95 protein-coding genes, 4 tRNA genes, 1 other RNA gene and 1 pseudogene (1 of these 101 running past the window's edge) are annotated in these 115,343 nt (G+C 55.2%); 51 read left to right on the top strand and 50 right to left on the bottom strand.

Going from position 1 to position 115,343, the window contains the following annotated elements; translation table 11 throughout:
- Positions 1 to 250 precede the first annotated feature (250 nt).
- The 6 genes from BN2591_RS09385 to BN2591_RS09360 all read left to right on the top strand — a co-directional run bounded on the left by BN2591_RS09385 (position 251) and on the right by BN2591_RS09360 (position 1,535).
- Positions 251 to 326 (top strand) — tRNA-Val (locus tag BN2591_RS09385).
- A 41-nt stretch (positions 327 to 367) separates the two neighbouring features.
- A tRNA-Val gene (locus BN2591_RS09380) sits at positions 368 to 443 on the top strand.
- A gap of 41 nt (positions 444 to 484) precedes the next feature.
- Positions 485 to 560, top strand: a tRNA-Val gene (locus BN2591_RS09375).
- A gap of 4 nt (positions 561 to 564) precedes the next feature.
- Positions 565 to 640 (top strand) — tRNA-Lys (locus BN2591_RS09370).
- A 33-nt stretch (positions 641 to 673) separates the two neighbouring features.
- Positions 674 to 796: non-coding RNA, RtT sRNA (locus BN2591_RS09365), on the top strand.
- Positions 797 to 1,193: 397 nt separating this feature from the next.
- A complete protein-coding gene (locus BN2591_RS09360) occupies positions 1,194 to 1,535 on the top strand; it encodes a FlxA-like family protein (protein ID WP_065370409.1) in 342 nt (113 codons plus the stop codon).
- Here BN2591_RS09360 and BN2591_RS09355 read toward each other — a convergent pair.
- Complete coding sequence (locus BN2591_RS09355; RefSeq protein WP_086870899.1) at positions 1,526 to 2,455, bottom strand: LysR family transcriptional regulator; 930 nt, start codon at positions 2,453 to 2,455, stop codon at positions 1,526 to 1,528. The genes BN2591_RS09360 and BN2591_RS09355 overlap by 10 nt on opposite strands.
- 89 nt (positions 2,456 to 2,544) lie before the next feature.
- Here BN2591_RS09355 and BN2591_RS09350 point away from each other — a divergent pair, with 89 nt between their 5' ends.
- Positions 2,545 to 3,534: a bile acid:sodium symporter family protein gene (locus tag BN2591_RS09350; protein WP_020454645.1), complete on the top strand. Its 990-nt coding sequence runs from the start codon at positions 2,545 to 2,547 to the stop codon at positions 3,532 to 3,534.
- Here the strand turns inward: BN2591_RS09350 and BN2591_RS09345 are convergent.
- The 3 genes from BN2591_RS09345 to zipA all read right to left on the bottom strand — a co-directional run bounded on the left by BN2591_RS09345 (position 3,531) and on the right by zipA (position 6,822).
- On the bottom strand, positions 3,531 to 3,746 hold the full coding sequence (locus BN2591_RS09345; protein WP_065370407.1) for a DUF3820 family protein: 216 nt from the start codon (positions 3,744 to 3,746) through the stop codon (positions 3,531 to 3,533). The two genes, BN2591_RS09350 and BN2591_RS09345, sit on opposite strands and share 4 nt — an antisense overlap.
- Positions 3,747 to 5,765 (bottom strand): NAD-dependent DNA ligase LigA, encoded by a 2,019-nt coding sequence (ligA, locus tag BN2591_RS09340; RefSeq protein ID WP_086870897.1) that lies wholly within the window; start codon positions 5,763 to 5,765, stop codon positions 3,747 to 3,749.
- A gap of 70 nt (positions 5,766 to 5,835) precedes the next feature.
- Entirely contained in the window at positions 5,836 to 6,822 is a 987-nt protein-coding gene (gene zipA, locus BN2591_RS09335; RefSeq protein ID WP_086870895.1) for a cell division protein ZipA, read from the bottom strand.
- A 226-nt stretch (positions 6,823 to 7,048) separates the two neighbouring features.
- Between zipA and cysZ the strand changes: the two genes are divergently transcribed.
- From cysZ to crr, 5 genes are all read left to right on the top strand, one after another.
- On the top strand, positions 7,049 to 7,810 hold the full coding sequence (gene cysZ, locus BN2591_RS09330) for a sulfate transporter CysZ (RefSeq protein ID WP_086870893.1): 762 nt from the start codon (positions 7,049 to 7,051) through the stop codon (positions 7,808 to 7,810).
- Between the two features lie 139 nt (positions 7,811 to 7,949).
- Positions 7,950 to 8,921 carry a cysteine synthase A gene (gene cysK, locus BN2591_RS09325; RefSeq protein WP_086870892.1) on the top strand — a complete coding sequence of 324 codons (972 nt, stop codon included), beginning with the start codon at positions 7,950 to 7,952 and terminating at the stop codon, positions 8,919 to 8,921.
- Between the two features lie 383 nt (positions 8,922 to 9,304).
- On the top strand, positions 9,305 to 9,562 hold the full coding sequence (gene ptsH / locus BN2591_RS09320) for a phosphocarrier protein Hpr (protein ID WP_007370907.1): 258 nt from the start codon (positions 9,305 to 9,307) through the stop codon (positions 9,560 to 9,562).
- 50 nt (positions 9,563 to 9,612) lie between these two features.
- Entirely contained in the window at positions 9,613 to 11,340 is a 1,728-nt protein-coding gene (gene ptsI / locus BN2591_RS09315; RefSeq protein WP_086870890.1) for a phosphoenolpyruvate-protein phosphotransferase PtsI, read from the top strand.
- Between the two features lie 39 nt (positions 11,341 to 11,379).
- The gene (gene crr / locus BN2591_RS09310; protein WP_020454651.1) at positions 11,380 to 11,889 is read left to right on the top strand and encodes a PTS glucose transporter subunit IIA; all 510 of its coding nucleotides are present in this window, start codon (positions 11,380 to 11,382) and stop codon (positions 11,887 to 11,889) included.
- 45 nt (positions 11,890 to 11,934) lie between these two features.
- Here crr and pdxK read toward each other — a convergent pair whose 3' ends face one another.
- From pdxK to BN2591_RS09260, 10 genes are all read right to left on the bottom strand, one after another.
- Positions 11,935 to 12,774, bottom strand: a complete 840-nt coding sequence (gene pdxK, locus BN2591_RS09305) for a pyridoxine/pyridoxal/pyridoxamine kinase (protein WP_086870888.1) — start codon at positions 12,772 to 12,774, stop codon at positions 11,935 to 11,937.
- Between the two features lie 17 nt (positions 12,775 to 12,791).
- A complete protein-coding gene (gene cysM / locus BN2591_RS09300; RefSeq protein ID WP_086870886.1) occupies positions 12,792 to 13,703 on the bottom strand; it encodes a cysteine synthase CysM in 912 nt (303 codons plus the stop codon).
- 101 nt (positions 13,704 to 13,804) lie between these two features.
- Positions 13,805 to 14,899, bottom strand: a complete 1,095-nt coding sequence (gene cysA / locus BN2591_RS09295) for a sulfate/thiosulfate ABC transporter ATP-binding protein CysA (protein WP_086870884.1) — start codon at positions 14,897 to 14,899, stop codon at positions 13,805 to 13,807.
- On the bottom strand, positions 14,889 to 15,764 hold the full coding sequence (gene cysW / locus BN2591_RS09290) for a sulfate/thiosulfate ABC transporter permease CysW (protein ID WP_086870882.1): 876 nt from the start codon (positions 15,762 to 15,764) through the stop codon (positions 14,889 to 14,891). Before cysW ends, cysA begins: the two co-directional genes overlap by 11 nt.
- On the bottom strand, positions 15,764 to 16,594 hold the full coding sequence (cysT, locus tag BN2591_RS09285; protein ID WP_017458920.1) for a sulfate/thiosulfate ABC transporter permease CysT: 831 nt from the start codon (positions 16,592 to 16,594) through the stop codon (positions 15,764 to 15,766). Before cysT ends, cysW begins: the two co-directional genes overlap by 1 nt.
- Positions 16,594 to 17,610, bottom strand: coding sequence for a sulfate ABC transporter substrate-binding protein (locus BN2591_RS09280; RefSeq protein ID WP_086870880.1), 1,017 nt, complete (start codon positions 17,608 to 17,610; stop codon positions 16,594 to 16,596). The genes cysT and BN2591_RS09280 overlap by 1 nt, the downstream gene beginning before the upstream one ends.
- A 162-nt stretch (positions 17,611 to 17,772) precedes the next feature.
- Positions 17,773 to 18,672 (bottom strand): Dyp-type peroxidase, encoded by a 900-nt coding sequence (locus tag BN2591_RS09275; RefSeq protein ID WP_086870878.1) that lies wholly within the window; start codon positions 18,670 to 18,672, stop codon positions 17,773 to 17,775.
- A gap of 92 nt (positions 18,673 to 18,764) precedes the next feature.
- Positions 18,765 to 19,340, bottom strand: a complete 576-nt coding sequence (locus tag BN2591_RS09270) for an RpoE-regulated lipoprotein (RefSeq protein ID WP_086870876.1) — start codon at positions 19,338 to 19,340, stop codon at positions 18,765 to 18,767.
- Between the two features lie 60 nt (positions 19,341 to 19,400).
- Positions 19,401 to 19,850: a DUF2919 domain-containing protein gene (locus BN2591_RS09265; protein ID WP_086870873.1), complete on the bottom strand. Its 450-nt coding sequence runs from the start codon at positions 19,848 to 19,850 to the stop codon at positions 19,401 to 19,403.
- Complete coding sequence (locus tag BN2591_RS09260) at positions 19,837 to 20,262, bottom strand: GNAT family acetyltransferase (RefSeq protein WP_017458925.1); 426 nt, start codon at positions 20,260 to 20,262, stop codon at positions 19,837 to 19,839. Before BN2591_RS09260 ends, BN2591_RS09265 begins: the two co-directional genes overlap by 14 nt.
- 213 nt (positions 20,263 to 20,475) lie before the next feature.
- Between BN2591_RS09260 and amiA the strand changes: the two genes are divergently transcribed.
- A complete protein-coding gene (amiA, locus tag BN2591_RS09255; RefSeq protein WP_086870872.1) occupies positions 20,476 to 21,351 on the top strand; it encodes an N-acetylmuramoyl-L-alanine amidase AmiA in 876 nt (291 codons plus the stop codon).
- Positions 21,348 to 22,250, top strand: a complete 903-nt coding sequence (gene hemF, locus BN2591_RS09250) for an oxygen-dependent coproporphyrinogen oxidase (RefSeq protein WP_086870870.1) — start codon at positions 21,348 to 21,350, stop codon at positions 22,248 to 22,250. Before amiA ends, hemF begins: the two co-directional genes overlap by 4 nt.
- A 394-nt stretch (positions 22,251 to 22,644) precedes the next feature.
- Here hemF and maeB read toward each other — a convergent pair whose 3' ends face one another.
- On the bottom strand, positions 22,645 to 24,924 hold the full coding sequence (gene maeB, locus BN2591_RS09245; protein ID WP_086870868.1) for an NADP-dependent oxaloacetate-decarboxylating malate dehydrogenase: 2,280 nt from the start codon (positions 24,922 to 24,924) through the stop codon (positions 22,645 to 22,647).
- A 280-nt stretch (positions 24,925 to 25,204) separates the two neighbouring features.
- On the opposite strand from maeB, the gene tal reads away from it, so the two are divergent.
- Positions 25,205 to 26,155, top strand: a complete 951-nt coding sequence (gene tal, locus BN2591_RS09240) for a transaldolase (protein ID WP_086870865.1) — start codon at positions 25,205 to 25,207, stop codon at positions 26,153 to 26,155.
- 21 nt (positions 26,156 to 26,176) lie between these two features.
- Positions 26,177 to 28,171, top strand: coding sequence for a transketolase (gene tkt, locus BN2591_RS09235; protein WP_086870864.1), 1,995 nt, complete (start codon positions 26,177 to 26,179; stop codon positions 28,169 to 28,171).
- Between the two features lie 38 nt (positions 28,172 to 28,209).
- Here the strand turns inward: tkt and BN2591_RS09230 are convergent, their stop codons facing one another.
- The 4 genes and pseudogenes from BN2591_RS09230 to aegA all read right to left on the bottom strand — a co-directional run bounded on the left by BN2591_RS09230 (position 28,210) and on the right by aegA (position 33,002).
- Positions 28,210 to 29,148: a hypothetical protein gene (locus BN2591_RS09230; protein WP_086870862.1), complete on the bottom strand. Its 939-nt coding sequence runs from the start codon at positions 29,146 to 29,148 to the stop codon at positions 28,210 to 28,212.
- A gap of 49 nt (positions 29,149 to 29,197) precedes the next feature.
- Positions 29,198 to 30,241: a DUF1176 domain-containing protein gene (locus tag BN2591_RS09225; RefSeq protein WP_086870860.1), complete on the bottom strand. Its 1,044-nt coding sequence runs from the start codon at positions 30,239 to 30,241 to the stop codon at positions 29,198 to 29,200.
- A gap of 122 nt (positions 30,242 to 30,363) precedes the next feature.
- Positions 30,364 to 30,939, bottom strand: a complete 576-nt coding sequence (gene nudK / locus BN2591_RS09220; RefSeq protein ID WP_086870858.1) for a GDP-mannose pyrophosphatase NudK — start codon at positions 30,937 to 30,939, stop codon at positions 30,364 to 30,366.
- A gap of 82 nt (positions 30,940 to 31,021) precedes the next feature.
- A pseudogene (gene aegA, locus BN2591_RS09215) lies at positions 31,022 to 33,002 on the bottom strand (formate-dependent uric acid utilization protein AegA).
- Between the two features lie 223 nt (positions 33,003 to 33,225).
- Between aegA and narQ the strand changes: the two are divergent.
- Positions 33,226 to 34,920 (top strand): nitrate/nitrite two-component system sensor histidine kinase NarQ, encoded by a 1,695-nt coding sequence (gene narQ, locus BN2591_RS09210; protein WP_086870857.1) that lies wholly within the window; start codon positions 33,226 to 33,228, stop codon positions 34,918 to 34,920.
- 199 nt (positions 34,921 to 35,119) lie between these two features.
- Positions 35,120 to 38,233, top strand: coding sequence for a multidrug efflux RND transporter permease AcrD (acrD, locus tag BN2591_RS09205; RefSeq protein WP_086870856.1), 3,114 nt, complete (start codon positions 35,120 to 35,122; stop codon positions 38,231 to 38,233).
- Positions 38,234 to 38,333: 100 nt separating this feature from the next.
- On the opposite strand, the gene ypfM is transcribed toward acrD, so the two are convergent.
- Complete coding sequence (gene ypfM / locus BN2591_RS24255; protein WP_100181659.1) at positions 38,334 to 38,393, bottom strand: protein YpfM; 60 nt, start codon at positions 38,391 to 38,393, stop codon at positions 38,334 to 38,336.
- A gap of 184 nt (positions 38,394 to 38,577) precedes the next feature.
- Between ypfM and BN2591_RS09195 the strand changes: the two genes are divergently transcribed.
- From BN2591_RS09195 to BN2591_RS09180, 4 genes are all read left to right on the top strand, one after another.
- Positions 38,578 to 39,015 (top strand): GNAT family N-acetyltransferase, encoded by a 438-nt coding sequence (locus tag BN2591_RS09195; protein WP_086870854.1) that lies wholly within the window; start codon positions 38,578 to 38,580, stop codon positions 39,013 to 39,015.
- Between the two features lie 91 nt (positions 39,016 to 39,106).
- Positions 39,107 to 39,463: an ArsC family reductase gene (locus tag BN2591_RS09190; protein ID WP_086870853.1), complete on the top strand. Its 357-nt coding sequence runs from the start codon at positions 39,107 to 39,109 to the stop codon at positions 39,461 to 39,463.
- A 3-nt stretch (positions 39,464 to 39,466) separates the two neighbouring features.
- Complete coding sequence (gene dapE / locus BN2591_RS09185; RefSeq protein WP_086870850.1) at positions 39,467 to 40,594, top strand: succinyl-diaminopimelate desuccinylase; 1,128 nt, start codon at positions 39,467 to 39,469, stop codon at positions 40,592 to 40,594.
- Positions 40,595 to 40,610: 16 nt separating this feature from the next.
- Positions 40,611 to 40,811, top strand: a complete 201-nt coding sequence (locus BN2591_RS09180) for a YpfN family protein (protein ID WP_017458940.1) — start codon at positions 40,611 to 40,613, stop codon at positions 40,809 to 40,811.
- Positions 40,812 to 40,852: 41 nt separating this feature from the next.
- Here BN2591_RS09180 and ypfH read toward each other — a convergent pair whose 3' ends face one another.
- From ypfH to dapA, 6 genes are all read right to left on the bottom strand, one after another.
- On the bottom strand, positions 40,853 to 41,551 hold the full coding sequence (ypfH, locus tag BN2591_RS09175; RefSeq protein ID WP_086870849.1) for an esterase: 699 nt from the start codon (positions 41,549 to 41,551) through the stop codon (positions 40,853 to 40,855).
- Positions 41,552 to 41,628: 77 nt separating this feature from the next.
- A complete protein-coding gene (locus tag BN2591_RS09170; RefSeq protein ID WP_482793316.1) occupies positions 41,629 to 43,644 on the bottom strand; it encodes a tRNA(Met) cytidine acetyltransferase TmcA in 2,016 nt (671 codons plus the stop codon).
- Positions 43,645 to 43,654: 10 nt separating this feature from the next.
- Positions 43,655 to 44,521 (bottom strand): KPN_02809 family neutral zinc metallopeptidase, encoded by an 867-nt coding sequence (gene ypfJ / locus BN2591_RS09165; protein ID WP_086870846.1) that lies wholly within the window; start codon positions 44,519 to 44,521, stop codon positions 43,655 to 43,657.
- Between the two features lie 130 nt (positions 44,522 to 44,651).
- Complete coding sequence (gene purC, locus BN2591_RS09160; protein ID WP_017458944.1) at positions 44,652 to 45,365, bottom strand: phosphoribosylaminoimidazolesuccinocarboxamide synthase; 714 nt, start codon at positions 45,363 to 45,365, stop codon at positions 44,652 to 44,654.
- 106 nt (positions 45,366 to 45,471) lie between these two features.
- On the bottom strand, positions 45,472 to 46,506 hold the full coding sequence (bamC, locus tag BN2591_RS09155) for an outer membrane protein assembly factor BamC (protein WP_086870844.1): 1,035 nt from the start codon (positions 46,504 to 46,506) through the stop codon (positions 45,472 to 45,474).
- A gap of 16 nt (positions 46,507 to 46,522) precedes the next feature.
- Positions 46,523 to 47,401: a 4-hydroxy-tetrahydrodipicolinate synthase gene (dapA, locus tag BN2591_RS09150; RefSeq protein ID WP_086870842.1), complete on the bottom strand. Its 879-nt coding sequence runs from the start codon at positions 47,399 to 47,401 to the stop codon at positions 46,523 to 46,525.
- A gap of 145 nt (positions 47,402 to 47,546) precedes the next feature.
- On the opposite strand from dapA, the gene BN2591_RS09145 reads away from it, so the two are divergent.
- The 14 genes from BN2591_RS09145 to focA all read left to right on the top strand — a co-directional run bounded on the left by BN2591_RS09145 (position 47,547) and on the right by focA (position 62,655).
- Complete coding sequence (locus BN2591_RS09145; RefSeq protein ID WP_208616137.1) at positions 47,547 to 48,119, top strand: glycine cleavage system transcriptional repressor; 573 nt, start codon at positions 47,547 to 47,549, stop codon at positions 48,117 to 48,119.
- The gene (gene bcp, locus BN2591_RS09140; protein WP_017458948.1) at positions 48,119 to 48,589 is read left to right on the top strand and encodes a thioredoxin-dependent thiol peroxidase; all 471 of its coding nucleotides are present in this window, start codon (positions 48,119 to 48,121) and stop codon (positions 48,587 to 48,589) included. Before BN2591_RS09145 ends, bcp begins: the two co-directional genes overlap by 1 nt.
- Positions 48,590 to 48,855: 266 nt before the next feature.
- Entirely contained in the window at positions 48,856 to 49,476 is a 621-nt protein-coding gene (locus BN2591_RS09135; RefSeq protein ID WP_086870840.1) for a 4Fe-4S dicluster domain-containing protein, read from the top strand.
- Positions 49,476 to 51,497: a hydrogenase 4 subunit B gene (gene hyfB / locus BN2591_RS09130; RefSeq protein ID WP_086870839.1), complete on the top strand. Its 2,022-nt coding sequence runs from the start codon at positions 49,476 to 49,478 to the stop codon at positions 51,495 to 51,497. Before BN2591_RS09135 ends, hyfB begins: the two co-directional genes overlap by 1 nt.
- Before the next feature lie 13 nt (positions 51,498 to 51,510).
- A complete protein-coding gene (locus BN2591_RS09125; protein WP_086870837.1) occupies positions 51,511 to 52,458 on the top strand; it encodes a respiratory chain complex I subunit 1 family protein in 948 nt (315 codons plus the stop codon).
- Positions 52,459 to 52,474: 16 nt separating this feature from the next.
- Entirely contained in the window at positions 52,475 to 53,914 is a 1,440-nt protein-coding gene (locus BN2591_RS09120; protein ID WP_086870836.1) for a hydrogenase 4 subunit D, read from the top strand.
- A gap of 11 nt (positions 53,915 to 53,925) precedes the next feature.
- The gene (gene hyfE, locus BN2591_RS09115; RefSeq protein ID WP_017458953.1) at positions 53,926 to 54,576 is read left to right on the top strand and encodes a hydrogenase 4 membrane subunit; all 651 of its coding nucleotides are present in this window, start codon (positions 53,926 to 53,928) and stop codon (positions 54,574 to 54,576) included.
- A gap of 4 nt (positions 54,577 to 54,580) precedes the next feature.
- Positions 54,581 to 56,164: a hydrogenase 4 subunit F gene (gene hyfF, locus BN2591_RS09110; protein ID WP_086870834.1), complete on the top strand. Its 1,584-nt coding sequence runs from the start codon at positions 54,581 to 54,583 to the stop codon at positions 56,162 to 56,164.
- Positions 56,165 to 56,184: 20 nt separating this feature from the next.
- Complete coding sequence (locus BN2591_RS09105) at positions 56,185 to 57,894, top strand: hydrogenase large subunit (protein ID WP_096325422.1); 1,710 nt, start codon at positions 56,185 to 56,187, stop codon at positions 57,892 to 57,894.
- Positions 57,895 to 57,905: 11 nt separating this feature from the next.
- Complete coding sequence (gene hyfH / locus BN2591_RS09100; protein WP_086870832.1) at positions 57,906 to 58,454, top strand: hydrogenase 4 subunit H; 549 nt, start codon at positions 57,906 to 57,908, stop codon at positions 58,452 to 58,454.
- Positions 58,451 to 59,227, top strand: a complete 777-nt coding sequence (locus tag BN2591_RS09095) for an NADH-quinone oxidoreductase subunit B family protein (protein WP_086870830.1) — start codon at positions 58,451 to 58,453, stop codon at positions 59,225 to 59,227. The genes hyfH and BN2591_RS09095 overlap by 4 nt, the downstream gene beginning before the upstream one ends.
- On the top strand, positions 59,220 to 59,633 hold the full coding sequence (locus BN2591_RS09090; RefSeq protein WP_086870828.1) for a formate hydrogenlyase maturation HycH family protein: 414 nt from the start codon (positions 59,220 to 59,222) through the stop codon (positions 59,631 to 59,633). Before BN2591_RS09095 ends, BN2591_RS09090 begins: the two co-directional genes overlap by 8 nt.
- A 109-nt stretch (positions 59,634 to 59,742) precedes the next feature.
- On the top strand, positions 59,743 to 61,692 hold the full coding sequence (locus tag BN2591_RS09085) for a sigma 54-interacting transcriptional regulator (protein ID WP_086870826.1): 1,950 nt from the start codon (positions 59,743 to 59,745) through the stop codon (positions 61,690 to 61,692).
- Positions 61,693 to 61,797: 105 nt separating this feature from the next.
- Complete coding sequence (focA, locus tag BN2591_RS09080) at positions 61,798 to 62,655, top strand: formate transporter FocA (RefSeq protein ID WP_086870824.1); 858 nt, start codon at positions 61,798 to 61,800, stop codon at positions 62,653 to 62,655.
- A 40-nt stretch (positions 62,656 to 62,695) separates the two neighbouring features.
- On the opposite strand, the gene BN2591_RS09075 is transcribed toward focA, so the two are convergent.
- Positions 62,696 to 63,760 carry an AI-2E family transporter gene (locus BN2591_RS09075; protein ID WP_086870823.1) on the bottom strand — a complete coding sequence of 355 codons (1,065 nt, stop codon included), beginning with the start codon at positions 63,758 to 63,760 and terminating at the stop codon, positions 62,696 to 62,698.
- Positions 63,761 to 63,982: 222 nt separating this feature from the next.
- Between BN2591_RS09075 and bepA the strand changes: the two genes are divergently transcribed.
- Complete coding sequence (gene bepA, locus BN2591_RS09070) at positions 63,983 to 65,449, top strand: beta-barrel assembly-enhancing protease (RefSeq protein ID WP_086870821.1); 1,467 nt, start codon at positions 63,983 to 63,985, stop codon at positions 65,447 to 65,449.
- Between the two features lie 12 nt (positions 65,450 to 65,461).
- Positions 65,462 to 65,818, top strand: coding sequence for an arsenate reductase (glutaredoxin) (gene arsC / locus BN2591_RS09065; protein ID WP_086870820.1), 357 nt, complete (start codon positions 65,462 to 65,464; stop codon positions 65,816 to 65,818).
- A gap of 32 nt (positions 65,819 to 65,850) precedes the next feature.
- Here arsC and BN2591_RS09060 read toward each other — a convergent pair whose 3' ends face one another.
- From BN2591_RS09060 to upp, 3 genes are all read right to left on the bottom strand, one after another.
- On the bottom strand, positions 65,851 to 66,552 hold the full coding sequence (locus BN2591_RS09060; RefSeq protein WP_065370367.1) for a DnaA inactivator Hda: 702 nt from the start codon (positions 66,550 to 66,552) through the stop codon (positions 65,851 to 65,853).
- A 99-nt stretch (positions 66,553 to 66,651) separates the two neighbouring features.
- On the bottom strand, positions 66,652 to 67,941 hold the full coding sequence (uraA, locus tag BN2591_RS09055; RefSeq protein ID WP_086870817.1) for a uracil permease: 1,290 nt from the start codon (positions 67,939 to 67,941) through the stop codon (positions 66,652 to 66,654).
- Positions 67,942 to 68,050: 109 nt separating this feature from the next.
- Positions 68,051 to 68,677, bottom strand: a complete 627-nt coding sequence (gene upp, locus BN2591_RS09050; protein ID WP_017458966.1) for a uracil phosphoribosyltransferase — start codon at positions 68,675 to 68,677, stop codon at positions 68,051 to 68,053.
- Positions 68,678 to 68,911: 234 nt separating this feature from the next.
- Here upp and purM point away from each other — a divergent pair, with 234 nt between their 5' ends.
- The 4 genes from purM (at position 68,912) to ppx (ending at position 74,467) form a co-directional block, all read left to right on the top strand.
- Positions 68,912 to 69,949, top strand: coding sequence for a phosphoribosylformylglycinamidine cyclo-ligase (gene purM / locus BN2591_RS09045; RefSeq protein ID WP_086871058.1), 1,038 nt, complete (start codon positions 68,912 to 68,914; stop codon positions 69,947 to 69,949).
- Entirely contained in the window at positions 69,946 to 70,587 is a 642-nt protein-coding gene (gene purN / locus BN2591_RS09040) for a phosphoribosylglycinamide formyltransferase (RefSeq protein WP_045510372.1), read from the top strand. The genes purM and purN overlap by 4 nt, the downstream gene beginning before the upstream one ends.
- A gap of 274 nt (positions 70,588 to 70,861) precedes the next feature.
- The gene (gene ppk1, locus BN2591_RS09035) at positions 70,862 to 72,922 is read left to right on the top strand and encodes a polyphosphate kinase 1 (protein WP_086870815.1); all 2,061 of its coding nucleotides are present in this window, start codon (positions 70,862 to 70,864) and stop codon (positions 72,920 to 72,922) included.
- Positions 72,923 to 72,925: 3 nt separating this feature from the next.
- Positions 72,926 to 74,467: an exopolyphosphatase gene (gene ppx, locus BN2591_RS09030; protein ID WP_086870813.1), complete on the top strand. Its 1,542-nt coding sequence runs from the start codon at positions 72,926 to 72,928 to the stop codon at positions 74,465 to 74,467.
- 12 nt (positions 74,468 to 74,479) lie between these two features.
- On the opposite strand, the gene BN2591_RS09025 is transcribed toward ppx, so the two are convergent.
- A complete protein-coding gene (locus tag BN2591_RS09025) occupies positions 74,480 to 76,696 on the bottom strand; it encodes an EAL domain-containing protein (RefSeq protein ID WP_086870811.1) in 2,217 nt (738 codons plus the stop codon).
- A gap of 351 nt (positions 76,697 to 77,047) precedes the next feature.
- Here BN2591_RS09025 and BN2591_RS09020 point away from each other — a divergent pair, with 351 nt between their 5' ends.
- Positions 77,048 to 77,239, top strand: a complete 192-nt coding sequence (locus BN2591_RS09020) for a YfgG family protein (protein ID WP_086870809.1) — start codon at positions 77,048 to 77,050, stop codon at positions 77,237 to 77,239.
- Positions 77,240 to 77,326: 87 nt separating this feature from the next.
- On the opposite strand, the gene BN2591_RS09015 is transcribed toward BN2591_RS09020, so the two are convergent.
- Both BN2591_RS09015 and BN2591_RS09010 read right to left on the bottom strand, forming a co-directional pair.
- Positions 77,327 to 80,386, bottom strand: coding sequence for an NACHT domain-containing protein (locus BN2591_RS09015; protein WP_086870807.1), 3,060 nt, complete (start codon positions 80,384 to 80,386; stop codon positions 77,327 to 77,329).
- 176 nt (positions 80,387 to 80,562) lie between these two features.
- Complete coding sequence (locus tag BN2591_RS09010; protein WP_086870805.1) at positions 80,563 to 80,949, bottom strand: hypothetical protein; 387 nt, start codon at positions 80,947 to 80,949, stop codon at positions 80,563 to 80,565.
- A 146-nt stretch (positions 80,950 to 81,095) separates the two neighbouring features.
- Between BN2591_RS09010 and BN2591_RS09005 the strand changes: the two genes are divergently transcribed.
- The gene (locus BN2591_RS09005; RefSeq protein ID WP_086870804.1) at positions 81,096 to 81,704 is read left to right on the top strand and encodes an SMI1/KNR4 family protein; all 609 of its coding nucleotides are present in this window, start codon (positions 81,096 to 81,098) and stop codon (positions 81,702 to 81,704) included.
- Positions 81,705 to 81,883: 179 nt separating this feature from the next.
- Here the strand turns inward: BN2591_RS09005 and BN2591_RS09000 are convergent, their stop codons facing one another.
- The 3 genes from BN2591_RS09000 to guaB all read right to left on the bottom strand — a co-directional run bounded on the left by BN2591_RS09000 (position 81,884) and on the right by guaB (position 87,244).
- Entirely contained in the window at positions 81,884 to 83,422 is a 1,539-nt protein-coding gene (locus tag BN2591_RS09000; RefSeq protein WP_086870802.1) for a methyl-accepting chemotaxis protein, read from the bottom strand.
- 716 nt (positions 83,423 to 84,138) lie between these two features.
- The gene (guaA, locus tag BN2591_RS08995) at positions 84,139 to 85,716 is read right to left on the bottom strand and encodes a glutamine-hydrolyzing GMP synthase (protein ID WP_086870801.1); all 1,578 of its coding nucleotides are present in this window, start codon (positions 85,714 to 85,716) and stop codon (positions 84,139 to 84,141) included.
- Between the two features lie 61 nt (positions 85,717 to 85,777).
- On the bottom strand, positions 85,778 to 87,244 hold the full coding sequence (gene guaB, locus BN2591_RS08990) for an IMP dehydrogenase (RefSeq protein ID WP_017458982.1): 1,467 nt from the start codon (positions 87,242 to 87,244) through the stop codon (positions 85,778 to 85,780).
- Positions 87,245 to 87,403: 159 nt separating this feature from the next.
- Between guaB and xseA the strand changes: the two genes are divergently transcribed.
- The 3 genes from xseA (at position 87,404) to BN2591_RS08975 (ending at position 90,215) form a co-directional block, all read left to right on the top strand.
- Entirely contained in the window at positions 87,404 to 88,777 is a 1,374-nt protein-coding gene (xseA, locus tag BN2591_RS08985) for an exodeoxyribonuclease VII large subunit (RefSeq protein WP_086870799.1), read from the top strand.
- 71 nt (positions 88,778 to 88,848) lie between these two features.
- Positions 88,849 to 89,874 (top strand): M4 family metallopeptidase, encoded by a 1,026-nt coding sequence (locus BN2591_RS08980; protein ID WP_086870797.1) that lies wholly within the window; start codon positions 88,849 to 88,851, stop codon positions 89,872 to 89,874.
- On the top strand, positions 89,874 to 90,215 hold the full coding sequence (locus BN2591_RS08975; RefSeq protein WP_176519675.1) for a protealysin inhibitor emfourin: 342 nt from the start codon (positions 89,874 to 89,876) through the stop codon (positions 90,213 to 90,215). Before BN2591_RS08980 ends, BN2591_RS08975 begins: the two co-directional genes overlap by 1 nt.
- Here BN2591_RS08975 and BN2591_RS08970 read toward each other — a convergent pair.
- The 12 genes from BN2591_RS08970 to BN2591_RS08915 all read right to left on the bottom strand — a co-directional run bounded on the left by BN2591_RS08970 (position 90,212) and on the right by BN2591_RS08915 (position 107,575).
- Positions 90,212 to 90,427, bottom strand: coding sequence for a zinc ribbon domain-containing protein (locus BN2591_RS08970; protein WP_086870795.1), 216 nt, complete (start codon positions 90,425 to 90,427; stop codon positions 90,212 to 90,214). The genes BN2591_RS08975 and BN2591_RS08970 overlap by 4 nt on opposite strands.
- A gap of 97 nt (positions 90,428 to 90,524) precedes the next feature.
- Positions 90,525 to 90,917: a cell envelope integrity TolA C-terminal domain-containing protein gene (locus BN2591_RS08965; protein WP_086870793.1), complete on the bottom strand. Its 393-nt coding sequence runs from the start codon at positions 90,915 to 90,917 to the stop codon at positions 90,525 to 90,527.
- A 167-nt stretch (positions 90,918 to 91,084) separates the two neighbouring features.
- Complete coding sequence (der, locus tag BN2591_RS08960) at positions 91,085 to 92,560, bottom strand: ribosome biogenesis GTPase Der (RefSeq protein WP_086870791.1); 1,476 nt, start codon at positions 92,558 to 92,560, stop codon at positions 91,085 to 91,087.
- 120 nt (positions 92,561 to 92,680) lie between these two features.
- Entirely contained in the window at positions 92,681 to 93,859 is a 1,179-nt protein-coding gene (gene bamB, locus BN2591_RS08955; protein ID WP_086870790.1) for an outer membrane protein assembly factor BamB, read from the bottom strand.
- Between the two features lie 10 nt (positions 93,860 to 93,869).
- A complete protein-coding gene (locus BN2591_RS08950) occupies positions 93,870 to 94,490 on the bottom strand; it encodes a YfgM family protein (RefSeq protein ID WP_086870788.1) in 621 nt (206 codons plus the stop codon).
- A gap of 36 nt (positions 94,491 to 94,526) precedes the next feature.
- A complete protein-coding gene (gene hisS, locus BN2591_RS08945) occupies positions 94,527 to 95,801 on the bottom strand; it encodes a histidine--tRNA ligase (RefSeq protein ID WP_086870786.1) in 1,275 nt (424 codons plus the stop codon).
- A 109-nt stretch (positions 95,802 to 95,910) separates the two neighbouring features.
- Positions 95,911 to 97,029 carry a flavodoxin-dependent (E)-4-hydroxy-3-methylbut-2-enyl-diphosphate synthase gene (gene ispG / locus BN2591_RS08940; RefSeq protein WP_086870784.1) on the bottom strand — a complete coding sequence of 373 codons (1,119 nt, stop codon included), beginning with the start codon at positions 97,027 to 97,029 and terminating at the stop codon, positions 95,911 to 95,913.
- Between the two features lie 26 nt (positions 97,030 to 97,055).
- Entirely contained in the window at positions 97,056 to 98,063 is a 1,008-nt protein-coding gene (gene rodZ, locus BN2591_RS08935) for a cytoskeleton protein RodZ (protein ID WP_086870782.1), read from the bottom strand.
- 291 nt (positions 98,064 to 98,354) lie between these two features.
- Entirely contained in the window at positions 98,355 to 99,521 is a 1,167-nt protein-coding gene (rlmN, locus tag BN2591_RS08930; RefSeq protein WP_086870780.1) for a dual-specificity RNA methyltransferase RlmN, read from the bottom strand.
- A gap of 181 nt (positions 99,522 to 99,702) precedes the next feature.
- Positions 99,703 to 100,134, bottom strand: a complete 432-nt coding sequence (gene ndk / locus BN2591_RS08925; RefSeq protein ID WP_017458995.1) for a nucleoside-diphosphate kinase — start codon at positions 100,132 to 100,134, stop codon at positions 99,703 to 99,705.
- 150 nt (positions 100,135 to 100,284) lie between these two features.
- A complete protein-coding gene (gene pbpC / locus BN2591_RS08920) occupies positions 100,285 to 102,609 on the bottom strand; it encodes a peptidoglycan glycosyltransferase PbpC (RefSeq protein ID WP_086870778.1) in 2,325 nt (774 codons plus the stop codon).
- Between the two features lies 1 nt (position 102,610).
- Positions 102,611 to 107,575 (bottom strand): alpha-2-macroglobulin family protein, encoded by a 4,965-nt coding sequence (locus tag BN2591_RS08915; protein WP_086870776.1) that lies wholly within the window; start codon positions 107,573 to 107,575, stop codon positions 102,611 to 102,613.
- Between the two features lie 282 nt (positions 107,576 to 107,857).
- Between BN2591_RS08915 and BN2591_RS08910 the strand changes: the two genes are divergently transcribed.
- The 4 genes from BN2591_RS08910 to BN2591_RS08895 all read left to right on the top strand — a co-directional run bounded on the left by BN2591_RS08910 (position 107,858) and on the right by BN2591_RS08895 (position 112,487).
- Positions 107,858 to 109,402, top strand: coding sequence for a PTS transporter subunit EIIC (locus tag BN2591_RS08910; RefSeq protein ID WP_086870773.1), 1,545 nt, complete (start codon positions 107,858 to 107,860; stop codon positions 109,400 to 109,402).
- A 12-nt stretch (positions 109,403 to 109,414) separates the two neighbouring features.
- Positions 109,415 to 110,776 carry a 6-phospho-alpha-glucosidase gene (locus BN2591_RS08905; RefSeq protein WP_086870769.1) on the top strand — a complete coding sequence of 454 codons (1,362 nt, stop codon included), beginning with the start codon at positions 109,415 to 109,417 and terminating at the stop codon, positions 110,774 to 110,776.
- 97 nt (positions 110,777 to 110,873) lie between these two features.
- Entirely contained in the window at positions 110,874 to 111,716 is an 843-nt protein-coding gene (sseA, locus tag BN2591_RS08900) for a 3-mercaptopyruvate sulfurtransferase (protein ID WP_086870767.1), read from the top strand.
- The gene (locus BN2591_RS08895) at positions 111,717 to 112,487 is read left to right on the top strand and encodes a MurR/RpiR family transcriptional regulator (protein ID WP_086870765.1); all 771 of its coding nucleotides are present in this window, start codon (positions 111,717 to 111,719) and stop codon (positions 112,485 to 112,487) included.
- 39 nt (positions 112,488 to 112,526) lie between these two features.
- On the opposite strand, the gene BN2591_RS08890 is transcribed toward BN2591_RS08895, so the two are convergent.
- Positions 112,527 to 114,518, bottom strand: a complete 1,992-nt coding sequence (locus BN2591_RS08890; protein ID WP_086870763.1) for a M48 family metallopeptidase — start codon at positions 114,516 to 114,518, stop codon at positions 112,527 to 112,529.
- A gap of 163 nt (positions 114,519 to 114,681) precedes the next feature.
- Positions 114,682 to 115,343 carry the 3' portion of an enhanced serine sensitivity protein SseB gene (gene sseB, locus BN2591_RS08885; RefSeq protein ID WP_086870761.1) on the bottom strand. 115 nt of this gene lie beyond the right edge of the window, so only the last 662 of its 777 coding nucleotides appear in the window; the start codon falls outside the window, past its right edge — the gene reads right to left on this strand; it ends in the stop codon at positions 114,682 to 114,684.

The following is a 115,343-nucleotide window of genomic DNA, read 5'->3' as shown; positions in this document are numbered from 1 at the left end:
GCCTTACGTTTATAAAGATGCCGACCGTCGGCAATAGCTAAAATGAAAGTGGGCGATATTCTATCACTGTGGGCTGATTCCTCAATGTTGTTGCCGCAATGAGGGGGTTATCAGGCTATTTTGTTTAGAAATCATGCTCTCGCGACGCTTTACGCAGCGGTTTGTCTAATTTTACGACGAACGAACAATTTCTTTTGAAAATGCGTTGACTCATTTTCAACTCTCCCTATAATGCGACTCCACACAGCGGGGGTGATTAGCTCAGCTGGGAGAGCACCTCCCTTACAAGGAGGGGGTCGGCGGTTCGATCCCGTCATCACCCACCACGATTTTTGTGGCTTCCGCAGTGTAGATAAGAATGAGAAGTGGGTGATTAGCTCAGCTGGGAGAGCACCTCCCTTACAAGGAGGGGGTCGGCGGTTCGATCCCGTCATCACCCACCACTTTCTCGCCAGCGAATTCTTATCAGTTGAAGTACCGAAGTGGGTGATTAGCTCAGCTGGGAGAGCACCTCCCTTACAAGGAGGGGGTCGGCGGTTCGATCCCGTCATCACCCACCACTTCGGGTCGTTAGCTCAGTTGGTAGAGCAGTTGACTTTTAATCAATTGGTCGCAGGTTCGAATCCTGCACGACCCACCAATGTAAAAAAGCGCCCTAAAGGCGCTTTTTTGCTATCTGCCCTATTTAAAGATTCGAACCTGCAGCAGGTTCGAGTCGAACGCAGTGAGACAACGGAGCCGCTTGCGGCGACGGCCCGAAGGGCGAGCAACGCGAGTCATCCTGCACGACCCACCAATGTAAAAAAGCGCCCTAAAGGCGCTTTTTTGCTATCTGCGATTTACCATTTGCCTGCCCCATTCCAGCCGTCAGTTGAAATCCATTGATTGCCGACTCGCGCGATTCCCGTTATGCCATCTGTAAATCGATGAATATTTTCCCGCTGCATAATTTTTCTTAAGTCGACATATAAACGCTTAAATTCCTCTCAGGCCAGGCATTAAACCCACCCTGACAGCAATAGAAAAACGAATAAATCACCATTATTTTCAATGGGTAAACATAGTAACGTTTATCCATAATTTATCCTTAATGTCCCGATATGATGCCTGCCGAACGGCCATTCGATGATCACAATTCAAGAAATAGATGATGACGGCCGATAACCATGTTTTATGGCAAAAAGGAGTGTGCAATGACCACAATTTCGACAACAACAGCGTCAATTCAAACGGGTAGCGCGGGAAGTTCTTCATCCGCCAGCAACGATATCGCTTCGCAAATCAGCCGCATTACGCAAAAGATCACCAAACTGACCCAGCAGCTGAAAGAAGTCGCTAACGGTAGCGGTTCGACTGAAGATAAAAAGAAACAGCAAGAGATGATTCAGCAGCAAATCCAGCAACTGCAAGCGCAGTTGGCACAACTGCAGCGCAAGCAGGCTGAGGAAGCAGAGCAGAAACAAACCCAGCAGCAAGCGAAAGCGGAAGGTGTTAACAAGCCTTCCGACGATCATCAGATTGATGTTTATATCTGAGTAAATAACGGATCGTCCTCACGGGCCTGGTTCAAACACCGGGCCTGTTCTCTGACCACTTCCCATAATGCCTGCGCCGCCCCCGAGAGCGATCTGTTTTTTCGCCGCACCAGCATAATTTTGCGCTGCATATCCGGCACCAGCCTTTTTACCGCCAGCTCGCTTCCCTGCGGCAGCGGCAAGGCGAGTGCGGGCAGAATACTGATGCCAATTCCCGCTTCGACCATCGGAAACAGCGTTGCCGGATGGCCAATCTCCTGCACGATTGTCGCGCGTACGGCAAAATGGCGCAGCGCTGCATCAATAAGCGGCCGGCTACCAGACGCGTAGTCCTGCACCACTAATTGCGCCCCATCCAACGCCGACCAGGGAACAACGTCAAGCTGCGCCCACGGATGATCGTTGCGGCACAGCAAAAAGAACGGCTCTTCAAGGATCTCTTCGCTCTGAAAATCGTTCACCGGGCCTGGATCGATAACAATGCCAAAATCCACCTCGCCCTGCCGAATGCTCTCCAGCACCCATTGCTGCGGCCTGTCGTGCAACACAAAGTCAATTTCCGGATAGCGCTGGTTGCTACTGGCGATGCACTGCGGGATCAGGTGCGCCGAAATGGTCTGGCTCGCCGCCACGCGCACCGTGCCAGTCAGTTGCTGCCCAACACGCCCGGCTTCACGCAGTGTGCTGCTAAGCTCATCCAAGAGTCGTTCGAGGCGCCCGGCCAGTTGATGCCCGGCTTCGGTCAGCACCACTTCGCGGGTGGTACGGTCGAGTAAGCGCACACCGGTTTGCAGCTCCAGCTCTTTCACGCTGTGGCTTACCGCCGACTGGCTGAGGCCGATTATCTCCCCTGCCCGGCTAAAACTTTTGGCCTGCGCCACCGTGACGAAGACGCGTAACTGACGTAAGGAATAATTCATCTTATAAATTCATGAATGGATGCAATAAATCAATTTTATTTCTCAAAGCGGAGAAAGCACAATAGCGACACCGACTTTCAGGAGTGCACATGAAACTTTTCCGTATCCTTGATCCTTTTACGCTCACACTGGTGTGTACCGTTCTGCTGGCCTCTTTCTTCCCGGCACGCGGCGGCTTTGTTCCGTTTTTCGAGGGGCTGACCACCGCCGCCATTGCGCTGCTGTTTTTTATGCATGGGGCGAAGCTGTCGCGCGAGGCGATCATCGCTGGCGGTAGCCACTGGCGTTTACACCTTTGGGTAATGTGTAGCACGTTTGTGCTTTTCCCGGCGCTCGGCGTGCTGTTTGTCTGGTGGTCGCCGGTGAATGTCAGCCAGGAGCTGTATACCGGTTTTCTGTATTTGTGCATTCTGCCTGCGACCGTTCAATCGGCGATTGCCTTTACCTCGCTGGCGGGCGGTAATGTCGCGGCGGCGGTTTGCTCGGCATCGGCCTCCAGCTTACTCGGCATCTTCCTGTCGCCGCTGCTGGTCGGCCTGCTGATGGATCTGCACGGCGCTGAAGGCAGCCTTGAGCAAGTGGGTAAGATCATGCTGCAACTGCTGTTGCCGTTTGTGCTTGGTCATCTTTCTCGCCCGTGGACCGGCGCTTTTGTGGCGAAACATAAGAAGTGGATTTCAAAAACCGATCAGACGTCGATTCTGCTGGTGGTTTACTCCGCCTTTAGCGAAGCGGTGGTGAACGGTATCTGGCATAAAGTAGGCATCGGCTCACTGCTGTTTATTGTCGTGGCGAGCCTGGTGTTGCTGGCGATTGTCATCGTGGTGAACGTGGTGGTGGCGCGTAAGTGCGGGTTCAACAAAGCCGATGAAATCACCATTGTTTTCTGCGGTTCGAAAAAGAGCCTCGCCAACGGTATTCCTATGGCCAACATCCTGTTCCCGACGTCGGTGATCGGAATGATGGTGCTGCCGTTGATGATCTTCCATCAGATTCAGTTGATGGTCTGCGCCGTGCTGGCGCGCCGTTATAAACGTCAAACGGAGCAACAGCAGGCGCAGGAAGCGGCGAAAGCCTAACCGCGCTTCAGGGGCTGCACCAGATGGCTCAGCCCTTCCGTTTTGATAAGTAACGTTATCTGCATCAACTCACCCAGCCGCCCGGCGGGAAACGAATCCTTCCGGGCAAACCACAGCAGATATTCTTCGGGGAGATCGATAAGCCGCCGCCCCTGATATTTACCAAATGGCATGACGGTATTGGCAATCTCGACGAGCTGCTCCTTTTCCATTTACGCTCCCAGCAGGCGGATCATCTCGGCTTCGTCGATAACCTCGATACCGAGTTCCTGCGCCTTCGCAAGCTTAGATCCCGCCGCTTCTCCGGCAATCACCAGATCCGTTTTCTTCGACACGCTGCCGGCAACTTTTGCGCCTAACGCTGTTAAACGTGCTTTGGCGTCATCGCGCGAAAGCTGGCTCAGGCTACCGGTCAACACGATCGTTTTCCCGGCAAACGGGCTGTCGATCTCTTCGGCTTTGACAATAACCGGCGCAGGCCAGTGAATGCCAACATCCTCGACCAACTGGCGGATAACCTCGCGGTTGCTCTCTTCATTGAAGAAATTGTCCACGTGCTTCGCCACGACAACCCCAACGTCAGGCACTTTTTGCAGCTCCTCAACAGATGCTGCCATCAGCGCCTCCAGCGTACCAAAGTAAGCAGCCAGACCGGCGGCCGTGGCTTCGCCAACCTCGCGAATACCGAGCGCGTAGAGGAAACGGGCAAAGGTCGTCTCTTTGGCTTTCTCCAGCGCATTGACCACGTTTTGCGCCGATTTGGGCCCCATACGATCAAGGCCAGTCAGCTTACCGGCCGTAAGACGGAACAGATCGGCCGGCGTGTGGACGTACTCTTTTTCAACCAGTTGGTCGATGATCTTGTCGCCCATACCGTCGACATCCATCGCGCGACGGGAGACAAAATGCTTCAGTGACTCTTTACGCTGCGCACCGCAGATTAACCCGCCGGTACAGCGGGCAACGGCTTCACCTTCAACACGCTCAACATCGGAACCACACACCGGGCAGTGCGTCGGGAAAAGTACTTCACGGGTGTCTTGCGGACGCTCGGAAAGCACCACATTGACCACCTGTGGGATCACATCCCCGGCGCGGCGAATCACTACTTTGTCGCCAATACGCAGACCCAGACGGTCAATTTCATCGGCGTTGTGCAGCGTTGCATTACTGACCAGCACCCCGGCAATGTGTACCGGCTCAAGCCTGGCGACAGGCGTAATCGCCCCGGTGCGCCCGACCTGGAACTCAACATCACGCACAAAGGTCATCTGCTCCTGCGCCGGGAATTTGAAGGCGACGGCCCAGCGTGGCGCACGGGCGACAAAGCCAAGCTGTTCCTGCAAATCGAGCGAGTCGACTTTAATCACCACGCCGTCAATATCAAAACCAAGCGTTGGGCGATCGGCCTCAATCTGATGGTAGAAGGTCAGCACCTCTTCCGGCGTGCTGCACAGACGTATGCGATCACTTACCGGCAGCCCCCAGGCTTTGAACTGCTGCAAGCAACCCAGATGGCTGCGCGGCAATTCGCCGCCTTCGAGAATGCCGATGCCATAGCAGAAAAAGGTCAGCGGGCGTTTGGCGGTGATACGCGGATCGAGCTGGCGCAATGAGCCTGCGGCCGCGTTGCGCGGGTTGGCAAAGACTTTCGCCCCGGTACGACGCGCATCTTCGTTGATTTTTTCAAAGCCCGATTGCGGCAAAAACACTTCACCACGCACTTCAAGACGGGCGGGAATATTGTCACCGTGCAGCTTGAGCGGGATAGCGCGGATAGTGCGCACGTTGGTGGTGATATCCTCGCCGGTTGTGCCATCGCCGCGCGTTGCCGCACGCATCAGCACACCGTTTTCGTAGAGAATACTGACCGCCAGACCATCGAGCTTTAGCTCGCAACAGTAGGTGAGCGCGTCGGTGCTTTTCAGCCTGTCCTGCACCCGTTTGTTGAAAGCAAGGAAACTCTCTTCGTCAAACACGTTGTCCAGCGACAGCATCGGCACTTCATGACGTATCTGGCTAAAAGCGGTAAGCGGCGCTGCACCAACTCGCTGCGTCGGCGAATCCGGTGTCACTAAATCAGGGCGCTGCGCTTCCAGTTCACGCAGTTCACGCATCAGACGATCGTACTCGGCGTCCGGGATCTCCGGCGCATCCATAACGTGGTACAGATATTCATGATGGCGAAGGCTGGTTCGCAGTTCTGTCAGTTGTTGTTCAATTGAGTCCATATCGCACCATCAATGATAAAAAACCCCCGACTGGCGGGGGTTCTGGAAGGAAATAATGTTGGTGGTTCCGTTACGCGTTGGCGTCTTTGACCTCGCGAATACGATCCTGGTATTCACGTAATTTCTGCGGCGTCATCATCCGACGCTGATCGTCCAACACCACGCCGCCGACTTCGTCGGCAATATGCTGTGCGGATTGCAGCATCAGTTTAAAGTTTTGCAACTCATCGCCATAGGAAGGCACCTGCATAAAGATAGTGACACCAGGCGTTGCCATCTCGCTCATCGTATCGACATCAAACGTGCCGGGGTTCACCATATTTGCCAGGCTGAAAAGCGCCGGGCCACTGCCGTCCGGGCTAAGATGACGATGGAAGATGCTCATATCGCCGAATTTGAACCCGGCCTGCAAAATGCTGTTCAGCAGCACTTCGCCATTCAACGTGCTGCCATGGTGCGCAGCAACGTTCATGATAATCACGGTTTCTTTGCGCTGCGGTTTTTCTACCGGTGCTTCGACAACCGGTTCAGGTTCCGGCTGAGGCGCGGGTTCCTGAATCTGCGATTGCGGCTGATACTGCGGCGCGGGCTGCTGAGGCGCCATTGGCTGCTGTGGCGCGGCAGGCTGTTGCGGCGCTTGACGCACCGGCTGGGATTCAACGACAGGTGCCTGCGCAGGGCGCTCGGGCTGCTGCTGAGAATAAGGCTGCTGCAGGTGGTGCGGTGGCTCTGCAGGTTGAGCAGGCGGTGCCGATGGGCGTGGCTGTGCCGACGCATAAGGCGGCTGATATTGGTGCTGACGGGGCGCATCCTGTTCGTTACTGGCTCCTGGCGCGTGGTTCACTTTGTGAACACGCACTTCACCTACGCCTTCGTCTTCTTCGACATCCTCGTCGTCCAACTCGTCGTCGTCACGTCTCGACTTCATGCGTTTTAATGGGCGATCCCGGAACATGGATGAACGTTCTTTGCGACTGGTCCAAAACCCATGAACCAGCAAAGCAATTATGGCGATCGCGCCAACAATGATTAATATCAGACGCAAATCCTGCATCATTATATTCTCTGTTGTTCTAACACCTTGCCACCACGGCAAACATTTACTCACTAAGAGTATTTGCCCATTACGTCAAGTGCAAGTGCGCGCGTGTCTTTCACAGCATAAAGATGAACGAAATTGTGCTTTTTGCTGTTTTTTCGAACATTTCCGAACGGGTTTCCCCCGTATGATGAATATTATAAGCTGCAATTTTAGGTCGTTATAAAAGGAGTATGGCCAGATTATGGTTTCCTCATCCCCGTCTGTTGCTCGCAGCGGCATGTTTTACTTTTCCCAGGGCTGGAAACTGGTCACGCTGCCAGGCATTCGACGCTTTGTGATCTTGCCGTTAATGGTGAATATTTTGCTGATGGGCGGCGCGTTCTGGTGGCTATTTACCCGGCTCGATAGTTGGATCCCATCGCTGATGAGCCATGTGCCAGAGTGGCTGCAATGGCTTAGCTATTTATTATGGCCAATCGCCGTTATCTCAATTCTGTTGGTATTCGGTTACTTCTTCTCAACCCTTGCGAACTGGATTGCCGCTCCCTTTAATGGCTTGCTGGCAGAACAACTGGAAGCGCGCCTTACCGGTGCGACACCGCCCGACGTCGGCGTTTTTGGACTGCTCAAAGATGTACCGCGTATCATGAAGCGCGAATGGCAAAAACTGGCCTGGTATCTGCCCCGCGCCTTGCTGTTGCTGATACTTTATTTTATTCCCGGTATCGGGCAAACCGTCGCCCCGGTGCTGTGGTTCCTGTTCAGTGCGTGGATGCTGGCGATCCAGTATTGCGACTATCCCTTTGATAACCATAAGGTGCCGTTTAAAGCGATGCGCATTTCCTTGCGTGAACGCAAGGTTATTAATATGCAATTTGGTGCGCTCACCAGCCTGTTTACGATGATTCCGGTGTTGAACCTTGTTGTGATGCCCGTAGCGGTGTGTGGCGCAACGGCAATGTGGGTCGATTGCTACCGGGCAAAACACGCAGCATGGCGATAAGGATTTATTCCGTTTCTTATTCCATACTGATTAGCATTATTTCGCCTCAGCATATAGATATGCGATTTCCTTACTTCCCCATCAACAGTAAGTGCGTATGCTGAGGTGGTTCCCAAATTCATACAGTTAAGGACGGGCTATGAGTAAGATTTTTGAAGACAACTCGTTGACAATTGGTCATACGCCGCTGGTTCGACTGAACCGCATCGGTAACGGCCGCATTCTGGCGAAGGTCGAATCACGTAACCCAAGCTTCAGCGTAAAATGCCGTATCGGTGCCAATATGATTTGGGATGCCGAAAAACGCGGTGTGCTGAAACCGGGCGTAGAACTGGTTGAACCAACCAGTGGCAACACGGGGATCGCGCTGGCTTATGTCGCGGCTGCACGCGGCTACAAACTGACGCTGACCATGCCGGAAACGATGAGTATCGAACGCCGTAAACTGCTGAAGGCATTAGGCGCGAACCTTGTGCTGACAGAAGGCGCAAAAGGCATGAAGGGCGCAATCCAGAAAGCGGAAGAAATTGTCGCCAGCGATCCGGCGAAATTCCTGCTGTTGCAGCAATTCAGTAACCCGGCTAACCCGGAAATTCATGAAAAAACCACCGGCCCGGAAATCTGGGAAGACACCGATGGCCAGGTTGATGTGTTTATCTCCGGTGTGGGCACAGGCGGTACGCTGACTGGCGTCAGCCGTTATATCAAAAATACCAAAGGCAAAACTGACCTGATCACCGTCGCAGTCGAGCCAACTGATTCTCCGGTTATTTCCCAGGCGCTTGCAGGCGAAGAGCTGAAACCTGGCCCGCACAAAATTCAGGGCATCGGCGCGGGCTTTATTCCCGGCAACCTGGATTTGAAACTGATCGATAAAGTTGTCAAAATCACCAACGAAGAAGCTATCAGTACCGCGCGTCGTCTGATGGAAGAAGAAGGTATTCTGGCGGGTATCTCTTCGGGTGCTGCCGTTGCGGCGGCGCTGAAATTGCAAGAAGACGAAACCTTTACCAATAAGAATATCGTGGTGATTCTGCCTTCTTCTGGCGAGCGTTATTTGAGCACTGCGTTGTTTGCCGATCTGTTTACTGAAAAAGAATTGCAACAGTGATGCCAGATTGTTAAATCAGCTCAAAAAAGCACCCATCGCGGTGCTTTTTTGTGGCATATATCAAATTTTTGTCCTACCTGGCATTGCCTGAAACCTCCTGGTCTGGTATTTAACCATCACATTTATTTTGATGCGCGAAATTAATCGAAGGCAAGATTTCACCAAGCTGAATCGATTTTATGATTTGGTTCAATTCTGCCTTTCGCTGCATAATGTTTAATGACGAGCGAAACGTCAGCAGCCAGAAGCGCCAGCGTTTGGTTGCGCCAGGCAGGCTTCTGTAGTTTGTCCCGTTGCGCCGGCGCTAACAATACAGGCTAAAGTCATGCCGCCAGGCTAGACTTTAGTTCCACAACACTAAACCTATAAGTTGGGGAAATACAATGTTCCAGCAAGAAGTTACCATTACCGCTCCGAACGGTCTGCATACCCGCCCTGCTGCTCAGTTTGTTAAAGAAGCAAAAGGCTTCTCTTCTGAAATCACTGTGACTTCTAACGGCAAAAGCGCTAGCGCGAAAAGCCTGTTCAAACTGCAAACTCTGGGCCTGACTCAAGGTACTGTTGTGACGTTGACCGCTGAAGGCGAAGACGAGCAAAAAGCGGTTGAGCATCTGGTTAAACTGATGGCAGAACTTGAGTAAGTTTTACTTACGAGTTCTTTTCAAGATCAGTCACAAGTAAAGGTAGGGTTATGATTTCAGGCATTTTAGCATCCCCGGGTATCGCTTTCGGCAAAGCACTGCTGCTGAAAGAAGACGAGATCGTCATCGACCGGAAGAAAATTTCTGCCGACAAGGTTGACCAGGAAGTTGAGCGTTTCCTGAGCGGTCGTGCCAAAGCATCGGCGCAGCTGGAAGCAATCAAAACGAAAGCGGGTGAAACTTTCGGTGAAGAAAAAGAAGCCATCTTCGAAGGGCATATTATGCTGCTGGAAGATGAGGAGCTGGAGCAGGAAATCATAGCCCTGATTAAAGATAAGAACATGACTGCCGATGCGGCAGCGCATGAAGTTATCGAAGGTCAGGCAACAGCCCTGGAAGAGCTGGATGATGAATACCTGAAAGAACGTGCCGCTGACGTACGTGACATCGGTAAGCGTCTGCTGCGCAACATCCTGGGTATGCCGATTATCGATCTGAGCGCGATTCAGGAAGAAGTGATTCTGGTTGCGGCCGACCTGACACCATCAGAAACTGCCCAGTTGAACCTGAAAAAAGTGCTTGGTTTTATCACTGATATCGGTGGTCGTACTTCCCACACGTCTATCATGGCGCGCTCCCTTGAGTTGCCAGCGATTGTGGGCACCGGTAGCGTCACCACTCAGGTCAAAAATGGCGATTATCTGATCCTCGATGCGGTTAACAACAAAGTCTACGTTAACCCGAGCGATGATGAGATTGAGACACTGCGCGCGGCGCAGGCTCAGGTTGCCGAAGAGAAAGCTGAACTGGCGAAACTGAAAGATCTGCCGGCGATCACCCTTGATGGTCACCAGGTGGAAGTATGCGCTAACATCGGTACCGTTCGCGATATCGCGGGCGCTGAGCGCAATGGCGCCGAAGGTGTTGGTCTGTACCGTACCGAATTCCTGTTCATGGATCGTGACGCTCTGCCGACTGAAGAAGAGCAGTTTGAAGCCTACAAAGCAGTGGCTGAAGCGTGCGGTTCTCAGGCAGTTATCGTCCGCACCATGGACATTGGTGGCGACAAAGAGCTGCCGTACATGAATTTTCCGAAAGAAGAGAACCCGTTCCTGGGTTGGCGTGCAGTGCGTATCGCCATGGATCGTAAAGAGATCCTGCGCGATCAGGTACGTGCTATCCTGCGCGCATCTGCTTTCGGCAAACTCCGTATTATGTTCCCGATGATCATCTCTGTTGAAGAAGTGCGTGCACTGAAGAAAGAGATCGAGATCTACAAACAAGAATTACGCAACGAAGGCAAAGCCTTTGATGAGAAAATCGAAATTGGCGTGATGGTGGAAACCCCTGCCGCCGCGACAATTGCTCGCCATCTGGCGAAAGAAGTCGATTTCTTTAGTATCGGTACCAATGATTTGACGCAGTACACCCTGGCGGTTGACCGTGGTAATGATATGATTTCACATCTTTACCAGCCGATGTCACCGTCTGTTCTCACCCTGATCAAGCAAGTTATTGATGCTTCTCATGCGGAAGGCAAATGGACTGGCATGTGTGGTGAGCTTGCTGGCGACGAACGTGCTACACTTCTGTTGCTGGGGATGGGTCTGGATGAATTCAGTATGAGCGCCATTTCTATCCCGCGCATTAAGAAGATTATTCGTAACACAAACTTCGAAGATGCGAAGGTGTTAGCAGAGCAGGCTCTTGCTCAACCGACAACGGACGAGTTAATGACGCTGGTTAACAAGTTCATTGAAGAAAAAACAATCTGCTAATCCACGAGATGCGCCCAAATTACTGCTTAGGAGAAGATCATGGGTTTTTTCGATAAACTGAAATCTTTGGTTTCTGATGATAAAAAAGACACCGGAACCATTGAGATTATTGCCCCACTTTCTGGCGATATCGTCAACATTGAAGATGTACCGGATGTTGTGTTCGCTGAGAAAATCGTTGGTGATGGCATTGCTATCAAACCGACCGGTAACAAAATGGTAGCCCCGGTTGATGGTACTATCGGTAAAATCTTTGAAACCAACCATGCCTTCTCTATCGAATCCGATAGCGGCATTGAACTGTTTGTTCACTTCGGTATCGACACCGTTGAACTGAAAGGTGAAGGTTTCAAACGCATCGCAGAAGAAGGCCAGCGCGTAAAAGTTGGCGACCCGGTAATCGAATTTGATCTGCCGTTGCTGGAAGAGAAAGCCAAGTCAACTCTGACGCCGGTGGTTATCTCCAACATGGACGAAATTAAAGAGCTTATCAAACTTTCTGGTAGCGTAACCGTGGGCGAAACCCCGGTGATCCGCATCAAAAAGTAATGCGTAATGCATAAAAGAATGGCGCCGAAAGGCGCCATTTTTGCTTTACTGCGGCGGTAGAATCAGCTCGTCATAGCCTTTTTCCAGCGTATATCCCATCACTTCTACAACCCGATCACCCGCAGCCTGTATCGCCACATCAAGCGCTTTTCCCTGAACAATGCCGCTCACCAGTTCAGAACAAAACAGGTCGCCTGTACCTTTGAGATCGGTCGCCACACGCGGATAACCACTCACATGAACCGCATCAGCGGTAACCAGTACGACATGGATTTGCTCATCCTGTTGCTCAACCGGCGCACTGGTGATCGCCACCCAATGCAGCGATTCCGATAACAGGCCTTTTGCCGCCTCAATCGCACTTTGCAAATCCCGGCACGGTTTACCACTCAGCACTTCCAGCTCGAACACATTTGGCGTAATACCCTGTGCCAGAGGCAGCAAATGTTCACAATATGCCTGCGGAATTTCTGGTTTTACGTAGATACCACTATCGGTATCGCCGATCACCGGATCAACCAGAATCAACAGTTGCGGATGTTTTTCCCGCAGCACCGTGAGCCACTGTGCCAGCAGTTTTATCTGGCTGGCGCTGCCCATATAACCGGTGGTAACAGCTTTAACGCTGCGCAGGACATCACGCTCTTCCAGCGCCTGTAAATAGCCGCTAAACCACTCGTCGGGAATGACGCCACCGTAAAAGGTGTCATAGTGCGGCGTATTGCTAAACAGCACCGTCGGCACGGCCAGTACCTTCAAATGATGCTGGCGAATATTCGGCACCGCGATGCTGTTGCCAACGCTACCGTAGACAACCTGCGATTGTACGGCAACGATATCGGCCTGCTGCGCCCGGGTCTTATCCCTGAACAGGATCATCTCCATTCGGTCTCCTTAACGGGTTAAATCCCCGCGCCCTGCGAATAACTCTCTTCACCAAATACGCCAGTAGAAAGATAGCGATCGCCGCGATCGCAGATAATAGCGACGATCACCGCACCCGGATTTGCTCTCGCCACCCGCATTGCCCCTGCTACTGCGCCGCCGGAACTGACACCGCAGAAAATCCCTTCCCGCACCGCCAGCGCGCGCATGGTATTTTCCGCTTCGCGCTGATGGATATCCAGCACCTCATCAACCAGAGACGCGTTAAAAATCCCCGGCATATATTCAGCAGGCCAGCGGCGGATACCGGGAATACTGCTGCCCTCTTCCGGCTGTAATCCGACAATCGTCACTTTTTTATCCTGCTCGCGCAGAAAACGCGATACCCCGGTAATGGTACCGGTAGTGCCCATACTGGAGACAAAATGCGTGATTCGCCCGCTGGTCTGCCGCCAGATTTCCGGGCCGGTGGTGGTGTAATGTGCATAGGGGTTATCCGGGTTGTTAAACTGATCGAGCAGCTTACCTTCACCGCGCGCCGACATGGCCAACGCCAGGTCGCGCGCCCCTTCCATCCCCTGCTCTTTGCTGACCAGAATCAATTCCGCACCGTAGGCTCGCATCGCGGCACGGCGCTCCTGGCTCATATTGTCCGGCATCAGCAATTTCATGCGGTAGCCTTTCAGCGCGGCGATCATCGCCAGCGCAATACCGGTGTTACCGCTGGTCGCTTCAATCAGTACGTCGCCGGGTTTGATCTCCCCGCGCTTTTCCGCCTGCACGATCATCGACAGCGCCGCTCTGTCTTTTACCGATCCCGCCGGATTGTTGCCTTCCAGCTTGACCCAGATTTCACTACCGTTGTCCGGGCTCAGTCGTTGCAATTTGACCAGCGGCGTATTGCCAATGGTTTGTTCTAATGTGTTCACAATCGCTGTCCAATAAAAAACCCGGTCGCAAGATGCATACCGGGCTTGTAGGCCGGATAAACCTGTATGCTATCCGGCAGAAACCACGTCTGTTTAAGCTATCAGGCAGAATCCGCCAGAGCAAGTTCTGCTCGGGCCTCAATACGTTCATTACCGTTGTATAAACGGGCATGTTGCAGGCCGACGAACAGGCGCTCACCGCGCTGCGGGGGGGGCTCATCACGCATCACCACGGTTAACGGCTCCGGGTTCCAGCCCAGCGGCTGCACCACCAGTTGGGTGTAATGCCCTTTCGGACTGGCTTCCAGCACCTGCACCGGCAGGGGAGAATCGAGACTGGTACGACGGCTGACATCCACTTCCCACGGGCGCAGAAACAGATCGACATCGCCCTGGTAAGCCGGCGTATAACCAAGCGGCCAGCGGTGCGCACCAACGTGGAACTGCCCGCCGCTCACCGTGCCTTTCAGGCGGTTAACCTCGCCCATAAACTCCAGCACAAAGCGGGTTGCGGGTTCGCGCCAGACCTGATCCGGCGCATCCGCCTGTTCAATATTTCCCTCGCTCATCACCACCACGCGATCGGCCACTTCCGTCGCCTCTTCCTGATCGTGCGTCACAAACACGCTGGTGAATTTCAGCTCTTCATGCAGCTGACGCAACCAGCGGCGCAGCTCTTTACGCACCTGCGCATCCAGCGCGCCGAAAGGTTCATCCAGCAGTAAGATTTGCGGCTCAACCGCCAGCGCGCGCGCCAGCGCCACACGCTGTTTCTGACCACCAGAAAGCTGCGCCGGGTAGCGTTCCGCCAGATGTGCCAGTTGCACCATTTCCAGCAGTTGTGTCACTTTCGCTTTGATCGCCGCCGCGTTTGGTCGTTCACGACGCGGCAGCACCGTCAGGCCGAAAGCGATATTGTCGAACACCGTCATATGACGAAACAGTGCATAATGCTGAAACACAAAACCGACCCGGCGTTCGCGTGCATGCAAACGGCTGACGTCGGTGCCGTGAAAACGGATACGTCCGCTGGTCTGATGCTCAAGGCCGGCAATAATACGCAGCAACGTTGTTTTGCCGGAACCGGACGGTCCCAGCAGCGCCACCATCTGGCCGGAAGGGATATCCAGAGAGATATCATTCAGCACCTGGGTGCGACCAAAGGACTTCTTAATATTGGCAATCTCAATGCTCATGATTTCCCTCCTGTTGCTGACGTTTTTCCTGATTATTCAAACGCCACTGCAACGCACTCTTTAAAAACAACGTCAAAATAGCCATTAAGGTCAGCAGGGCGGCGGCGGTAAACGAACCGACCGTATTGTAATCCTGCTCCAGTAATTCAATTTGCAGCGGCAGCGACAGGGTTTCACCACGGATAGAACCGGAAACCACCGACACCGCGCCAAATTCGCCAATCGCCCGCGCATTAGTCAGCACCACACCGTATAACAGCGCCCAGCGAATGTTCGGTAGTGTTACGCGCCTGAACATCTGCCAGCCAGACGCGCCAAGCAGAATCGCCGCTTCGTCCTCCTGGCTCCCCTGGCTCAACATCACCGGCACCAGTTCGCGCACCACAAACGGGCAGGTGACAAACACGGTAACCAGCACCATGCCCGGCCAGGCGAACATAATTTGCAGATTATGCGCATCCAGCCAGCCGCCAAGCGGGCCGTTCGAGCCATAAAACAGCAGGTAGATAAGACCTGCGACCACCGGTGAAACAGCAAAGGGAATATCCAGCAGCGTCAACAGCAGCTGGCGACCAGGAAAGTTAAAGCGCGTCACCAGCCAGGCCAGCAACGTGCCGAATATCAGGTTCAGCGGCACCGAGATTAGCGCAATCAATACCGTCAGCCAGATGGCATGCAGCATGTCGGCATCGGCAAGGTTTTGCAGTACCGGAACCAGACCTTTGTTGAACGCCTGTACGAAGATATAAACCATCGGCACAACGAGGATAAACGCAGAAACAAGGACGCCCGTGCCAATCAAAAACCATTTGCCCCAGTTCACCTGAGGCTTGTCATAGCGTTTCAATTCAGTTATTTCCGCCATTAGTGACCTACCACACGCTGACCAAAGCGGCTTTGCAGGGTGTTAATAGAAAACAGCAACAGCAGAGAAGCCGCCAGGATCACCGAGGCAATCGCGCTCGCCGCCGGGTAATCAAACTCCTGCAGACGCACAAAAATCATCAGCGAGGTGACTTCGGTTTTCCAGGCGATGTTACCGGCGATAAAGATCACCGCGCCAAACTCGCCAAGGCTGCGGGTAAACGACAACGCTACGCCCGCCATCAGCGCCGGAGAGAGTTCCGGCAGCACCACTTTGCGAAAACTTTGCCAGCGCGTCGCACCCAGCGTTTCTGCCGCTTCTTCATACTCCGGCCCCAGTTCTTCCAGTACCGGCTGAATGGTGCGCACGACAAACGGAATGCTGGTAAACGCCATCGCCACCGCAATACCGAGCCAGGTATAGGTCACTTTGATATCAAATTTCGCTAACCACTCACCGTAAAAACCATTCACCGAAAACAGTGATGCCAGCGTCAGACCTGCCACGGCGGTGGGCAACGCAAAAGGTAAATCCATCAACGCATCGAGCAACGTGCGGCCCGGAAAGCGGTAACGCGTGAGGATCCACGCCATCAGCAAACCAAACACGCCGTTAAAAACGGAGGCGACAAACGCCGCAATCAGCGTGACCTTATAGGCGGCCACCACCTGCGGATTAGTGACCACCTCCCAGTATTGCGCCCAGCTCATCTGCGCCAGCTGCATCACCAGCGCGCTCAGCGGCAACAGCAGTATCAGACAAACAAAAAACAGGCTGCTGCCAAGGCTTAAACCAAAGCCGGGCAGCACACGTTTTGATCCTGCAAACATCACTTACGCCCCGCCGCCAGCAACGTGTCCAGCTCACCACCGCTGGCGAAATGGGTTTTCATCACCTCAGGCCAGGAACCAAACTTGTCCTCTACACGGAACAGCGCCGTCTGCGGGAATTTATCACTCAGTTTCGCCATCACTTCCGGGTTGTTCACGCGATAGTAGTAATCGGTGATGATGGTTTGCGCCTGTGGGCTGTAAAGCCAGGTGAGATAAGCTTTCGCCGCTTTTTCTGTGCCGTTGGCCTTCACATTTTTATCCACCCACGCGACCGGGAATTCAGCCAGGATGTTGACCTTCGGTACGACAACTTCAAAACCCTGCGCTTCATACTGCTTGCGGATGTTATTCACTTCCGATTCAAACGAGATCAGCACATCGCCAAGCCCGCGCTCAACAAAAGTAGTTGTTGCACCGCGACCGCCGGTATCGAACACCTCAACGTTTTTAAGAAACTGTGTCATAAACTGCTGGGTTTTGGCTTTGTCACCGCCATCCGCCTGATCCGCCGCGCCCCATGCTGCCAGATAGGTATAGCGCGCATTGCCGGAGGTTTTCGGGTTCGGGAAAATCAGCTTCACGTCGGAGCGCACCAGATCGTTCCAGTCGTGGATGTTCTTCGGGTTACCTTTGCGAACCAGAAACGCCATTGTTGAGTAGAACGGTGAACTGTTATTCGGCAAACGGCTCTGCCAGTCCGCCGGGATCAAGTTGCCTTTGTCGTGCAGAATCTGCACATCGGTGACCTGGTTATAGGTCACGACGTCCGCTTTCAACCCTTGCAGTATCGCCAGCGCCTGCTTTGAGGAGCCAGCGTGAGATTGCTTAATGGTCAGCTTGTCACCGCCGTTATCTTCCGCCCATTGCTGTTCGAACGGCGTGTTGAGGGCCGCAAAGAGCTCGCGTGATACATCATAAGAGCTGTTAAGCAGTTCCGTCGCTTGTGCCTGAGCGGCCCACAGCGTCAGCGCTGCCAGCGTCAGATATCCTTTTTTCAGTAAGTTAACGGCCATTGCGCACCCTTATAAGCTGATGACATTTCGTCCCTCAGTTTATTTATAACGGGTGTGAAACCTGTAACGGTTTTATATACCAATTGGTGATTTGGAATCAGAAAAGAATATAAGCAGAAGGGAGTGGTGACCGGGTTTCCCCGGCCAGCAGAAGTGCGTGGTTTACAGCGCCAGCAGCTTATCCAGCGACGGCGCGAAGTAGTAGCCGCCGGTCACCGGACGGGTAAAACGCAGCATTGCGTCGCGCTTACCATCGGTATCGCCAAACATGCTCAGCAGTTGCTGCTCAATGTTGTACAAACGGGCGCAATAGGTGCAGAAATAAAGCCCATGCGTGCCACTGGCAGTGCCATACGGCAGGCTCTGACGGACGATTTTCAGCCCCTTGCCGTTCTCTTTCAGGTCGACACGCGTCAGGTGCGACGTTTCCGGGCGCGCATCGCCGTCGATCTCTTCATTGGTCTCTTTCGTGCGGCCAATCATCATCTCCTGATCGCCCACGCTCATGCGGTTGAGCTGCTTGAGGTTATGCTCCCAACGCTGCACCATCACGTAGCTGCCACCGGCGTCCACGCCGTCCTGAATAATGGCGACCTCGCGGCGTCTCTCATCGCCTGCCGGGTTTTCCGTACCGTCAATAAAGCCGCTTAAATCACGCTCTTCCACCCAGCGGAAACCATGCGTCTCTTCTTTAACGTCAATCGCCTCGCCGAACGCCGCCAGCGCGGCCTGAGCAACGGAGAAATTCACATCGTGGCGCAGAGAAAGAATATGGATCAGCACGTCTCGCTGTGTTGCGGGTGCCAGCCCTTTGCCATACGCCGGAAAATCTTTTAGCTCGTCTGCGCCTTCAGCACCGTTCAGCGCACGCCAGGTCTTGTTGCCAAAGGCAATGGTCGCGCCCAGCGCCGCATCGGGGAATTGCAGTTGAAAGGTCGCCAGCTTATCGGCGAATACGCGGCTCGCCACGCGCAGGGCATCGGTGTCCCCTTTAACGTTGGCTTCAATCCAAATCGCCGCACGGCAATGTTCTGGCAAAATGCCGCTTTGAACCTGGGACATGACTCCTCCTGAAAAAAACAGGCCACGAAACCGTGGCGATAATCGCGGTATTGTACCTGTTTTTCCTGCGACAGCAGCGAGTTGAGATCAAATTAACGGCGCCAGATAAGCTTGCTCACTTTCCAGTTTTTCAGCGCATCATCGGATGGCATCAACCCTTCCGGACCGCTCCATTCACCGGTAAATACATAGCTAATATGCTGGCTACCCGGCGCTTTACACTCTACGCCCACGCTGTCATCACCCACGCCTTTCACGCAGTTACCGAACGCTTTATCAAACAGCGTATTGAACGGCGTACCGATTTTTACCCCTTTGTCGGTGGTGATATCGCTGTCCAGCACATCAATACGGCTGACCGCGCCGTTTTCTCCGTTCACCACCAGCGCCAGTTTGTCGTCTTTTAGCGCTTCAAAATAACGAACGATACTGCCTTTTTCCGTCTTCATACCGCTACGCAGATGGTAATCGCCACCCAGCGCATCATTAATTGCCTGCTCATTTAGCGGCGTGCTGGCGGAGATGTTGCCGACTCCGTTGTCGCTCACCTCAACAGATGAACCAAACCAGTTCCACGGATAGGCCGCCGACCAGTTGACGGAAGCCAGCGTCGAGCAGCCAGTTAACGCCAGCGGCAGAACGCAAATAAGTGTACGCAGGGATTTCATGCTTCATTCCTTTTATTCATTGAACGCCTGTTGGAGTCCCGGAAGTCAAAAAAGTGCCGCTTAATGTTGAGCAAGGGAAAAACAGGCCCGAAGACGCCGGTTTGCCGCCAGCCACCACAGCGCAAAAAGATCGGCGATAACCAGAAACAGCCCCACACCGAAAAGCGCCTCGCCGGTATACCAGCGCCAGGGTTGCCACACCAGCAGCACCAGTTGCGCCAGCAATACCAGCGGGTAGAGTGCGCGCCACAGGCGGGGAAAATGTTCGCGGCGACCGCTCAGTAAAAAGGTCAATGCCGCCGGTATACCCGGCAGCAAGCCCAGCCAGAAATCATCGTGATCGGGGTAAAACAGCGCGAGCAGCGCGTCGCCCTGCCCGCGCGATGCCCCCGCAATCACAAACAGCACCCAGGTGCGTGCCTGTAGCAGCAACACGCACCAGAACAGAAAAGGGAGTTTCAGGCGACCGTGGTTATCGTAATCGGCGGGATAAATCTCAGTACTCTTCATCTTCAATTAAACGCTTGCCCAGACTGGCCGAATCCATATGCTCATAACCGAGGCGCTCATACATGCCGATAACCATCTCGTTATCTTCCCGCACCATCAGGTTAATTTTCGGGCAGCCGCGGGCAATCAGCTTTTTCTCCAGCCGACTCAGCAAGGCGTTAGCGATGCCGCGCCCGCGAAACTCCGGATGAACGCCGAGGTAATAAGCCGACCCGCGATGGCCATCATAACCGCCCATCACCGTACCAACCACTTCACCGCCGACTTCAGCCACCAGAAACAGGCTCACATCGTGATTCACTTTGCGTTCAATATCCATTTCCGGATCGTTCCATGGTCGCAACAGCTCACAACGCTCCCACAAGGTGATCACTTCTTCGAAATCTTCCTGGCGAAAAACGCGTATCTCCATGGTATTCCCCGTCATTTTCAGCTGTGTAAACGTAGATTATGGCCCTAAGCGCCGCTGTAGCCAATATCCGGCATCTTCAGCGCTGAAATTTGGCATAATGTCACTCTGTCACGTATTGAAATGAAAAGTAAAACATTAGTTCACACGGATAGTCGTAACGGCAAACACGATACGATATAACACCAGGGACCACGAATAAGACAATTCAGGCGTATGAGCACCTTTAAACCTTTAAAAACACTTACCTCGCGTCGTCAGGTGCTGAAAGCAGGCCTGGCCGCCCTGACGTTAACGGGCATGTCTCGCGCTATCGCGAAGGACGAGACACCACTCAAAACCACCACCGGGCACAGCAAGCCGAAAGCAAAGAAAGCCGGCACGAAACGCATTGTGATGCTTGATCCGGGCCACGGCGGTATTGATACCGGCGCGATCGGTCACAACGGTTCGCAAGAGAAATACGTGGTGCTGGCGATCGCCAAAAACGTCCGCGCTCAGTTGCGTGCGCAGGGCATTGACGCGCGCCTGACGCGTACCGGCGATAAATTTATCCCGCTTTATGATCGCGTAGAGATTGCCCACCAGCATGGTGCGGATCTGTTTATGTCGATCCACGCCGATGGCTTCACCAATCCAAGCGCTGCGGGCGCGTCGGTGTTTGCGCTTTCCAATCGCGGCGCCAGTAGCGCGATGGCGAAATACCTGTCGGATAAAGAAAACGCCGCCGACGATCTGGCCGGGAAAAAAGCCAGAGACAAAGATCACCTGCTCCAGCAAGTGCTGTTCGATTTAGTGCAAACCGACACCATCAAAAACAGCCTGACGCTCGGCTCGCATATTCTCAAGCAGATCAAACCGGTACACCGCCTGCATAGCCGCAACACAGAACAGGCAGCATTTGTGGTGCTAAAATCGCCTTCAATACCGTCCGTGCTGGTGGAAACATCCTTTATCACCAACCCGGCAGAAGAGAAGCTGCTCGGCACGGCGGCGTTTCGCCAGAAAATCGCCAGCGCCATTGCCGACGGGGTACTCAGCTATTTTAGCTGGTTTGATAATCACAAAGCCCACACGAAGAGACGCGGATGACCACGCCTGATATCCACCCGGTTAAAAATGCCCTGCTGAATTTGCAGGACAAGATCTGTGACCAGTTGAGCGCCCTTGATGGCGGGACATTTATTGAAGATGCGTGGACGCGTGCCGCAGGCGGCGGCGGACGCAGCCGTGTGCTGCGCGATGGCAGCGTGTTTGAACAGGCGGGCGTCAATTTTTCGCATGTCCATGGTGACGCAATGCCAGCGTCGGCCACCGCGCACCGCCCGGAACTGGCGGGTCGCAGTTTCGAAGCGATGGGCGTTTCACTGGTGGTTCACCCGCGTAATCCGTATGTGCCAACCAGCCATGCCAATGTGCGCTTCTTTATCGCCGAAAAACCGGGCGCGGAACCGGTGTGGTGGTTTGGTGGCGGCTTTGATTTAACCCCCTACTACGGTTTTGAAGACGATGCCCGCCACTGGCACCGCACCGCGCGCGATATCTGTTTGCCGTTCGGCGAAGAGGTGTATCCGCGCTATAAAAAGTGGTGCGACGATTACTTCTACCTTAAACACCGTGACGAACAACGCGGCATTGGCGGGCTGTTTTTCGACGATCTCAACACGCCGGATTTCGATCACTGCTTTCGCTTTATGCAAGCGGTGGGAAATGGCTACCTCGACGCTTATTTACCGATTGTGGAACGGCGTAAGGCTTTATCGTACGGCGAGCGCGAGCGCGACTTCCAGCTTTACCGCCGCGGACGGTATGTGGAGTTTAATCTGGTGTGGGATCGCGGCACGCTGTTTGGCTTACAAACCGGCGGGCGCACCGAATCCATTCTGATGTCGATGCCGCCGCTGGTGCGCTGGGAATACAATTATCAGCCCGCAGAAGGCAGCCCGGAAGCCGCCCTCAGCGAGTTTATAAAAGTCAGAGACTGGGTTTAGCTTATCGTGTCACCCGGCATTTTCTGCCTGTAACAATGGTTACCGCAACGTATCTGCCTTTTTCAGGGACAGATCTTATAGCGCCGGGGTTGTGCCTCCGCTGAAATCGGCGAACCGAAGCACAGATGGCAAGGTCTGGACACCAGGGATGGCGGCCAGAGGCGAAACGAGCCACGACGGCGAGTCGAGCCGACCGCAGACAGATGCGCGAGAGGTGAGCGCAGTGCGAAGCACCGATTTCTCGCGAAGCCGCGGGAATTGAAAAGGGGAGCGCGGCAGCTCCCCTTTTCCCGTTCACGTGACGCTATGTCTAAGTGTCTGCCGCTCTCGTGGTGAACGGAACTATTCCTCATTCAGTGGATTAGGCTGGCTTGCCGAATAGCCAGCCTCACATTCACAGCGGCTGCGTTTGCGCCTCCACTACCGCCAGCGCAACCATGTTGACAATACGACGCACCGAGGCAATCGGCGTCAGCACATGTACCGGTTTCGCCACGCCCATCAGTACCGGCCCGACAGTCACCCCTTCCGAACTGGAAACGCGCAGCAAGTTGTAGCTGATTCGCGCCGCTTCAACGTTCGGCATAATCAGGATATTCGCCGCCCCTTTCAGCGGGCTATCCGGCATGCGCTCATGGCGAATACTCTCATCCAGCGCCGCATCGCCATGCATTTCGCCGTCGATCATTAACTCCGGCGCGCGTTCACGCACCAGCGCTAACGTATCGCGCATTTTCACCGCCGCCGGCGCGTTCGAGGAACCAAACTGCGAATGCGAAAGCAACGCCACGCGCGGTTCAATACCGAAACGGCGCACCGTTTCCGCCGCCAGAATGGTGATCTCCGCCAGTTCTTCCGCGCTCGGATCCTCATTGACGTAAGTATCCGCGATAAAGGTGTTGCCGCTCGGCAGCAGCAGCGCGTTCATCGCGCCTGCGGTATGAACATTGTCGCGATAACCGAAGATCGGCTGCAACACCTTAAAATGCTCGTGGTAATCGCCGATAGTACCGCAAATCAGCGCATCCGCTTCGCCGCGATGGACCATGATCGCACCGATAATGGTGGTATTGCCGATCACCGCGCGCTGCGCCTGCTCCTGCGTCACGCCACAGCGTTTCATGATGTTGAAGTACTCCATCCAGTACTCTTTAAAGCGCGGATCGGACTCGTTATTAACGATTTCAAAATCCACGCCCGGGCGGATTTGTAAACCGAGTTTCTGAATTCGCATCTCAATGACGCTCGGGCGGCCAATCAAAATGGGTTTTGCCAGCCCTAACGTCACCAGCTCCTGCGTGGCATGCAGTACGCGCGGCTCCTCACCTTCTGCCAGCACTACGCGTTTCGGTGCGCTGCGCGCCTGCGAGAAGATCGGCTTCATAAACAGATTGGTTTTGTAGACAAACTCGGTGAGCTTATCGACATACGCATCGAAATCGGCAATCGGTCGCGTTGCCACACCGGATGCCATTGCCGCTTTCGCTACCGCGGGCGCGATTTTAACAATCAGACGCGGGTCGAAGGGTTTCGGGATCAGGTAATCCGGGCCAAAACTGAGATCCTGATCGCCATAGGCCGACGCCACCACTTCGCTCTGCTCGGCATGCGCCAGTTCCGCGATGGCGTTGACCGCCGCCAGTTTCATCTCTTCGTTAATCGCCGTCGCACCAACATCCAGCGCGCCACGGAAGATAAACGGGAAGCAGAGCACGTTGTTCACCTGGTTAGGGTAATCGGAACGCCCGGTGCAGATGATGGCGTCCGGGCGCACCGCTTTCGCCAGATCCGGCAGGATTTCCGGTTCCGGGTTCGCCAGCGCGAGGATCAGCGGCTGGCGCGCCATGCCTTTTACCATCTCCGGGGTCAGCACTTTCGGCCCGGAGCAGCCAAGGAAGATGTCCGAACCGGCAACGACATCCGCCAGCGTGCGTTTGCCGTCATCGTCAATGGCATAAGCGGCTTTGGTTTCCGCCATATTCGGTTCGCGGCCTTTGTAGATAACGCCTTTCGAGTCGCAGACCACAATGTTGTGTTTCTGCATCCCAAGCGCCACCAGCAGGTTCATACAGGCAATCGCCGCCGCGCCCGCGCCGGAAACCACCATGCGCACATCGGAGAGGTTCTTCTCGACCACGCGCAGGCCGTTGAGAATGGCGGCGGTGCTGATAATCGCTGTACCGTGCTGATCGTCGTGGAATACCGGGATATTCATACGTTCGCGCAGCTTCGCTTCAATGTAGAAGCACTCCGGCGCTTTGATATCTTCCAGGTTGATGCCGCCAAAGGTCGGTTCCAGCGCGGCGACGACATCAATCAGTTTGTCCGGATCGTGTTCATCCACTTCAATATCAAATACATCAATTCCGGCGAATTTTTTGAACAGTACACCTTTGCCTTCCATAACGGGTTTACCGGCCAGTGCGCCGATATTACCCAGGCCGAGTACCGCAGTACCGTTGGATACCACGGCGACCAGATTGCCGCGCGCGGTGTATTTGTAGGCCGCCAGCGGATCTTTTTCAATCTCAAGACAAGGCGCGGCGACGCCAGGGGAGTAGGCCAGCGCGAGATCGCGCTGTGTGGCCAGCGGTTTAGTCGGGGAGACCTGAATCTTCCCCGGACGGGGGAATTCGTGAAAATCGAGGGCACTTTGTTTTAGTTGGTCGTCCATTTGAGGTTCCTTTCACGTTGTTTTCAGAGTGAAACGTGCGATGTCTATCCCAATGCGCCGCATAGTATGGCCTCTGTCGCCCGCATAAACTTTGAACATAGCCAAAATCTCGCCATGACATAAACAAAATTGTTATCAATTTATCGCAACTTTGTTACGTGCCGCAAAACGCAGGGCGCGGGCGCGTCTGCTATGCTTTTTTGTTATGCACCTCTCATCCTTACAAAAGTGCGACAGAAAGCACTCCAGTAACCCATTGCTTTTAAAGGAGTTATTTTTCATGAATCACTTAGACGGCCTCAAACAATTCACTACCGTGGTGGCCGACAGCGGCGACATCGAATCCATTCGCCACTATCAGCCGGAAGATGCCACCACCAACCCTTCCCTGCTGCTGAAGGCGGCCGGGCTGGCGCACTTCTCGCATCTGATTGACGATGCCATTGCCTATGGTAAAGCGCGCGGTAAAACGCAGGAGCAGCAAGTGGCAGAAGCCAGCGACAAACTGGCGGTTAATTTTGGTGCGGAAATTCTGAAAAGCATCCCGGGACGCGTCTCCACCGAGGTTGACGCCCGCCTCTCTTATGACAAGGAGAAAAGCATTGCCAAAGCCCGCCAGCTCGTCGCGCTGTACAAAGATCAAGGCATCGATAAATCACGCATTTTGATCAAACTGGCGTCGACCTGGGAGGGCATCCGCGCGGCGGAAGAACTGGAAAAAGAGGGCATCAACTGCAATCTGACGTTGCTGTTCTCGTTTGCCCAGGCGCGCGCCTGTGCCGAAGCGGGTGTGTTCTTGATTTCGCCTTTCGTTGGCCGTATTTACGACTGGTATAACGATCGCAAACCGCTCGATCCGTATGTGGTGGACGAAGACCCCGGCGTGAAGTCGGTGCGCAATATCTACGACTACTACAAACAGCACCGCTATGAAACCATTGTGATGGGTGCCAGTTTCCGTCGCACCGAGCAGATCCTCGCCCTGGCGGGCTGCGACCGCCTGACCATCTCTCCGGCGCTGCTGAAAGAGCTACAAGCGCAGGAAGGCGTTGTTGAACGCAAGCTGGTGCCCTCGCGCCAGACCTTCCATCGCCCGGAACCATTAACAGAAGCGGAATTCCGCTGGGAGCACAATCAGGACCCGATGGCCGTCGATAAGCTGGCCGATGGCATCCGCCAGTTCGCCGTCGATCAACGCAAACTCGAAGATCTGCTCGCCGCTAAACTTTAACCCTTTGCCATGGAGTGAATTATGTCCCGTAGAGAGCTTGCAAACGCCATTCGCGCCCTGAGTATGGACGCGGTGCAAAAAGCCAATTCTGGCCACCCTGGCGCCCCAATGGGGATGGCGGATATCGCCGAAGTGCTGTGGAATGATTTTCTGCGCCATAACCCGGCAGACCCCACCTGGTACGATCGCGACCGTTTTATCCTCTCTAACGGTCATGCCTCAATGCTGTTATATAGCCTGCTGCACCTCAGTGGTTATGACCTGCCGCTGGAAGAGCTGAAAAATTTCCGCCAGCTCCACTCCAAAACTCCAGGCCACCCGGAGATCGGCTATACGCCGGGCGTGGAAACCACCACCGGCCCGCTTGGACAAGGGCTGGCGAACGCCGTCGGGCTGGCAATTGCCGAACGTACGCTGGCAGCGCAATTCAACCGGCCGGGGCATGACATCGTTGATCACTACACCTATGTGTTTATGGGCGATGGCTGCCTGATGGAAGGCATTTCCCATGAAGTCTGTTCGCTGGCGGGTACGCTGGGGCTCGGCAAGCTGATTGGCTTTTACGATCACAACGGCATCTCGATTGATGGCGAAACCGAGGGCTGGTTTACGGATGACACCGCTAAACGCTTCGAGGCCTATAACTGGCATGTGATTGGCGATATCGACGGGCATTCACCTGAGGCGGTGAAAAAAGCCATTGAAGAAGCGCAAAGCGTGAAAGATAAGCCGTCACTGATTATCTGCCGTACGGTGATTGGTTTCGGCTCACCGAACAAAGCCGGTAAAGAGGAGTCGCATGGCGCAGCGCTCGGTGAAGAAGAAGTGGCGCTCACCCGGCAGAAACTCGGCTGGAAATACCCGGCCTTTGAGATCCCGAAAGAGATTTACCAGGCGTGGGATGCCCGCGAGCGCGGCGCGAAAAAACAGCAGGAATGGAATGAAAAATTTTCTGCCTGGGCCAGGGAATACCCGGATCTGGCGGCCGAGTTTACACGCCGTATGAGCGGCGAACTGCCGGAAAGCTGGGAGAAAACCACCACCGACTGGATCAATAAGCTGCAGGCCAACCCGGCGAAAATCGCCACCCGTAAAGCCTCGCAGAACACGCTCAACAGCTATGGGCCAATTCTGCCGGAGCTGCTTGGCGGCTCCGCTGACCTCGCCCCCAGCAACCTTACCATCTGGTCGGGTTCAACATCGCTGAAAGAGGATTTGGCCGGGAACTATATTCACTATGGCGTGCGCGAATTTGGTATGACGGCAATTGCTAACGGCATCGCGCACCACGGCGGTTTTGTGCCTTACACCGCTACCTTTTTAATGTTTGTTGAATATGCCCGCAACGCGGCGCGTATGGCGGCATTGATGAAAGCCCGGCAGATCATGGTTTACACCCACGATTCGATTGGCTTAGGGGAAGACGGCCCAACGCACCAGGCGGTAGAGCAACTCGCCAGTCTGCGCTTAACGCCAAACTTCAGCACCTGGCGTCCGTGTGACCAGGTGGAAGCGGCTGTCGGCTGGAAGCTGGCGATCGAGCGCCATCATGGGCCGACGGCGCTGATCCTCTCGCGCCAGAACCTCACGCAAATGGAGCGCACTCCGGAGCAGGTGCAGGCCATCAGCCGTGGGGGTTATATCCTGAAAGACTGCGACGGCAAACCGGATCTGATCCTGATCGCTACCGGTTCGGAGATGGAGATCACCGTCAACGCGGCGGAGCAACTGACTCAAGAAGGCCACAAGGTGCGCGTGGTATCACTGCCGTCGACCGATATTTTCGACGCGCAGGATGAGGCCTGGCGCGAATCGGTGCTGCCGTCGGAGGTGAGTGCGCGCGTGGCGGTTGAAGCTGGGATCGCCGATTACTGGTACAAATATGTTGGCCTGAAAGGGGCAATTGTCGGTATGACCGGTTACGGTGAATCGGCGCCTGCCGAGAAGCTGTTCCCTTACTTCGGCTTCACGGTCGAGAACGTGGTGGCAAAAGCCAAAGCGGTACTGAAAAAATAAGCGTGGGCGCGCCAGCGTCTACGGCTGGCGCGCTACTTTTATTTCACCACCAGCAACGGCTCGCTCTCCTGCGGCGTGACGATGTCTTCCTGCTTTTCATCCCACAGCGCTTTTTTCACCAGCACATTGCCGTTGTGCTGCGTATCGCGTTTCACCAGCGTGGCGGCGTCATCGTCTTCCTGAATATTGATGTTGATGGGAAACGAAGGCAGCGCTTTCGTCCATTGCCCATGCTGGATATCGAAGACATAGACCACCCGCCAGGCGCTGGTCCACCACTGCGGGAACACAACGACCCGATCGCGCCCGCTATCATCGAGCTGCGACAGCGTTTCCACTCCGCCACCAATGCACTGCGGCACCACCGCCGGTTGTACAGCCGGGTTGCTGCTCCAGAGTTTACATTCACAGTCGCCCTCTTCATCGCAGCTGCCGCCGGTTTTGGGGTCACGCGCGTTCACCCACACGACATCTTTACTGTTGCCGTCAAACTTGCCTTTGGTCAAAAGCCCCTGCACCGACGCCTCTTTTTGATTCAGGCGGGTGAGCAAATCGGTTTCGCCGCTAATACGCCAGCCCTCAGGCTGCTTGCTGAAGGTAAGCTGTGCCGGGTAGTTTTTTACCTGTTTTTCATCGAGCCCGGCTTGTTTGACAAACTCAACCTGGACATTACCCGCCTCATCTTCGGCAATATCAAGCGTGGTGATAATGCGCTGCGCATAGTGCGGTGAGTGAGAGGTGAACGCTTGCTGGCGACGCAGCACCTCGTCGCGCTCAAGACGCTGGCCAAACCATTCGACCTGAGCCGCATAGAGATCGTTGCCGGTTGCCTGGGTATTGCCATTCAGGTGGTTATTCCAGACATCGACAAGCTGGGCGATACTCTGTTTATCCGCTGAGGTCAGTTCAGCCTGTGCAGGCAGAACGGCAAAAAAGAGCACGCAGGCCGCAAGCCATTGTGGGTAAAAGCGTTTCATTATTCCCTTCCCGATGAAAATATCCGCAAGGGATTATGTCAGCGAAGGGTTAGCGCGTCACCCATAGCGTTGGCCACGCATCGGGGCCGTGCCAGCTATCGCAGGAAGGCTCCTGCGCGTAACGCACCAGGCGAAAGCGCTGGCCGTCAAAACGCCAGCGGCTCGACACGCCACAATCCGCCAGGCTGCGGCCTTTGGAGAGCGTGGTGAGTTCGCGGGTTTTCTCATCAAACGCCGCGTTCATTAGCTCCATTTCATCGTTACCGTTATCCGGCGTGAAAGGCAGCAGCAGGCGCACCAGCCGTGCGGCAAACGGTTTTTCCCGCGATACCAGCCACGCGCGTTCAACCAGGTTATAGGCACCCGCTTCACAGTCGATCAATAACAACGCTTTATCATCAGTTAGCGCGCTCACGCGCACCTGCCGGCGCATTGGGTCCAGCGAACACTGGCTGCTGTTCATTCGCCAGGTGCCGTAATCCAGTAAATCGTTCAACTCCTGGTGCGTCAGCGGGGTTGGCGCAACGTTGGCCGTGGCGACCTTTTTCAACGCAGGTGCGGGTGGAACGCTTAACGAGGGGCTATCGCCCTTTTTGATCCATGCCGTTTCGCTGCCGACGCGTTTTTGCAGCGCATCAATAAATAGCAGCGCCGCTTTCAGCCCCAGCAGAGAAATCTCGCCTTTGCTGCCTTGCAGGGTAAGCGACTGGCCTTCCTGAATGTTTTTTAAAAACGAAGTGATGGCATCGGTATTATCCGTCACCAGATGCCACGGGGTGATTTGCCAGCGTTCGCCAGCCAGCGCCAGTGGCTGACCGTCAAAGAGTAAGCGCCCGGCAATCGGCGGTTCTTTGGTGATCGGCGCGTCAATGCCGCCGTAGTCGATACGCAGTGTAGCATCGGTGCGCGCACCCGCACTGCGCTCCAGCGTCATTACCAGCCCCTGATGCTCACCAATATTGCGAGCCACACAAAAATTCTGGTTATTACAGGTGACCTGCCAGTCGGAAAAGGTTTGTTGCGCAGGCGCAGCGCACAGCAACGGTGCGGCCAGAAGGCCGAAGAGCAAAGTCAAAACGCTGCGGTAACGCATGGCTGGCACAACCCCGGAAGAATAGACGCAGAAACTGCGTATATTCTATTTCCCGGTTGGCTTGCTCAATCGGATTTATCGGATAGCTTCATCTGAAAGGGAAGCTAATAACTCTATACATTTCAGTCCATTAAGCCAGACATTTGCAAATATTGCAGTAAAATCACCGCCTTGCCATCACGGAGCTCACCGCTGGCGACCATCGCTAAGACTTGCCGGAAGGGCAACTCCAGCACTTCGATGTCTTCATCGTCCACGCCACCACCGTTATTCGCGCGCTGCGCGTCGTTATATTCCGCAATAAAAAAGTGGACAATTTCCGTTATCCCGCCCGGCGACATATACAGCTCAAATACTTTGCGCACTTCGCCAACCTGGTAGCCGGTCTCTTCAATTGCTTCCTTACGGATGCACACTTCCGGCTCATCGTCATCGAGCAATCCGGCGCAGGTTTCAATCAGGCGACCATCCACGTTGCCATTCACCCACGTAGCAATGCGGAACTGGCGGATCAGCACCACACTCTGCTTTTCACGGTTATACAACAGGATAGTGGCGCCATCGCCCCGGTCATACACTTCACGTTTATGACGCACCACTTCGCCGTCCTGACGGGTCAAATCGTAGGTGATATTGCGCAGGACAAAATAATTCTCAGAGAGGATTTTATCTTTGATAACTTCAATTTTCAGCGACATACAGGCTCCAGAGCGCTAATAACTTTGCGTAATACTACGCTGCTAAGCGTGACGCCGTGAAGCCTGTTTTATGACAAACGCCTTAATGCTGCCCTGGCGCTTTGACGCCCAGCCACTCCATCATACCCTGCGCGGCGTGGCGCCCTTCCGCCATCGCGGTCACTACCAGATCGGCACCGCGCACCGCATCGCCCCCGGCGAAAATTTTCGGGTTGCTGGTCTGGTAGCGATATTGGCTTTCGACACTGGCAGCAATGCGCCCCCAGTCATCAATGCGCACGCCGTGACGCTCCAGCCACGGCATCGAATGCGGATTGAAACCAAACGCCATGATCACCGCATCGGCAGGCATCACAAATTCGCTGCCTTCAATTGGCACCGGACGGCGGCGGCCATTGGCATCCGGCTCGCCAAGCTGTGTGCGCAGCAAGCGAATGCCGCAAACTTTACCGCTCTTATCCAGCTCCAGATTTACCGGCTGAACGTTGAACTCAAACTCCGCCCCTTCATCCCGCGCATTTTTCACCTCCTTCTTCGAGCCAGGCATGTTGGCTTCGTCGCGACGGTAGGCGCAGGTCACTTTTGCCGCGCCATGACGCAGCGCGGTACGCACACAGTCCATTGCCGTATCGCCGCCGCCAAGCACCACGACATTGCGTCCCTCAGTATTGATAAACGGCTCGTCGGCGCTGTCCGGCAACCCCATTAACTGGCGGGTGTTAGCAATCAGGAACGGCAGCGCATCGTAAACGCCCGGAGCGTCTTCATTTGGCAACCCGGCTTTCATTGAACGGTAAGTGCCAACGCCTACAAACACCGCGTCGTAATCGCTGAGCAGCATATCCAGCGCGATATCTTTGCCAATCTCACAATTAAGCTCAAAACGGATGCCCATCGCGCTGAATATTTCCCGACGACGCGCCAGCAGCGATTTATCCAGTTTAAAAGCGGGGATGCCGAAGGTGAGCAAACCACCGATTTCCGGGTGGCGATCGAACACCGTGGCGCTCACACCGTGGCGAGCGAGCACATCCGCACAGGCGAGGCCCGCCGGGCCAGCACCGATAATCGCGATACGCTTATCTACCGCCGCAACCTGTTGTAAATCGGGCTGCCAGCCCTGCGCCAGCGCCTGATCGGAGATATAGCGCTCAATATTGCCGATCGTGACCGCGCCATACTCATCGCGCACCGTACATGCCCCTTCGCACAGCCGGTCTTGCGGGCAGACACGACCGGTGATCTCCGGCAAGCAGTTGGTTTGATGCGAAAGTTCGACGGCCGCCGCAATGTCGCCCACTTTCACCCGCTCGATCCACTGCGGAATATGGTTATGCAGCGGACAAGTCCATTCGCAAATGCTGTGGTCACCACACGTCAGGCAGCGCTCAGCCTCACGATTGGCCTGATCGGCGCGAAACGGCAGATAGATCTCATCAAAACCACTTTTACGCGCCGCCAGTGGCAGCTTATCAGGCTCACCGCGCGGCGGCGTTTTACGCATCTGCCGCACTTTGCGGTCGTTAAAGGCGGGCGTCAGCGCCGCAACACTGTGCCACGGCTGCGCCTCCTGGCTGGCGGTACGCAGACGGCGTGATTTCGCAAACCCCGCCAGCGCGTCGCTGTTTACCAGTTGCAGCGCATCGGCCGGGCAATTCTGCGCGCAGGCAGGGCCCTCCGCCCTGCCCTGGCACAGATCGCATTTGTGTGCGGTGGCTTTCACCAGCCCGTCGCCAATCGGCGTGACCAGCACTTGCATGGTGCCAAACGGGCAAGCCACCACGCAGGATTTACAGCCAATACATTTTTGCTGATTGACCTGAATCGCCTCATCAACACGACTGATTGCGCCATTCGGGCAACTGCGGGCACAGGGCGCAGCTTCACAGTGATGGCAGGTCACCGCGCTGCGGTGCTGTTGGTGTTTTACCACGGTGATCCGGGGGTGAAAATGCGCGGCGCTTAACACATGTTGTTCGTCATTGTGCGCCATCACACACGCGACTTCACAGGCACGACATCCTATAACATTGCTGGCTATTCGCCATAATAAAACGATTCATGGCACCCTTCTTTTCTGGTTTAATAAACCTTATTTTTTATATGAGCATTGTATTTACCGGGGCAGCACGACACAGGCAATGTTCAATTGCCCAGAAAGGTTATCTATTTGTCACGAGCTTGTAGCAGATCAATTTATTTCAGGATTTCTGAAAAATTATTTCATTCGATGGACGTTCAGGCCGATGTTTTCTGTACGTAACATCAGGATTGGGAAGCGCTGCAGTGATCGTCAAAAAACCTGTTTCAGGAAGCCTGGCCAGAGCCTTTTTCTCTCTTGTTTTACTGTCACTGCTTTCCACCGGGGTGGCGCTCATCACGCTTGCCAGCAGCCTGCGGGACGCGGAAGCCATCAATATTGCCGGGTCGCTGCGCATGCAGAGTTACCGGCTTGGTTACGAGCTGCAAAAACAGACCGCTGAACTACAACCCCACCGCCAGATTTACCAGCAGACGCTGAACTCTCCCGTATTACAAACCCTGAACCGCTGGTATGTTCCGCAGGAAGTGCAGCAACGTTATGGGCAATTGCACGAAAACTGGCACCAGATGGAAAAGCATCTGATTCAGGGTGACCAGCAATGGTACGCACAAAATATCCAGGCTTATGTCGGGCAAATTGATTTGTTCGTGCTGGCGCTCCAGCACTACGCCGAACGCAAAATGATGCTGGTGGTCGCTATTTCGATGCTGGGCGCAGCCGGGATTTTCACGCTGGTGTTTTTTACGCTGCGCCGTATTCGCCAGCGGGTCGTCAAACCCCTTAATAATCTGGTCGCCACGTGCCAGCGTATCCAGCAAGGGCAATTTTCCTTGCTGCCGCTCGATAACAAACTGGATAACGAACTGGGGTTACTGGCTTCAACGTTCGACCGAATGTCGGGGCAACTGTTTAAACTCTACCGCTCGCTGGAAACGTCGGTGGCGGAAAAAACCCGCGATCTGCACGAAGCCAACAGCCGGCTGGAGGTGATGTACCAGTGCTCGCAGGCGCTCAACACCAGCCAGATTGACGCCCTGTGTCTGCGCCACGTGTTGCAGATCGTCTACGATCATCAGGCAGCCTGCTTCCTGGAACTGGTTGTCGATGATAACTGGCGGATCCAGCAAGGAGAGCTTAACTCCGCACTACCGGTAAACAGCTTGCCGGTCAATATGCAGGAGAACATGCTGGGCGAGCTGCGCTGGCAAAGCCACCAGCAGCCGCTCTCCGCGCCGCTGATGTGCAATATCGCCACCATTCTTGGGCGCGGGCTCTATATCAACCAGGCGCAGAAGCATTACCAGCAATTAATGCTGATGGAAGAACGCGCAACCATCGCCCGCGAACTGCACGATTCGCTGGCGCAGATGCTCTCCTATTTGCGTATCCAGCTGGCGCTGCTTAAACGTTCGGTGCCGGAAGATAATGCCCCTGCCCACCTGATTATCGACGACTTTTCACGGGGTCTGAACAACGCGTGGCAGCAGTTGCGTGAGCTGCTCACCACGTTTCGCCTCTCGTTACAGCAAAGCTCGCTGCCCGCCGCGCTGCGTGAAGCCCTGGACGTATTGCAAAGCCAGACCAGCGCGAAGCTGAATCTGGATTGCCGTTTACCCACGCAGGCGCTGGATGCGCAACAGCAAATGAACGTTTTACAAATTGTGCGCGAAGCGGTTATCAACGCGATTAAGCACGCGCAGGCCAGCGAAATCACCGTCAGCTGTGTGACCGATCCTGACGGACTGCATTCGGTCTACATTCGTGATAACGGCATCGGTATGAAGAGCACGCAGGAGCCCGCCGGACATTACGGCTTGACGATCATGCGCGAGCGCGCCGAGCGCCTTGGCGGCGTGCTGCAAATCGTCTCTCCGCCGGGCTGCGGCACCCAGGTGCAGTTTCGTTTTCCATTACCGGTCAGCGCGGAGCGTCAATAAGTGTAAAGAATTTAAAGTTAAATGAGTTTGTGCAGGAGGAAATTTTGCTTAAGTATCGCTATGCATAGTTATGCCTTAATCGGGCATGATAATTTACATTTTCTCCTTTTTTTCTCCACGATTGGTTTCTGCATTGCCGCTACATTGATGCAAGCAATGTCACTATAACGATGCGCAGCAATATGAGGTTTTATTTCTGATGGCGAATTTTTTTATTGATCGCCCCATTTTTGCGTGGGTGCTGGCGATCCTGATCTGTCTTACGGGGACACTAGCCATTATTTCTTTACCCGTCGAACAATATCCCGATTTAGCACCGCCTAACGTCCGCATTACCGCTAACTACCCTGGCGCATCGGCGCAAACGCTGGAAAACACCGTGACGCAGGTTATCGAGCAGAATATGACCGGCCTCGATAATTTAATGTATATGTCCTCGCAAAGCAGCGCCACCGGGCAGGCAACGGTCACCCTCAATTTCAGTGCCGGTACCGATCCTGATGAAGCCGTGCAGCAGGTACAAAACCAGCTGCAATCGGCGATGCGTAAACTCCCGCAAGCCGTGCAAAACCAGGGTGTCACGGTGCGCAAAACCGGTGATACCAACATTTTAACCATCGCGTTTGTCTCCACCGACGGTTCGATGGATAAGCAAGATATCTCCGATTACGTGGCAAGTAATATTCAGGATCCGATTAGCCGCGTAAACGGCGTTGGCGATATCGACGCCTACGGTTCGCAATATTCAATGCGTATCTGGCTCGATCCGGCGAAGCTCAACAGTTACCAGCTCACCGCCTCGGACGTCACCAGCGCCATTTCGTCGCAGAATGCGCAAATTGCCGTCGGGCAACTTGGCGGAACCCCTTCTGTCGATCGCCAGGCGTTAAACGCCACTATCAACGCCCAGTCGCTTTTACAAACGCCGGAACAGTTTCGCAATATTACGCTGCGCGTGAATCAGGACGGTTCAGAAGTGCGCCTGGGTGACGTGGCGACGGTGGAACTGGGCGCAGAGAAATATGACTACCTGAGCCGTTTTAACGGCAACCCGGCTTCTGGTCTGGGTGTAAAACTGGCCTCCGGCGCTAACGAAATGGCGACGGCAGAACTGGTGATTAACCGCCTAAACGAGCTGGCTCCCTTTTTCCCGCACGGTCTGGAATATAAAGTCGCTTACGAAACCACCTCGTTTGTTAAAGCCTCGATTATCGATGTAGTGAAAACCCTGCTTGAAGCTATCGCGCTGGTGTTTCTGGTGATGTACCTGTTCCTGCAAAATTTCCGCGCCACGCTGATCCCCACTATCGCCGTGCCGGTCGTACTGCTTGGCACGTTCGCGGTGCTCTACGCATTCGGCTATAGCATCAACACCCTGACCATGTTCGCCATGGTGCTCGCCATCGGTCTGCTGGTGGATGATGCGATTGTGGTAGTGGAAAACGTCGAACGCATCATGACCGAAGAAGGGCTGTCGCCCAGGGAAGCGACACGCAAATCGATGGGGCAGATCCAGGGCGCGCTGGTGGGGATTGCGATGGTATTGTCGGCGGTATTTGTGCCGATGGCCTTCTTTGGCGGCACTACCGGCGCGATTTATCGCCAGTTCTCTATCACCATTGTTTCGGCGATGGTGCTTTCTGTGCTGGTGGCGATGATCCTCACCCCGGCGCTGTGCGCCACGCTGCTCAAGCCGCTGCATAAAGGTGAACTGCACGGGCAGAAAGGCTTTTTCGGCGCCTTTAACCGTCTGTTCAACCGCAACGCCGATCGTTATGAAACCGCCGTCGGTAAGATTTTGCATCGCAGCCTGCGCTGGATTTTGCTCTATGTACTGCTGATTGGCGGCATGGTGCTGCTGTTCCTGCGTCTGCCAACGTCATTTCTGCCGCTTGAAGACAGGGGTATGTTTACCACATCCGTGCAGTTGCCGAGCGGGGCTACGCAACAGCAGACGCTGAAAGTGGTGCAGAAAGTCGAAGACTATTTCTTCACCCACGAGAAAGCGAATGTCGAGTCGGTGTTTGCCACCGTCGGTTCCGGCCCCGGTGGTAACGGGCAGAACGTGGCGCGTTTGTTTATCCGCCTGAAAGACTGGGAAGCCCGCGATCCGAACAGTGGTAGCGCCTTTGCCATTATCGAACGCGCCACCAAAGCGTTTAGCCGCATCAGTGAAGCCCGCGTTTTCGCCAGCAGCCCGCCCGCTATCAGTGGCATGGGAAGTTCGGCCGGTTTCGATATGGAATTGCAGGATCATGCCGGTGCAGGGCACGACGCTCTGATGGCGGCCCGCGATCGCCTGATTGAGATGGCGACGAAAGATCCGGCGCTGACCCGCGTTCGCCATAACGGTCTTGATGACAGCGCACAGCTGCAAATCGATATCGATCAGCGCAAAGCGCAGGCGCTGGGCGTGTCGATTGATGATATTAACAACACGCTGAAAACCGCCTGGGGCTCCAGCTATGTGAATGACTTTATGGATCGCGGACGCGTGAAAAAGGTCTACGTACAAGCGGCGGCGAAATACCGCATGCTGCCGGACGATATCAACCTCTGGTATGTGCGAAATAGCAGCGGTGGAATGGTGCCGTTCTCCGCGTTTGCCACCTCGCGCTGGGAAACCGGCTCGCCGCGCCTTGAACGCTACAACGGTTATGCCGCAGTCGAGATTGTCGGCGAATCCGCACCCGGCGTCAGCACCGGTACGGCGATGGATGTGATGGAGAAACTGGTTAGTCAGTTGCCTACTGGCTTTGGTCTGGAGTGGACCGCCATGTCCTACCAGGAACGCCTTTCCGGTGCGCAGGCACCGGCGTTATATGCGGTTTCCCTGTTGGTGGTGTTCCTGTGCCTCGCGGCACTGTATGAGAGCTGGTCGGTGCCGTTCTCGGTGATGCTGGTGGTGCCGCTTGGCGTGATTGGCGCGTTGCTGGCGACCTGGATGCGCGGGCTGGAGAACGATGTCTACTTCCAGGTCGGGTTGTTAACAGTAATAGGCCTGTCGGCGAAAAACGCGATACTCATCGTCGAATTTGCCAACGACATGAATGCCAAAGGCGAAGATCTGCTGGTCTCCACGCTGCATGCCTGCCGTCAGCGTTTACGGCCGATTCTGATGACCTCGCTGGCGTTCGTTTTCGGTGTGCTGCCAATGGCAACCAGCACCGGCGCTGGCTCCGGCAGCCAGCATGCCGTGGGTACCGGTGTGATGGGCGGGATGATTTCCGCGACCGTGCTGGCAATCTTCTTCGTGCCGCTGTTCTTCGTGCTGGTGCGCCGCCGTTTCCCGCTCAAAGCGCGCGCGCAGTAATGTCTGCATAACAAAAAGGCGACCAGTTGGTCGCCTTTTTCATGTGTTGGTTCACATTGTTATTTATCAAGCCGTCACTGCTTAATCGTTCGTCTGGAAATTATTTACGAAGCATGCCTTCGATAAAGTCTTTCCAGTTCCCCAGTTCATGTTCAATCATAACTACCTCTCTTATTATTCTGGCAATTCTACTCAAACCCGTAACAGCATTGAAGAGACGTTAATCAATTGCTTCAATTGTTATTAGCGGGGTACTTTTAATGCTTGCAATAACTATGAGCCGATGTCATGTCATTTAATGTGAATAACGGCAATATTCCATAAAAACTTTAGGGCCAAATGAAATGACGATCACATTGTTCGATAAATCAGCAATTGAAGCGGTGGACTGGCTGGCGTTAACGGCGCTTATTGCCGCAGGCGGTCTCAATCAGCGCGACCCGCTACAGGTCGAGCAAGCGTGGCGCAACAGTACCTTCTGCTGGTTCGGCTACCATAACGGAGAACTGGTCGCCACGGCGCGTGCTATCAGCGATCTGACATGGGCCAGCTATGTTGCGGATATTGTGGTCGCGCCAGAAATGCAGGGCCGCGGTTATGGAAAACAGCTAATGTCTGACATTGTCAGAACATTATTACCGTTCGGCAAAACCTTTATTTATTCCGTACCGGAAAAGACAGGATTTTATCAACAATATGGTTTCCGTTTTTTAACCACAGGCATGGTATGCGCAACACCTGAAAGTTTATTCAAACTGGAACAGAGTGGTTATATCCGCTGACATTTGCTTATCAGACAAATCACAGGCAAATTAAAATACATCGTTCTAATTTCTTGCACAAATAACCAAAAATGAGACAAAAGGATTCACCATGATCACCATGTACGGCATCAAAAACTGCGACACCATCAAAAAAGCGCGCCGCTGGCTCGAAACGCAACACGTGGAATACCGTTTCCACGATTACCGCGCAGACGGTATTCATGCAGATTTACTGCGTACATTTGTGGATGAACTCGGCTGGGAAGCGCTGTTAAACACGCGTGGCACCACCTGGCGCCAGCTGGATGAATCCCGCCGTGCAACCATTACCAATGATGATGCTGCCATCGCGTTGATGCTTGAAATGCCTGCAATTATCAAACGCCCATTGCTCTGTGCGCCGGGTAAGCCTATGCTGCTGGGTTTCAATGAATCCAGTTATGAGAAGTTTATTAACGAGGTGTAGTTTATGTCGTGCCCGGTTATTGAGCTGACACAGCAGCTTATTCGTCGCCCTTCTCTGAGTCCCAATGATGCAGGATGCCAGGCGTTGATGATTGAACGCCTGCGCGCTATCGGTTTTACCATTGAGCCGATGGATTTTGGCGACACGCAAAACTTCTGGGCATGGCGCGGACAAGGCGAAACGCTGGCCTTCGCTGGCCATACGGATGTAGTGCCAGCGGGCGATGCCGACCGCTGGATCAACCCACCTTTTGAACCGACCATCCGCGACGGTATGCTGTTTGGCCGCGGCGCGGCAGACATGAAAGGTTCGCTGGCGGCGATGGTCGTCGCCGCCGAGCGTTTTGTCGCGCAGCATCCACAGCATAAAGGCCGCCTGGCATTTCTCATCACCTCTGACGAAGAGGCCAGCGCGACCAACGGCACCGTCAAAGTGGTCGACGCGCTGATGGCGCGTAACGAACGGCTGGATTACTGCCTGGTCGGTGAGCCTTCCAGTACGGAAGTGGTGGGCGATGTGGTAAAAAACGGCCGCCGTGGCTCGATGACCTGCAACCTGACCATTCACGGTGTTCAGGGGCACGTTGCCTATCCGCACCTGGCGGATAACCCGGTGCACCGCGCCGCGCCAATGCTCAATGAGCTGGTGGCGATCCAGTGGGATCACGGCAACGAATATTTCCCGCCGACCAGCATGCAGATTGCCAATATCAAAGCCGGAACCGGTAGCAACAACGTTATCCCGGGCAATCTGTTTGTACAGTTCAACTTCCGCTTTAGCACCGAACTGACCGACGAGATGATCAAAGCCCAGGTGTTGGCGCTGCTGGATAAACATCAGTTGCGTTACAGTGTGGAGTGGTGGGTTTCCGGGCAGCCGTTCCTGACGGGACGCGGCAAACTGGTGGATGCGGTGGTCAATGCCATTGAGCACTATAATGAGATCAAACCGCAGTTGTTAACCACTGGCGGCACGTCAGATGGCCGTTTTATTGCGCGTATGGGCGCACAAGTGGTTGAACTTGGGCCGGTGAACGCCACCATTCACAAGATCAACGAATGTGTGAATGCGGCGGATTTGCAACTGCTTGCCCGTATGTATCAACGCATTATGGAACAACTCATCGCCTGATGGCCTGGAGGATGACATGGATTGGCTGGCAAAATATTGGTGGATTCTGGTACTGGTGTTTTTACTTGGCGTACTGATTAATGTGATCAAAGACCTGAGCCGGGTCGATCACAAAAAATTCCTCGCTAACAAGCCGGATCTGCCGCCTCATCGTGATTTCAACGACAAGTGGGACGACGATGACGACTGGCCGAAACAGGATCAGCCGAAAAAATAAGCCTCACATTATTCACCCCCTTTCGGGGGTGAATGCTCTACTCATAAAAACTCGATAATATCGTCGTCATTCGGCTTGCCGCCGCTTAACGCTTCATCGAAATAGTGCTTCGGCACGGTGTAGCGCAAATGTTCGAGCGCCAGCTCAATGCTGCGATCATCAATGGCGTGGCCCAAATCCTCCACAATATCCAGCGTGATATCGCCGCCTAACGTTTGCACCGCTTCCTGCGCTTTCACCGCCCAGGCCAGATCGATAACCCGATCTTCACCGCCGTGAATCAGGTGAATGGTTTGCGCCGCAGAAACCGCCTGCGGCAACGTGGCATAACGGCCATTGAAGGCAATCACTCGCGAGGCCAGATCCGGCTGCGCTTTCAGCCCTTCCAGCGCCATAATCGCCCCTTGCGAAAAGCCAATTAAAGCCGTGGCTAACGCGTTTACACCGCTTTGCTGCTGCCAGTAGCGTACAACATCAATAAATTGCGGCATGACAGCGTCGATACGTTGCTGACGATTTTCTTCCGTCACGCCTGCTACGGAAAACCACTGGCGGGCCGGTGGTGCGCCGCAGGCTTCCACGCCGCCAATACTGACGATCAGCGCCTCGGGAAAGTGCGGTGCAAACCAGCTACCGATCTGCCCCATGGAGACCGGGTTATCGCCAACGCCATGAAACAACAGCAGTAATTGTTTGGCCGGGGATGGCGGACTTTGCACAACGAAATGGTCATGTTTCATGGTTGTCTCCTTAAATCGTTGAGTGCAGTTTACGCCCGGGAGCCATAATGACCATGCCATTTAACTGAATGAGTTAGTTAAAAAAATTGCAGTTTCTGCACCTGTGTTTTCAGATTGAGCGCGCGATCAGCATCCAGGTGCAAGAGCGCCTGTTCACACTCCTGGCGCTGACGCGCCAGCAGCGCTTTACGCCCGCTCAGCGATAAACGCTGGCATAACGCCTGTTCGCTTTCGCCATCGCTTACCTTTCCCCGCAATGCCGACAATGGCAAATCCGTGTGCGCCAGCAATCGGCATAACGCGCCAAAAGCTGCTGAAAGTGGTCGATGCGCAAAAGCAAAACCAGCCAGCTCCAGCCAGTCCTCTTCACTAAGCGTAGTCGACTGAACAACAGGCAGAGATAACGTTTCCTCGCGCCAGTCGGCAAGCCAGGGCAGATCGCGCGCCAGGCGTGTCTGTTCCCGCGCCAGCAGCGCTTCGCCAGCCGCCGTCAGCGGGATGATCGCCATGGCGGTAAAACAGCCGCTACTCGCTTCGCGATGACTACCAAGGCGCACCAGTGAAAAACCGCAGCGCTGCCAGAAGCGCCATAATTCTGGGGTATAACCAAAACTGACGGAGAGGTAATCACAATCCGTTGTTTGTGCCCGCGCATGGGCGATGAGCGTAGTGCCAATCCCTGTACGCTGGCAAAAAGGATGCACAGCAATGCGGCTGATGCGCCGCCCGCGCAATGTTGCCGCCAGCGGGCTACCGCCGTGGGCGGCCAGCGATTGCGCGACCAGATTACCGCGCGGGCGGCGAAAACCCGCCCACACCGCCTGGCTAAGATCGGCACTTAACCCACCCTCTTCCACCAGCCAGAGCGCGGCAACCGCCGTTTGTGCCCGGCAAGCCTGCCAGAAATGCTGCCCTGGCGCATCCATCATGCGTCGCAGATCAAGCGGTGACGTGCGGTAATGGGCGCTCGCCAGCAGACGATAAATCGCCGCCGGGATCGCCGGTGACTCCTGCCAGGCCTGCGCCGGTAACGGCTGCATGGTGATGTCACCTGTCGGCGGCTCAACGACTGGTTCATCGTCAAACAGCAACTGGGCGTTTATCACCTGCTCCAGCGGGCAGCCCTGCGCCCAGCGTAGCGGTGTGGAGAGCGTGTAATGACGTAACTGCGGAAACCCGGCGCAGAACTTCAGCAAAAACCCCTGCCCGGTGCCTTCGTAACCCTGTACGGTGGTGGTGAGCAATACACGGGGGAAAGCGGAAACCAGCGCCTGCAGCAGCGGACCAGGAATGGCAGCGGCTTCATCCACCACCAGCCAGCCAGAGTGCGCTCCCTGCGCGGTTATCTGCTGGAGCAACGCATCCGGGGCGATAAAGCTGAACCGTTCCCCGGCGTATTGCGCCAGCACATCGGTGGCAGCGCGCGCAGGTGCGGTGACCGTGACAGGCCCAGATGCGCGGGCAATATGCATTCCTGCCAGCGCCGATTTACCTCGCCCGCGTGGCGCCGTCACCACCGCGACACCTGGAGGCATGTGCTGAAGTTGCGCAAGGATCTGCGCCTGCTCATGCTCGGGTGCGCCGGTTGCCGTGTGCCACTCAGGCCGGGGAGAAAAGTCAGGAAGAGAGAAAGGTGACGTTTGCTGCCACACCACGGTTTGTGGATCGCTCTGGAGTGTACGGCAAAAGTGAGCAACAAAAACCGGGGTCGGAATCGGCTCGGCGGTATCGCTCCAGCGCAGGCTGTCAGCATCCGGCTGCTGCGGCCACAGCGCGAACGGCGGTGTGAGTAACACCAGCCAGCTCCCGGCCGTGAGCGTCCCGCCAAGCGCGGCAAAGGCGGCGACATCAAATCCTTCACGCGCATCGAACACCGCATGACGGAATTCCCGCCCGAGCAAAGTCGTTAATGCGCGAGGGTGAATGTGTTGTGGCCAGCCGCTTTTTCCACCAACCCACAGCCAGTCGCCGGGAAGCGAGTCGCGCAGCGTGCTCGCCTGCGTTTCACTCCAGGCCGGCGCACCGGCAATCACCAGCAAGCGACGGATCCCTTCCTGCGCCATGCGGGCGCTCAGTTCACTCAGTTGTTGTATCACGAGGTAATTACAACTGCCCGCTGAAAGTATTACACTGAGCCGGATCGCCGCTGTCCATTCCGCGTTTGAACCAGGTGTAACGCTGCACCGAGGTGCCATGCGTAAAGCTATCCGGGAATGCGACGCCCTGGCTGCGCTGTTGTAAGCGATCATCACCAATGGCTTGTGCGGCGTTTAACGCCTCCTCGACATCGCCCGGTTCCAGCACGCCCTGCTGTTCCATGCTGTGGCCCCAGACACCCGCATAACAATCGGCCTGCAACTCCATGCGCACTGACAGGGCATTCGCCTGCTGTTTGCTAGCGTTTTGCTGCAGGCCGCGCACTTTAGCTTCCGTTCCCAGAAGTTTTTGCACGTGATGACCGACTTCATGCGCGATCACGTAGCCCTGAGCGAAATCGCCCCCCGCGCCAAGCTTGTTTTTCATCTCGTCGTAGAAAGAGAGATCGATATAAATTTTGCTGTCTGTCGGGCAGTAAAACGGCCCCATGATGGATTGCCCGGTACCGCAACCGGTATGGGTGCTGCCACGGTACATCACCAGCGTCGGCTGTTGATAATGTTGCCCCATTTTTTCAAACAGCTGGCCCCAGGTCTCTTCGGTGGTAGCGAAAATGACGCGGGTAAAATGCGCAGACTCATCCTCGTGCGGGTTCACGGCGCGCTGTTGTTGCGTGGGTGGGCTAACCGGTTGCCCGGTGAGTAAACTGGTGAGATCAACACCGTAATAGCTCGCGACGATCACCACAAACAGCAGGATTATCCCGCCCTTGCCACCCGGTAAACGAAACCCCGGCCCGCGCATCGACGGCCCACCCGACTCATTACGTCGGTCTTCTACGTTGTCACTCTCTCGACGGCCTTGCCAGCGCATAACTACCTCACTATCCCAATGATGGACTCAGTGTATATATGATCGTAGGCGCAGAGGGAAGGATTAGCACAGGAAAAAAGTGAGGAAATCCGGAGGATGCAGACACCCTCCGGAAGTCATGCGGGTGAAGTCAGTCCAGTTTCACGCCAAGACGGTGCGCCACGGCTTCATAGGCTTCAATCAGGCCGCCAAGGCTCTGACGGAAACGGTCTTTGTCCATTTTATCCAGCGTCTCTTTATCCCACAGACGGCTGCCGTCCGGGGAGAACTCGTCGCCAAGCACCACTTCGCCTTTAAACAGGCCAAATTCCAGCTTGAAGTCGACGAGGATCAAACCGGCGTCATCAAACAGTTTGCTCAGCACGTCGTTGGCTTTGTAGGTCAGCTCTTTCATACGCGCCAGATTTTCTTTATTCACCCAGCCGAAGGTTTCGCAGTAGGACTCGTTCACCATCGGATCGTGCATCGCATCGTTTTTGAGGAACATATCGAACAGCGGCGGATTCAGTTCAATACCCTCTTCAATGCCCAGACGTTTCACCAGCGAGCCTGCCGCACGGTTACGAATAACGCACTCTACCGGCACCATATCCAGCTTTTTCACCAGACATTCGGTATCAGAAAGCAGCGCTTCCATCTGGGTCGGGATGCCCGCTTCTTGCAGCTTAGTCATAATGAAATGGTTGAACTTGTTGTTCACCATACCTTTACGATCGAACTGTTCAATGCGCGCGCCATCCCCTGCTGACGTATCGTTACGGAATTCGAGCACCAACAGGTCCGGGTTTTCCGTACTGTACACGGTCTTCGCTTTGCCGCGATACAACTCAGCTTGCTTTTGCATCTTCATTACTCCAGGTGTGATTACAAGGCTAATTTGGCTATTTTACGCTGACGCACACGTTTGCGTCACCATAATAAAAAAAGGCCGGAAGATCCGGCCCTGAGGATTATCGGTTAAACGCCGCCTGGAAGGCTGCGACTAACGCGTCGTTCTGCGATTGTGTCAGCGTGTGACCTTTCGGATCGATGAACTGAAGGCTGCTGCGGTTATCCAGATCGCCGACCTGCAGTTTATAGTCGCCGGAGGCCAGACCCGGATCGCGCGCGCCCAGTTCCTGCCAGCTGCTGTCAGACAGCGGCTTGTAGGTCACGGCAATACTGCCCGTTGAGCGGGTGCTGTCGGTCACTTTCATGCCCACTTTTTCCAGCACGGACGGCAGGCGCTGCCACACCACGTTAAACGGACCACGTACCACCAGCATCGGCAGACCGGTATCATCGGCAGCGCTCTGGACATTCAGCGTAGAAACGCTGCGGTTTTCCGCCGCCGTTTGCGCGTCAGTTGCGGTTTTATCCAGACCAGAGGAGATTACGTTCAACATTTCGGTGCTGTAACGCTGCAGCGACGCGGCATCTGCTACCGGTTTGCCCGCTTGTTCCAGGTTCACCAGCTTGACGATGACCGCCTGCTGATAACCCTGCGGTTTTACCGAGATTTGATAACGACCGCGATACTGCTGATCTTCATCCAGACGGTTCCAGTCAACCCAACCGGTGGTCAGGGTCTGCGTGGCATCGTCACGTTTGTCGATGCTGTAGTTTTTCCCCTGAAGAATGCTGACGACCTGCGGCCACAGCGTGCTGTTGCGGCCGTTTTCGACCATCAACGTCGCGGTGTCACCGGTAAACTGGGTGCGCGCACCGCTCACCAGCGCCAGCGGCTGAGCTGGCGGACGAATGTCCAGCGCTTTACCTACCGCGCCGCTGCCGTTAGCAACAGGAATGGTGTAATCACCGTTTTGCACCGGGAGGATCATCCCTGCGGGCGCGTGAAGTTCAGCAAGCGGAGCCGCATCCAGATAGGATTCGTCACCGCTAACCTGACGCTTATAACGTGAATCGGAACTACAGGCGGCGAGTAACATCACAAGTGAAACACCCGCTACCTTCGCCAGGCGCGACTTCTGTACTGAGTAAGCCATCAAATCTCCCTAAACTTTACAGCAGACCGGCATGCTTAAGCGCAGTGCGGACAACGTCACGACCATGGTCGGTAATTGGCGTCATCGGCAGACGCAGCGTGTCGGTTGCTACAAGCCCCAACTCCATACATGCCCATTTGACCGGGATCGGATTGGGTTCGACAAATAGTTTGTTGTGTAACGGCATCAAACGCTGGTTGATCACGCGTGCTTCGGCGTAATTCCCCTCGGCCGCCAGATTGCACATGTCGGCCATATCGCGCGCCGCCACGTTGCTGGTCACGGAAATCACACCGTCACCGCCGAGCTGCATAAAGTCCAGCGCGGTGGCATCGTCGCCGCTCAACAGGATAAAGTCGTCTGAAACCAGCTCTTTGATCTGGTGAACACGACTTAAGTTCCCGGTCGCTTCCTTAATACCGATAATATTTTTAATTTTCGCCAGGCGACCAACGGTTTCCGGCAACATATCGCAGCCGGTACGCGACGGCACATTATACAGAATTTGCGGCAGGTCAGTATGTTCGGCGATGGCTTTAAAATGCTGGAACAGCCCTTCCTGAGTCGGGCGGTTGTAGTAAGGCGTAACGGTCAGGCAACCCACTACGCCGCTGTCGTTGAAACACTGGGTCAGGCTGATGGCTTCTGCGGTAGCGTTCGCGCCCGTCCCGGCAATCACAGGGATGCGCCCGTCGGCCAGTTCAACCGTCATCTTCACCACGTCGGCATGTTCATCATGGCTCAGCGTGGCGGATTCACCGGTAGTCCCTACCGAAACGATCGCCGTGGTTCCGTTGGCGACATGGTAATCAATCAGTTTTTTCAGGCTTGACCGGCAGACTTTACCTTGCGAATCCATCGGCGTGATAAGCGCGACAATACTTCCCGTGAACATGGGCCATCCTCTGTGCGAACAAGATTCTCAATGGTACGTGCGGTGCCGTCAGAAAAGCAAGAGACCTGAGGCCCTGTGGCGGTTGTATGCCGGTTTTTTTTATGCTTTCCTTATGATTACCTCACGTTTGACAGGAAGCTCAGGTTTGACAACCTCATCACAACACTTTTTGGTTATCACTGCGCTGGGGGCCGACAGGCCTGGCATTGTGAACACGATCACACGCCACGTCAGCAGCTGCGGCTGTAATATCGAAGACAGCCGCCTGGCGATGCTGGGGGAAGAGTTCACGTTTATAATGCTGCTTTCGGGTTCGTGGAACGCCATCACCCTTATCGAATCGACATTGCCACTGAAAGGTGCCGAACTGGATTTGCTGATTGTGATGAAACGTACCGATGCCCGTCCGCGTCCTGATATGCCAGCCACCGTGTGGGTGCAGGTTGAAGTCCCCGATTCGCCCCACCTGATTGAGCGTTTCACTGCGCTTTTCGACGCACATGACATGAATATTGCGGAGTTAGTCTCCCGTACACAGCCCGGCAATCTTACCGTTGCGCCAACGTTATTTATCCAGATAACCGCTCATAGCCCGGCGTCACAGGACGCGTCAAATATTGAGCAGGCGTTCAAAGCCCTATGTACAGAATTGAACGCGCAAGGCAGTATAAACATCGTCAACTATTCCCAGCATGATGAACAGGATGGAGTTAAGTAATGAATCCACTGAAAGCCGGTGATATCGCACCGAAATTTAGCTTGCCCGATCAAGACGGTGAACAAGTAAATTTGGCCGACTTCCAGGGACAGCGTGTTCTGGTCTATTTCTACCCGAAAGCCATGACACCAGGCTGTACTGTCCAGGCCTGTGGCCTGCGCGATAACATGGATGAGTTAAAGAAAGCGGGCGTGGAAGTGCTGGGTATCAGCACCGACAAGCCAGAGAAACTTTCCCGCTTTGCCGAAAAAGAGCTGCTCAACTTTACGCTGCTCTCTGATGAAGACCACCAGGTCTGCGAGCAGTTTGGCGTCTGGGGTGAAAAAACCTTTATGGGCAAAACCTACGACGGCATCCACCGTATCAGCTTCCTGATCGACGCTGACGGTAAAGTTGAACATGTATTTGATGACTTCAAAACCAGCAATCACCACGACATCGTGGTTAACTGGCTGAAAGAGAACGCCTGACAGTCACGCCCTTTTCTCAGGGCGGCCCAATCGGGTACGCCCTTTCCTTTGCCTTCCCCCGCAAATATTTGACCGCGATCACACTTCACACCGCGATGTCGACACTTGTGCCGACAGGTTAATTTTCGCTCTACGCTGACCATCACTTTTGTTCGTCCCTCCTGTTCCATAAACACACAACTATTTGAAATTTAGTAATTTATAACTTTGGCACAGCTTATGCTAAAGCAGGCTCAATGTTTTTACCTCGATTCCAGGGAGCCGAAATGAACCGCTTTGTGATTGCCGATCCCGAGTGGTGTATAGGATGCAATACCTGCCTTGCCGCCTGCTCGGATGTGCATAAAAGCCAGGGACTGCAGCACCATCCCCGGCTGACACTCGTGCGCACACCCAGCAAAACCGCGCCGATACTGTGCCGCCACTGTGACGACGCGCCGTGCAAACAGGTATGTCCGGTCAATGCCATTTCGTTTCGGGATGATGCCGTTTATCTCAACGAAACGCTGTGTATTGGCTGCAAACTGTGCGGGCTGGTGTGTCCGTTCGGGGCGATCACGCCCGCCGGTAGTCGCCCGCTCAATATCCCCGCCCGTTACGAGCACCACATTGCCGAAGAACAGCTGCGCGATGTGCCCGGCAGCGCGCCCAACGATCACCCCTTTTTACGCTGGAATGCGGGGGTGCAAACCATCGCGGTGAAGTGCGATCTCTGCGACTTTCTGCCTGAAGGCCCAGCCTGTGTCCGGGCTTGCCCCACACACGCGTTGCACCTGGAAACCGAAACCACACTGCATAAACAGCTCAAGGCTCGTCGGGAGCTGGCCGCGCTGAGTTCAACCGATGTGACGTTTCCTCCTCTTCCCTCTTCGCCGGAGCAACGCTAATGGATGCCCTGCAATTATTGATGTGGTCAATCGTGGTGTATGTCGCCGGCGGCTGCTTTTCGTTGTTGCTTGCCCGCAGGCAGGAACTGGCGATCAACGTCGCCGGGATCGCCGCCATGCTTGGCGGCGTGATGGGGATTGCCAGCGCGGTGACGGCGTTACACGGCGGAGTGCCGCTGAGTTTTCAGGCTATCGGCCCGTTTGATTTCGCCCATTTCGTGGTGCGCATGGATAACCTGAGCGCGTTTATGGTGCTGGTCATCTCATTGCTGGTCACGCTGTGCGGGCTCTACTCACTGGCCTATGTGCGGGAATACATCGGCAAAGGTGCCGGGGCGATGGGCTTTTTTATGAACCTGTTTATCGCCTCGATGGTAGGGCTTGTGGTGATGGATAACGCGTTCTGGTTCATCGTGCTGTTTGAAATGATGTCCCTCGCCTCGTGGTTTTTGGTTATCACTGACCAGGATGACGAGTCGATCCGCGCCGGGATGCTCTATTTCTTTATCGCCCACGCCGGATCGGTACTGATCATGATCGCCTTCTTCCTGATGTGGCGCCAGAGCGGCAGCCTCGATTTCGCCAGTTTCCGCACGCTCACGCTGGAGCCGGGCACCGCGTCGGCGGTCTTCCTGCTGGCCTTCTTCGGTTTTGGTGCCAAAGCCGGGATGTTGCCGCTGCATAGCTGGTTGCCGCGCGCCCACCCGGCTGCGCCGTCGCACGCGTCAGCGCTGATGTCCGGCGTGATGGTGAAAATCGGTATCTTCGGCATTATCAAAGTCGGTATCGACCTGCTCGGTCACAGCGGCATTCCGTTGTGGTGGGGCGTGGTGGTGCTGGCGTTTGGCGCAGTGTCGTCGGTGCTTGGCGTGCTGTATGCGCTGGCAGAACACGACATCAAACGCCTGCTGGCGTGGCACACCGTTGAGAACATCGGCATCATTTTGCTGGGCGTCGGCGTCGGCATGGCGGGCATCGCCTTACATCAGCCAGTGATTGCCGCTGTCGGCCTGCTCGGTGCGTTGTTCCATCTCCTTAACCACGCGCTATTTAAAGGCCTGCTGTTTCTGGGCGCAGGCGCAATCATCTTTCGTCTGCATACCCGCGATATGGAAAAAATGGGGGCGCTCGGCAAACGGATGCCGTGGACAGCCGGCGCGTTTCTGGTGGGCTGCCTCGCCATTTCCGCGATGCCGCCGCTGAACGGCTTTATCAGCGAGTGGTACACCTATCAGTCGCTGTTCTCCCTCACCCGTATCGACGCCATTATCCCGCGCCTCGCCGGCCCCATTGCCATCGTGATGCTGGCGATCACCGGTGCGCTGGCGGCAATGTGTTTTGTGAAAGTTTACGGTGTCAGTTTTTGCGGCAATGCCCGCAGTGAAAAAGCCGACCACGCACGCGAAGTGCCGTGGCCAATGGTTGCCGCCATGTCCGTGCTGGCGCTGCTGTGCGTGGTGCTCGGCGTGGGCGCAAGCTGGGTGGCTCCGCAGTTAATGCATATCGCGCTGAGCTTAACGCCACCCGCCGCGCTTGCCGCCGCCGAAGGCGCAACGCTTATCCCCGGTGATGCGCAGCAAGCGATGCTGACACCTTCTACCGTGTTCCTGCTGTTACTGCTTTTGCCCCTGCTGCCCGGTGTGCTGTGGTTCCTCAACCGCCAGACGCGCGGCGCGTTTCGCCGCAGCGGCGATGCCTGGGCCTGCGGCTACGCGTGGGAAAAAGGCATGGCTCCCTCCGCAGGCAGCTTTACCCAGCCATTACGTGTGATGTTTGGCCCGCTTTACCAGCTGCGTAAACAGCTCGATCCGGCTCAACCTTTACAACGCAGCCTGGGCGGTATTACGCAGGCGGCAACGCGCACGGAGCCGTTCTGGGACGAGAAAATCATTCGCCCGCTGGTAGGCGCGACGCAGCGCGTGGCCCGCGTGGTGCAGTACCTGCAAAGCGGCGATTTCCGGCTCTACTGCCTGTATGTGATTGCCGCGCTGGTGATCCTGCTGCTGACGATCGCGCTGTGAGGAGGAAACAACAATGTTAGAACAGACTTCTACGTGGTCACTCGGCTTATTTGCCCTCTGCCAGGCAGCCCTATTACTGGCGCTTACGCCGCTGTTTACCGGGGTTTCCCGGCAAATCCGCGCCCGCATGCACTCACGAAAAGGGCCAGGGATCTGGCAGGATTACCGCGACTTACAAAAGCTGCTGAAACGCCAGGCTGTCGCACCGGCGTCCTCTGGCCTGATGTTTCGCGCCATGCCGTGGGTGTTGCTTAGCAGCATGCTGCTGGTGGCGATGACGCTGCCGCTGTTTATCCGCACCGCGCCGTTTGCCGGGGCGGGCGATTTAATCACCCTGATTTATCTCTTTGCCCTGTTCCGTTTCTTCTTTGCCCTTTCCGGGCTGGATACCGGCAGCCCGTTTTCCGGCCTCGGCGCCAGCCGCGAGCTGACGCTGGGGATTCTGGTGGAGCCGATGCTGATCCTTTCGCTGCTGGTGCTGGCGTTACTGGCGGGCTCCACGCAAATCAGCGCCATCAGCAACACGCTGGCGGCAGGCTGGATGTCACCGGTCGCCACGTTTTTAGCGCTGCTAGCCTGCGGGTTCGCCTGTTTTATTGAGATGGGCAAAATCCCGTTCGACGTGGCGGAAGCGGAGCAGGAGTTGCAGGAAGGCCCGCTGACCGAATACTCCGGCGCGGATCTGGCGCTGGTGAAATGGGGCGTCGGCCTGAAACAGGTCGTAATGGCTTCGCTGTTGCTGGCGCTGTTTTTCCCCTTCGGCAATGCCGTCACGCTCAGCGTGGGCGCGATGGCGCTGTCGCTGGTGATCACACTGCTGAAACTGCTGGTGTTGTTTGTGCTGGCCTCGGTGGTGGAAAACTCGCTGGCGCGCGGGCGCTTTTTGCTGACGCACCGCCTGACCTGGCTCGGCTTCAGTCTGGCTGCGCTGTCCTATGTCCTCTGGTTAACCGGTTTGTAAGGAGCGCGGAAAAATAATGGAAACTCTTGCTCTGACGACGCTGCTGCTGCCCTTTATCGGCGCGCTGGTCGTCTCGCTTTGCCCCCGGAAAACCGCGCCGCAGCTTGCCACGCTCTTCGCGCTTCTGGCAACGTTTGCCACCGTGCTGCTGGCATGGCGTTTTTACCAGGCGGGTAGTGAAACCGCGGATATGCCGCTGCTGGCGGCGGGTCAGGTGGTGCTGTTTGGTCTGTTAGTCGACCGCATCAGCACCCTGATTCTGTTTGCGGTGGTGTTTCTTGGCCTGCTGGTGGCGCTCTATTCAACCGGTTACCTGACGCGCAGCAACCGCGAACATCCGCATGACGGCAGCAACCGTTATTACGCGTTCCTGCTGGTGTTTATCGGCGCGATGTCCGGGTTAGTGCTCTCCTCCACGCTGCTCGGACAGCTGCTGTTTTTCGAGATCACCGGCGGTTGTTCCTGGGCGCTGATTAGCTATTACCAGAGCGAAAAATCACAGCGTGCGGCAATGAAAGCGCTGCTTATCACGCACGTCGGTTCGCTGGGGCTTTATCTGGCAGCAGCCACGCTGTTTTTGCATACCCACACTTTTGCCCTGAGCGCCATCAGTCAACTACAAGGCCCGGCAGCCTATCTGGTTTATGGCGGCATTCTGTTTGCCGCGTGGGGCAAATCCGCACAGTTGCCTTTACAAGCCTGGTTACCGGATGCGATGGAAGCGCCAACCCCGGTGAGTGCTTACTTACACGCCGCGTCAATGGTGAAAGTCGGCGTCTACATTTTTGCCCGCGCCATCGCCGAAGGCGGACAGGTCCCCCACACCATCAGCTGGATTGGCGTGGGCATGGCGACGTTAACGCTGGTGTATGGCTTTTTGATGTACCTGCCGCAAAAAGATATGAAACGGCTGCTGGCCTGGTCGACCATTTCGCAGCTGGCGTGGATTTTCCTTGCCCTGTCGCTGTCGACCTTCGGCTCGCCGCTGGCCTTCAAAGCGGGGATTGCTTACATCTTCAACCACGCCTTTGCCAAGAGCCTGTTTTTCCTCGTGGCGGGCGCACTCAGCTACAGCTGCGGTACGCGTCTGTTGCCGCGCTTGCGCGGGGTAATGAAGACATTGCCACTGGCGGGCATTGGCTTTTGCGTTGCCGCGTTAGCCATCACTGGCGTGCCGCCGTTTAACGGTTTCTTCAGTAAATTCCCCCTCTTCGCCGCCGGGTTTGCCCTGTCGAATGACGACCCGATTTTGCTGGCGGTGATGATTCTGGCGCTGGTGGAATCCGTCGCCAGCTTCGGCTGGTTTATTTACTGGTTCGGGCGCGTGGTGCCAGGTGAGCCGAGCGAAGACGTGGCGCAGGCCGCACCGCTGCCGTACGCGATGAAACTGGTGCTGGTGATTCTGATTGTGATGTCGCTGTGCTCAAGCGTGATCGCTGCGGCGTGGCTTGGATAAGGGAGTCGATAATGACGGGAACACTGCTTGTTAACAACCTGGCGGGGCTGATGATGTTCACCTCGCTGCTGGTCACCTGCGCCAGACGCTACTCCGTCTCCTGCTGGTTGTATGCCCTGCAATCGCTGGTGCTGGTCTCTATCTTTTTTACCCTGTCGCAGCTGCTGGACGCCGAACAATTGCTGATGTGGTCGTTCAGCGCCTTCTTCACCAAAGTGCTGCTGGTGCCGCTGATCATGGGTTACGCCTTTCGCAAGATGGCGCAATCCGGCGTTGGGGAACGGCTGTTTGGCCCGGCCACGCTGGTGCTGATGGCGGCGGCGATTGTGCTGCTGTGCTGGTTTGTGGTGCGCCCGGTGCAGTTGCCGATGATCGCTCAGCTCAAACCGGCACTCGCCGTGGCGCTCGGCCATTTTCTGCTTGGGCTGTTGTGCATTATCAGCCAGCGCAATATTTTGCGGCAGATCTTCGGCTACTGCCTGATGGAGAACGGCTCGCATCTGGTGCTGGCGCTGCTGGCCTGGCGCGCGCCGGAATTGGTGGAGATTGGCATCGCCACCGACGCCATTTTCGCGGTGATTGTGATGGTGCTGCTGGCACGGAAAATCTGGCGCACCCACGGCACGCTGGATGTCAACACGCTGACGGCGCTGAAGGGGTAACACCATGAGTCATACCTTGATGTTCACGTTGTTACTGCTGACGCCGCTGCTGGTTTCTGCGCTGTGCTTCGCCTGCCGCCTGAGCGGCAATGCGGCGCGCACGCTGGTCACGGTGGTGCATACGCTGGGGATTTCGCTACTGCTGGTTATCGCCCTGTGGACGGTGGCAGAAGCGGTGCGCGAAGGGGAAATTTTCGCCGCCAGCCGCTGGTTGCATATTGACAGCCTGAGCGGGTTGTTTCTGTCGCTGCTGGGCGTCATCGGTTTTATCACCGGCCTCTACTCGATTGGCTATATGCGCCACGAAGTGGATCACGGTGAAATTAGCGTGCCGACGCTCTGTTACTACTACGGCTTTTTCCACCTCTTCCTGTTCACCATGCTGCTGGTGGTCACCAGCAATAACCTGATTGTGATGTGGGCGGCAATCGAAGCCACCACGCTGAGTTCCGCGTTTCTGGTCGGTATTTACGGGCAGCGCTCGTCGCTGGAAGCGGCGTGGAAATACATCATCATCTGTACCGTTGGCGTGGCGTTTGGCCTGTTCGGTACGGTGCTGGTCTACGCCAACGCCGCCAGCTTTATGGCGCAGCCCGACCATGCCATTTTCTGGACCGAAGTGCTGAAAGAGAGCAGCCAGCTCGACCCGACGCTGATGGTGCTGGCGTTTGTGTTTGTGCTGATTGGTTTTGGTACCAAAACAGGGCTGTTCCCGATGCACGCCTGGCTGCCGGATGCGCACAGCGAAGCGCCGAGCCCGGTGAGCGCCCTGCTCTCGGCGGTACTTCTCAACTGCGCACTGCTGGTGTTGATTCGCTACTACATCATTATTTGTCACGCCATCGGTGACAGTTTCCCCAACCGGCTGTTGCTGATTTTTGGTCTGCTGTCGGTGGGCGTCGCCGCCTTCTTCATTCTGGTGCAGCAGGATATGAAACGCCTGCTCGCTTACTCCAGCGTAGAAAACATGGGGCTGGTGGCGGTGGCGCTCGGTATCGGCGGCCCGCTCGGTATTCTGGCGGCGCTGCTGCACACGCTCAACCATAGCCTTGCGAAAACACTGCTGTTCTGCGGTTCCGGCAATGTGCTGCTGAAATACGGCACCCGCAATATGGATGTGGTGTGCGGGATGCTGAAAGTAATGCCGTTTAGCGCCGTACTGCTTGGCGGCGGCGCGCTGGCGCTGGGCGGGATGCCGCCGTTCAATATTTTCCTCAGTGAGTTTATGACCGTCACCGCCGGGCTGGCGGCGGAACACCTCGCCGTCACTATTCTGCTGCTGGTATTGCTGACGCTGGTGCTCGGCGGGCTGGTGCGCATGGTGGCGAAAGTGCTGTTTGCCACGCCGCCGCAGCAGGTGGCAACCGGCGAACTGGGCTGGCTCACCACCGCGCCGATGGTGCTTTTACTGGTGATGATGCTGGTGATGGGTACGCATATTCCTCAGCCCGTCAGCCGGTTACTGGCCAGCGCCGCCACCATCGTGCAGCAAAACAATGATGATCATCCCACGCAGCTTAGCTGGCTGTGGGCCAATTTTGATACCACCGCCGCATCGGCAACGCCGTCGCATCGTCAGGGAGAGTGAAAGTGAGTTATTTAGCCAGCGTGAATCTCCAGCAACCTCGCGGCAACGCCTGTCTTGCTGCATTGAAGGCGCAGTTTCCCGGCGCGGTGCTGGACGAGGAGCGCCAGACCTTCGAACAAGTCACGATAACGGTCAAAATCAACCTGTTGCCGGACATTGTGCACTACCTCTATTACCAGCATGACGGCTGGTTACCGGTGCTGTTTGGCAATGATGAACGCACCCTGAATGGTCATTACGCGGTCTATTACGCGCTGTCGATGGAAGGTGCGGAAAAGTGCTGGATTGTGGTGAAAGCGCTGGTCGATGCTGACACGCGCGAATTCCCGTCGGTGACACCGCGCGTCCCCGCCGCCGTATGGGGCGAACGTGAGATCCGCGATATGTACGGTCTGATCCCGGTCGGCCTGCCGGATCAGCGCCGTCTGGTGCTACCGGATGACTGGCCGGACGATCTGCACCCGCTGCGCAAAGACACCATGGATTACCGCCTGCGTCCGGAGCCGACCAGCGACACGGAAAACTACACCTTTATCAACGATGGCGGCAATTCGGCACGCATTGTGCCGATTGGCCCGCTGCATATCACCTCGGATGAACCGGGGCATTTCCGCTTGTTTGTTGATGGCGAACGGATTGTCGATGCCGATTACCGTCTGTTTTATGTCCATCGCGGCATGGAGAAGCTGGCAGAAACCCGCATGGGCTACAACGAAGTGACGTTCCTGTCGGACAGGGTTTGCGGTATCTGCGGTTTTGCCCATAGCGTGGCTTACACCACCTCGGTGGAAAATGCGCTCGGCATTGTGGTGCCGCAGCGGGCACACACCATTCGTTCGGTACTGCTGGAAGTGGAACGGCTGCACAGCCATCTGCTGAACATCGGCCTTTCCAGCCACTTTGTCGGCTTTGATACCGGTTTTATGCAGTTTTTCCGCATCCGTGAAAAATCGATGACCATGGCTGAGCTGCTCACCGGTTCGCGTAAAACCTACGGTCTGAATCTGATTGGCGGTATCCGCCGCGACATTCTCAAAGAACAGCGCGTCAAAACCATTCAACTGGTGAAAGAGATGCGCGCGGAAGTGGCGCAACTGGTGGATATGCTGCTCTCCACGCCGAACATGGCGCAGCGCACCCAGGGGGTGGGCATTCTTGATCGTCAGGTCGCACGCGATTTCAGCCCGGTCGGGCCGCTGATCCGTGGCAGCGGTTTTGCCCGCGATTTACGTTTCGATCATCCGTACGCCGATTACGGCAACCTGCCGAAAACCCTGTTTACCTGGCCGGATGGCGACGTCTTTTCCCGCGTCATGGTGCGGGTGAAAGAGGTCTTCGATTCGCTGGCAATGATTGAGTTCGCGCTGGATAACCTGCCGGATACGCCGCTGCTGACCGAAGGGTTTAGCTATCAGCCGCACAAGTTCGCCCTTGGCTATGTGGAAGCGCCGCGCGGCGAGGATGTTCACTGGAGCATGCTCGGCGACAACCAGAAACTTTATCGCTGGCGCTGTCGCGCGGCGACCTACGCCAACTGGCCGGTGCTGCGCTATATGCTGCGCGGCAATACCGTTTCCGATGCGCCGCTGATCATCGGCAGCCTCGATCCCTGCTATTCGTGTACCGACCGCGTGACGCTGGTGGATGTGCGCAAGCGTAAATCGACAACCGTGCCCTACAAAGAGATCGAACGTTACGGCATTGAACGTCGCCACTCGCCGCTGAAGTAAGGAAAGAAACGATGCTGAAATTGTTGAAAACCATTCTCAGAGCAGGCGAGCCAACGGTGAAATACCCGTTCGCGCCGCTGGAGGTGTGTCCGGGGTTTCGTGGAAAACCGGAACTGGATCCACAGCAATGCATTGCCTGCGGCGCCTGTACCACCGCCTGCCCGGCGAACGCGCTCACGCTGGAAACGGATGCCGGGGAGAACAGCCGCGTCTGGCAACTGTTCATTGGCCGCTGCATCTACTGCGGGCGCTGCGAAGAGGTGTGCCCGACGCGGGCGATTCGTCTGTCGGAAGAGTTTGAACTGGCGGTCACTAACAAAGCCGATCTCTATGTGCGCGCCACCTTCCGCCTGCAACACTGTCGCGAGTGCGGCGTGCCGTTCGCGCCTGAAAAATCCGTGACGCTGGCGGTGGAACTGCTGGCTCTGAACCAAAACGCACCACACCAGCTGGAGAACCTGCGGGCGCAAGCCTCTCTCTGCCCGGCCTGCCGCCGACGCGCGGCGCTGGAGCATCGCGGCAGTGTGAACGTGCATTATTACCTGAAGGAGCAAGCATGAGTTCCGACCTGAAAGTGCTGAACCAGCATGTCAGCCAGCCGGTGCCGCTCGATGAGTCCGCGCAGAAAATGAAGCAGCTACTGCTGCGCGATATCCAGCGCTCTGCTTACGTTTACCGCGTCGATTGCGGCGGCTGCAACGGATGTGAAATCGAAATTTTTGCCGCCATTACGCCACTGTTTGACGCGGAACGTTTTGGCATCAAAGTGGTGGCGTCGCCGCGCCACGCGGATATTTTGCTGTTTACCGGCGCGGTCACGCGCGCCATGCGCATGCCCGCGCTGCGTGCCTGGGAATCCGCCCCGGATCATAAAATCGCTATCTCCTACGGCGCGTGTGGCGTTGGCGGCGGGATTTTTCACGATCTCTACTGCGTGTGGGGCGGCAGTGACACTATCGTGCCGATTGATGTGTGGATCCCCGGCTGCCCGCCGACGCCAGCGGCGACCATCCACGGTTTCGCGGTGGCGCTTGGCTTGCTGGAGCAAAAGCTGCACGCCGTCTACCATCAACAAGCGGCAGATGAAATCGCCAGCATACGCTGGCCGACGCTGCCGCTCGCTCTGCGGGTAACGATTGAGCGGCTGGCTCGCCAGCTGGCGGGTTATCGCCAGGGACGCGAGATAACCGACCAGCTATTCGCGTTATTAACCGCAGGCGATCCCGCGCAGGCCACGCAGCGGGTAAATCACTGGCTGCAACAGGCGGCGGATCCGCGCCTGACCTCCATCGTGCAGCAACTGATGAACGAGCTGGAGCGCGCCCATGTCTGAGCAGCAAGCGAAAGTGATGTTCTGGATGCTGCGGCAGAAGTTTGTCGATAACAGCGTCGAACTCGAAGAGAAAAGCCGCCAGGTAATGTACTACTCGCTGGCGATTGGCCACCACGTTGGGGTAATCGACTGCCTCAACGTGGCGCTCGAATGCCCGCTTGCTGATTACCAGCACTGGCTGGCGTTGATCGACGACGCCGATGCCAGGCGCAAAATGCAGGGGTTATTAACCTTCGGTGAAATCGTCATTGATGCCAGCCACGTGAATACCCTCGCACTGACGTTCGTGCAGTTATCGAAAACAGCAGAAGAACCCTGGCGGAGCTGGAGCCGCCAGTTGTTGCAACATTTACAGGATATGGCGCATGAACCGGCGATCTACCTGATGGTGCGGCTGCTGCGCTGAATAATTCATCATATAAATGTCACCCCAGTGATTTATACGTGAAGCTTGTAACACTACAAAAATAAGGGGTAATGTACTATTTACGCTCACTATTAAGGGCGACGTATCCATGATCTTACGGCAGTTGCTGGAACAGAATACTCACACTTCGTTACTCCGGGCGTTTATCCCCTTACCGCCCCCTTTCAGCCCGGTCCAGTTTATTGAATTACGCCTGAATAACGCGCACTTCTGGCGCTGCTTTGATGATGGCAGTGCCGAAATCAGCGAGCGTGAATATGGCGGAAAAATCAGCGACAGTTCGCTGCACCTGGTGCTGCTGGCGCAAAGTGATGTGCTGGAGTTGCGTTTTGTTCGCACCGATAACGGCCAGTTTACTGAGCAGGACAACACGATGTTTAGCTGGCTGGCGCGGCTGGCAAGCCAGGTGCTGGAAGATCAGCTTTCCCACATGGCGTTAAATCAGTCGATCGAGACGTTGCGTGAAGAGCGCGACCATGATCGGGTGCTGGTGGATATTACCAACTCGGTGCTCTCGCATCTGGATCTTGACGATCTGATCGCCGATGTTTCGCAGGAGATCCACCGCTTTTTCGGTATCGATAATATCCGCGTGGTGCTGCGCGACACGCTGCACTCCCGCCAGCTCATTTGCCATGCCACCCACTTTCCCAGTTGCCCGCCGGAGACCGAGCGCTTTGCGCTGCGCAGTGATAGCCCGGTGGTGCTGGCGGCGCTCAATGAGAATCAGGGCGCACTGCTACACCAGGCGCAGGATGCGGCGTTATGGCAGCACGATCCCGTATTGCAACAGCTATCGATGCAGGGATTAAACGTGGTGTTTGTTCTGCCGCTGACCTTCAGCCACCACGCGCCTGGCGTGCTGCTGCTGGCGCACCGGGACGCGGCGATTTTCAGTGAGCAAAACTGTCGATTATTGCAGCAAATTGCCGACAGAATTGGCATTGCCGTCGATAATGCCGACGCCTACCGGCAGGTGATTCATTTAAAAGAGAATCTGAACAGCGAAAACCGCAAACTGAATGAGCAGATTGCCTCCAGTCAGAGTTTTGGCGATATCATTTACCAGAGCGATGCGATGCGCGACGTGCTTCAGCAGGTTAATATTGTGGCGCTCAGCGACAGCACGGTGCTAATCCTCGGGGAAACCGGCACCGGCAAAGAGATCATCGCCCGCGCCCTGCACCAGATGAGCCCGCGCAAAGATAAACCGCTGGTGAAAATCAACTGTGCCGCCATTCCCGCCAGCCTGCTGGAAAGCGAGTTGTTTGGTCACGATAAAGGCGCGTTCACTGGGGCGATTAACGCGCATCGCGGGCGTTTTGAGATGGCCGATGAAGGCACGCTGTTCCTGGATGAAATTGGCGATATGCCGCTTGAGCTGCAACCGAAACTGCTGCGGGTGTTGCAGGAGCGCGAAATCGAACGCATCGGCGGCACAAAAACCATTCCGGTTAACGTGCGCGTGATTGCCGCCACCAACCGCGATCTGCGCCAGATGGTAATTGACCGCGAATTCCGTAACGATCTGTTTTACCGTCTGAATGTCTTTCCGCTGGTGCTGCCACCGCTTCGCGAGCGGCCGGACGATATTCCGCTACTGGCGCGTTATTTCACGCAAAAACTGGCACGCCGCCTCAATCGCACTATCGATACCATTCCTGCCGACACCCTCCAGCAACTGATGCGCTACGAGTGGCCCGGTAACGTACGCGAGCTGGAAAACGTCATTGAACGCGCCGTGCTGCTGGCGCGCGATAACACCCTGAACCTGCATCTGCACGCGCAGCCGGTCAGCATGGTGCAGCCTGTCAGCCACGATCCCTTCCCCTTCACGCTGCCAAAAGTGGCGGAGATGATGCGCCCGGAGCCGCCGGAAAATGACGAAGCCGAACGCCAGCAAATTATTCAGGTGCTGCGCGAAACCAACGGCATTGTCGCCGGGCCGCGTGGCGCGGCCGCCAAACTCGGCATGAAACGCACCACCCTGTTATCGCGGATGCAGCGTCTCGGTATCGCCGTGCGCGAAGTGCTCTAACCCCCTTCGGGTTCTGTGAACCCGCTAACGCTCTCTGGTTTGTCGCTGGTATGCGCTATGCATAAGACGGCGGGTGTCTACTATGCATTGAATCAGGAGAATCAAATGGATACCGGCAACGCGTTTGACCTGCGACTTCCTGCGGAAATGGCAAAAGTCGCCGAGCAGTCTGGATTGTATAAAGTCAGCAAACGAAAAGAGCTGTCGTTCTTCCTCGCGATTACTGCGGGCGTGTTTATCTCGATTGCGTTTGTGTTTTACATCACCGTTACCGCCGGGCCTGCGCCCGCGACTGCGCTGGCGAAACTGGCGGGCGGCGTCTGTTTTTCCCTCGGGCTGATTCTGGTGGTGGTCTGCGGGGCGGATCTCTTTACCTCTACTGTGCTGACGGTGATGGCCAAAGCCAGCGGGTTGATTAGCTGGCGACAACTGTTTACCAACTGGGTGATCGTCTATTTCGGCAACCTCGTTGGGGCACTGTTTTTTGTGGCATTGATATGGTTTGGCGGCCAGGCCATGAACAGCAATGGCTTGTGGGGGCTGAATGTGTTGCAAACCGCTGACCATAAAATGCATCACACCTTTATCGAAGCGGTGTGCCTGGGCACGCTGTGCAATTTGATGGTCTGCCTGGCGGTGTGGATGAGTTATTCCGGGCATACATTGACGGACAAAATCATGGCGATGCTGCTACCGATCGGCATGTTTGTCGCCAGCGGCTTTGAGCACAGCATCGCCAATATGTTTTTGCTGCCGCTGGCGGTGATTATTCGTGACTTCTCACCGCAGAGTTTCTGGACGGCGGTACACAGCTCGCCGGATAACTTTCCGGCGCTGACCATCAGCAATGTGATTACCGATAACCTGCTGCCGGTGACGATTGGCAATATTATCGGCGGCGGCGTGCTGGTGGGGGTGACCTACTGGATTATCTATTTGCGTCATCAGAACAACACGCATTGAGGAGAACGCCGGGCGGCAAGCTGGCTGCCGCCCGGCAAGATTACTCTTCTGACACCGGCGGTGAATCCGGCCAGGCGTGGATCACCGCCTGAATCAACGTCGCCAGCGGAATGGCGAAAAATACGCCCCAGAAGCCCCACAGCCCGCCGAAGATAATCACCGACAAAATGATCACCAGCGGATGCAGGTTCACCGCTTCGGAGAACAGCACCGGCACCAGCAGGTTGCCGTCCAGCCCCTGAATAATCAGATAGACCGCGAAGCAGCTCCAGAACTCGGTGCCCAGCCCGAACTGGAACAGCGCCACGCCAACGACCGGAATGGTGACGACAAACGCGCCGATATAGGGGATCAGCACCGAGAAGCCAACCAGCACCGCCAGCAGCAGGGAGTAGTTGAGACCAAACAGGATAAAACCGATCCATGTGGCGATGCCGACAACAATCATCTCCAGCACTTTGCCACGGATGTAGTTGGTGATTTGCTGGTTCATCTCTTTCCACACCTGGCCCGCCAGCCCACGGTTGCGCGGCAACACGCGGCGCACGGCGTTAAGCATCTGCTCTTTATCTTTTACCAGGAAGAAAACCATCAGCGGCACCAGCACCAGATAGACCGCCAGCGTCAGCAGCCCGACCAGCGAGGCGAGCGAATATTTCACCACCGAATCGCCCATTGTCAGCATGCGGGAGCGCATGTTTTCTGCCATCGCATCGATGATCCCCGCATCCATTAACGCCGGGTAGCGGCGCGGCAAGGTGGCGGCAAAATCAGAGAGTTTGCTTAACATGCCGGGCATATCGCGGATCAGGTAAATCCCCTGCTGCCAGGCAACCGGCATCACCACAAACGCCATCACCAGCAGGATGCCGACAAACAGCACCAGAACTATGGTCGCAGCCCAGGTGCGCGAACAGCCGATACGTTGCAGACGTGCGGTAGGCCACTCAAGCAGGTAAGCGATCACCAGCGCCACCAGCAGCGGCGCGAGCAGGCCGCTGAAGAAGAAGAGAATACAGAACCCCGCGAGCAGAATGACCAGCAGCGCAATCGCCTCCGGATCGCTGAAGCGGCGGCGATACCACTGCATTAACATTTCGAGCATAACGTTCCTTCATGAGCCTCTTGAGCGGGGGTAAGGAGTGGAATTGTATCGAAATGTCACAAAAAAGACTTCGCTTTTCGTATCCTTTGCGGGAAACATAGCAATCCGCGCAAGACGGTGTTTTTCATCCGTGAAGGCGGCTACACTCGAAGGCCGGTGAGCCGGAACGAAGCCGCCGAAAGCAGGTCAACAGTGTGTCACCCAAAATACAGGAAAGAGGTTATGTTCAGGCAGTTGAAACGAACGCTGGTCGCAACCCTTATTGCCGCACTCAGTGCAGGTAGCATCGCCCCGACGTGGGCTGATTCATTAGACAGCACGTTGCCGGATATGGGCACCTCGGCGGGAAGCACGCTCTCCATTGGTCAGGAGATGCAGATGGGCGACTATTACGTTCGCCAGCTTCGCGGCAGCGCGCCGCTGATTAATGATCCGCTGCTGGTGCAGTACATTAATTCCCTCGGCATGCGTCTGGTGGCGCACGCGGATTCGGTCAAAACTCCTTTCCACTTCTATCTCGTCAATAACGACGAGATCAACGCCTTCGCCTTTTTTGGCGGTAATGTGGTGCTGCACTCGGCACTGTTCCGCTATACGGATAATGAAAGTCAGCTAGCCTCGGTGATGGCGCACGAAATTTCCCACGTCACCCAGCGCCACCTGGCGCGCGCGATGGAAGACCAAAAACGCAACGCGCCGCTGACCTGGGCGGGCGTGCTGGGTTCCATTTTGCTGGCGATGGCTAACCCGCAAGCCGGGATGGGCGCGCTCACCGGCACGCTGGCTGGCACCCAACAGGGGCTTATCAGTTTTACCCAGCAGAACGAACAGGAAGCGGACCGCATTGGTATTCAGGTGCTGCAACGCGCCGGGTTTGACCCCCAGGCGATGCCGACCTTCCTCGAAAAACTGCTGGATCAGTCACGCTACTCCACACGCCCGCCGGAAATTCTGCTGACGCACCCGTTGCCGGAAAGCCGCTTGTCAGATGCGCGCAACCGCGCCAACCAGATGCGTCCGGTGGTGGTGCAGTCGTCCGAAGAGTTCTATATGGCGAAAGCGCGTACGCTTGGCATGTACAACTCCGGGCGTAACCAGCTCACCAGCGATCTGCTGGATGGCTGGTCGAAAGGCAACGTGCGTGAACAACGCGCGGCGCAATATGGCCGGGCATTACAGGCGATGGAAGCGAAAAATTACGCCGAGGCGGCAAAAACCTTGCAGCCGCTGTTGAGCGCCAGCCCGAACAACGCCTGGTATCTCGACCTGGCGACCGATATCGATTTAGGGCAGAACAAAAGCGCGGACGCCATTAAACGCCTCAATGCTGCCAGCGAACTGAAAACCAACCCGGTGCTACAACTCAACCTGGCGAACGCCTACCTGGAAGGTGGTCAGCCAGGGGAAGCCGCGCGCATTCTTAACCGTTACACCTTTACGTATAAAGAGGATGTCAACGGCTGGGATTTACTGGCGCAGGCCGAAGCGGCGCTGAATAACCGCGATCAGGAGCTGGCCGCGCGTGCGGAAGGGTTAGCGCTGGTGGGCAAGCTGGATCAGGCCATTACCTTGCTGAGTAGCGCCAGTTCGCAGGTGAAGCTCGGCAGCCTGCAACAGGCACGTTACGATGCGCGTATCGACCAGTTACGCGAGTTGCAGCAACGGTTCAAGCCGTACCAGAAAATGTAATAAGGAGAAGAGATGTCAGAGACGGTGAAGATTTACCATAACCCACGCTGCTCAAAGAGCCGTGAAACGCTGGCGCTGCTGAAGGAGCACGGTGTTGAACCAGACGTGGTGCTCTACCTCGAGACGCCACCGGACGCAGCGACGGTGCAAAAGCTGCTGAAAATGCTCGGCATGTCCAGTGCGCGCGAGCTAATGCGCAGCAAAGAAGATCTCTATAAAGAATTACAGCTTAGCGATAGCGCACTGACGGAAGCGCAACTGGTGCAGGCACTGGTGGATAACCCAAAACTGCTTGAACGCCCGATTGTCGTTAGCCACGGTAAAGCGCGCATCGGTCGCCCGCCGGAGCAGGTGCTGGAGATTTTGTAGCATTAAAAAACCCTCGTCGGTCTGGCGAGGGTTCAGAGTTTGAGGATCTCTTTGACGAACGGAATGGTCAGCTTGCGCTGAGCGGTGATCGACGCGCGATCCAGTTCATCCAGCGTATCGAACAGGGTGCGCATTTCTCTGTCCAGCCGTTTTAACAGAAACCGCCCCACGTCTTCCGGCAGCTCAAACCCACGGATCCGCGCCCGCAGCTGTAAGGCCTGTAATTTGTCTTCGTCGGAAAGCGGTTGCAGCTTGTAGATTTGTCCCCAGTCCAGCCGTGAGGCCAGATCCGGCAGCCCCAGGTTGAGCTGGCGCGGAGGCCTGTCGCCGGTTATCAGCAAGCGGGTTTTGCCCTGTTCCAGAATGCGGTTGTAGAGGTTGAAAATCGCCATCTCCCACGGCTCGTCACCGGCCACGCATTCAATATTGTCGATACACACCAGCGAGAGTTGCTCCATCCCATCCAGTACTTCCGGCACAAACCAGGTACGCTTATCGAGTGGCACATAGCCGACGGCATCACCGCGCTGGGAGAGTTCGGCACAAGCCGCATGCAGCAAATGGCTGCGCCCCGCGCCTTCACGCGACCAGAAATAGATATATCCGCTGTGCGCCTGGCGCAGAACGTTTTGCAGTGCCGCCAGTAAAGAGGGGTTATCACCCGGCCAGAAACTCGCGAAGGTTTCATCATCGGGTAAATACAATGGCAGGGAGAGCTGTGCCGGCGTGTTCAGAGGTACCTCAACAAGGCTTACAAAAAACGCAGTGAGTCTATCACAAAATGTTGCAAGGTTTGAACCGGGCACAAGGCCCGGTTCAATTCTGCACGATGTTTATGACTTTGCAGCGTCGTCTTCTGGCGCGTCCAGCACCACTTCTTCCGGGCGCAGTACGCTAATCAGTTTAAAGATCAGGCTCAGACCCACACCGACGATCGTCGCCAGCGCCATGCCTTTCAGTTCGGCGGCACCAATGTGCACTTTCGCGCCGCTGACGCCGATGATCAGAATAACGGAGGTCAGGATCAGGTTTTGCGCTTTGCTGTAATCCACTTTCGATTCGATCAGCACGCGGATACCGGAAGCACCGATTACGCCGTACAGTAGCAGGGAAACACCGCCCATTACCGGCACCGGGATAATCTGGATAGCCGCCGCCAGTTTACCGACGCAGGAGAGCAGAATAGCGATAATCGCCGCCCCGCCAATCACCCAGGTGCTGTACACGCGGGTAATGGCCATCACACCGATGTTCTCGCCGTAGGTGGTGTTCGGCGTGGAACCGAAGAAGCCGGAGATCATGGTTGAAAGGCCGTTGGCGAACATGGAGCGGTGCAAACCCGGATCGCGGATCAGATCTTTTTTGACGATATTCGCCGTCACGACCAGGTGACCCACATGTTCGGCAATCACCACCAGCGCTGCCGGCAGAATAGTGAAAATGGCAAACCACTCAAAACGCGGGGTATAGAACGTCGGCAGCGCGAACCAGTGCGCCTGGGCAATCGGCGTGGTATCGACAACGCCCATCGCGAAGGAGAGCGCGTAGCCCGCCAGCACGCCAATGAGAATCGGGATAATCGCCATAAAGCCACGGAACAGCACCGAGCCAAACACCGTCACGCCCAGCGTCACCAGCGAGATGATCACGGTTTTGGAATCCGCAGACTGCCCTTCCGCTGGCAGCAGACCGGCCATATTCGCCGCCACGCCCGCCAGTTCCAGACCGATGACGGCAACGATTGCGCCCATCGCCGCAGGCGGGAACATCACATCCAGCCAGCCGGTGCCCGCTTTTTTCACAATGAACGAGACAAGGCAGAACAGCACGCCGCACATAATGAACCCACCGAGCGCCACTTCGTAGCCCAGCGGCAGCAACAGCAGCACCGGGGAAATAAACGCAAAGCTGGAACCTAAATAGGCCGGGATTTTCCCTTTACAAATAAAGATATAGAGCAGTGTCCCGATACCATTAAACAGCAGCACGGTGGCCGGGTTAATGTGGAACAGGATTGGCACCAGCACCGTTGCGCCGAACATGGCGAACAGATGCTGTAAACTAAGCGGGATGGTCTGCAAAAGCGGCGGTCTTTCACTTACCCCGATAGCACGGCGCGTCATAGTGTTTTCCTCTGAGTGTTGTTGTTGTCCGCCCGTCCAAAATGGCGGGCAGTGTTATGAATTCCAAAAAAAAGCCGACTATCAAAGTCGGCTTTCGATTTCTAATCAGTTATTTCGTACCAAAGATTTTATCGCCGGCGTCGCCGAGGCCCGGAATAATGTATCCGTGCTCATTCAGCCCCTGGTCAATCGACGCGGTGTACAGTTCAACATCCGGGTGCGCTTTTTCCAGCGCCGCCAGACCTTCCGGCGCGGCAACCAGCACCAGCACTTTAATGCTGTGGCAACCGGCGTTTTTCAGCAGGTCGATGGTAGCGATCATCGAACCGCCGGTCGCCAGCATCGGATCAACCACCAGCGCCATACGCTCGTCAATATTGGACACCAGTTTCTGGAAATACGGTACCGGCTCCAGCGTCTCTTCATTACGGTAGATGCCAACGACGCTGATACGCGCGCTCGGTACGTGCTCCAGCACGCCTTCCATCATACCCAGACCGGCGCGCAGGATCGGCACGACGGTGATTTTCTTACCTTTTATTTGATCAACCTGAACCGGGCCGTTCCAGCCTTCGATAGTGACTTTTTCGGTTTCCAGATCGGCCGTTGCTTCATAGGTCAGCAGGCTGCCCACTTCTGAGGCGAGTTCACGAAAGCGTTTGGTGCTGATGTCGTTCTCTCGCATCAGGCCCAGCTTGTGTTTGACGAGTGGGTGTTTTACTTCCACGACCTTCATACTCTTCTCCTTTCCCCTGACAGGTGGCAGCCACAAAAAAAATCGCCGGATTATACCGCTTTTTCTCCGTCGCGCTACAGAAAGGCGCTTGATCGCGATCAATCAGACTGGAAAAGAGTATATCGCAAGAATCCGCCGCGCCCTTAAATAATGGACTCGCAAACGTTTGCCTTGGCTGTTAGAATTGCGCCGAATTTTATTTCTACCGCAAGTAAACGCGTGGGGACCCAAGCAGTGACCGATAAAACCTCTCTCAGCTATAAAGATGCCGGTGTTGATATCGACGCGGGTAATGCTCTGGTTGACCGAATCAAAGGCGTGGTGAAGAAAACCCGTCGCCCGGAAGTGATGGGCGGTTTGGGCGGCTTCGGTGCGCTGTGCGCGCTGCCGCAAAAATATCGTGAGCCAGTACTGGTTTCCGGCACTGACGGCGTGGGCACAAAACTGCGTCTGGCAATGGATCTGAAACGTCACGACACCATCGGTATCGATCTGGTGGCGATGTGCGTTAACGATCTGGTGGTACAGGGCGCAGAGCCGCTGTTCTTCCTCGACTATTACGCGACCGGCAAGCTGGATGTTGATACCGCCGCCAGCGTGATCAACGGCATCGCCGAAGGCTGTCTGCAATCTGGCTGTGCGCTGGTGGGCGGCGAAACGGCGGAAATGCCGGGCATGTACCATGGAGAAGATTACGATGTCGCCGGTTTCTGCGTCGGTGTGGTAGAAAAATCAGAAATCATCGACGGTGCCAAAGTGGCCGACGGCGACGTGCTGGTTGCCCTGGCTTCCAGCGGCCCGCACTCCAACGGCTATTCTCTGGTGCGTAAAGTGCTCGAAGTGAGCGGTGCCGATCCGCAGGCGACGCAACTTGAAGGCAAACCGCTGGCCGATCACCTGCTGGAACCGACCCGCATTTATGTGAAGTCCGTGCTGGAGCTGATTGCAAATGTCGATGTCCACGCTATCGCCCACCTGACCGGCGGCGGTTTCTGGGAAAACATTCCGCGCGTACTGCCGGATAACACCCAGGCGGTCATCGATGAATCCTCCTGGCAGTGGCCGGCCGTGTTTAGCTGGCTGCAAAACGCCGGTAACGTGAGCCGCCATGAAATGTACCGCACCTTTAACTGCGGCGTCGGCATGGTGATTGCGCTGCCTGCGGCGGAAGCCGATAAAGCCATCACGCTGCTGAATGCGAAGGGTGAAAAGGCGTGGAAAATCGGTATCATCAAAGCATCCGATTCCAGTGAGCGTGTGGTTATTGAATGAAAAACATCGTGGTGCTGATTTCCGGTAACGGAAGCAATTTGCAGGCAATTATCGACGCCTGCAAACAGAAAAAAATCAACGGCACCCTGCGGGCAGTTTTCAGTAATAAGGCCGACGCGTTCGGCCTTGAACGTGCGCGGGAAGCCAATATTCCCGCTCATGCGCTGAGCGCAGATCAGTTCGCCAGCCGCGATGCGTTTGACCGCGAGCTGATGCAGGAAATCGACGCTTATGCCCCGGACGTGGTCGTGCTGGCGGGTTATATGCGTATCCTCAGCCCGGCGTTTGTCGCGCATTACGCCGGACGTCTGTTGAATATCCACCCTTCCCTGCTGCCGAAATATCCCGGCCTGCACACGCACCGTCAGGTGCTGGAAAACGGCGATGAAGAACACGGCACCAGCGTGCATTTTGTCACCGATGAGCTGGACGGTGGCCCGGTGATTTTGCAAGCCAAAGTACCGGTGTTTGAAGGTGATACGGAAGAAGAGATCACCGAACGCGTGCAATCGCAGGAACATGCGATTTACCCGCTGGTGGTTAGCTGGTTTGTTGATGGCCGCCTGAAAATGGACAGCAACAGCGCGTGGCTGGATGGTGTGCGCTTACCGCCCGAAGGCTATGCGGCCGACGAATAATTACTCAATTTATCGCTTTTCACCCTGCCCGCCGCGGCAGGGTTTCTTCCCTCTCCCCTGCAAAAAGAAAAGTTACTTTATTTCCATCATCTTAGATGCGAAAAACGGATTACTGTCATACTTTTTTGGCACAGTTGGACATCTGACGGCAAAGCTCGCCATAATAAGTTGTGTCATACGAAGGGACGCCAGCAACGTTCACCTGTCAGTCAGGGCACCGCGAGAGCGAGAAGGATTTGCCGTGTCCCGAGCAAGAACCGGAGTGTAAACAGGAATGGGTCAGGAAAAGTTATATCTCGAAAAAGAACTAAGCTGGTTGTGCTTCAATGAACGTGTTCTCCAGGAAGCCGCCGACAAAAGTAACCCACTTATCGAACGCATGCGTTTTTTGGGGATCTATTCCAACAACCTCGACGAATTTTATAAAGTCCGTTTTGCTGAACTGAAACGCCGCTTAATCATTAGCGAAGAGCAAGGCGTTACCACGAACTCCCGCCATCTGCTGGGCAAGATCCAGTCCCGCGTACTGAAAGCCGATCAAGAGTTTGACAGTCTGTACAACGACTTGCTGCTTGAGATGGCGCGCAATCAAATTTTCCTGATTAACGAACGTCAGCTTTCGCAAAACCAGCAGAGCTGGCTGCGCAATTACTTCAAACAATATTTGCGCCAGCACATTACCCCGACGCTGATTAACCGCGAAACCAACCTGGTACGCTTCTTAAAAGATGATTACACCTACCTGGCGGTTGAGATTATTCGCGGCGACGAAATCCGTTACGCGCTGCTGGAGATCCCGTCAGATAAAGTGCCGCGCTTTGTTAACCTGCCGCCGGAAACGCCGCGCCGTCGCAAGCCGATGATTCTGCTGGATAACATTCTGCGTTACTGCCTGGATGATATCTTTAAAGGCTTCTTCGATTATGACGCGCTGAACGCGTACTCGATGAAAATGACCCGTGACGCCGAATATGACCTGGTGCACGAAATGGAATCGAGCCTGATGGAGCTGATGTCCTCCAGCCTGAAACAGCGTCTGACCGCCGAGCCGGTGCGTTTTGTTTATCAACGCGATATGCCCGATGCCATGGTCGAGATGCTGCGTGAAAAGCTGACCATCTCCCGTTATGACTCCATTATTCCTGGCGGGCGTTACCACAACTTCAAAGACTTTATTGGTTTTCCCAATGTCGGCAAAGCCAACCTTGTCAACAAACCGCTGCCGCGCCTGCGTCACATCTGGTTTGATAAGTTCCGCAACGGTTTTGACGCCATTCGCGAACGCGATGTGCTGCTCTATTATCCGTACCACACCTTTGAACACGTGCTGGAGCTGCTGCGCCAGGCGTCGTTCGACCCGAGCGTGCTGGCGATCAAAATTAACATTTACCGCGTGGCGAAAGATTCGCGCATTATCGATTCGATGATCCACGCGGCGCATAACGGTAAAAAAGTGACCGTGGTGGTGGAGTTACAGGCGCGTTTCGACGAAGAAGCCAACATCCACTGGGCGAAACGGCTGACGGAAGCGGGCGTGCAGGTGATCTTCTCGGCACCGGGCTTAAAAATTCACGCCAAACTGTTCCTCATTTCCCGTATGGAAGGGGAAGAGATCGTGCGCTATGCGCACATCGGTACCGGCAACTTTAACGAAAAAACCGCACGGCTTTACACAGACTACTCGCTGATCACGGCCGATGCGCGCATTACCAATGAAGTGCGCCGGGTGTTCAACTTTATTGAAAACCCCTATCGCCCGGTGAGTTTCGATTATTTGCTGGTGTCGCCGCAGAACTCGCGTCGCCTGCTGTACGATATGATCGACACGGAGATCGCTAACGCGCAGGAAGGTAAACCTTCTGGCATTACGCTGAAGCTGAACAACCTGGTCGATAAAGGGTTGGTGGACAGGCTGTATACCGCTTCCAGTTCCGGCGTGCCAGTGAACCTGCTGGTGCGCGGCATGTGTTCACTTATTCCGCAACTGGAAGGCATCAGCGAAAATATTCGTGTCACCAGTATCGTTGATCGTTATCTTGAGCACGATCGCATCTATATTTTTGAGAACGGCGGCGATAAACGCGTTTATCTCTCCTCCGCAGACTGGATGACACGTAACATCGATTACCGTATCGAAGTGGCCGCACCGCTGCTCGATCCGCGCCTTAAACAGCGCGTTCTGGATATCATTGATTTGCTGTTAAGTGATACCGTGAAAGCCAGGTACATCGATAAAGAACTGAGTAATCGCTATGTGCCGCGCGGCAACCGCCGTAAAGTGCGCGCGCAACTGGCGATTTACGACTACATCAAATCACTCGAACAGCCCGACTAACCTATGCCGATACAAGAAAAGACGCCACGACCGGAGGAATTTGCCGCGGTCGACCTGGGTTCAAACAGTTTCCATATGGTCATTGCGCGTGTGGTCGACGGCGCAATGCAGATCATCGGCCGCCTGAAACAGCGCGTGCACCTGGCAGATGGTCTGGACAGCAATAACATGCTGAGCGAAGAGGCAATGGAGCGCGGGCTGGCTTGCCTGTCGCTGTTCGCCGAGCGCCTGCAGGGCTTTGATCCGGCAAGCGTGTGCATTGTCGGTACGCACACGTTGCGCCAGGCGTTGAACGCCACAGAGTTTCTTAAACGCGCTGAAAAAGTGATCCCCTACCCGATTGAAATCATTCCAGGTAATGAAGAAGCGCGCCTGATTTTTATGGGCGTGGAACATACGCAGCCGGAAAAAGGCCGCAAGCTGGTGATCGATATCGGCGGCGGCTCTACCGAATTAGTGATAGGTGAGGATTTCGAGCCGAAGCTGGTGGAAAGCCGCCGTATGGGCTGCGTGAGCTTTGCGCAGATGTATTTTATGGGCGGCACGATTAACGGCGAAAACTTTCGCCGCGCGCGCATGGCGGCAACACAGAAGCTGGAGTCGCTGGCGTGGCAGTTCCGCATTCAGGGCTGGAATGTCGCGCTTGGCGCATCCGGCAGCATTAAAGCCGCCCACGAAGTGCTGATCGCCTCCGGCGAGAAAGACGGATTTATCACCCCGGAACGGCTGGAGAAGCTGGTCGCCGAAGTGCTGAAATATAAAAGTTTCAGCGAACTGAGCCTGCCAGGCCTTTCCGAAGAGCGTAAAGCGGTGTTTGTACCGGGGCTGGCTATTCTTTGCGGCGTGTTCGATGCGCTGGCGATCCGCGAGCTGCGCCTTTCCGACGGCGCACTGCGCGAAGGCGTGCTGTATGAGATGGAAGGCCGCTTCCGCCATCAGGATATTCGCAGTCGCACCGCGCAGAGCCTGGCCAGCCAGTACAATATTGACCGTGAACAGGCGCGACGTGTGCTGGAGACCACTACCCAGATCTACGATCAATGGCTGGCGCAAAACTCGAAGCTCGCTAACCCGCAACTGGCGGCGTTGCTGAAATGGGCTGCGATGTTGCACGAAGTAGGGCTAAATATTAACCACAGCGGGATGCACCGCCATTCGGCGTACATTCTGCAAAACAGCGATCTGCCCGGTTTTAATCAGGAGCAACAGCTGATGATGGCGACGCTGGTGCGCTGCCACCGTAAGGCTATCAAGCTTGATGATTTGCCGCGCTTTACGCTGTTTAAAAAGAAACAGTATTTGCCGCTGGTGCAAATCTTACGTCTTGGCGTGCTGCTGAATAACCAGCGCCAGGCGACCACTACGCCGCCGACATTGCGCCTGACAACCGATGCCAATCACTGGACACTCAGCTTCCCGCACGACTGGTTCAGCCAGAACGCGCTGGTGTTGCTGGATCTGGAAAAAGAGCAGGAATACTGGGAAGCCGTGACTGGCTGGCGGCTGAAAATCGAAGAAGAGCGCTCTCCGGAAGTGGCGGCCTGAGCCGCTCGTTCGCTACTTGTTAACCAGCGTCTCCAGCGGCGCTGGCTTACCAATCAGATACCCCTGTAAATAATCGATACCCAGCGCGATTGCCGCGCTGCGTATCTCTTCGCTTTCCACATACTCCGCCACCACCAGCATTTTTTTCATCCGCGCCAGATGGCAAATCGACGCCACAATCTGATAATCCAGACTGTTGGAGACAATATTGCGGATAAAACTGCCGTCGATTTTCAGGATATCGGCATTGACGGTTTTCAGCCGCGCATAGCTGGCATAACCGGTGCCAAAATCATCAATTGCTACCCGGCACCCCATCTGTTGCAGTTGCCCCAGCGTCTGATTGGCCTGCTGGAGATTGGTCATGGAGTTGCTTTCGGTGATCTCAAAGATCACTTGCCAGGCCTCAATGCGGTATTTCCGCAATAAACGTCGAACTTCCTGGGCAAACTGCGTGCGGCAGATTGAGGCCGGAGAGAGGTTAATGGAAAAACGCTGGGCAGGCAGTTTTTCGCGGTTTTGCGCCATAAACATCAGTACATGTTCGATTACCCATAAATCGATGCGCGACGACAAACCGAACTCATGTGCGACAGGTAAAAATGCATCCGGACTGATGTTGTCGCCGTTCTCTTCACGCATGCGCAGCAGGATTTCATAGTAGTCATCGCCACGTACACCATGAATCAACTGTGCCATCAGGATAAAATGATTCTTCTCCAGCGCCAGCTGCAGGCGATTCATCATATCCACTTTGCTCTTCAGGCTGCGTTGCAGATTTGCCGCGCCCCGGTTTTGTAAATTTTCCGGGTGGTTGGTCGCCAGCGATAAATCGGCGATGGTGCTCATTTCCCCAAGCAGCAAATAGAGGTGTTTCACCGGCGAGCGCACATAGCAGTAACTCAGCCCCACCTGCGGCTGCAGCGGCATATCATCCCAGATAAAACGAAACTGCTTAATGCGCGCGTCCAGCACCTCAATGCGCGTCAGGTGCGATTGGGTATTCAGGCGAATCGCCAGATCGTGCCCGGAGAGTTGATACACGCTCTCTTCCGCCGACAGCAGCGGCCTGAGCCAGTCCGCCACCCGCTGTTTGTACTGAATGCGCAGCAGCACGCCATAGTTGCGCCCCAGCAGTTCCAGCTCCGGCACGCGCAGAAAACAGAGCACCGACCACGGCGTTTCCGCCAGCGCCCGGCTCAGCGCGCGCAGGTTGGGCATATTGGTCACCGGATCAATAAACGCCAGACGGCGGGCGCGATCGTTAGCCACTCTCTGGCGTGTCGCCATCAACGCCATGGCGAGAATGATGAAGGAGAACACCAGGTAACTTGATGATGCGATCGCCAGTTGCACGTCGTAAGCAGGAAACCACGGCAAATAACGATAAAAAAAGTGAATAGAGATGACCAGTAACGGTGTCCAGACCAGCGACATAAAACGGTAGCCGTAGCGCATCGATCCCCACAGCATCACCGGCAACAGAAGTGAAAGCGTGTAGTTGGTACTGAAAATGGAACTGTTTTTATTTAGCGGCATCAGTAACAGTAGCAAAATGCCAATCACCACAGCGAACCAGATTACGATCTCAACGCGCGTAACTTTGCGATCAAACTCGTGGCGCATTTGCGATAACCACGAAATCGCGTAGCGCGGATGGCGAATAACGCGGATCAACAAATAGCTAAACGGCACCCCAGTCATTGTCCCGACCAGTAGCGCCTGGTAATTGATGAGCATCGGCACATTCCATGTCAGCACGCCGCTGTCGCTTGTCGCCCGATCGTAAATATTCATCCAGACGCCCAACTCAAGAATGATCAGATAAATCGACGCCGGACAGAGCACCTGCCAGAAAATACGCTGGGAAACCAGCAATGCCGTACCGTAAGCCACCCGGTGTCGGCGGGTGACGAAAATGCGGTAACCCGCCCAGCTAAGTATTATGGGCAGCAGCAAATGCGTGCCTTTGCTGACCATTTCCAGCGGCGGCGCGGGCCAATAATGGCAAATCAGCGCCAGCACAATGCCCGGCAGCGCCGCCCAGCCATAAAACATCATCAGGACGATCAGTAACGCCATCGGCAAATAATAGAGAATGACCGCCTGACCAGAAACGGTGGTAAATGTATTAGCGAGGCTAAACAGTGGATACAAAACAACAGGCGTGATGAGCGGCAAAGCCCACCACTGATCTTTCAGGCGATAATATTTTTGAATAAGTGTCATAGATGCTCGATTACCCAACCCAGATCCTGGCGGGTGTTTCAGGCAGGTATCCGACCCGACTGTGCTGCGCAACGGTGAAGTGCCAGTTTGTTAACAAACAGAAATTCTAATTGCGGACATTATCCGTTAATTGATTTGCATCAAAAAAATTCGCCTGACCGTTTTAATTCCCCGCTTTGCTCGCATTATCGCCCATTTTTTATTGCTCGCGTAAATATTTAATTTATCTTATATAATTTCCGGTGATAATTTAATCATTGTGTTTTTGCGCCGGGCTTAATTGACCTGACTAAAAGAGTGTGCATTAATGTCGCTGTCGCCCGGAAATCGGGTATTCCTAAAGGAACCATTGTGAGTCAGGCAACCAGTATGCGAAAACGACATCGATTTGACAGTCGCATGACCCGTATCGTACTTCTTATCAGCTTTATCTTTTTCTTCGGCCGCTTCGTCTATTCCTCTATTGGCGCCTGGTACCACCATCAGGATAAAAGCCAGTCGCAACACATCAGCCAGACTATCGACCCCACCGCACAACGCTAATTTTTGCCCAGTTTTGCTTGCACGCCTTACCGCGTGGGTTTGCGCTCGTCTGTGCAACGGTTCTCGCCCATTGCACAAACGCATTGCTTATCTGTCAAGGTTTAACCAGCGCTCTTCCAGCCGCGCCAGCGCCGTGTAGGCTTCGCCAAGACCAACCGCCAGCCTGAACCCTTCCGGCCAGTCGCCGGTGGCGGAGATGCCTTCACTTTCCAGCCGACGAACAAACCGCAAGCGACCATAATCCGAGACGCACTCAGAAAGAATTATAGCGATTTGCCTACGTTTAATGGTTACGCCAAAGGTGAATTTACGCAGCATCCGCATGTCTTTAATCCCGCCGCGCACAGATTGAATAAAGGTGAACGCCACATACGCCGCCAGCAACGCGAGCAGCAATGAGAATGTGGCTTTAAATACCGGCTCCGCCATCGGGTATTGAGAGGCATAATGAATCGCGCTAAAAACAAGCGCGACGCCTAACACAGACGTGGCGAGAATCGACAGCGCGGCCAGCCACTTTTTCGGGTTAAGCAAATCATTAATTTTGCTGCGTACAAACCGGCAGATAGCCACCCAATCGAGCAACATCAAACTGAGTAGCACATTCACGGCCGCCAGCCAGCCGTTATAAACAGCATGCCCGCTGAAGAGGTAAAACGGTATCGCTGCCAGCGCCAGTGCCGGGGAAAACAGCCCGACCACACTGGTCACCAACAGAATGACGAAACACATCACCCGAAATAACACCATGGTGCCGGATAAAAAACCCTTATCAACAAAGGGCACCGTCGCGCGAGGCGCAGGGTTATCACCGCCCGCTTTTTTCGCTTTCTCTTTCTGCGCCGTGCGCCCCGCTTTTGCGAATAGTAAGATCGGTGCGGTAACAACTGCCGCATAGGTCGCGCTAAAAAAGGTGATAAACGGTAATGTGATGACGAGTAGCGCCGTGCTGGTGAGTGCCGCTTTCATGCTCCACAGGCGCATCCGGGCAATGCGATAAACGCCACTTAACGCATCGGACAACGCCAGGCTAAGCAGGATATTTTTGCGCCCGCGCCAGAAGTTGGTTTCCGAAATATTCAGCACGTATTTCTTAATCCCCTCTTCCAGTTCAGGATCCATTTTCGGCAAATGGCGACAGGCGCGAAAAGCGGTCTCCTGCAACCAGCCATCCTCACCGGCAATCGCGGCGGCCAGCACCGGCGCTGCGCGCGATTCAGAAAGCAGCCCGGTGGCTTCCAGGCAAATTTTCGCCAGCAGAATGTTATCGCCCGTTTTAACGTGCTGTATTACAAAGGCAGAGAGCGCCTCTTCGAACGGTTGCAGCACCTCGCGACGGGAACCAAAAGCGTCAATCAAAAAGCGCAGGCAGTGAATAGCGCGAATGCGCTGGCTTGCATCCGTGAAATAGCGTTGGATCTCATTCCAGCAAAGATTTGCCAGCCGTTGAGCCTCGGTTTCGCTGCACAACTGGGCATACAGCACCAGCGCGTCACGCCCGCGCGAATCGGTAGGAATGTGCGAATCCGGCACTTCCGCAGGCTGCTGCAAAAAGCGAATAGTGACGAAATACTCCAGAAAACGGCGATGAACAAAGGCAAACGACTTCTCATCACCGGGGGTTACTCGGGCAATACGGGCAAAACGCAGGAGCTCCAGCACCGTGTCCACATGCTCTGAATTGAAATAGCGGCGGATCACTTTCACCGGTGCTTCAAGGCCAAAGATTGAGGAACGAAAAACAAACCACGCGATATCCGTCGCCACCTCTATCACCTCACGAGAGGAGATCCCCGCATCGTGCAACTCCTGTTTGCAGAGCTGTATCCGGCTGTCGATATAGTTTTTATAAATCTCAGCCTGATTGACCGGCAATGTCTCGTTAACCGCGATCCATTCGCCAAGAAGCGCCATCATAAACGGGTTACGCACCAGCGGGATCAGGTCGAGGCGGTGGCTGAATAACGTATTTCGCACCTGCTCATTAAATTGCGGATACCGACTAAGCGCTTCTGAAATACCGGCTTCGGAAAGTGGGCGGATTTCCAGCACCTTATCCGCCAGAAACGCACGCGTCGGCTGGCGGAAAACGCGCGAAGCTAAAACGCCCCGTGAGGCCGGGTGTGTGGTAATAAAGCGCGAGATAACCGTGGATAACGAATCGATGACCGTCGAGCTTTCGCTGGCGTCCAGCAACTCGGAGATCTCATCAAACGAGTCGAAGATAAAAAATAAGCGACCGGTACGCCACAGGTCATGAAAGTAGCCATTAACAAAATCTCGCGTGTAGGCGTCACCACGCCGGACGAGGTTTTTAATGACAAACTCTTCCAGATCTTCCACCGAGAACTCTTTGCGACCGCCAGCGACAATGCTGCCAGGTACCCATTCGCGCAGGTTGATATAAATCGGCACACGGTGCGTCTTTTTAGCCTCCAGCAACATGTCTCTGGCAAGCTTGCGCAGCGCCACGCTCTTGCCGGAACCCGGCGCGCCCAGAATCAAAAACGACCGCGAGGTTCTGTCTTTGCGGATCGCGTCTTGCAGCCCAAGGATCTTTTTACGGGAAGCGACACCTTTTGCTTTGCGGATCTCAACCTCGGCTTCCAGTTCGGTGTAGTACTCAGGGCTCCAGTTACTGCTCTCGTCAATTGACGTGAGATCCTGCTGCAACATGTTGCAGAACACCTCCAGCTTTCGCGCAAAACGATCTTCCGGAAAATCCTTTTTCAGCGGCGTCGGATGTCCACCGCCAACGCTTCGATCGCGTAGGCAAAAGAACACGATGCCAACAATGATGACAACACTGGCAAGGAGCCACGGCGAAGGCTGGCTGATAAGCTGGATATTTTTCAGCCACGCAGGCGCATTTTGCAGCACCGGCAATGACCAGATAGTTGGTAACAGCGTATTTAACGCGCTGGAGCCGCTCCCAATGATGCCCAACCCGAGCACCAGCACCAGCGCGCGTATCTTGTTCGCGCCATAGCCGGCGGGCATCAGCAATGGGCGCGTGAAATAGAGCATCAGGCAGATAAACACGGCAACAGAAGCCGCATTAAACCACGAAGAATAGAGCCCGGTTCCCACCACGAAGCACAATGCCAGTGCAAGGAGGAGTAAAACGAATTTTTGACTACCCGACATGTGAGTCCCTTCTTTGTTCTTATGACGCCTTTTGCAATGAAACAGCACTATAACGCCTCCGCTACCGCAAGCCGGAAGCAAACTACCTGATTTGGTGGGGGGGTATGAGAGGAAAAGCCTGATGCGCTTCGGCGAGCAATAAGCGCGGCGTTTTCACCATGCATGCGGTGTCTTTTTTAATCCGCAACAGCGCGACGGGTGAGGATCGCTTTCACATAGTGCTCAATCACAATGTGATGTTCCTGATTGATGCGGGCAATAAAGACCTGCAGGGAATCGTTTGTTGAGTGGAGCGTATCCGCAATCAATTTATCGAAATCGCGTTGCGTGAAACGGGCATTTCCCTTTAGCGTCGAATGCTGAAGTAGCGTATGTGCAATGATTTCGAGCGCGGCGCGTCGGTAGTTATCGGCAAGCAGAACATCCAGATCGCGTTGGCGAATAGCAAAGCTAAAATCGAAACTGACAAACCCGGAATCGACCGGCAGCGAGTATGTCAGCCGTTCGCCTTCCTGCCAGACCTGCGGCTCATAGCCATCCCCCATTCGCTTTACTGACTGCATCGCGCCCCCCGTTCAGCACCGTTGATATGTTCGAATTACCTTAACGTGGTGAAGAACATAGCGTAAAGCCATCACTAATGGCAGTGGTCCACATGGCGAATATAAGCGATCCTGTGAGCCGCCAGAGTAAATAAGCAGGGAAAAAAATGAATCCAGAAAGCAGCGAACTCCCGCCCTTAACGTGGCCAGAATTTACCGACGAGACAGCCCGGCTGGCCTGGTGGCGCGCCTGCGTCCAGGCCTGGCGTGAACAGTGGAATAACCCGGCGCCAGTAGCGCCGGTTAACGCCAAAGAGATTGACGCGCTTGAACAACGCCTGGGCTGTGCGCTCCCGCCGTTGCTGCGTCGCTACCATGAAACGCTCGGCGCACTCGAACTGGCAGAAAGGTTGTGCAGCGTCACGCCCGCGAAATACGCCAGCATTGAACCGCTTCTGGCTGCGTATCCCGGCATTCATGACATTCTCGAAGGTGTGTCAGACGCCGCGTCGCAATGGGCGCTGGTCAATCAGTTGATCGCCTTTGGCGACTACCTGGGCAACGGCAATTTGTGGTGCTTTCACCGGGAAACCGGCGAAGTGTGGTATTTCGATCACGACAGCTCGCCGATGCTGACGCAGATTTTCACCGATGTGGGCCAGTACCTCGACGTGTTGATGTTCAAATGCCTGCTGGAAGCCCACGGCGAGGAAGATAACGAGGACCTGCTACGCGAGCACCTGGGTGATGAGGTTGTGGAAAAGTGGATGTACTGAAAGCGCTATAGGGGGAGTGCAGCTGCGATGTGGCAACGTCCGCACCTTTTACAAGCGGTCCGTCATGGTTTCGATACTGTCGATAAATACGAGGAATAGTGGGTCATCGGGTAGCGACTAACCATTAAAACATCAGCAACAAGGCAGGCATAAGCCTGCCTCTATTTTTTGGCAAAACGTTAGCTCAGTTTAAAAACGGCTACCGTCTCTTCCAGCAATTGAGACTGCTCTTTAAGCGAATGCGCTGCCGCCGATGCTTCTTCGACTAACGCGGCGTTTTGCTGCGTTACCGTGTCCATCTGCGCAACAGCCTGGTTTATCTGCTCAATACCGCGACTCTGCTCACCGGTCGAGAGCGCAATTTCCGCCATCAGTTCAGAAACCTGCTTAACGGTGCTGATAATGCGCTGCATGCTCTCGCCCGCCTGCGACACCCTTTCGCTCCCCAAAAGCACTTGTCGACCGGACTCTTCAATCAGCTCTTTGATCTCTTTTGCCGCGAGAGACGAACGCTGCGCCAGATTACGGACTTCGCTTGCCACGACGGCAAACCCGCGCCCCTGCTCGCCGGCTCTTGCCGCTTCAACCGCTGCGTTGAGTGCCAGGATGTTGGTCTGGAAAGCAATGTCTTCGATTAAGGAGATAATGGTGTCTATTTTGCCAGAGCTGGATTCGATCTCTTTCATCGACATCACCGCCTTTTCAACAATCGTATTTCCTTCCTGCGCGGAGCTGCGCATCGCCGTCGCAAGGGTATTTGCCTGTTGTGTGTTTTCGGAGGTGTGCTTAACCGTTGAAGTCAGCTGTTCCATGCTGGCTGCGGTCTGCCCAAGAGAAGCCGCTTGTTCTTCGGTACGGGCCGAGAGATCGGTATTACCGGCAGCGATTTCTTCTGCCGCGTGAGCCACGCTCTGGCTGGAATTACGCACCTGAGCAATGATTTCCAGAAGGGCAAGACGCATTTGCTCCAGTGAACCGAGCATGTCGCCAATCTCGTCTTTAGAGCCGTAAACAACAGGAGTGTGCAGCTCCCCTGCCGCCATTTTCTGGCAATGTAAGCGTGCGGCATCCAGTGGCGAAAGAACGCGACGACGCAGCAGGATAAAGATAGCGACAATGATCAAGGTAAACAGTAAGGCGAAAACACCAATGGTCACCATGCTATTCACGAAGCGATTCTGCGCGTCGTTGTTAAGGCGCTGGGCATATTTTTCGCGGAAGGCCAGCAGGTTATCGAGTGTGATCTCAAACTGACGATCAAGCTGCGGAACAGTGGTGCTGACGAGCTGGTTGAAACGCGCCGTGTCGTTGTTGCTTGCGGCGTCCATCAACGGTCGCAACCCTTGATCTACATACGTTTGCCACGCCTGGCTGTAAGGCGCGGACAACGCCTCTTCACCCGCGACAGGTGGCGCAGCCTTGTAGTTGTTGAACGCATCGGTGGCTTTTTGCATCACCGCTTTCGCGCTCTCAAGCGACGCATCCGCTTTCTGTTTGTCGCCCAGAGAGGCATTGATCATGGCTTCCATCAGACGCACACGCAGTGTGCGGCTATGGTTAATCGGGTCGATCACCGACAGCACAACGCGAATTTCTTTGTTCACATTATCCAGCGACTCGTTGCTGCGGGTCAGTGACCAAAGGTTGGAGGCAGAGCTGATGAGAAAAATACCAAGTAACAGACTAAAAACGAGAAATGAAAAACGCCTAACTGACATATTTATTACCCAGGGTTGAGGTTATTTCATAAATTTCTGCCCCCGCTGAAAGGAGCATACCGAAGACAACTTATCGGCAATCTGGCGTTAAAATTTAATTTAAATCACATTACATATTTAAATCAAACAGTTAGAAAAAAGGTGCTTGCGAGAAAGAAAATATGCTTAGGATTCACCAATTTATTCAAACTAGCGTTTCAAATATGTCGTTTCAGGGAATAGCTATTCATCCTGCCGATGAGTCTAAGCAGTACAAAAAATGCACATTTTATTGCATCAAATGGAGGGCAAAATGGAATTTACGCACCGGGGTGAAATATAAGAGGTTGATAATTTAAAAGTAGATAATTAGGTAGAGGTGATAGATTTCCCAAATTAGAAAAAAGACAAATGAGTTAAAATTCAAAATTAACCTTTTTGATATAGCGCCCGACTCAACTGTTTATAATAAACATTAAAATAATGTTTAAAGAATTTGTTATAAAACTAACTTTGATTTTAATAGTTATATTGTTAAATAGTCACATCAGATAAATACGAAGCATCTCCAGGTTATGATAAGAAATATACTTGATGGAGTTTATATAATTGCACCCTTCAAAGGGATAAAAATATTTAATTGATCGCCAACAAATACCGCAAAAAGATCATATACAAAAACAAAAAAGCCCGCTTTCGCGGGCTTAATATTTCATATCTTCAGCAGGATCTGAATCTTATTCCCACTCAATCGTCGCTGGCGGTTTACCGCTGATGTCATATACCACGCGGGAAATACCGTTCACTTCATTGATGATGCGGTTAGAGACGCGGCCGAGGAAATCGTACGGCAGGTGCGCCCAGTGCGCGGTCATAAAGTCGATGGTTTCTACTGCACGCAGCGAGACAACCCAGTCGTATTTACGACCGTCGCCCATCACGCCCACGGAGCGAACCGGCAGGAACACGGTGAACGCCTGGCTCACTTTGTTGTAGAGATCGGCTTTATGCAGCTCTTCGATAAAGATCGCATCGGCGCGGCGCAGCAGGTCGCAATACTCTTTCTTCACTTCGCCCAGCACGCGAACACCGAGGCCCGGACCCGGGAACGGATGGCGGTAAAGCATGTCGTACGGCAGGCCCAGTTCCAGGCCAATTTTACGCACTTCATCTTTGAACAGCTCACGCAGCGGTTCAACCAGGCCCATCTTCATCTCTTTCGGCAGGCCGCCCACGTTGTGGTGAGATTTAATAACGTGCGCTTTACCGGTTGCCGAAGCAGCGGATTCGATCACGTCCGGGTAGATGGTGCCCTGCGCCAGCCATTTCACGTCTTCCAGCTTCAGTGCTTCTTCGTCGAACACTTCCACGAACACGCGACCGATGATTTTACGTTTGGCTTCCGGATCGTTCTCACCGGCCAGTGCAGCCAGGAAACGGGATTCCCCTTCCACGTGAACAATGTTCAGACCGAAGTGGTCGCCAAACATGTCCATCACCTGCTGAGCTTCGTTCAGACGCAGCAGACCGTTATCTACGAACACGCAGGTCAGGTTTTTGCCAATGGCGCGATGCAGCAGCATCGCGGTGACAGAAGAGTCCACGCCGCCGGAGAGGCCGAGGATCACTTTGTCATCGCCAACCTGCTGGCGGATACGCTCAACAGCGTCATCGATAATTTTTGCCGGCGTCCACAGCGCTTCACATTCGCAGATATCGCGCACGAAGCGCTCCAGCATACGCAGGCCCTGGCGGGTGTGAGTCACTTCCGGGTGGAACTGCACGCCGTAGAAGCGTTTTTCTTCGTTCGCCATGATGGCGAACGGGCAGCTTTCGGTGCTGGCAACAGTGACAAAGTCAGACGGAATCGCCGTTACTTTGTCGCCGTGGCTCATCCACACGTCCAGCAGAACTTTGCCTTCTGCGGTCAGCGAATCTTCAATACCGCGAATCAGCGCGCTGTCGGTCTGCACTTCAACCTGCGCGTAGCCGAATTCACGCTCGTTAGAACCTTCAACGTGGCCGCCGAGCTGCATCGCCATGGTCTGCATGCCGTAGCAAACGCCAAGCACCGGCACGCCAGCTTCGAAGACATATTGCGGTGCACGCGGGCTGTTGTCTTCGGTGGTGCTTTCCGGGCCGCCGGAAAGGATGATACCGCTTGGATTGAAGTCGCGGATCTGCGCTTCGGTGACATCCCACGCCCACAATTCGCAGTAAACACCCAGCTCACGCACGCGGCGCGCAACCAGTTGGGTGTACTGAGAACCAAAATCGAGGATAAGAATACGATGTTTATGAATGTTGTCCGTCATTGACGTTACTTCCGAGGCAAGTTACGAAAGCGCCCGGTGAGAGCACCGGGCGCGAAAATCATTAAGAACCCATGCGGTAGTTCGGGGATTCCTTGGTGATGGTCACGTCGTGAACGTGGCTTTCCTGAATGCCCGCGCCGCTGATGCGCACGAATTCCGCTTTGGTGCGCAGGTCGTCGATAGTACCACAGCCGGTCAGCCCCATACAGGAGCGCAGGCCGCCCATCTGCTGGTGAATGATCTCTTTCAGGCGGCCTTTATAAGCCACACGGCCTTCGATACCTTCCGGCACCAGTTTGTCGGCGGCGTTATCGCTCTGGAAGTAGCGGTCAGAAGAGCCTTTGGACATCGCGCCCAGCGAGCCCATGCCGCGATAGGATTTGTAAGAGCGGCCCTGGTAGAGTTCGATTTCGCCCGGAGATTCTTCGGTACCAGCAAGCATCGAGCCAACCATCACTGCGGCAGCGCCTGCGGCGATCGCTTTGGCGATGTCGCCAGAGAAACGGATACCGCCGTCAGCGATAACCGGAATACCGGTGCCTTCCAGCGCTTCAACTGCGTCGGAAACGGCGGTGATCTGCGGAACGCCCACGCCAGTCACGATACGCGTCGTACAGATGGAGCCTGGGCCGATACCGACTTTCACCGCGCTCACGCCCGCTTCTGCCAGTGCGCGAGCACCTGCGCCAGTGGCGACGTTGCCGCCGATGATTTGCAGATCCGGGTATTTGGCACGGGTTTCACGAATGCGCTGCAACACGCCTTCGGAGTGGCCGTGGGAGGAGTCAATCAGCAGCACGTCAACGCCTGCGGCAACCAGCGCGTCAACGCGTTCTTCGTTACCTGCGCCCGCACCAACCGCTGCGCCAACGCGCAGTTGCCCTTGCTCATCTTTACAGGCGTTCGGTTTACGTTCTGCTTTCTGGAAATCTTTAACGGTGATCATGCCGCGCAGGTGGAAGCTTTCGTCGACAACCAGCGCTTTTTCAACGCGTTTTTCGTGCATTTTGGCAAACACGACTTCGCGGGATTCACCTTCACGCACGGTCACCAGACGCTCTTTCGGCGTCATGTACACGCTAACCGGCTGGTTCAGATCGGTGACGAAACGCACGTCGCGACCGGTGATGATGCCAACCAGTTCGTTGTCGCCATTCACTACCGGGTAACCGGCAAAGCCGTTACGTTCGGTTAGCTCTTTCACTTCGCGCAGGGTAGTGGTCGGCAGAACGGTTTGCGGGTCTTTAACCACGCCGGATTCATGTTTCTTCACGCGGCGAACTTCTTCCGCCTGGCGCTCAATCGACATGTTTTTGTGAATAAAGCCAATGCCGCCTTCCTGTGCCAGGGCGATTGCCAGGCGCGCTTCCGTCACGGTATCCATCGCCGCAGAGAGCATCGGAATGTTCAGGCGAATGGTTTTAGTGAGCTGCGTGCTCAAGTCGGCAGTATTCGGCAGAACGGTGGAATGAGCGGGAACGAGGAGGACGTCGTCAAACGTCAGTGCTTCTTTAGCGATACGTAGCATGGGCAATATCTCTGACCTGGGGGGTTAAATATTGCCGTGGCATTATACAGAGCGTAACCGATTGCATCCACACTTTTTTAAGAAAAATACTTGCCATCCCCTCGTTTCGGGTTACTATCGAACGAATAACTTGCTGATTTAGAATTTGATCTGGCTCACATGTCGTCGTTCCAATCCCCCTCAATTTTTACGGTTAGCCGCCTTAATCAGTCGGTGCGCTTACTGCTGGAACGCGAACTCGGCCAGGTGTGGATCAGCGGGGAAATCTCCAATTTTACCCAGCCCGCTTCCGGTCACTGGTACTTCACCTTAAAAGACGATACCGCTCAGGTGCGCTGCGCGATGTTCCGCAACAGCAACCGTCGCGTCACGTTTCGCCCGCAGCACGGCCAGCAAGTGCTGGTGCGCGCCAATATCACGCTGTATGAACCGCGCGGCGAATACCAGATTATTGTCGAAAGCATGCAACCGGCCGGTGAAGGTTTGTTGCAGCAGAAGTATGAGCAACTTAAAACGAAGCTCGCGGCCGAAGGGCTGTTCGACCAGCAATTCAAAAAACCGCTGCCCTCACCCGCCCATTGCGTTGGTGTTATCACGTCTAAAACCGGTGCCGCGCTGCACGATATTCTGCATGTATTGAAACGCCGCGATCCGTCGCTGCCGGTGGTGATTTACCCGACTGCTGTACAAGGCGAAGATGCGCCCGCGCAGATTGTACGCGCTATTGAACTGGCTAACGCCCGCGAAGAGTGCGACGTACTGATTGTCGGGCGCGGCGGCGGTTCGCTGGAAGATTTGTGGAGTTTTAACGACGAACGCGTGGCGCGGGCGATTTTTGCCAGCCGCATTCCGGTGGTCAGCTCCGTTGGACACGAAACCGACGTGACCATTGCCGATTTTGTTGCCGACCTGCGCGCGCCCACTCCCTCTGCGGCGGCAGAAATTGTCAGCCGTAACCAGCTGGAACTGCTGCGCCAGGTTCAGGCGATGCAGCAGCGTTTAGAAATGTCGATGGACTATTATCTGGCAGGCCGCAGCCGCCGTTTCGCCCAGATACATCATCGTCTGCAACAACAGCATCCCCAGTTGCGGCTGGCGCGTCAGCAAACCGTGCTGGAACGCCTGCAGCAGCGCATGCACAACGCGCTGGATAATCAGTTAAAACGCGCTTCCGTGCGCCAGCAGCGCGTAGTACAGCGTCTGAATCAGCAAAACCCGCAGCCGCGTATTCACCGGGCGCAAAGCCGCATTCAGCAACTGGAATATCGTCTTAGCCAGAATATTCGTGACCGCCTGAGTGGCACACGCGAACGTTTTGGTACGGCAATCACTCATCTTGAAGCGGTCAGCCCGCTGGCAACGCTGGCGCGCGGCTACAGCGTAACTACCGCGACCGACGGCAAAGTGCTGAAACAGGCCAAGCAGGTTAAAGCGGGCGACAAACTGACCACACGGCTGAACGATGGCTGGGTGGAGAGTGAAGTCAGCGCCGTCACGCCCATGAAAAAAACGCGCCAACGTAAATCCTCTTAATTCACGCGCTCAATAAATCAGACGAACCTATACTTTTTGTTGTTCTTTTTTGTTTTATCAAGGAGATCAACATGAATGCACGTCATCCGTACAGTGTTATCCCGCCCTATATCCTGCGCCGCATCATCGACAATGGTTCAGAACTTCAGCAACGCTGCGCCCGCCAGACCTTAACGCATGTCCAAACGTTGATGGCGCACAGCCACGGCAAAGTCGATGCGCCGCTGGTCACTTCGCCCGGCGAACTGGTCCGCGATATTTATGACGCTCAGCAAAAAGAGACGTTGCCCGGTGAGCAGGTACGCTATGAGGGCCAGCCACCGACAGGTGATGTAGCCGTTACCGAAGCGTATGACTACCTGGGTGTCACCCATGATTTTTTCTGGCAGGTTTATCAACGCAACTCGCTGGATAACCAGGGGCTTATTCTTAGCGGCACCGTGCATTACGGCCAGGATTACCAGAACGCTTTCTGGAATGGTCAGCAGATGGTGTTTGGCGATGGTGATGGCGAGATCTTCAACCGTTTTACCATTGCCATTGACGTGGTGGCGCATGAACTGAGCCACGGCGTCACAGAAACGGAAGCCGGGTTGATCTACTTTGAACAAGCTGGCGCGTTAAATGAGTCGTTATCCGATGTGTTCGGTTCGCTGGTAAAACAGTACCACCAGCAACAGACGGCGGATCAGGCGGACTGGATCATTGGTGAAGGCTTGCTGGCAAAAGGCATTCATGGCAAGGGGCTGCGCTCGATGTCGAAGCCGGGGACGGCTTATGACGACCCGTTACTGGGTAAAGATCCACAGCCTGCGCATATGAAAGATTTTATTAAAACGCGTGAAGATAACGGCGGCGTACACCTGAATTCCGGCATTCCAAACCGGGCATTTTACCTGGCGGCAACCGCTATAGGTGGCTATGCGTGGGAAAAAGCCGGATACGCCTGGTATGACACGGTGTGTGATAAGTCACTGGCGCAAAATGCTGACTTCGCCACTTTCGCCAAATTCACCATCAAACATGGCGAGAAACGTTCCGGCAAGCAGGTTGCCGCCGCTATTAAACAGGCGTGGAAAGATGTCGGAGTTTTATGATGAACGAACCCGAATTAACCGACGACGCGGTAGTCGAGTTAGCCCGTGAAGGCGGGCTGGCTTACATTCCGAAGCTGAGCGGCGCGCGAAAAATTGTCATCGCCCAGCTCAGTGCGGAGCAGCGCCAGCGGCTGGTGGACATTTTGCACCAGACGCTCCCGCTCGCCGAACCGCCAGGCCAGCCGGACTCGCCTGGACGTGGCGATCAACGTTTCTACCGTTTGCAAATCACCTGGACCACCCAGCAAACGGATGTGCTGCTGCTTATCCCGGAAAGCAAAGCGCCACCGTCGTTTGTCGAACTGTGGCGCGAAGGGGAAGAGTGTATTTGTAAGCCCTAGAGCAGCGTATATTCGACGCGTTTTTTCGAAATCAGCCCGTGGCCGTGCTGGCAGAAAAAGTCCACCGCGCCACAGGCTTTTAATACTTCCAGAGGCTGATGGCACTCCGGGCAATGCGCCTGGATTTGAATGTCTTTGCCGCAGCCGTCGCAGTGAGCATGTGTTCCCACTACTTGCAGCGGGTTATGGCAAGTCGGGCAGGTCAGTTCCATAAGGCGCTCCTTAATTTTTTCACGGCGTTTATCATACACCGCTAACGACAAAAAACCCGCCAGCAGGCGGGTTAAATGGCTCGTCAGGTTTGGTTTACTATTCGCCCACCATCACGAAGCGGGAGCTCTCGAAGGCCTGGTAAATCCGCTGAGAAGGAAATGCCGGGAATGACGCCCGTTGAGCCGCAGTTTTCAGCGCCGCGCAGTAAGCTTTATTCCCTTCTCTGGTCTCAATATTGTTCAGTTTGCCATCATAAGCAAATTCCAGATGTAAGCGGCATTTTTTCCCTTTCCAGCCAGAACGATCCGCAAGCCGTGATTCGATCGCGTTTTTTATCGCGCGGGCCTGTTTCCCGTACTCATCCTGGTCGGTAAAACGCCCGGAATCGCAACTGCCAAGCGCGGTGGTTTTATGGCAACCGGAGGGGTGAAGCGGTGTGCAACCAGTCACTACACCGGCCAGAAATATCACCAGTAAAAACGTTTTCATTTCATATCCCTTTTGAAATTATTCATTGAAGACGATTATTAACGCGTTGTTTTTATAGCCTTAACCAGTGTACTGCTATCGACAGGCCGAAACAGCGCCTGATTTCTGTAGGTGAGCCCGTTGTAATAAATAAAAAACCCGCCAGGCGGCGGGTTTGAAGCAAGTGATTACTTACTTTTTTTGATGTGCTTAATCAGGCGTTTACGTTTGCGCATCTGGTTCGGTGTCAGGGTGTTGCGTTTGTCGGCAAACGGGTTTTCCCCCTCTTTGAACTGAATACGGATTGGCGTACCCATCACATCCAGCGATTTGCGGAAGTAGTTCATCAAATAACGTTTGTAGGAATCCGGCAAGTCTTTCACCTGGTTGCCGTGGATCACCACTATCGGCGGGTTATACCCACCGGCGTGGGCATATTTCAGCTTCACGCGACGACCACGCACTAACGGCGGCTGATGATCTTCCGCCGCCATGTTCATAATACGCGTCAGCAGCGCAGTACTGACGCGGCGGGTGGAGCTGTCATACGCTTCGCGAACGGATTCAAACAGGTTGCCAACGCCGCTGCCGTGCAGCGCGGAAATAAAGTGCACACGGGCGAAATCAATAAAGCCCAGGCGGTAATCCAGCGTCTCTTTCACCTGCTCTTTCACTTCCTGGCTCAGACCGTCCCATTTATTGACGACGATAACCAGTGAGCGGCCGCTGTTAAGAATAAAGCCGAGCAGCGATAAATCCTGATCGGAGATACCTTCACGGGCATCAATGACCAGCAGCACAACGTTAGCATCTTCAATCGCTTGCAGCGTTTTGATGACCGAGAACTTCTCCACCACATCGGTGATTTTGCCGCGCTTACGCACACCAGCGGTGTCGATAAGTACGTATTCACGCTCATCGCGCTGCATCGGAATGTAGATGCTGTCGCGCGTGGTACCCGGCATGTCATACACCACCACGCGCTCTTCGCCGAGAATGCGGTTAGTCAGTGTGGACTTACCGACGTTCGGACGCCCCACAATGGCCAGTTTGATTGGCAGATCCTGCGGGTTGAAATCGTCTTCCGGCTCTTCTTTTTCGCCGTTTTCGTTGGCTTCGAACTGTGCCCAGTATTCGGCGTCCTCATCCACCTCTTCCGGCGGGTTGAGTTCGTCCATCCATGGCATCAGCACATGTTCCAGCAAGCTGGTGACACCGCGCCCGTGGGAAGCGGCGATAGCGTGGATTTCCCCCAGACCGAGGGAATAAAAATCTGCTATTGCCTGATCCGGATCCAGACCGTCGGTTTTGTTCGCCACCAGAAAAGTCGGTTTTTCGCGTGAACGCAGATGCTTGGCAATGGCCGAATCGGCTGGCATCAGACCCGCGCGCGCATCGACCATAAACAGTACGACATCGGCTTCTTCAATCGCCAGCAGCGATTGTTCCGCCATGCGCGTTTCCACGCCATCTTCGGTGCCATCGATACCGCCGGTATCGATACAGATAAATTCGCGGCCTTCAACTTCAGCACGACCGTACTTACGGTCACGAGTCAGACCCGGGAAATCCGCCACCAGCGCATCTCGGGTGCGTGTTAAACGGTTAAATAGCGTGGATTTTCCAACGTTAGGGCGCCCGACAAGCGCGACCACAGGTACCATGTTTAAAGCCTCATTACAGAAAATTCATTAGCAAAACGTCGCGGGTTACGCGCCGTTTTAAAAACAGGAAAACGGCTCCTGCAACAGGAGCCGTCTTCAGGAACGACAAACCCGACGCGCTTAGCGCGAAAGGGCGTATACTGTGCCGTCTTTCGCCTGGATCAGCAGTTTGCCACCGGCAACCACCGGCTCGGTCAGGAAACCGGAGCTGTCGACTTTCTGCTGCGCGACAAAGCGCCCGTCTTCAACGTTAATCCAGTGCACGTAGCCTTCGCTATCGCCTGTCACAATGTAACCATTATACAACGCCGGAGCGGTAAGGTTACGGTGCAGCAGGTCACTTTGTGTCCACAGGGTCACGCCGCCGTCGGTAGTCAGGGCCAGCACACGATCGCTCTGGTCGATCATATAGATGCGGTTACCATCAACCACGAAATCGCTCACTGAACCCAGCTCGCGTTTCCACATAATCTGGCCGCTACGCAGATCCAGCGCCGTCAGGTTGCCGTTATAGGCCAACGCGTACACCACGTTACCCACAACCACCGGCGTAGTATCGACATCGCTCAGACGATCGATCTCTGTCGGACCATTGGCCTGGGAGATTCGCTGCTGCCAAATCATCTGGCCCTGCTGCATTAATACCGCGCTAACGCGACCGTTATCACCGCCAACAATGGCAGCGCCAAAGGCGGAAGTCGGTGCGGATTCACCGCGCAGAGAAAGCGCAGGCATATCGAGGTTGACGATCCATTTGGATGCGCCATCGCTTTCGTTCAGCGCCTGCAACTGACCGTTACTGGTGTGGATCAGCACTAAACCGTCGCTCACTACCGGGCGAGAAAGCGCTTCGCCAGCGACTTTCGTTTTCCACGCCTGCGAACCATCGCTGGTGTTCAGTGCGTAAACCTGCGCTTTTTCGCTGCCCACATAAACATGGCCACCGGAAACGGTCACACCGCCAGAAAGCAGTGCAGCGCGTGTGGAGAACCAGCCATCTTTTTCAGCCAGGTTAACCGACCAAATTTCATGCCCATCTTCAATGCTAACCGCTTTCACCACACCATGACGATCGGCGGCGTAAACCACGCCATCAGCAAACGCCGGATGCAGGTTAGAGTAGAAGTCACCAATACCGTTGCCCACGGAGGTGCTCCATGAGGTGGTCGGGGTGAACTGGTTTTCCACCACCGGCAACGGGGACATTTTGACAACATCTTCTTCGCTGTTAAACAGGGAACAGCCGCTCAAAAGCGTGACGGAAAGCAGCCCTGGCAGAAGTAATTTACGCAATTGCATCGGGTCCCTCTTAGATGGACAAATTATTGATTTTCATCTGCATCATTTCACTCAGCGCAGGAGAAGCATTGTTTTTAATGCCGTTTTCCCATGCGGTGCGCGCGCCTTGTTTATCACCTTTGCTCAGCAGTGCTTCGCCACGCAGATCGGCAACAATCGCTGACCAGCTTTCCGCTTTGACCGCATCCAGCGTTTTCAGCGCAGCGTCTTGTTGCTTTTGCTGTACCTGAATGCGCGCCAGGCGCACATTGATTATCGACTTGAGATTTTCATCATTCGTCGCAGCCAGCCCTTGTTGCAACTGAGCAGCGGCTTTATCCAGCTCGTTCTTCTCAACGTATTGCTGCGCCAGTTCCAGCGACGCCAGCGCGCCGTAGGTGTTTTTGTTTTCAGCAGCGAATTTTTCCGCCGCCGTAAACGATTCTGGTTTGCCCGCCGAAAGCGCGGCAACCGCGTTTTCATAAGCCTGTGAAGAGGCTCTCGCCGTGTCTGCCTGATGGCTGTTCCAGTAGCGCCAGCCAACCAGCGCACCAATACCCAAAATGACGCCAACGGCCAGCGCTTTACCATTCTCGGCAAAGAAGCGCTTAATCGCGTCTACCTGGTCGTTTTCGTTTTCGTAAATTTCCACGCAGTCCTTCTCCTTAACGATAATTCACCGGGGAGATTAGCCCAGTAGTGTGCGCAAATGCGCCGCAACGCTCTCCTGCGTTACCGTACTCTGCTCACCAGAGCGTAAATCCTTCACCACAACATTACCGTCGGCAATTTCAGATTCGCCGAGCACCAGTGCGACGCGAGCGCCCCACTTGTCCGCACGGGCAAATTGCTTTTTAAAATTGCCGCCGCCGTGGTTCATCATCAGCCGTACGCCAGGTAACGCATCGCGCACCTGCTCACCCAACTGCATAGCAGCGGATTGCGTATTGGCGCCAGACGCCACCAGGTATATATCGACAACGGATTCTGCTTTAAATTCCGGATTAACAGCCTGAACTAACAAAACAAGTCGTTCAAGACCCATTGCGAAGCCAACCGCCGGAGTCGCACGACCACCCAGTTGCTCAACCAGTCCATCATAACGACCGCCTGCGCAAACAGTGCCCTGCGCGCCAAGACTGGTGGTTACCCACTCGAAAACAGTACGGTTGTAGTAGTCCAGACCGCGCACCAGACGCTGGTTCACCGTATAGGCGATACCCGCCGCATCAAGGAATGCGCAAAGACCTGCGAAGTGTTCGCGGGACTCATCGTCAAGGTAATCACCCAGTTTCGGTGCATCGTTCAGCAGCACCTGGATATCCTGGTTTTTGGTATCCAGTACGCGCAGCGGGTTGGTATACATACGGCGCAGGCAGTCTTCGTCCAGCTTATCTTTATGCTGCTCGAGGAAAGCCACCAGCGCATCGCGATAGGTCGCGCGCGCGTCAAGCGAGCCAATCGAGTTGAGTTCAAGGGCAACGTGCGAAGCAATGCCCAGCTCGCGCCACCAGCGGGCGGTAAGCATAATCAGCTCGGCATCGATATCCGGCCCCTGCAGGCCAAACACTTCCACACCCAACTGATGGAACTGACGATAGCGCCCTTTCTGCGGACGTTCGTAGCGGAACATCGGCCCGACATACCACAAGCGCTGTTCCTGATTGTACAGAAGACCATGTTCGATGCCGGCGCGTACACAGCCCGCCGTACCTTCGGGACGCAGTGTCAGGCTGTCGCCGTTGCGATCGTCAAAGGTGTACATCTCTTTTTCAACCACGTCGGTCACTTCACCGATCGCGCGTTTAAATAACGGGGTCTGCTCTACAATCGGCAAACGGATTTCACTGTAACCGTAGCTGCCGAGCACGTTTTTTAAAGTGCCTTCAATGCGCTGCCAGATGGCGGTTTCGCCAGGCAGATAATCGTTCATGCCGCGAATGGCTTGAATATTTTTTGCCACGTTTATTCTCTTTATTAATACAAAAAATGAACCCTCAGGGCCGCGACGAACTGCGGGTCGCGCCGGGCGGGTTCATCATACACGGGAAGCCTGCCGCTTCCCAGCAACCTTATTTTTCTACCTGTTGCACATCGATACGACGCGCTTCATCCAGCATTGATGCTTTCGCGCGAATGCGGGCTTCAAGCTGGCTAATCATATCGCTGTTATCCAGGCGGTCTTTGCGCACACCATCTTCGTACAGGCCGCTTTTCTTGTTACCGCCGGTCACACCCAGCGTAGAAACAAGCGCTTCGCCTGGGCCATTTACCACGCAACCGATAATGGAGACATCCATCGGCGTGATGATATCTTCCAGACGCTGTTCAAGGGCGTTGACCGTACCGATAACATCAAATTCCTGGCGGGAACAGGTCGGACAGGCGATAAAGTTAATGCCGCGCGAGCGAATGCGCAGCGATTTCAGGATATCAAAACCAACTTTAATCTCTTCCACCGGATCGGCAGCCAGCGAAATACGCAGCGTGTCACCAATGCCTTCTGAAAGCAGTAAGCCCAGACCAATCGCCGATTTCACTGCGCCTGCGCGCGCGCCACCAGCTTCGGTGATGCCAAGATGCAGCGGCTGATCGATCTGTTTTGCCAGCAGCCGATAGGATTCAACAGCGAGGAATACGTCCGACGCTTTCACGCTGACTTTGAACTGATCGAAATTCAGGCGATCGAGATGATCGACATGACGCATGGCGGATTCGAGCAGCGCTTGCGGCGTTGGCTCGCCATACTTTTCCTGCAGATCTTTTTCCAGCGAACCGGCGTTAACACCGATGCGAATCGGAATGTTTTTATCGCGCGCGCAATCAACAACGGTGCGAATACGCTCTTCGTTGCCGATGTTGCCGGGGTTAATGCGCAGACAGTCAACGCCATATTCGGCGACTTTCAGCGCAATGCGGTAGTCAAAATGGATGTCCGCAACCAGCGGGACACGCACTTGCTGTTTGATCAATTTGAAGGCTTCTGCCGCGTCCATGGTCGGGACAGAGACGCGGACAATATCCGCGCCGACGCGCTCAAGCGCTTTGATTTGATTAACCGTCGCTTCAACATCCGTGGTACGGGTGTTTGTCATGGACTGCACGGCGATGGGTGCGCCATCGCCAATGGGCACATTACCAACGTAAATCCGTTTCGATTTCCGACGCTGAATCGGAGCCTGGTTATGCATGAAAAATCTCCCGCGTTGCCCGTCTGTTACTGTGCTGCTGATTGTTCGGCATTGAGGGTCAGACGCGCAACCTGGTTAGTTCTGATAAAACGACTCAGATCGACAGGTTTACCCTGATACTGGATCTGAACGGCTGATGGCGCGCCAATTTTCAGCTTATATGGCGCCTGGCCGGTTAAATTGAGCGTGGCATCTTTACGTTGCAAGCCGCTGAATAATTTCTTCCCGGTGGCATCGCTCACTTCCAGCCAGCAGTCGGCAGTAAAGTTCATCACCAGTGCGTTAGTATCCGCTTGCGCACCCGCGACACCGGCCTGGTCGGTCGGTAACTGCGCTGGGTTTGCTGGAGCGGTAGGCTGCTGCATGGCGTCAACATTCGCCTGCGACGGTGCAACAACGGTGTTCTGATTTGCGGTAGTAGCGGGGGCTTGCGGCGCGCTGGCGGCTGGCGTTTGCGCTGTCGCCGACGGTGCTGGCGCTTCAACAGGCGTGGCGGAATTATCAACCGGGTCTGCTGCAGCGGTGTCGTTATTCAGTGGTACGCTTTGCGCGTTGCTGTTGCCCGCGTTCAGCTCCGCAGAAGATTGATCCGCCATGTTGGTGATCTCTTGCTGCTGCGCTTTGTGGTTATCCCACCACCATGCGCCCGTCAGGCCGATGGCGACCAGGAACACCAGCCAGGTGATAAAACTCATCATCCAGCCACCGCGTTTTTTACGCGGTTTGCCTAAAGCAAAAGTCTGCATTGGCGCAACTTTTGCCGCTCTGACCGGCGCTTGTTTTTCAAGAATCGGCAGCAGTTCTTCTTCAGGAATGTGCACTAAGCGGGCATAGGAGCGGATATAACCGCGTACAAAAGTCGAAGCCAGATCGGCGGGCGACCTGTCCTCTTCGATATCGCGTACCGTGGAGACCTTCAGGCATAAGCGCTCTGCAACCGCTTGCTGGCTGAGTCCAAGTTGTTCACGGGCGTTGCGCAGACGTACGCCAGTGGTTTGTGCTTCATTTTGGTCGTGAGTGGCTTCAGTATTCATTCGCTACAACTACTGGTACGTGAAAATTAAACATTCAGGCGCGCATAACCGCAATGCCTACACGCGCCGCGAAAAAACCGGGTCGGTTAAACCTGGCCCACAGTATAGGACTGTCAGGCTTGTCATAACAGAACAGCTTTCAGCACTTTTTGCTAAGCCGTTGTTCCATCACTACATACTGCCTTAAAGTCAGGAGAAACGCACCGTAATTATTAATGGCCTGTATATGTACAGGCCAAATAGTCGACATTTTCACAAAATGCAGCATATTCTTCGCGCTGCAACTTATGATTATAGTGCCTTGATCTCAATAGGCTCGCCCTGCATACGCTTACGCATCGTACGTTTGGTACGGTCGATCACATCGCCCGCCAACTGACCACACGCGGCATCGATATCATCGCCACGCGTTTTACGCACGATGGTGGTGAAACCATAACTCATCAGCACCTTACAGAAGCGATCGATACGGCTGTTAGAGCTGCGGCCATACGGCGCCCCCGGGAACGGGTTCCATGGAATCAGGTTGATCTTGCACGGTGTATCTTTCAGCAGCTCCGCCAACTGGTGCGCATGTTCAGTACCATCGTTGACGTGATCCAGCATCACATACTCAATGGTCACACGGCCCTGGTTAGCGTTGGATTTTTCCAGATAACGGCGAACGGCGGCGAGGAACGTCTCGATGTTGTACTTTTTGTTGATCGGTACAATTTCATCGCGAATTTCGTCGTTTGGCGCATGCAGAGAGATGGCCAGCGCAACGTCAATCATATCGCCCAGTTTATCCAGCGCCGGAACCACGCCGGAAGTGGAGAGCGTGACGCGGCGTTTGGAGAGACCAAAGCCGAAATCATCCAGCATAATCTCCATCGCCGGAACGACGTTGGTCAGGTTGAGCAGCGGCTCGCCCATGCCCATCATCACCACGTTGGTAATCGGGCGGCTGCCGGTGACTTTCGCCGCGCCGATAATTTTCGCCGCGCGCCACACCTGGCCGATAATTTCCGAAACGCGCAGGTTACGGTTAAACCCCTGCTGAGCCGTGGAGCAAAATTTGCACTCCAGCGCACATCCCACCTGGGAAGAGACACACAACGTCGCGCGATCATCTTCGGGGATGTAGACGGTTTCAACGCGCTGATCGCCCACGGCAATCGCCCATTTGATGGTGCCGTCGGAGGAGCGTTGTTCTTCCACCACTTCCGGCGCACGAATTTCGGCGACCTCTTTTAATTTGTTGCGTAGCACTTTGTTGATGTCGGTCATCTCATCAAAGTCGTCGCTGCAATAGTGGTACATCCACTTCATCACCTGATCGGCGCGGAAGGGTTTTTCGCCTAAGTTTTTGAAAAATTCACGCATCTGCTGACGGTTTAAATCCAGCAGGTTAATTTTTGCATCTTTGTTTGGCACCGTGAGAGCGTCGTTCTCAGGCATGACAATTTGTTCAGTCATAATGTATTCCGGCCTCGTTATTACACGTTGTGGCCCGTGGAGGGTTAAAAAGAAGCGCCCCAGGACAGCGTCGGCTCATCCTGGGGCGCAGCATTGTACAAATTCTGACGCACAGATACCACGTTTGCACGCGGCTTTTCACAAATTAAAGTGTAAACCTCGTTACACGTTTAACGAGTGATTAACGGGTGCGCGGGCACACTTCGCCTTCGGCGAAGAAGTAGGCGATTTCACGCGCAGCGGATTCAACGGAGTCAGAACCGTGAGTACCGTTCTCAGTGAAGCTGTCTGCGTAGTCAGCACGCAGCGTGCCTGCCAGTGCATTAGCCGGGTTGGTTGCGCCCAGCAGGTCACGGTGACGCTGCACCGCGTTTTCACCTTCCAGCACGGAAACCACAATCGGGCCGGAAGTCATAAACTCAACCAGACCGTCAAAGAATGGACGACCTTCGTGCTCGGCATAGAAACCGCGCGCCTGCTCAACGGTCAGGTGCAGCATTTTGGTGCCAACAATTTTGAACCCTGCCGCTTCAAAGCGAGAGAAGATGCTGCCAATAACGTTTTTTGCCACCGCGTTCGGTTTAATGATGGAAAAAGTACGTTCAATAGCCATGTTTACCTCTGTAAGTTGTTCTGTTGCCCTGAATAGGTGTGGCGCGGATTATAAAGAGCAATACGGACGTTGCCTATGGATGAAGGTAACATTTTTTTAAAATGAGACTATTTTTAGCAACACCTTACGCCAGTAGTGCCATTCCAGCGCTTATTGCACCGTAAACTGCACTGTAGCTATTTGCCCTGCGTCATCCATCACCAATAACTGATACTCCCCGCTTTTATCAAGTTTCAGGCTCAATAAGCTGCTATGCGAGGCTAACGGTTCACCATTCAAAAACCACCAGCGACTGCCCTCGCCACCGCTGCTTTGTAGCGGCAATAAGGCAAATGCCTGGCCGGGAATGCGTTTGATCACCGCCTCTTCGCGCACGCCGCTTAATAACAGCGGTGGCGGCGCGTTATCGTCACGAGGCGGGCAGCGTTTGTCCGCCACCGGTAAACGGGCAACGCGACGTTCACCGGCAGGCAACCACGGTTCCAGCGGTAACGGCCAGGCGATCCATGTCTTCTGCTGCGCATCCGGGCAATCTGCGGCAACCCTGCGCCCCTCTTTATTCAGCCAGAGCGGGAAATTGATCCCGTGACCACCTTCCTGCTCCGGCAATAACAGCGTTGGCGGCTGGCTACCGTCTAACAGCCAGGTGGTAAGTCGACGGCGACAATTGCTGTCGCCAGGCGGTAAGCTTTGCCCACCCGGCCAGCAGATGACGCCGCTGCTAACCGTTTGCGGGCGCGGGTCGCGCGGCAGCCTCGCCTGTTCAAGCGCTGAGCGCGGCTGCAACAGATTATTGACCTGGTTAAGCAACGGTACAGCGCTGGCAAAACCGAACTGCCCGGCTACGGGCGTGCCGTCAGGGCGCCCCGTCCAGATGCCTATCACGTAGCGGGCATTAATTCCTATCGCCCATGCGTCGCGATAGCCATAACTGGTGCCGGTTTTCCACGCCAGCGGCACCACCTGCGGCAATGCTTCATCTGGCACCGGTTGTGCTTCTCCGGCGAGAATACGGCGAATAATCCACGCCGCACCCGGCGACATCAACCGCCGCTCCAGTAGCGGGGCGCCAGGTGTCAGGCGCAGGCTTCCCGCTTTTCCCTCGCGGGCAAACGCGGTGTAAGCAGCCGCAATGTCTTCCAGCCGCGCACCCGCGCCGCCAAGGATCAGTGAAAGATTGGGTTCCGCCCCCGTCGGTAAAATCAGCGGCAAACCGACATTACGCAGATTTCCGGCAAATTTCTTCGGCCCGTAGGCTTCCAGAACCTGCACCGCCGGTAAATTAAGCGAGCGTACCAGCGCTTCATTCATGCTTACCGGGCCATGGAAACCGCTGTCAAAATTACCGGGCCGATAATCGCCCACCCGGCGCGGCACATCCTGTAACAGTGAGGCCGGATGAATCAGCCCTTCATCCAGCGCGAGACCATAAATAAAGGGCTTTAACACCGAGCCCGGCGAACGAACGGCGCTGACCATATCCACATGGCTGAAACGGCTGTCGTCATTAATATCCACTGAGCCAACCCAACCGCGCACTTTCATATCCGTGTGGTCAACGACGATTATCGCCAGCGAACTGCGCGCTGGCAGGCGGCTTTTCACATTTAACGCCAGCTCTTCAAGCTGACGTTGCAGGCTGGCATTCAGCGTGGTGGTGATTTTCAGTGCCTTGCTTTCACCAACCATTCGTCGGGCGAAGAGCGGTGCCAGTTGCGGCATCTGACGCGGAGCCAGCCAGACCGGCTCTTCACGGGACTCCGCCACCTGCGTTGCTGACCACGCCTTTTGCGACACCATACGTTCCAGCACTTTATCGCGCGCGGCCTGCGCACGTTGCGGCCAGCGATCCGGACGTAAACGGCTGGGTGCCTGCGGCAAAACCGCTAACAGTGCCGCTTCGGAATAGCTGAGCGTCGCAGGCGGTTTACCTAAATAAGCCCAACTCGCAGCGCCCACGCCTTGCAGCGTGCCGCCAAACGGCGCGCGGTTCAGATAAAGCGTGAGAATTTCACGTTTTGAGAGGTGCCACTCCAGTTGCAGCGCCCGCCACAGCTGACGCACCTTTCCACCAAAGGTGCGCGGATGCGGATCGAGCAGACGAGCGACCTGCATTGTCAAGGTGCTGCCGCCAGAAACGACATGGCCGGAACGCAGATCCTGCCAGGCTGCACGCGCAATCGACAGCGGATTCACTCCCGGGTGCGCCCAGAACCAGCGATCCTCATACTGGATCAGCGCCTGCAGATAGTGTGGCGATACCTCTTCGATGGTGACCGGGTAGCGCCAGATACCGTCGGCATCGGCAAAGCGCCACAGCGGCGTACCGTCTTCGGCCACCACCACCCGTGCCGGATCAACCTCACTAAGCGGCAGCGGCCAAATCTTGTCGGCAGCCATAACGCCCAACACCAACAGCAGAGGAACACCCACCAGCCAGCGCCAGCGGGTGCGTATCAGACGGACGATCCTCACGTTACGGCACGATAATCAGCGGACCACTGGTCGCACCGGTCGCCCGCCACTGCGGAACATACATTGACTCCACCTGCGGAGCGGGAACCTGATAAGTGCCTGGCGTGACCGCGCGCGCCAGGTAAACCAGCGTGACCCACTCACCTGCGTTTACCGGCACCGCAGCAACAAACCGGTCATCGCGAAACTCCATATGCTGGATATCCACTTGTTGCATACGATTTAGCAGATCCTGCACTTCACTGCCGCTATCTTGCAGACTGGCGCTGCTATCAGCGAGGTTCTGGTTTTCCAGCTCCAGCCCGGCGGGCAGTAAATCAACCACCAGCGCGTCCGGTACGTTCTGGCTGGCATTCACGTCGAGGCGTACCAGCACCAGTTCACCGCTTTTCAGTGACGACAGTGATTTACTGCGACCATCGGTCCCCAGGAACGTACGTTCAATTTTTAATACCTTCCCGGACGGCGCAGGAGCCTGTTCCGGATAGCCTGTGCTGTCGAGACGCAACCACAGCGGCGTGCTGCCGCTATTGGTAACCTGCAATGCTCCCAGTTGATCGGCATTGAGATTACGGCTTTGCGGACGATCGCCACCAAGCCCTGCGGCATCCAGTGAGGTTTGCGCCTGCCATGCGCCCGTGGCGTTTTGCAGATTACGCCCGGCCATAAACAGCGCGTTGCTCTCCTGTGTCGACAACCAACGCTGACCGTAAGCCTGCTCAGCGAGCGTCGCCAGCAGACGCGGCTGCTCCTGTGGCAGCAGGTTGTTCTCTTCCAGCAGCGCCAGTATCAATGCGTTGTCACGCAGTTCGCTGCCGTAATCCGCCAGCCAGTGTCCGGACTGCGGGCGAGAGGTTTTCAGACCCAGCGCTAAGGCTTGTTCGCTGCGCTGCGCATCGCCCATCAGTTTCAGCGCCACGCCCAGTTGCATCAGCGGCAGCGCCGCTCTGGCCTGCTCATGACGTTGCCAGATTTCACGCAATGCGCCTAACGGCGCTTTCTGCTGACGCGCCAGCACCAGACCCGCATAGCTTTGTACCGCGAACTTGGTTGCCGGTGCATCGTCGGTATAGCGAATGGACATGACCGCCGGATCCTGCAAATAGCGCAATAAGCGATTATTGGCGTTATTCAGCGCCTCCATGGGTACGCTATACCCCTGCGCAGACGCGCTAACCAGGAAGTCGGTGACGTAGGCCGTCAGCCAGTACTCTTCCGGTCCACTCTTGTCCCACAACGCGAAACCGCCGTCTTCGCGCTGCATCTGCAGCAGGCGGGAGATACCAATATCCACCGCCGCGCGGCGCTGCTCATCACTGTCGCCTTTGATACCCAGCGCTTTTAACTGCGCGGCATTGGTATAAAGCGACGGGAACAACCCGCTGGTGGTCTGTTCAAGACAACCGTACGGATAAGCACGCAGCTCTTCGATATAGCGCGCCAGATTCAGCGGCGGCTTGCCGCTAAGCAGTAAGCGACCTTGCAAGGTCACCGGTGAAATATTGGCAAGGTGCTGCCCAGGCGTATGCCAGCTCTCACCAGGGTTGAGCATCACTCCGCTATTGACTGTCTGTGCCGCAAACGGCGGACGCACACCGATTTTCCACTGCTTTTGCTGAGGCGCGAACGTTTCACCCGGTAAGGACAGCCCGCTAATTTGCGCGTTAAGCTCGCCATCGCCAAAGCCCTCCAGCGCACGCACCGGAATAAACAGCGTGGTGCGCTCGCCGGCAGAGAGCTTAACCGGCTCCGGTTGGCCACTTTCCAGTGCCAACAGGCCGCTCGCCGTCAGCGCGACAGTGAGCGTTTGCGGTTGATCGGTCAGGTTAGTCAGATCCAGCGTCAGGCGCGAGGTATCGCCGCTGCCAAGAAAACGGGGGGTATTGAGTTCCGCAATCACTGGCGCGGCAACGATCACTTTGCTTTCAGTGCTACCAAAGTCTTCCGCTGTCCAGGCTTGTGCCATCACGCGCAGCTCACCGTTGAAATCGCCAATCGGCAAGCTCACTGTACCTTCGCCATGTTCATCAAGCGTTACCGGCTGTGCCTGCTGAGCAATAATAGTGACATGGTTGACCGGTGGTTTGCCGCCGCGGTTAAGCTCATCGCCATCGCCGCCAAAGCGCAGTGCCGCCAGCCTTCCCTGCCCTTCAATCACCTGACCATAAATATCGTAGATATCCGCGCCGTAGCGTTTCTGACCGAAAAAGCCCTGCCACGGATCCGGCGTCACATAATCGGTAATGTTCAGCACACCGCTGTCCACGGCGGACAGCAGCACGTTGATCTGTTTTGGCGTGGCGCCGTTTTTCACCGCCGCTTTGACTTTCACTGTCAACGGTTGGTTAGGACGCATTTTTTGTGGCGCATTGAGCGTCACGTCAAGGCGACGGTTCTCATCGCCCATCGGGAGATGCAGTAAACCTACCGCGCGTTTTGGCGTGGCGGATTTCGATTTATCGCCAGGGCGTACCACCAGCGTGCTGATATAGAGATCGTGGCGCTGCCACTTCTGATCGACAGGAATACTCAGATCCATGCCCTCAGCAGGGACATCGATCTCTTTCCACCACAGCGGACCTTCACTGGATTCGATCATTGCATAGCCCTTGCCTGCGGCAGGCGCGGTAACATGCAGTTTGATGGTATCGCCCGGTTTGTAGGCCGGTTTATCCAGTTTCATCGTCACGCGATCCGGTCTTGCCGCACCGGCGCCGTCGGTGTTGTCCTGCCAGCTGTAACCGGCCCAGAAGCGCACGCTACTGATGGTGTCATCCGGCCCTTTCACTTCCAGGCGGTAAGACCCCCAGTCCACCGGGAAACTGACTTTTCCGGTTTCATCCGCCTTGAGCGTCAGGCTTTGTTCCCCTTCGACCAGGTCTTTCTGGTCAAATTGTGATTGCCAGCCTTCGCTTTCCGACCAGTTCCAGAAGTAGTCACGGCGTTCACGAATCAAGCGCACCTGCAAATCGCTGACCGCTTTTTTCGCGCCACTGGCATCGGTATAAACAATGTCAAAAGCGGCATTGCTGCCCTCATCGACAATCGGCTGGTTCACGGTGGTGTCAGTCCGATAGTCATATACCGCTTTGGAGGCAAACTGCGGACGAATGCCCGGCAGCGCTTGCGCAGGCCAGATGGCCTGTTCTGCGCGACGTGTTACCGGGCGACCGCCTGATTCCAGCAGGCTGGCTTGTAAAATCACCTGCAACGGCGAGTGTGAATCCTGCCACTGGCTCGGCGTGGTGATTTCGCCTTGCCCTTGTTTATCCAGCGTCAGATGCACCTCATCCAGGCTGCGGCTTACGTTCTCTTCGGCAATATCGCCAAACTGGAACCCCGGTAGCGCGGGAACGGCTTCGCGCAACGGACGCAGAAACAGCTGGCCTTGCAGACTGTTCCCACTGGCTGGCGCGCCATACAGATAGTGACCGTCAATGTTAAATACCACATCTGCGGCAGGCTCAACAGGCTCTGGCTGCGGTGTAATGTTCAACGCCATGCGCTCTGGCATGAAATCTTCCACGTGGAAGCTCCACTCGCGAGAAAGATTATCCCCGGTGTTCGCGCGGATATGCCACATGCCGGTTTGCGCGCTGGCTTCCAGCGGGTAAGTAAACTGGTACAGCCCATTTTGCGGCTGGCTGACCAGCGAGCGGATCACCTGCCCGTCCGGTTTCACCACCTCAAGTTTTACCGGTTGCTCTGCCAGTGGTTTACCGTCGCTATCGCGCAGCAGGCCGTTAAGGATCACCGTTTCACCAGGGCGGTAGAGATCGCGCGGGCCAAACATAAAGAACTGTTTGCTGTAGCCGGGATCGCCTGCAATGGCGAACTCGGCGAGATCCAGCGCCGGTAATTTCAGATCCAGCATCGTGGTTTCACCCGCTTTACGCGCGAGGATCAAGGCCGCTTCTTTATCGGTGCTGAGCGTGGCATGACCATCGCTATCGCTGGTAGCTTGTGCGAGAGTTTGCCCTTTCTCGTTCAGCAGCATCACTTCAATGCCGGCGAGCGCAGCGCCGTTTTCCAGCCCCTGCGTGAAGATATCCAGCCGGTTGTGGTAACGGTGCGCGGAAAGGCCAATGTTACTGAGGGTGAATAAGGTAGCGGCATTGCTGTAGTTGTAATGCCCGGCCTGGTTCATTACCGCAATGTAAACGCCGGTTTGCTGTAACGGCTGAATGCCGCCAAGTGGCAACAGCAGTTTTTCACGCGTGTTGCGGGTTGGATTGAGATCAAAACGGCCGGTATAAACCAGATCGGCCATTTTCAGGAGCGTTTCCGATTCCCAGTTCGACAGCGAACTGCGGTACTCCCACTGGCTGATAAACGCGGCCAGCGATTCCGGTTTCACGCGGTAAAAATTGACGTCAACGTTGTCCACGTTCAGCGCCATCACCGGCAGCCCGTCCACCACTTTTCCTGGCAGCAGCGAACCCCGGCTGGCGAAACCGACGCTTGGTTGCACATCGCGGGTGGTGATTGTTTTTTCGTAATCGCTACCGAACGTAGCCTTATTCAGCGCCAGCAGCCCTTTATCAACCGATACCAGCAGCTCGCGGTTCGGTTCGAGATGGCGCAGGCGCAGCTCTTTCAGGTTTGGCGCCAGCTCCCAGGCACCATCCACTTTGCCACTTTTTTTATCCACCAGATGCACGCTTGAAGCAAAGTTCTGGTCTGGTTCCAGCGGCACCGAGAAGGTCAGCACGAGCGTCGCTGCGCCATCCAGTTGCACTTCAGAAGCATCCAGCAGCGTTAACGGTTTACCTTCGCTGCGTACGGCAAGCTCAGCAAGCTTTGCTTTATCCTGCGGTATAGCCGCCGGTGTTTTTTGCTCTGGCGCAGGCGCAGCTTTCGAGTCAGGTGCGCTGGCGGCCTTAGGCTTATCGTTATCATCGCAGCCCGCGAGCGTAAAGGTGGTGACGAGCGCAAGAGTCAGCGCCGCAAGACGTAGCGGTTTCATTCGTTATCCCTGGTTAAGTAACCTGTTGAAAGAGGCTCAGACATTATTATGCGCAACCGTGACAATTACAAAACCGCCCATCAATTCTGGAAAGCGCCTCGCAAAGCGCACTTAACGCTCTCCACCCTCGCTGTTAACCCGATCACAGCCCGTAATGTAACATGTTACGTTCCGAGTCATTTGTTTTTAAAACAATAAGATAGCTGGATATTTCTTACCACTGGCTGCTAACGTTAAGCGGTCTGTGCACCTTTGTGCGCGGTTCTAATAAGAGAGAACATTATGTCCAGAGCCGTGAATGCCCTACAAAATTTTGGTAAGTCCCTCTTTGGTCCGGTGCTCATTTTGCCCATCGTCGGTTTGTTTATTGCCTTCGGAAATATCTTTGGCAACGGCAACCTGGCCGAATATTTACCTTTCCTTGGTCATCCGTTTATTCAAAACATCGGCCAGTTGATTGCCAAATCCGCCGTCTCGGTGCTGGCTAACCTGGCGCTGGTGTTTGCCGTTGGTATCCCGGTCGGGCTGGCCTCGCGGGATAAAGGTTATGCCGCGTTAATTGGTCTGGTGACCTTTATCGTTTTCATCAACGCCATGAATGTCACTTTGCAGATGCAGGGCGTACTGGCCCCGGCTGCGCAGATGAAAGCTGCCGGGCAAAGCATGGTGCTGGGCGTGCAGGTGCTGGAGATGGGCGTATTCGCCGGCATCCTCACCGGCGCGCTGTCGGGCTATCTGTACGATAAATATTCCGGCGTGCAGTTTTCCGGCGCGATGGCGATTTACTCCGGACACTGTTTTGTCGCCATTATTATGCTGCCGGTGTCCATCGTGCTCGGCGTGGTAATGAGTGAGTTATGGCCGTTTGCCCAGCACGGCATCAGCACGCTGGCGCTGGCGATTAAGGGCGCCGGGCCATTCGGCGTCGCGGTGTACGGTTTTCTGGAGCGCATTCTGGTGCCGACCGGGCTACATCACCTGGTTTATACACCGTTTCTTTATACGGAGTTAGGCGGTACGGCAGATGTCTGCGGCAGCACCTATCAGGGCGCACGCAATATCTATTTCGCGGAAATGGCCTGCCCGAGCGTGACGCAATTAAGCAGCACGGCGGTGTGGGATGCGCGCGGCATCAGTAAAATGTTCGGCCTGCCCGCCGCCGCGCTGGCGATGTACGTCACCGCGAAACCCGAACGCAAAGCCGCAGCGAAAGCGATTTTGATCCCCGCCGCGCTTACTTCCTTGCTGGTGGGCGTGACCGAACCGATTGAGTTCTCGTTTCTGTTTGTCGCTCCGCTGCTTTTTGTGGTACATGCCGTGCTGACCGGCATTGGCATGATGCTGTTTTCCCTGTTCGGCGTTCATGCCATCGGCGCGAACGGCATTATCGATTTCATTCTCTACAACCTGCCGCTCGGCACCGTGAAGTCCAACTGGCCGATGTACATCCTCGTCGGGCTCATCATGTTCGCCCTCTACTTCGTTATCTTCCGCTTCCTGATTTTGCGCTTCGATATGAAAACGCCAGGGCGTGAGGATGACACCGAAGAGACGCGGCTTTACAGCAAGCAGGATTATCAGGCCAAAGGCAATAACGACGCGGTTGGTGAAGCGATTATCGAAGGGCTGGGCGGGCGAGCCAATATTGAAGTGGTGGATAACTGCTACACCCGCCTGCGCGTAACGGTAAAAGACACGGCGGTGATCAATGAGCCGCAGCTGAAAGCGACAGGCGCAAAAGGCGTGATTAAACAAGGTAACAACGTTCAGGTGGTCTACGGGCTGCATGTCAAAAAGATGCGAGAAGCGGTTGAGATGTTTCTCTAAAGGAGTCCAGAAATGATTAAACCCCCGTTTATTTTATCGATCGCCGGTGGCGGCAGCACCTATACGCCGGGCATTGTCAAAAGCCTGATGGTCAGGCTGGAAGATTTTCCGCTGGCGGAAATTCGCCTTTACGACATTGATGAAGCGCGGCAAAACACCATCGCGCCGGTGGTGGAAAAAGTGATTCGTGACCACAGCCAGAGCATCAAATTTACCGTCACCAGCGATGCGCAAACCGCGTTTCGCGGCGCGCATTTTGTTTTCGCACAAATGCGCGTCGGGCAGTACAAAATGCGTGAGCAGGATGAAAAGATCCCGCTGCGCCACGGCGTGGTTGGTCAGGAAACGTGTGGCCCTGGCGGGCTGGCTTACGGGCTGCGTACCATTTTGCCGATGGTCGAGCTTATCGATTTGGTAGAGCGTTACGCCGATAAAAAAGCGTGGATCGTGAACTACTCCAACCCGGCGGCGATTGTCGCCGAAGGGGTGCGTCGTCTGCGGCCCAACGCGCGTGTGCTGAATATTTGTGATATGCCGGTGGCGGCGATGCGCAATATGGGCGCTATCCTTGGCGTTGATCGCCATAAACTGGAGGTGGATTACTTCGGCCTGAATCACTTTGGCTGGTTTACCAAAGTGCGTGTCGATGGCGAAGATCGTCTGCCGGAGCTGCGCGAACACGTCGCCCGTTTTGGTCTGTTAACCGAAGACGCCGCGCAAACCGATCCGCAACACGCCGATCCGTCGTGGGTGAAAACCTGGCGCAACATCAAGCCGATTATGGATCACTTCCCGGAATTTTTGCCGAACCCCTATTTGCAGTATTACCTGATGCCAAACGACATTGTTGCGCATCAAAACGCCGATTACACCCGTGCCAATGAAGTGATGGACGGGCGCGAGAAAAAGCTGTTTGCTGCTGCGGCGGAATATCAGCGCACCGGTATTCTGCCGGATGCCTTCCATGTTGGCGTACATGGCGCGTTTATCGTCGATGTCGCCTGTTCGCTGGCCTTTGACCTGCGCCAGCGCCATCTGGTGATTGTGGAAAACAAAGGGGCGATTGCTAACCTGCCCTACGATGCCATGGTGGAAGTCCCGGCTTATATCACCAGTGAAGGGCCAGAACCGGTGCGGATGGGCGCGGTGCCGCTGTTCCATCAGACATTGTTGATGCAGCAACTGGCGTCGGAACAACTGCTGGTGGAAGCCACCATTGAAGGCAGTTACGAGAAAGCGCTACAGGCATTCACCCTGAACCGTACCGTGCCTACCATGCAGCATGCGAAAGCGATCCTTGATGAGATGATCGAAGCCAACCGTGACTACTGGCCAGCGCTGCAAAAAGCATGGGAAAACGGCAAACCAGCATAAAAATAACGAGGTCGCTCGCGGCGTTAGCGATGTCGGCTTGTCGGGTCATGAAAAAACGTTAACAATTCAGGTTACTGTTGATGACACGGAGACAACCATGTCCACCTCGTTTTTTGTCGCGGCCGACTGGCTGATAGAGCATAGCGATGATCCCGAAATCCAGCTGATTGATGCGCGGATGGCGCCAGTGGGTCAGGAGCATCGCGACATGAGAGCGGAATACCGCGCCGGGCACCTTCCCGGTGCGGTCTTTTTTGATATCGAAGCCCTTTCCGATCACACCACGACGCTGCCGCATATGCTGACGCGCCCGGAAGCATTCGCCGTGGCAATGCGCGAACTGGGCATCAGCCAGGATAAACATCTGGTGGTATATGACGAAGGCAATCTCTTCTCTGCCCCGCGCGCCTGGTGGATGCTGCGTAATCACGGCGTGGAAAATGTCTCGATCCTGGCCGGTGGGCTGGCGGGCTGGCAGCGCGATGCCCTGCCGCTACAAAAAGGCGACGTGCCGCTTCCCGAATCCGATTTTAATGCCAATTTCGACCCTCACGTGGTGAAAAAACTGACCGACGTGCTGCTGGCGAGCCACGAAGGCACGGCACAAATTGTCGATGCCCGCCCCGCGCCACGTTTTAATGGCGAAGTGGATGAACCGCGCCCGGGTCTGAAGCGCGGCCATATTCCCGGCGCACTGAATGTGCCGTGGGTTGATTTAGTCGTTGAAGGCGAACTGAAAACCACCGATGAGCTGGCGGCGATTTTCCGCCGTCAGGGTGTGGATCTGCACAAACCGATTATCGCCAGTTGCGGCTCCGGCGTGACGGCTTCGGTAGTTATTCTTGCGCTGGCAACGCTTGGTGCAAGTAACGTGACGCTGTATGACGGCTCCTGGAGTGAATGGGGCGCACGCGACGATTTACCCATCGAAACGGCGTAAATGGACAACCGACTGGCACCACTGCTGACGCGCGGAGAGTCACTGACCCGCGCGGAATATCGCGTTCTTGCACACCTGACGGAACACCCACTGCTGGTGGGAAACATCACGGTACGCGAACTGGCGCAGGCGACATTTGTCTCCACCGCCACCATTATTCGCCTGTGCCAGAAACTCGGTTTTAGCGGCTATAGCGAGTTTATCTGGCACTGCAAGCAGCGGCTGGCAGACACGCCGCACATTACCGGGCCACACAGTGAACCCGCCGAGTTACCCGTAGCCTTCGCGCAGTTTATGGCGAATTATCAGCGCACGTTTCAGTGGGTAAGCGCGGAAAAACGCCAGCAATTTGCCGCCCTGCTGCATGAGCAGGAGAGCTTTTTTCTCTATGGTGCCGGTTTTTCCTATCTGTTTGCTGAGTACCTGACCAAGAAATTGCAGGTGCTGGGCAAGACGGCGTTTATTTCCGGGCCTGGCGACAGCCGGAATATCTTTCTCAGTAACGCGGCGCGCTACCAGGTGTTTATTGCCGTTTCCCGCAGTGGTGAAACGGAGCAAGTGCTGGATAAAGCGCGTATTGCGCGTACCGTGGGTATGACGGTGGTGGCCTTTACCCGCGCGTCGGCAAACCCGCTGGCGGAGATGGCAGATATCCATTTCGCGCTGTACGACGAAGCGGTGCATTTTGCCGCTGAAGCCGCCGGGATCACCTCGTTCGAGTCAAACCTGGTCCTGCTGATGGATCTGTTGCTGCTGGAAGCGACGCAATAATGCCTGCCGCATTTCGGCAGGCATTAGCAAAAACGCCAATTACGATTGGTTCAGTTCACGCCGCGCCCAGGCGGCCTGAATGTATTCATGAAGCGCGACATACAGCTCCTCAATCGACATTTTTTCACGCAGTACGCCTTTCAATACCCCGCCAGGCAGGCTTATCACCACTTTGCGCTTCTTCGGCTCAAACGTAAAACTGCGGAACAAACGCCCCACGGTGCAGGTCGGTGGCTGATAACCTTCCCGCCAGTAGAGATCGATAAACACCCACTCATTGACGCTACGAATATCAATATTTTCAATCTCCGCCAGCAAGAGCGGCGCGCTGAGCTGATAGCTCTCAATCCCGTGTGCAGTCAACGTGAACAGCGGCTGGCGCACGCGCGTATACATCGTCCAGCTCGCCAGCCCAAAGATCAGCCCACCGGCGACCAGACCAAAGATTATCTTCTCCATTGAGCTATTGGCGGTGGCATTCCACTGGATACTCAGCGCGAGGACTAAACCAGCACCAGCAACACAGAGCACCGCCAGCACCAGGAACAACCAGAAATTTTTCTTACGCAGCGAGACAACGACGCTTTCCGTGGAGTGTGCTGCCAGATTTTCTAATTCGGCCTGATAAGCGTCATGGTGCGCTTCCACATTGCTCGCCATGCCGGCGGTTAACGCGGCGGAAATAGCCGATGCATCGCGGAATAAACTGCGCATCCACTGGTAATCCGCCTCCTCTGCCGGGCGTGATGCCCTGGCCAGCAGCGTTTCATCCAGCGGCACATTCAGTTGCTCAATACGCACACGCGTCGGCGGATGGCTGTCCGTTGGGTGCGCCAGTTCCTGCTCAAGCGAGGCGGCAACATCAAAGCGCCCGCCCTCACGCAGCGACGCAAACAGGCTGTGCACCAGATCGTGCGTCTCAAGTTTGCGGTTAAAGAACAGCTCCATCGGCGCATTAAAGCGTTCATTGAGCGCGGAGAAACGCAGGAGTGAGGCCGCCAGCGCCTGCGGCGAGCTGGTACGTGCGCCCGCGGCGTCCGCTGCCAGTTCGCGTACGCGGCTCCAGCCATTGACCGTTTCATGGAACTGACGGTAAAACCAGAGGCCGAGATGAATGGTCGGGTTGAGCGCCAGCCGCTCAAGCCAGCCGCTGCTCGCCACATCGCGATAAAAGTAGTCGAGACTGTTTTCCATACCGGCATACAGCCCGGCGAAATGCAGGGTGTAGACCGTATCGTTACCGGAAAAATGCCCCAGCTCATGGCCAATCACGGCGGCCACTTCGTCTTTATTCATAAACGCTGCATAGCTGAGCGGGAAATAGAGGGTATTGCCGGTTAACCGCGCGCCGTTGTCAATTTGCACCGGGCTTGCGGTGACGTAAAACCCCTCAAATAAACCGACCACAATATTATCCGGCACAATGGCCTGCCCGCGCTGAGCTAATTCCCTGACCCAGCGCCACAATTCCGGCGCGTCGGCTTCAGAAACAGCGGCACCATGAACCTGCATATCTTGCGGCTCAAACAGCGCAAAGCAGCGTTTTAGTAAGAACAGGCTTTTCAGCACCATAAATACCAGCGAACCAATGATCAACAAGACGAATATCACCAGTTTGATATTAAAGGCGCTCGCCCGACCTAACGTGTAGATCCAGCACACTTCATATAACAGCACGCAGACCAGCGCGAAACCAATCGACGCCATGACACCGACCATAATAAATGGCAGTAACTTGCGACAAAGGGTAAACGCGGTAATTAACTTTTCCGCAGATATACGGGCTTTCCGTACGCTTAAAACACAGAGAATGACTGCGCTGCAACTGGCAATCAAGCCCAACAGGGAAAACAACATTCCGCCTTTGGCGAGGATCTGGCGCGACATATCGGCAAATACGCTGTGGCCGACAAAACCATATTGCGTCACCTGGTAAACATCCACTTCGTTAATACGGATATTCTGCCAGCAGGCGTAGAAGAAGAGAATTAACGGTACGCCGAAGCAGTACAGCAGGCTTTTTTTGTCCATAAAATTAACCGTAAAGAAACGTAAAAACGCACCGTATCACAGGTATAGGATTAATTCATAATTTATGGAATGAATAGCAAAAATCGTACGACGTTATTAATGAAAGGCTAATAATTCAGTTTCTTAAATAATAGAAGGCGGTACATCACATACCGCCTGATAATTAAATAATGCGATTTTGCTTAAAGTCGCGCAGGAAACTTCCCCAGCGCCGTTCGTAGAAAGGGGTAATATGCGCGATCATAAAATGGCTAATACCTTTTTCCCCTTCAACGACCTGGCAAATATCCACCGGCTCGTCGCCAGGCAGCGTATCGGTCGCCACACTCCCCGCGGCGTGAATAATCTCTTCGATATCGCCTTCAGCTTCGATACCAATCAGCAGATTGGGCTGCTCATCAGCCTTCTCTTTGATAGAGCAGAGAAACGCGCGCTTCACGGTTTTGATGCTTTTAAACAGCGTGGTCAGCGAATCCACCATTTGTGCGGGCGGTTCAGCCACTTCGGAAAGCAGCAGCGCCGTGTCGCCCTCCAGCACTTCCTGCTGGCTTAACGGGCTGCCCTCTTCGCCCACCAGGTGGCTGATTTCTCGCGGCGTGAACGCTTTGCCGGTCGGCAGCTTCGCATTGAGGAACAGCGTCTCGCCGAGCGTCATTTCAAACAGCGTGCGCGCGGGCATGACCACAAAGGCTTGTTCCTCTTCCACCGCCTGTTGCAGTGCTTCGAGCGAGGTAAAGAATGGGATCACCGAGGTACCGTCATCTTTTTCCCAGTGCTGCAAATCAAGCGCGCTGTCTTCAACAATAGCTTCGCCTTCCGCCGCTG

This window comes from Kosakonia pseudosacchari, from assembly GCF_900184035.1.
GTDB lineage: Bacteria > Pseudomonadota > Gammaproteobacteria > Enterobacterales > Enterobacteriaceae > Kosakonia > Kosakonia pseudosacchari.
This window is presented reverse-complemented; position numbering and strand designations above follow the sequence as displayed.

Excerpts from the sequence above, each read along its gene's own strand:
- cysA (WP_086870884.1), bottom strand. The coding sequence starts at position 14,899 with ATGAGCATTGAGATTGCCAATATTAAGAAGTCCTTTGGTCGCACCCAG.
- ispG (WP_086870784.1), bottom strand. The coding sequence starts at position 97,029 with ATGCATAACCAGGCTCCGATTCAGCGTCGGAAATCGAAACGGATTTAC.
- hyfH (WP_086870832.1), top strand. The coding sequence starts at position 57,906 with ATGCTGAAATTGTTGAAAACCATTCTCAGAGCAGGCGAGCCAACGGTG.
- maeB (WP_086870868.1), bottom strand. The coding sequence starts at position 24,924 with ATGGACGACCAACTAAAACAAAGTGCCCTCGATTTTCACGAATTCCCC.
- BN2591_RS09350 (WP_020454645.1), top strand. The coding sequence starts at position 2,545 with ATGAAACTTTTCCGTATCCTTGATCCTTTTACGCTCACACTGGTGTGT.
- BN2591_RS09015 (WP_086870807.1), bottom strand. The coding sequence starts at position 80,386 with ATGTCGGGTAGTCAAAAATTCGTTTTACTCCTCCTTGCACTGGCATTG.
- BN2591_RS09260 (WP_017458925.1), bottom strand. The coding sequence starts at position 20,262 with ATGGAGATACGCGTTTTTCGCCAGGAAGATTTCGAAGAAGTGATCACC.
- ypfJ (WP_086870846.1), bottom strand. The coding sequence starts at position 44,521 with ATGCGCTGGCAAGGCCGTCGAGAGAGTGACAACGTAGAAGACCGACGT.
- cysT (WP_017458920.1), bottom strand. The coding sequence starts at position 16,594 with ATGTTTGCAGGATCAAAACGTGTGCTGCCCGGCTTTGGTTTAAGCCTT.
- BN2591_RS09085 (WP_086870826.1), top strand. The coding sequence starts at position 59,743 with ATGATCTTACGGCAGTTGCTGGAACAGAATACTCACACTTCGTTACTC.
- BN2591_RS09230 (WP_086870862.1), bottom strand. The coding sequence starts at position 29,148 with ATGAAACGCTTTTACCCACAATGGCTTGCGGCCTGCGTGCTCTTTTTT.
- purN (WP_045510372.1), top strand. The coding sequence starts at position 69,946 with ATGAAAAACATCGTGGTGCTGATTTCCGGTAACGGAAGCAATTTGCAG.
- hyfE (WP_017458953.1), top strand. The coding sequence starts at position 53,926 with ATGACGGGAACACTGCTTGTTAACAACCTGGCGGGGCTGATGATGTTC.
- guaB (WP_017458982.1), bottom strand. The coding sequence starts at position 87,244 with ATGCTACGTATCGCTAAAGAAGCACTGACGTTTGACGACGTCCTCCTC.
- BN2591_RS09000 (WP_086870802.1), bottom strand. The coding sequence starts at position 83,422 with ATGTCAGTTAGGCGTTTTTCATTTCTCGTTTTTAGTCTGTTACTTGGT.
- ndk (WP_017458995.1), bottom strand. The coding sequence starts at position 100,134 with ATGGCTATTGAACGTACTTTTTCCATCATTAAACCGAACGCGGTGGCA.
- BN2591_RS08975 (WP_176519675.1), top strand. The coding sequence starts at position 89,874 with ATGAACGAACCCGAATTAACCGACGACGCGGTAGTCGAGTTAGCCCGT.
- BN2591_RS09095 (WP_086870830.1), top strand. The coding sequence starts at position 58,451 with ATGAGTTCCGACCTGAAAGTGCTGAACCAGCATGTCAGCCAGCCGGTG.
- BN2591_RS09360 (WP_065370409.1), top strand. The coding sequence starts at position 1,194 with ATGACCACAATTTCGACAACAACAGCGTCAATTCAAACGGGTAGCGCG.
- tal (WP_086870865.1), top strand. The coding sequence starts at position 25,205 with ATGAATCACTTAGACGGCCTCAAACAATTCACTACCGTGGTGGCCGAC.
- cysK (WP_086870892.1), top strand. The coding sequence starts at position 7,950 with ATGAGTAAGATTTTTGAAGACAACTCGTTGACAATTGGTCATACGCCG.
- zipA (WP_086870895.1), bottom strand. The coding sequence starts at position 6,822 with ATGATGCAGGATTTGCGTCTGATATTAATCATTGTTGGCGCGATCGCC.
- cysZ (WP_086870893.1), top strand. The coding sequence starts at position 7,049 with ATGGTTTCCTCATCCCCGTCTGTTGCTCGCAGCGGCATGTTTTACTTT.
- acrD (WP_086870856.1), top strand. The coding sequence starts at position 35,120 with ATGGCGAATTTTTTTATTGATCGCCCCATTTTTGCGTGGGTGCTGGCG.
- crr (WP_020454651.1), top strand. The coding sequence starts at position 11,380 with ATGGGTTTTTTCGATAAACTGAAATCTTTGGTTTCTGATGATAAAAAA.
- hyfB (WP_086870839.1), top strand. The coding sequence starts at position 49,476 with ATGGATGCCCTGCAATTATTGATGTGGTCAATCGTGGTGTATGTCGCC.
- BN2591_RS09265 (WP_086870873.1), bottom strand. The coding sequence starts at position 19,850 with ATGAAGAGTACTGAGATTTATCCCGCCGATTACGATAACCACGGTCGC.
- BN2591_RS09280 (WP_086870880.1), bottom strand. The coding sequence starts at position 17,610 with ATGGCCGTTAACTTACTGAAAAAAGGATATCTGACGCTGGCAGCGCTG.
- BN2591_RS08890 (WP_086870763.1), bottom strand. The coding sequence starts at position 114,518 with ATGGACAAAAAAAGCCTGCTGTACTGCTTCGGCGTACCGTTAATTCTC.
- BN2591_RS09355 (WP_086870899.1), bottom strand. The coding sequence starts at position 2,455 with ATGAATTATTCCTTACGTCAGTTACGCGTCTTCGTCACGGTGGCGCAG.
- BN2591_RS08910 (WP_086870773.1), top strand. The coding sequence starts at position 107,858 with ATGTCCAGAGCCGTGAATGCCCTACAAAATTTTGGTAAGTCCCTCTTT.
- xseA (WP_086870799.1), top strand. The coding sequence starts at position 87,404 with ATGTCGTCGTTCCAATCCCCCTCAATTTTTACGGTTAGCCGCCTTAAT.
- BN2591_RS09180 (WP_017458940.1), top strand. The coding sequence starts at position 40,611 with ATGGATTGGCTGGCAAAATATTGGTGGATTCTGGTACTGGTGTTTTTA.
- hemF (WP_086870870.1), top strand. The coding sequence starts at position 21,348 with ATGACCACGCCTGATATCCACCCGGTTAAAAATGCCCTGCTGAATTTG.
- focA (WP_086870824.1), top strand. The coding sequence starts at position 61,798 with ATGGATACCGGCAACGCGTTTGACCTGCGACTTCCTGCGGAAATGGCA.
- BN2591_RS08915 (WP_086870776.1), bottom strand. The coding sequence starts at position 107,575 with ATGAAACCGCTACGTCTTGCGGCGCTGACTCTTGCGCTCGTCACCACC.
- upp (WP_017458966.1), bottom strand. The coding sequence starts at position 68,677 with ATGAAGGTCGTGGAAGTAAAACACCCACTCGTCAAACACAAGCTGGGC.
- BN2591_RS09005 (WP_086870804.1), top strand. The coding sequence starts at position 81,096 with ATGAATCCAGAAAGCAGCGAACTCCCGCCCTTAACGTGGCCAGAATTT.
- ptsI (WP_086870890.1), top strand. The coding sequence starts at position 9,613 with ATGATTTCAGGCATTTTAGCATCCCCGGGTATCGCTTTCGGCAAAGCA.
- BN2591_RS09075 (WP_086870823.1), bottom strand. The coding sequence starts at position 63,760 with ATGCTCGAAATGTTAATGCAGTGGTATCGCCGCCGCTTCAGCGATCCG.
- BN2591_RS09270 (WP_086870876.1), bottom strand. The coding sequence starts at position 19,340 with ATGAAATCCCTGCGTACACTTATTTGCGTTCTGCCGCTGGCGTTAACT.
- rlmN (WP_086870780.1), bottom strand. The coding sequence starts at position 99,521 with ATGACTGAACAAATTGTCATGCCTGAGAACGACGCTCTCACGGTGCCA.
- BN2591_RS08895 (WP_086870765.1), top strand. The coding sequence starts at position 111,717 with ATGGACAACCGACTGGCACCACTGCTGACGCGCGGAGAGTCACTGACC.
- purC (WP_017458944.1), bottom strand. The coding sequence starts at position 45,365 with ATGCAAAAGCAAGCTGAGTTGTATCGCGGCAAAGCGAAGACCGTGTAC.
- BN2591_RS09190 (WP_086870853.1), top strand. The coding sequence starts at position 39,107 with ATGATCACCATGTACGGCATCAAAAACTGCGACACCATCAAAAAAGCG.
- BN2591_RS09225 (WP_086870860.1), bottom strand. The coding sequence starts at position 30,241 with ATGCGTTACCGCAGCGTTTTGACTTTGCTCTTCGGCCTTCTGGCCGCA.
- BN2591_RS08965 (WP_086870793.1), bottom strand. The coding sequence starts at position 90,917 with ATGAAAACGTTTTTACTGGTGATATTTCTGGCCGGTGTAGTGACTGGT.
- BN2591_RS09195 (WP_086870854.1), top strand. The coding sequence starts at position 38,578 with ATGACGATCACATTGTTCGATAAATCAGCAATTGAAGCGGTGGACTGG.
- ppk1 (WP_086870815.1), top strand. The coding sequence starts at position 70,862 with ATGGGTCAGGAAAAGTTATATCTCGAAAAAGAACTAAGCTGGTTGTGC.
- BN2591_RS09120 (WP_086870836.1), top strand. The coding sequence starts at position 52,475 with ATGGAAACTCTTGCTCTGACGACGCTGCTGCTGCCCTTTATCGGCGCG.
- BN2591_RS09275 (WP_086870878.1), bottom strand. The coding sequence starts at position 18,672 with ATGTCCCAGGTTCAAAGCGGCATTTTGCCAGAACATTGCCGTGCGGCG.
- BN2591_RS08905 (WP_086870769.1), top strand. The coding sequence starts at position 109,415 with ATGATTAAACCCCCGTTTATTTTATCGATCGCCGGTGGCGGCAGCACC.
- ptsH (WP_007370907.1), top strand. The coding sequence starts at position 9,305 with ATGTTCCAGCAAGAAGTTACCATTACCGCTCCGAACGGTCTGCATACC.
- BN2591_RS09090 (WP_086870828.1), top strand. The coding sequence starts at position 59,220 with ATGTCTGAGCAGCAAGCGAAAGTGATGTTCTGGATGCTGCGGCAGAAG.
- bamC (WP_086870844.1), bottom strand. The coding sequence starts at position 46,506 with ATGGCTTACTCAGTACAGAAGTCGCGCCTGGCGAAGGTAGCGGGTGTT.
- rodZ (WP_086870782.1), bottom strand. The coding sequence starts at position 98,063 with ATGAATACTGAAGCCACTCACGACCAAAATGAAGCACAAACCACTGGC.
- BN2591_RS09345 (WP_065370407.1), bottom strand. The coding sequence starts at position 3,746 with ATGGAAAAGGAGCAGCTCGTCGAGATTGCCAATACCGTCATGCCATTT.
- amiA (WP_086870872.1), top strand. The coding sequence starts at position 20,476 with ATGAGCACCTTTAAACCTTTAAAAACACTTACCTCGCGTCGTCAGGTG.
- sseA (WP_086870767.1), top strand. The coding sequence starts at position 110,874 with ATGTCCACCTCGTTTTTTGTCGCGGCCGACTGGCTGATAGAGCATAGC.
- bcp (WP_017458948.1), top strand. The coding sequence starts at position 48,119 with ATGAATCCACTGAAAGCCGGTGATATCGCACCGAAATTTAGCTTGCCC.
- ypfH (WP_086870849.1), bottom strand. The coding sequence starts at position 41,551 with ATGAAACATGACCATTTCGTTGTGCAAAGTCCGCCATCCCCGGCCAAA.
- BN2591_RS09125 (WP_086870837.1), top strand. The coding sequence starts at position 51,511 with ATGTTAGAACAGACTTCTACGTGGTCACTCGGCTTATTTGCCCTCTGC.
- BN2591_RS09025 (WP_086870811.1), bottom strand. The coding sequence starts at position 76,696 with ATGACACTTATTCAAAAATATTATCGCCTGAAAGATCAGTGGTGGGCT.
- bamB (WP_086870790.1), bottom strand. The coding sequence starts at position 93,859 with ATGCAATTGCGTAAATTACTTCTGCCAGGGCTGCTTTCCGTCACGCTT.
- cysW (WP_086870882.1), bottom strand. The coding sequence starts at position 15,764 with ATGGCGGAAATAACTGAATTGAAACGCTATGACAAGCCTCAGGTGAAC.
- BN2591_RS08980 (WP_086870797.1), top strand. The coding sequence starts at position 88,849 with ATGAATGCACGTCATCCGTACAGTGTTATCCCGCCCTATATCCTGCGC.
- uraA (WP_086870817.1), bottom strand. The coding sequence starts at position 67,941 with ATGACGCGCCGTGCTATCGGGGTAAGTGAAAGACCGCCGCTTTTGCAG.
- hyfF (WP_086870834.1), top strand. The coding sequence starts at position 54,581 with ATGAGTCATACCTTGATGTTCACGTTGTTACTGCTGACGCCGCTGCTG.
- tkt (WP_086870864.1), top strand. The coding sequence starts at position 26,177 with ATGTCCCGTAGAGAGCTTGCAAACGCCATTCGCGCCCTGAGTATGGAC.
- der (WP_086870791.1), bottom strand. The coding sequence starts at position 92,560 with ATGGTACCTGTGGTCGCGCTTGTCGGGCGCCCTAACGTTGGAAAATCC.
- ligA (WP_086870897.1), bottom strand. The coding sequence starts at position 5,765 with ATGGACTCAATTGAACAACAACTGACAGAACTGCGAACCAGCCTTCGC.
- BN2591_RS08970 (WP_086870795.1), bottom strand. The coding sequence starts at position 90,427 with ATGGAACTGACCTGCCCGACTTGCCATAACCCGCTGCAAGTAGTGGGA.
- pdxK (WP_086870888.1), bottom strand. The coding sequence starts at position 12,774 with ATGGAGATGATCCTGTTCAGGGATAAGACCCGGGCGCAGCAGGCCGAT.
- arsC (WP_086870820.1), top strand. The coding sequence starts at position 65,462 with ATGTCAGAGACGGTGAAGATTTACCATAACCCACGCTGCTCAAAGAGC.
- BN2591_RS09135 (WP_086870840.1), top strand. The coding sequence starts at position 48,856 with ATGAACCGCTTTGTGATTGCCGATCCCGAGTGGTGTATAGGATGCAAT.
- bepA (WP_086870821.1), top strand. The coding sequence starts at position 63,983 with ATGTTCAGGCAGTTGAAACGAACGCTGGTCGCAACCCTTATTGCCGCA.
- ppx (WP_086870813.1), top strand. The coding sequence starts at position 72,926 with ATGCCGATACAAGAAAAGACGCCACGACCGGAGGAATTTGCCGCGGTC.
- guaA (WP_086870801.1), bottom strand. The coding sequence starts at position 85,716 with ATGACGGACAACATTCATAAACATCGTATTCTTATCCTCGATTTTGGT.
- dapE (WP_086870850.1), top strand. The coding sequence starts at position 39,467 with ATGTCGTGCCCGGTTATTGAGCTGACACAGCAGCTTATTCGTCGCCCT.
- BN2591_RS09010 (WP_086870805.1), bottom strand. The coding sequence starts at position 80,949 with ATGCAGTCAGTAAAGCGAATGGGGGATGGCTATGAGCCGCAGGTCTGG.
- dapA (WP_086870842.1), bottom strand. The coding sequence starts at position 47,401 with ATGTTCACGGGAAGTATTGTCGCGCTTATCACGCCGATGGATTCGCAA.
- nudK (WP_086870858.1), bottom strand. The coding sequence starts at position 30,939 with ATGTCGCTGAAAATTGAAGTTATCAAAGATAAAATCCTCTCTGAGAAT.